Annotated in this window: 86 protein-coding genes, 3 tRNA genes, 3 rRNA genes, 2 pseudogenes and 1 riboswitch (2 of these 95 running past the window's edge); of the genes and pseudogenes, 31 read left to right on the forward strand and 63 right to left on the reverse strand. The window is 72.6% G+C overall.

All coding sequences use genetic code 11. The annotated features are described in order from the left end of the window. Together AXF14_RS02735 and AXF14_RS02740 are read right to left on the reverse strand one after the other, a co-directional pair. Window positions 1-2429 carry the 5' portion of a DUF7507 domain-containing protein gene (locus tag AXF14_RS02735; protein WP_150118400.1) on the reverse strand. It extends 919 nt beyond the left edge of the window, so the window shows 2429 of its 3348 coding nt (coding positions 1-2429); the start codon lies at window positions 2427-2429; the stop codon falls past the left edge of the window. Between the two features lie 3 nt (window positions 2430-2432). Beyond that, on the reverse strand, window positions 2433-3248 hold the full coding sequence (locus tag AXF14_RS02740; RefSeq protein WP_067940652.1) for a hypothetical protein: 816 nt from the start codon (window positions 3246-3248) through the stop codon (window positions 2433-2435). 268 nt (window positions 3249-3516) lie between these two features. Between AXF14_RS02740 and msrA the strand changes: the two genes are divergently transcribed. Both msrA and AXF14_RS02750 read left to right on the forward strand, forming a co-directional pair. After that, window positions 3517-4242: a peptide-methionine (S)-S-oxide reductase MsrA gene (gene msrA / locus AXF14_RS02745; protein WP_067943943.1), complete on the forward strand. Its 726-nt coding sequence runs from the start codon at window positions 3517-3519 to the stop codon at window positions 4240-4242. Window positions 4243-4306: 64 nt separating this feature from the next. Continuing rightward, entirely contained in the window at window positions 4307-5227 is a 921-nt protein-coding gene (locus AXF14_RS02750; protein WP_067940654.1) for a hypothetical protein, read from the forward strand. Between the two features lie 147 nt (window positions 5228-5374). Here AXF14_RS02750 and AXF14_RS02755 read toward each other — a convergent pair whose 3' ends face one another. Beyond that, entirely contained in the window at window positions 5375-5935 is a 561-nt protein-coding gene (locus AXF14_RS02755) for a LysE/ArgO family amino acid transporter (protein WP_084355300.1), read from the reverse strand. 171 nt (window positions 5936-6106) lie between these two features. Here AXF14_RS02755 and AXF14_RS02760 point away from each other — a divergent pair, with 171 nt between their 5' ends. Next, the gene (locus AXF14_RS02760) at window positions 6107-7006 is read left to right on the forward strand and encodes an ArgP/LysG family DNA-binding transcriptional regulator (protein WP_236755880.1); all 900 of its coding nucleotides are present in this window, start codon (window positions 6107-6109) and stop codon (window positions 7004-7006) included. A 316-nt stretch (window positions 7007-7322) separates the two neighbouring features. Here AXF14_RS02760 and AXF14_RS02765 read toward each other — a convergent pair whose 3' ends face one another. Further along, a complete protein-coding gene (locus AXF14_RS02765) occupies window positions 7323-7922 on the reverse strand; it encodes a DUF5655 domain-containing protein (protein WP_236755883.1) in 600 nt (199 codons plus the stop codon). A 38-nt stretch (window positions 7923-7960) separates the two neighbouring features. On the opposite strand from AXF14_RS02765, the gene AXF14_RS02770 reads away from it, so the two are divergent. Beyond that, entirely contained in the window at window positions 7961-10027 is a 2067-nt protein-coding gene (locus AXF14_RS02770; RefSeq protein WP_084355301.1) for an ABC-ATPase domain-containing protein, read from the forward strand. Between the two features lie 150 nt (window positions 10028-10177). Here the strand turns inward: AXF14_RS02770 and AXF14_RS02775 are convergent, their stop codons facing one another. The 5 genes from AXF14_RS02775 to AXF14_RS02795 form a co-directional block, all read right to left on the reverse strand. After that, a complete protein-coding gene (locus AXF14_RS02775) occupies window positions 10178-10732 on the reverse strand; it encodes an NADPH-dependent FMN reductase (RefSeq protein ID WP_067940663.1) in 555 nt (184 codons plus the stop codon). Between the two features lie 247 nt (window positions 10733-10979). Next, window positions 10980-12533 (reverse strand): threonine ammonia-lyase, biosynthetic, encoded by a 1554-nt coding sequence (gene ilvA, locus AXF14_RS02780; RefSeq protein ID WP_067940664.1) that lies wholly within the window; start codon window positions 12531-12533, stop codon window positions 10980-10982. A gap of 138 nt (window positions 12534-12671) precedes the next feature. Continuing rightward, window positions 12672-14558, reverse strand: coding sequence for a dihydroxy-acid dehydratase (gene ilvD, locus AXF14_RS02785; protein ID WP_067940666.1), 1887 nt, complete (start codon window positions 14556-14558; stop codon window positions 12672-12674). 233 nt (window positions 14559-14791) lie between these two features. Beyond that, window positions 14792-15199, reverse strand: a complete 408-nt coding sequence (locus AXF14_RS02790; RefSeq protein ID WP_067940668.1) for an FKBP-type peptidyl-prolyl cis-trans isomerase — start codon at window positions 15197-15199, stop codon at window positions 14792-14794. Between the two features lie 238 nt (window positions 15200-15437). Beyond that, window positions 15438-16430: a Bax inhibitor-1/YccA family protein gene (locus tag AXF14_RS02795; RefSeq protein WP_067940670.1), complete on the reverse strand. Its 993-nt coding sequence runs from the start codon at window positions 16428-16430 to the stop codon at window positions 15438-15440. Window positions 16431-16758: 328 nt separating this feature from the next. Here AXF14_RS02795 and AXF14_RS02800 point away from each other — a divergent pair, with 328 nt between their 5' ends. The 4 genes from AXF14_RS02800 to AXF14_RS02815 all read left to right on the forward strand — a co-directional run bounded on the left by AXF14_RS02800 (window position 16759) and on the right by AXF14_RS02815 (window position 21061). Beyond that, window positions 16759-17715: an ABC transporter ATP-binding protein gene (locus tag AXF14_RS02800; RefSeq protein ID WP_067940674.1), complete on the forward strand. Its 957-nt coding sequence runs from the start codon at window positions 16759-16761 to the stop codon at window positions 17713-17715. A 51-nt stretch (window positions 17716-17766) separates the two neighbouring features. Beyond that, the gene (locus AXF14_RS02805) at window positions 17767-18615 is read left to right on the forward strand and encodes an ABC transporter permease (protein ID WP_084355302.1); all 849 of its coding nucleotides are present in this window, start codon (window positions 17767-17769) and stop codon (window positions 18613-18615) included. An 86-nt stretch (window positions 18616-18701) separates the two neighbouring features. Beyond that, a complete protein-coding gene (locus tag AXF14_RS02810; RefSeq protein ID WP_067943948.1) occupies window positions 18702-20351 on the forward strand; it encodes a sensor histidine kinase in 1650 nt (549 codons plus the stop codon). Then, window positions 20333-21061, forward strand: coding sequence for a response regulator (locus AXF14_RS02815; protein WP_084355303.1), 729 nt, complete (start codon window positions 20333-20335; stop codon window positions 21059-21061). Before AXF14_RS02810 ends, AXF14_RS02815 begins: the two co-directional genes overlap by 19 nt. Before the next feature lie 93 nt (window positions 21062-21154). On the opposite strand, the gene pth is transcribed toward AXF14_RS02815, so the two are convergent. The 10 genes from pth to AXF14_RS02870 all read right to left on the reverse strand — a co-directional run bounded on the left by pth (window position 21155) and on the right by AXF14_RS02870 (window position 33150). Beyond that, window positions 21155-21751 carry an aminoacyl-tRNA hydrolase gene (gene pth, locus AXF14_RS02820; RefSeq protein ID WP_067940675.1) on the reverse strand — a complete coding sequence of 199 codons (597 nt, stop codon included), beginning with the start codon at window positions 21749-21751 and terminating at the stop codon, window positions 21155-21157. A 66-nt stretch (window positions 21752-21817) separates the two neighbouring features. After that, window positions 21818-22459, reverse strand: coding sequence for a 50S ribosomal protein L25/general stress protein Ctc (locus AXF14_RS02825; RefSeq protein ID WP_067940681.1), 642 nt, complete (start codon window positions 22457-22459; stop codon window positions 21818-21820). Window positions 22460-22687: 228 nt separating this feature from the next. Continuing rightward, window positions 22688-23524 carry a type I 3-dehydroquinate dehydratase gene (locus AXF14_RS14320; protein ID WP_236756179.1) on the reverse strand — a complete coding sequence of 279 codons (837 nt, stop codon included), beginning with the start codon at window positions 23522-23524 and terminating at the stop codon, window positions 22688-22690. Further along, window positions 23505-24521, reverse strand: a complete 1017-nt coding sequence (locus AXF14_RS02840) for a Ppx/GppA phosphatase family protein (RefSeq protein ID WP_067940689.1) — start codon at window positions 24519-24521, stop codon at window positions 23505-23507. Before AXF14_RS02840 ends, AXF14_RS14320 begins: the two co-directional genes overlap by 20 nt. Window positions 24522-24579: 58 nt before the next feature. After that, window positions 24580-25170: a DUF501 domain-containing protein gene (locus AXF14_RS02845; protein WP_084355305.1), complete on the reverse strand. Its 591-nt coding sequence runs from the start codon at window positions 25168-25170 to the stop codon at window positions 24580-24582. 11 nt (window positions 25171-25181) lie between these two features. Next, the gene (locus AXF14_RS02850; RefSeq protein WP_067940690.1) at window positions 25182-25964 is read right to left on the reverse strand and encodes an FtsB family cell division protein; all 783 of its coding nucleotides are present in this window, start codon (window positions 25962-25964) and stop codon (window positions 25182-25184) included. Window positions 25965-26185: 221 nt separating this feature from the next. Next, complete coding sequence (gene eno, locus AXF14_RS02855) at window positions 26186-27472, reverse strand: phosphopyruvate hydratase (protein ID WP_067940691.1); 1287 nt, start codon at window positions 27470-27472, stop codon at window positions 26186-26188. A gap of 168 nt (window positions 27473-27640) precedes the next feature. Continuing rightward, complete coding sequence (locus AXF14_RS02860; RefSeq protein ID WP_067940692.1) at window positions 27641-28189, reverse strand: hypothetical protein; 549 nt, start codon at window positions 28187-28189, stop codon at window positions 27641-27643. A 179-nt stretch (window positions 28190-28368) separates the two neighbouring features. Then, on the reverse strand, window positions 28369-32148 hold the full coding sequence (gene mfd / locus AXF14_RS02865; RefSeq protein ID WP_067940694.1) for a transcription-repair coupling factor: 3780 nt from the start codon (window positions 32146-32148) through the stop codon (window positions 28369-28371). 33 nt (window positions 32149-32181) lie between these two features. Beyond that, entirely contained in the window at window positions 32182-33150 is a 969-nt protein-coding gene (locus tag AXF14_RS02870; RefSeq protein WP_067940696.1) for an IS481 family transposase, read from the reverse strand. 235 nt (window positions 33151-33385) lie between these two features. Here AXF14_RS02870 and AXF14_RS02875 point away from each other — a divergent pair. Next, window positions 33386-33556, forward strand: a pseudogene (locus AXF14_RS02875) (helix-turn-helix domain-containing protein); the annotation flags it as partial. Window positions 33557-33589: 33 nt separating this feature from the next. Here the strand turns inward: AXF14_RS02875 and AXF14_RS02880 are convergent. Continuing rightward, window positions 33590-35016 (reverse strand): annotated as a pseudogene (locus tag AXF14_RS02880) (IS256 family transposase). 2 nt (window positions 35017-35018) lie between these two features. Between AXF14_RS02880 and AXF14_RS02885 the strand changes: the two are divergent. Continuing rightward, complete coding sequence (locus AXF14_RS02885) at window positions 35019-35945, forward strand: IS481 family transposase (RefSeq protein WP_067940698.1); 927 nt, start codon at window positions 35019-35021, stop codon at window positions 35943-35945. A 161-nt stretch (window positions 35946-36106) separates the two neighbouring features. Here the strand turns inward: AXF14_RS02885 and AXF14_RS02890 are convergent, their stop codons facing one another. From AXF14_RS02890 to AXF14_RS02900, 3 genes are all read right to left on the reverse strand, one after another. Then, window positions 36107-37720: a lipopolysaccharide biosynthesis protein gene (locus AXF14_RS02890; RefSeq protein ID WP_084355306.1), complete on the reverse strand. Its 1614-nt coding sequence runs from the start codon at window positions 37718-37720 to the stop codon at window positions 36107-36109. After that, window positions 37717-38814, reverse strand: coding sequence for a polysaccharide pyruvyl transferase family protein (locus AXF14_RS02895; protein ID WP_067940702.1), 1098 nt, complete (start codon window positions 38812-38814; stop codon window positions 37717-37719). The genes AXF14_RS02890 and AXF14_RS02895 overlap by 4 nt, the downstream gene beginning before the upstream one ends. Window positions 38815-39028: 214 nt before the next feature. Next, entirely contained in the window at window positions 39029-39955 is a 927-nt protein-coding gene (locus tag AXF14_RS02900) for a glycosyltransferase family 2 protein (RefSeq protein WP_169798243.1), read from the reverse strand. Between the two features lie 101 nt (window positions 39956-40056). Between AXF14_RS02900 and AXF14_RS02905 the strand changes: the two genes are divergently transcribed. Then, window positions 40057-41043 carry a glycosyltransferase family 2 protein gene (locus AXF14_RS02905; RefSeq protein WP_067940709.1) on the forward strand — a complete coding sequence of 329 codons (987 nt, stop codon included), beginning with the start codon at window positions 40057-40059 and terminating at the stop codon, window positions 41041-41043. 60 nt (window positions 41044-41103) lie between these two features. On the opposite strand, the gene AXF14_RS02910 is transcribed toward AXF14_RS02905, so the two are convergent. Beyond that, on the reverse strand, window positions 41104-42072 hold the full coding sequence (locus AXF14_RS02910; protein WP_067940711.1) for a glycosyltransferase family 2 protein: 969 nt from the start codon (window positions 42070-42072) through the stop codon (window positions 41104-41106). A gap of 60 nt (window positions 42073-42132) precedes the next feature. After that, window positions 42133-43485 carry a hypothetical protein gene (locus tag AXF14_RS02915; RefSeq protein ID WP_067940714.1) on the reverse strand — a complete coding sequence of 451 codons (1353 nt, stop codon included), beginning with the start codon at window positions 43483-43485 and terminating at the stop codon, window positions 42133-42135. A gap of 75 nt (window positions 43486-43560) precedes the next feature. Between AXF14_RS02915 and AXF14_RS02920 the strand changes: the two genes are divergently transcribed. Continuing rightward, window positions 43561-44370 (forward strand): YveK family protein, encoded by an 810-nt coding sequence (locus AXF14_RS02920; protein WP_067940716.1) that lies wholly within the window; start codon window positions 43561-43563, stop codon window positions 44368-44370. 104 nt (window positions 44371-44474) lie between these two features. On the opposite strand, the gene AXF14_RS02925 is transcribed toward AXF14_RS02920, so the two are convergent. The 4 genes from AXF14_RS02925 to AXF14_RS02940 all read right to left on the reverse strand — a co-directional run bounded on the left by AXF14_RS02925 (window position 44475) and on the right by AXF14_RS02940 (window position 50933). Beyond that, entirely contained in the window at window positions 44475-45131 is a 657-nt protein-coding gene (locus tag AXF14_RS02925; RefSeq protein WP_067940718.1) for a DUF4352 domain-containing protein, read from the reverse strand. A 166-nt stretch (window positions 45132-45297) separates the two neighbouring features. Further along, window positions 45298-49068 (reverse strand): PKD domain-containing protein, encoded by a 3771-nt coding sequence (locus AXF14_RS02930; RefSeq protein WP_067940720.1) that lies wholly within the window; start codon window positions 49066-49068, stop codon window positions 45298-45300. 389 nt (window positions 49069-49457) lie between these two features. Then, window positions 49458-50489, reverse strand: a complete 1032-nt coding sequence (locus tag AXF14_RS02935) for a PKD domain-containing protein (protein ID WP_067940721.1) — start codon at window positions 50487-50489, stop codon at window positions 49458-49460. A gap of 96 nt (window positions 50490-50585) precedes the next feature. After that, window positions 50586-50933, reverse strand: coding sequence for a hypothetical protein (locus tag AXF14_RS02940; protein ID WP_067940725.1), 348 nt, complete (start codon window positions 50931-50933; stop codon window positions 50586-50588). Between the two features lie 31 nt (window positions 50934-50964). On the opposite strand from AXF14_RS02940, the gene AXF14_RS13520 reads away from it, so the two are divergent. The 3 genes from AXF14_RS13520 (at window position 50965) to AXF14_RS02950 (ending at window position 54608) form a co-directional block, all read left to right on the forward strand. After that, entirely contained in the window at window positions 50965-51912 is a 948-nt protein-coding gene (locus tag AXF14_RS13520; RefSeq protein ID WP_150118402.1) for a hypothetical protein, read from the forward strand. A 369-nt stretch (window positions 51913-52281) separates the two neighbouring features. Further along, a complete protein-coding gene (locus AXF14_RS02945; RefSeq protein WP_067940727.1) occupies window positions 52282-53454 on the forward strand; it encodes a DUF1972 domain-containing protein in 1173 nt (390 codons plus the stop codon). Next, complete coding sequence (locus AXF14_RS02950; RefSeq protein ID WP_067940733.1) at window positions 53451-54608, forward strand: glycosyltransferase family 4 protein; 1158 nt, start codon at window positions 53451-53453, stop codon at window positions 54606-54608. Before AXF14_RS02945 ends, AXF14_RS02950 begins: the two co-directional genes overlap by 4 nt. Before the next feature lie 109 nt (window positions 54609-54717). On the opposite strand, the gene AXF14_RS02955 is transcribed toward AXF14_RS02950, so the two are convergent. Further along, window positions 54718-55494 carry a CDP-alcohol phosphatidyltransferase family protein gene (locus AXF14_RS02955; protein WP_067940735.1) on the reverse strand — a complete coding sequence of 259 codons (777 nt, stop codon included), beginning with the start codon at window positions 55492-55494 and terminating at the stop codon, window positions 54718-54720. A 638-nt stretch (window positions 55495-56132) separates the two neighbouring features. On the opposite strand from AXF14_RS02955, the gene AXF14_RS02960 reads away from it, so the two are divergent. Then, window positions 56133-57617 (forward strand): sugar transferase, encoded by a 1485-nt coding sequence (locus tag AXF14_RS02960; RefSeq protein ID WP_236755891.1) that lies wholly within the window; start codon window positions 56133-56135, stop codon window positions 57615-57617. Continuing rightward, window positions 57617-58036, forward strand: coding sequence for an FAD synthase family protein (locus tag AXF14_RS13105; protein ID WP_084355308.1), 420 nt, complete (start codon window positions 57617-57619; stop codon window positions 58034-58036). Before AXF14_RS02960 ends, AXF14_RS13105 begins: the two co-directional genes overlap by 1 nt. 202 nt (window positions 58037-58238) lie before the next feature. Here AXF14_RS13105 and AXF14_RS14840 read toward each other — a convergent pair whose 3' ends face one another. Beyond that, complete coding sequence (locus AXF14_RS14840; protein WP_211260118.1) at window positions 58239-58457, reverse strand: response regulator transcription factor; 219 nt, start codon at window positions 58455-58457, stop codon at window positions 58239-58241. Window positions 58458-58525: 68 nt separating this feature from the next. On the opposite strand from AXF14_RS14840, the gene AXF14_RS14845 reads away from it, so the two are divergent. Together AXF14_RS14845 and AXF14_RS14850 are read left to right on the forward strand one after the other, a co-directional pair. Further along, complete coding sequence (locus AXF14_RS14845; protein WP_211260119.1) at window positions 58526-59011, forward strand: hypothetical protein; 486 nt, start codon at window positions 58526-58528, stop codon at window positions 59009-59011. 201 nt (window positions 59012-59212) lie between these two features. Continuing rightward, the gene (locus tag AXF14_RS14850) at window positions 59213-60220 is read left to right on the forward strand and encodes a hypothetical protein (protein ID WP_084355310.1); all 1008 of its coding nucleotides are present in this window, start codon (window positions 59213-59215) and stop codon (window positions 60218-60220) included. A 1119-nt stretch (window positions 60221-61339) separates the two neighbouring features. Here AXF14_RS14850 and AXF14_RS02970 read toward each other — a convergent pair. The 3 genes from AXF14_RS02970 to AXF14_RS02980 form a co-directional block, all read right to left on the reverse strand. After that, window positions 61340-62323, reverse strand: coding sequence for a ribose-phosphate diphosphokinase (locus AXF14_RS02970; RefSeq protein ID WP_067940744.1), 984 nt, complete (start codon window positions 62321-62323; stop codon window positions 61340-61342). A gap of 64 nt (window positions 62324-62387) precedes the next feature. After that, a complete protein-coding gene (locus AXF14_RS02975) occupies window positions 62388-63395 on the reverse strand; it encodes a bifunctional UDP-N-acetylglucosamine diphosphorylase/glucosamine-1-phosphate N-acetyltransferase GlmU (RefSeq protein WP_067940746.1) in 1008 nt (335 codons plus the stop codon). 89 nt (window positions 63396-63484) lie between these two features. Continuing rightward, a tRNA-Gln gene (locus AXF14_RS02980) sits at window positions 63485-63556 on the reverse strand. A 431-nt stretch (window positions 63557-63987) separates the two neighbouring features. Between AXF14_RS02980 and AXF14_RS02985 the strand changes: the two genes are divergently transcribed. After that, a complete protein-coding gene (locus AXF14_RS02985) occupies window positions 63988-64629 on the forward strand; it encodes a TetR/AcrR family transcriptional regulator (protein WP_067940748.1) in 642 nt (213 codons plus the stop codon). Between the two features lie 21 nt (window positions 64630-64650). On the opposite strand, the gene AXF14_RS02990 is transcribed toward AXF14_RS02985, so the two are convergent. From AXF14_RS02990 to metG, 9 genes are all read right to left on the reverse strand, one after another. Further along, window positions 64651-65904: a Coenzyme F420 hydrogenase/dehydrogenase, beta subunit C-terminal domain gene (locus tag AXF14_RS02990; RefSeq protein WP_067940750.1), complete on the reverse strand. Its 1254-nt coding sequence runs from the start codon at window positions 65902-65904 to the stop codon at window positions 64651-64653. A gap of 94 nt (window positions 65905-65998) precedes the next feature. Further along, window positions 65999-67909, reverse strand: a complete 1911-nt coding sequence (locus AXF14_RS02995) for an ABC-F family ATP-binding cassette domain-containing protein (RefSeq protein WP_067940754.1) — start codon at window positions 67907-67909, stop codon at window positions 65999-66001. Next, window positions 67909-68901 carry a GHMP family kinase ATP-binding protein gene (locus AXF14_RS14695; RefSeq protein ID WP_067940756.1) on the reverse strand — a complete coding sequence of 331 codons (993 nt, stop codon included), beginning with the start codon at window positions 68899-68901 and terminating at the stop codon, window positions 67909-67911. Before AXF14_RS14695 ends, AXF14_RS02995 begins: the two co-directional genes overlap by 1 nt. After that, complete coding sequence (gene rsmA / locus AXF14_RS03005; RefSeq protein ID WP_067940759.1) at window positions 68898-69878, reverse strand: 16S rRNA (adenine(1518)-N(6)/adenine(1519)-N(6))-dimethyltransferase RsmA; 981 nt, start codon at window positions 69876-69878, stop codon at window positions 68898-68900. Before rsmA ends, AXF14_RS14695 begins: the two co-directional genes overlap by 4 nt. Before the next feature lie 71 nt (window positions 69879-69949). Continuing rightward, complete coding sequence (locus AXF14_RS03010; protein ID WP_067940760.1) at window positions 69950-70399, reverse strand: VOC family protein; 450 nt, start codon at window positions 70397-70399, stop codon at window positions 69950-69952. 165 nt (window positions 70400-70564) lie between these two features. Continuing rightward, window positions 70565-71383 (reverse strand): resuscitation-promoting factor, encoded by an 819-nt coding sequence (locus tag AXF14_RS14330; protein WP_084355313.1) that lies wholly within the window; start codon window positions 71381-71383, stop codon window positions 70565-70567. Window positions 71384-71469: 86 nt separating this feature from the next. After that, window positions 71470-72399 (reverse strand): G5 domain-containing protein, encoded by a 930-nt coding sequence (locus tag AXF14_RS03020; RefSeq protein WP_067940763.1) that lies wholly within the window; start codon window positions 72397-72399, stop codon window positions 71470-71472. Window positions 72400-72575: 176 nt separating this feature from the next. Next, complete coding sequence (locus tag AXF14_RS03025) at window positions 72576-73505, reverse strand: TatD family hydrolase (protein ID WP_067940764.1); 930 nt, start codon at window positions 73503-73505, stop codon at window positions 72576-72578. Between the two features lie 104 nt (window positions 73506-73609). Next, window positions 73610-75451 carry a methionine--tRNA ligase gene (metG, locus tag AXF14_RS03030; RefSeq protein ID WP_067940766.1) on the reverse strand — a complete coding sequence of 614 codons (1842 nt, stop codon included), beginning with the start codon at window positions 75449-75451 and terminating at the stop codon, window positions 73610-73612. Window positions 75452-75565: 114 nt separating this feature from the next. Here metG and AXF14_RS03035 point away from each other — a divergent pair, with 114 nt between their 5' ends. Both AXF14_RS03035 and AXF14_RS03040 read left to right on the forward strand, forming a co-directional pair. Further along, window positions 75566-76165 carry a hypothetical protein gene (locus tag AXF14_RS03035; RefSeq protein WP_067940768.1) on the forward strand — a complete coding sequence of 200 codons (600 nt, stop codon included), beginning with the start codon at window positions 75566-75568 and terminating at the stop codon, window positions 76163-76165. Then, complete coding sequence (locus tag AXF14_RS03040) at window positions 76162-77031, forward strand: hypothetical protein (RefSeq protein WP_150118403.1); 870 nt, start codon at window positions 76162-76164, stop codon at window positions 77029-77031. The genes AXF14_RS03035 and AXF14_RS03040 overlap by 4 nt, the downstream gene beginning before the upstream one ends. 19 nt (window positions 77032-77050) lie before the next feature. On the opposite strand, the gene AXF14_RS03045 is transcribed toward AXF14_RS03040, so the two are convergent. Together AXF14_RS03045 and rsmI are read right to left on the reverse strand one after the other, a co-directional pair. Beyond that, window positions 77051-77638: an isochorismatase family protein gene (locus AXF14_RS03045; protein ID WP_067940772.1), complete on the reverse strand. Its 588-nt coding sequence runs from the start codon at window positions 77636-77638 to the stop codon at window positions 77051-77053. Window positions 77639-77747: 109 nt separating this feature from the next. Next, a complete protein-coding gene (gene rsmI, locus AXF14_RS03050) occupies window positions 77748-78686 on the reverse strand; it encodes a 16S rRNA (cytidine(1402)-2'-O)-methyltransferase (RefSeq protein WP_067940774.1) in 939 nt (312 codons plus the stop codon). A 51-nt stretch (window positions 78687-78737) separates the two neighbouring features. Between rsmI and AXF14_RS03055 the strand changes: the two genes are divergently transcribed. After that, window positions 78738-80657, forward strand: a complete 1920-nt coding sequence (locus tag AXF14_RS03055; RefSeq protein WP_067940776.1) for a dolichyl-phosphate-mannose--protein mannosyltransferase — start codon at window positions 78738-78740, stop codon at window positions 80655-80657. A 580-nt stretch (window positions 80658-81237) separates the two neighbouring features. On the opposite strand, the gene rrf is transcribed toward AXF14_RS03055, so the two are convergent. From rrf to AXF14_RS03070, 3 genes are all read right to left on the reverse strand, one after another. Further along, a 5S ribosomal RNA gene (gene rrf / locus AXF14_RS03060) occupies window positions 81238-81355 on the reverse strand. A 204-nt stretch (window positions 81356-81559) separates the two neighbouring features. Beyond that, window positions 81560-84703: ribosomal RNA gene (locus tag AXF14_RS03065) — 23S ribosomal RNA — on the reverse strand. Window positions 84704-85109: 406 nt separating this feature from the next. Continuing rightward, a 16S ribosomal RNA gene (locus tag AXF14_RS03070) occupies window positions 85110-86646 on the reverse strand. Together the 16S, 23S and 5S rRNA genes form the textbook arrangement of a ribosomal RNA operon. Before the next feature lie 21 nt (window positions 86647-86667). On the opposite strand from AXF14_RS03070, the gene AXF14_RS13530 reads away from it, so the two are divergent. Next, the gene (locus AXF14_RS13530) at window positions 86668-86961 is read left to right on the forward strand and encodes a hypothetical protein (protein WP_150118404.1); all 294 of its coding nucleotides are present in this window, start codon (window positions 86668-86670) and stop codon (window positions 86959-86961) included. Window positions 86962-87256: 295 nt separating this feature from the next. Here the strand turns inward: AXF14_RS13530 and AXF14_RS03075 are convergent. From AXF14_RS03075 to AXF14_RS03090, 4 genes are all read right to left on the reverse strand, one after another. Then, window positions 87257-87332 (reverse strand) — tRNA-Ala (locus tag AXF14_RS03075). Window positions 87333-87417: 85 nt separating this feature from the next. Beyond that, on the reverse strand, window positions 87418-88458 hold the full coding sequence (locus tag AXF14_RS03080) for a hypothetical protein (RefSeq protein WP_067940778.1): 1041 nt from the start codon (window positions 88456-88458) through the stop codon (window positions 87418-87420). Window positions 88459-88584: 126 nt separating this feature from the next. Next, a complete protein-coding gene (locus AXF14_RS03085) occupies window positions 88585-89235 on the reverse strand; it encodes a GNAT family N-acetyltransferase (RefSeq protein ID WP_236755899.1) in 651 nt (216 codons plus the stop codon). Window positions 89236-89308: 73 nt separating this feature from the next. Continuing rightward, window positions 89309-90520: a molybdopterin molybdotransferase MoeA gene (locus tag AXF14_RS03090; protein WP_067940780.1), complete on the reverse strand. Its 1212-nt coding sequence runs from the start codon at window positions 90518-90520 to the stop codon at window positions 89309-89311. Between the two features lie 149 nt (window positions 90521-90669). Here AXF14_RS03090 and AXF14_RS03095 point away from each other — a divergent pair, with 149 nt between their 5' ends. From AXF14_RS03095 to mscL, 3 genes are all read left to right on the forward strand, one after another. Further along, entirely contained in the window at window positions 90670-91320 is a 651-nt protein-coding gene (locus AXF14_RS03095) for a 5-formyltetrahydrofolate cyclo-ligase (RefSeq protein ID WP_067940781.1), read from the forward strand. Between the two features lie 227 nt (window positions 91321-91547). Next, a complete protein-coding gene (locus AXF14_RS03100; RefSeq protein ID WP_067940782.1) occupies window positions 91548-92363 on the forward strand; it encodes an SAF domain-containing protein in 816 nt (271 codons plus the stop codon). A 107-nt stretch (window positions 92364-92470) separates the two neighbouring features. Continuing rightward, window positions 92471-92911, forward strand: a complete 441-nt coding sequence (gene mscL, locus AXF14_RS03105) for a large conductance mechanosensitive channel protein MscL (RefSeq protein WP_067940783.1) — start codon at window positions 92471-92473, stop codon at window positions 92909-92911. 208 nt (window positions 92912-93119) lie between these two features. On the opposite strand, the gene AXF14_RS03110 is transcribed toward mscL, so the two are convergent. Both AXF14_RS03110 and AXF14_RS14095 read right to left on the reverse strand, forming a co-directional pair. Continuing rightward, entirely contained in the window at window positions 93120-93401 is a 282-nt protein-coding gene (locus tag AXF14_RS03110) for a transcriptional regulator (protein ID WP_236755902.1), read from the reverse strand. Window positions 93402-93493: 92 nt separating this feature from the next. Next, a complete protein-coding gene (locus tag AXF14_RS14095) occupies window positions 93494-98257 on the reverse strand; it encodes a DNA helicase (protein WP_067940784.1) in 4764 nt (1587 codons plus the stop codon). Window positions 98258-98457: 200 nt separating this feature from the next. Here AXF14_RS14095 and AXF14_RS14700 point away from each other — a divergent pair, with 200 nt between their 5' ends. Beyond that, window positions 98458-100566 carry a carbohydrate-binding domain-containing protein gene (locus AXF14_RS14700; protein ID WP_067940785.1) on the forward strand — a complete coding sequence of 703 codons (2109 nt, stop codon included), beginning with the start codon at window positions 98458-98460 and terminating at the stop codon, window positions 100564-100566. 76 nt (window positions 100567-100642) lie between these two features. Here the strand turns inward: AXF14_RS14700 and AXF14_RS03125 are convergent. From AXF14_RS03125 to AXF14_RS03155, 7 genes are all read right to left on the reverse strand, one after another. Further along, a tRNA-Arg gene (locus AXF14_RS03125) sits at window positions 100643-100715 on the reverse strand. Between the two features lie 192 nt (window positions 100716-100907). Beyond that, entirely contained in the window at window positions 100908-101846 is a 939-nt protein-coding gene (locus tag AXF14_RS03130; protein ID WP_067940786.1) for a universal stress protein, read from the reverse strand. 220 nt (window positions 101847-102066) lie between these two features. Further along, complete coding sequence (locus AXF14_RS03135) at window positions 102067-102873, reverse strand: C40 family peptidase (RefSeq protein WP_150118405.1); 807 nt, start codon at window positions 102871-102873, stop codon at window positions 102067-102069. A 203-nt stretch (window positions 102874-103076) separates the two neighbouring features. Beyond that, window positions 103077-103898, reverse strand: a complete 822-nt coding sequence (locus AXF14_RS03140) for a C40 family peptidase (RefSeq protein ID WP_067940787.1) — start codon at window positions 103896-103898, stop codon at window positions 103077-103079. A 3-nt stretch (window positions 103899-103901) separates the two neighbouring features. After that, window positions 103902-104058: riboswitch (cyclic di-AMP (ydaO/yuaA leader) on the reverse strand. Window positions 104059-104325: 267 nt separating this feature from the next. Next, a complete protein-coding gene (locus AXF14_RS03145; RefSeq protein WP_067940788.1) occupies window positions 104326-104997 on the reverse strand; it encodes a metal-dependent transcriptional regulator in 672 nt (223 codons plus the stop codon). Window positions 104998-105108: 111 nt separating this feature from the next. Continuing rightward, window positions 105109-106635 (reverse strand): MFS transporter, encoded by a 1527-nt coding sequence (locus AXF14_RS03150; protein WP_236755904.1) that lies wholly within the window; start codon window positions 106633-106635, stop codon window positions 105109-105111. Window positions 106636-106776: 141 nt separating this feature from the next. Beyond that, window positions 106777-108243, reverse strand: coding sequence for an NCS2 family permease (locus AXF14_RS03155; RefSeq protein ID WP_067940789.1), 1467 nt, complete (start codon window positions 108241-108243; stop codon window positions 106777-106779). A gap of 95 nt (window positions 108244-108338) precedes the next feature. On the opposite strand from AXF14_RS03155, the gene AXF14_RS03160 reads away from it, so the two are divergent. Beyond that, complete coding sequence (locus AXF14_RS03160) at window positions 108339-109316, forward strand: NAD(P)-dependent oxidoreductase (protein ID WP_067940790.1); 978 nt, start codon at window positions 108339-108341, stop codon at window positions 109314-109316. Window positions 109317-109380: 64 nt separating this feature from the next. Next, entirely contained in the window at window positions 109381-110730 is a 1350-nt protein-coding gene (locus AXF14_RS03165) for a hypothetical protein (protein ID WP_067940791.1), read from the forward strand. A 49-nt stretch (window positions 110731-110779) separates the two neighbouring features. On the opposite strand, the gene AXF14_RS03170 is transcribed toward AXF14_RS03165, so the two are convergent. Both AXF14_RS03170 and AXF14_RS03175 read right to left on the reverse strand, forming a co-directional pair. Next, a complete protein-coding gene (locus AXF14_RS03170) occupies window positions 110780-112390 on the reverse strand; it encodes a DUF3027 domain-containing protein (protein WP_236755912.1) in 1611 nt (536 codons plus the stop codon). A gap of 82 nt (window positions 112391-112472) precedes the next feature. Further along, complete coding sequence (locus tag AXF14_RS03175) at window positions 112473-114911, reverse strand: helicase-associated domain-containing protein (RefSeq protein WP_067940792.1); 2439 nt, start codon at window positions 114909-114911, stop codon at window positions 112473-112475. A 111-nt stretch (window positions 114912-115022) separates the two neighbouring features. Between AXF14_RS03175 and AXF14_RS03180 the strand changes: the two genes are divergently transcribed. Then, on the forward strand, window positions 115023-115343 hold the start of the coding sequence (locus AXF14_RS03180; protein WP_067940793.1) for a DNA repair helicase XPB. 1395 nt of this gene lie beyond the right edge of the window; 321 of the gene's 1716 nt are visible here — the first part of the coding sequence; the start codon lies at window positions 115023-115025; its stop codon lies off the right edge, out of view.

Here is a 115343-nt window from a genome sequence, read left to right on the forward strand (position 1 = left end):
ACGCGCTTCGAGGTGCCGGCCTCGCCGTTCGCGGAGGAGACGGTGACCGTGTAGTCGACCGTGAGGCTCTGCTTGCCGGTCCCCGTGAGGGTGATGGGCGAGGCGGAGGTCTCCTTCTCGACGGAGAAGGCCGGGTCAGGCGTCGAGACCGCGTTGCCCGGGTTGTGGTCCGCCACGGTGGGCGGGTTCCCCTGAGTCTGCGGCGGAACGGCCGTGACGGGGCCCACGTCCGTGTGCTGGACGCCGGCGGCCGGAGCGGCGAGCGTGGCGGTGCACGTCATGACCTCGCCGACGGCGAGCGTCGTCTTCGGGCACGTGAGGTCGCTGACCTGGGTGGCGTCGGCGGGCGCCGTCACCTGGTCGGTGACCTTGACGTCGGTGAGCGGCTGGTTGCCGGTGTTCTCGACGCGGTACTCGAGGTCCATCGTGGAGCCGACGGGGACGGAGACACCAGGTGCGGTGTCGGCGTCGTCGCCGTTGATGAACTTCGTGATCTTGGTCGACGGGCTGCCCGTCGCCGTGGTGCAGGCGTCATTGTTGTCCGCACCGCCCGAGTCGCCGTCCATGGTCACCTTGTTGTAGATGCCCTTGGTGGCGTCGGTGGAGGCACCGTCGACGGCGCAGGTACCGAGGGCGGTCCAGTTGGCTGCGTCAGCTCCGATGACCTTGGGGTCGACGGAGTGGGTGACGACCACCGTGTGGTCCTTCGAGGCTCCAGGGGCGAGCTGGGTGCCCGCGGCGACCTCGTAGCCACCGTTGCCGGCGGCGACGGTGGTGCCGTCCACGGTCACCTTCGTGATCGTGAACCCGGCGGGAGTCGCGGGAGTGTCGATGACGGCCGCGGACGTGCCGTCGACGGACCCGGAGTTCGTCACGGTGACGGTGTAGGTCCGGTCGACGTCCGTGGCCTCGGTGCCCGTGAGGGCGACGGGGCCGTCGGAGGTGGTCTTCTGGACCTTGAAGGTCGGGGCCGGGACCTTGACGGGCGCGCAGGCGTTGTTGTTGTCAGGGCCGTCCGTGTCGCCGGTCATGTCGACCTTGTTGAACAGCCCCTTCGTCGGCGTGCCGGCGCCGGTGGTGTCACACGTGCCCGCAGCGGTCCAGTCAGCGGTCTGCGGGTCGACGGTGCCGTACACGGTGACCTGCAGCGTCTGGGACTTGCCCGCGCCGAGGGTCAGGGCGCCGCCGTCGAGGAGCGTGTAGACGCCTTTCGCGTCAGCGGTCAGGTCCGTCGCGGTCCTCAGCTGGACGCGGGTGACGGTGAAGCCGGTCGCGAGGGTCGGCGTGTCGGTGACGGCCGGGACGGCCCCAGCGGTCTTGCCGATGTTCTCGACGGTCACGTCGTACTTCACCGCGAAGGTGTTGTCAGCACCGGCCTCGGCCGGGTCGACCATGCCGGAGAGCGTCACGGTGTACGACTTCGACTCGCCCGGCTCGAGGGACTCGCCGGCGATGGTGGCCGGAGCCACCGTCCCGGAGAATCCGGCGGGCGGGGAGTCAGAGAGCTCGTCGGTGAGGTCCTCGAAGACGCCCGCCTTGTCGCCGGTGTTGGTGACGGTGATGACGTACTTGACCGTGAAGGTGTTGTCGTCACCGACCGTGACCGGAGTGGTCTGGTCGGGGGCGAGCGCCTTGCTGACCTTGAAGCTCGGGCCCGCGACGGAGTGCGCGTTGGCCGGGTTGTGGTCAGTGACCTCCGGCGGGTTCGGGTTCGAGGGGGTCGACGGCGGCGTGCCGTGCGCCGTACCCACGTTGGTGTGCTGCATGCCCGCGGCGGGGGCCGCGTACGTGGCGGTGAAGGTCGTCGACGCACCGACGGCGAGGTTGCCGTCGAAGCCGGTGGCGGCCTTGATGTCAGCTTCAGCAACCTTGTCGTCGGTGACGGTGACGCCGGACAGCGGCTGGTTGCCGGTGTTGGTGACGACGTAGGTGATGTTCATCGTCGAGCCGACGGCGACCTCGACACCGGGGGCGGTGTCGGCGTCGTCGCCGTTGATGTACTTGACGATCTTGATACCAGGCGTACCCGTAACGGTCGTGCACGCCTCGTTGTTGGCCGCACCGTCGGTGTCCCCGGTCGTGGAGACGACGTTGGCGAGGCCGTGGAGGGTGGCGTCCTGGGCGCCGTCGACCGTGCAGGCGGTGTCGAGCGCCGGCCAGCCCGCCGCGGTGATCTCCGACGGGTCAACCGTGTAGGTGACGACGACCTTGAAGGCCTTCGTCTCGCCTTCGCCAGCGAGGGTGACGCCGTCACTGATCTTGTAACCGATACCGGCCTGATAGGTGCCCGTCACGTCCCTGCCGTCGAGGGCCACCTTGGCGACCTTGAACTCCGCGGCCTTGGCCGCCACGTTGAGTGTGCTCGTCGTGGTGACGCTCGCGTCCTCCGCGGGGCGGAGCATGTTGATACCAACGCGAGTGCCACTCACGGATCACGGAGCGGTGTAGGTCATGCCGAGTACGAAGGTGCTCGAGTGACGGATCCAGAGCGGAGAGGTGAGGCTCTGCGCGTTCGCACTGGCGTCGCCGAACTGGATCGACGCTCCTTCGTACGAGGAATAGCCGGGAGCGTTCTCGTAGCCGGTGACGTTGCCGTTGTCATCGGAGACGGCGACCCGCGTCACGAACGTGTCGACGTCGGTAGCGTCATCGTCTCGAACGTGGTCATAGTTCTGATCGATGTCGGTCAGGCCCAGGCTGGTGCCCGCCTGTCCAAGGACGTCGTTACCGTCGAGGGTGAGCGTGACGCCGTCGATGTGAGGCCTCAGAGCTCGCACCGCGCTGCTGCCCGCGTAGTCGAGCGCGTCCCTATTGTCGTTGAGCTCCATGGTGATGCCGTCTACGTAAGCGCCGTGGTCGCCGCTACCGTCCGTCTTGAACGTGTACTCGTCCCGGAAGGTGCACACGCCCTCGCCGGGCACGACGCTGCTGCGGTGCGCTGCGTCAAGCGCGGGGTGCTCGACACCGTTGGCGTCAATGTAGTAGCTGACGGGGTCGCCTGCGTTCCACGCCTCATCGACGACTCGGCCCACCGTCACGGTGCCCGTCGCCTTGATGGTCGACCCCGGTGCAGCGATCAAGGAGACCGTCGCGTTCCAGCTCATAGGGTCGCCATGCGCGGCGTCTGCTGTCGCGGACGGCGACAGGGCCGCCGTCGCACCGACGACACCGGTGGCACCGAGGACGAGCGCCGACAGTGCGGCCAGCGCCTTCCTCTGCCGGGTCCTCAGTCTTTGAGGGACTCTCATGGGAGGTCCCTTCCGAGGGATACAGGATCAGGAGACGGGGCGCCCAGAGCCGATCGGGAATGAGCCCGGGCATACAATTGCCAGGCAATGCGGAGCCGCATTGACCACATAGGCGTCCCGCAGGACTTCGCCCGCTCCACCGATGAACCATGCGGTCTGTGCCGCGCTTTGAACCACACCACGCACGGGCAGCCTCCCGACGATTTCCCCGCTCGCGCTCAGTGGAAGCCGTCGGGACCGAGGTCGCGCACGCGGTAGCGTGACCGGCATGTCGAGCAGCACCACGAACGCCGCACCCGCCCGCAACCCCCTCATCCCCGGCCGCGAGGAGACCCTCCTCCCCGAGCCCGGCGACCAGGTCGTCCTCCACACCCCCATCGATGGCCCCTGGCCCGAGGGCTCCCGCGTCATCTACCTTGCCGCCGGCTGCTTCTGGGGCGTCGAGCGCATCCTGTGGCGCCAGCCCGGCGTCATCAACACCGCCGTCGGCTACATGGGCGGCACCACCCCCAACGCCACCTACCGCGAGGTCTGCACCGGCCAGACCGGGCACGCCGAGACCGTCCGGGTCGTCTACGACCCCGCCGTCGTCGGCGAGGGCGCGCAGGCCCTCCTGCGCACGTACTGGGAGAACCACGACTCCACGCACCTCAACCGCCACGGCAACGACATCGGCACCCAGTACCGCTCCGCCGTCTGGACCACCACGCCCGCGCAGGAGACCGCCGCACACGAGGTCCGCGACCTCTTCCAGGGCGAGCTGACGCGCCTGGGCCTCGGCACCTGCGTCACCACGATCGACCCGGCCGACTCCCTCTACTCGGAGTTCGGGGGCCCCTTCTACCTCGCCGAGGACTACCACCAGGGCTACCTCGAGAAGAACCCCGACGGCTACTGCAACCACGGCCCCAACGGCGTCACCTGCCCCGTCGGCGTCGCCAACCTGCCCGCGCAGACCGACGTCCTCGCCCCCGAGGACGCTCCGGAGGTCTGAGCCCCTGCCACCGAGCCCGCCCCGGTCCGTCCGCCACCGCCCCGCCCACTACGGAGGAGAACCCGTGCCCGAGCTCGACACGTCGTGGATGCACGACGAGGACTTCCTCTGGCAGGCCGCCGGCGAGCTCCTGCTCGCCCTCGGCGTCGCCGAGCACGACGTCGCCGGTCTGCCCGAGCTTCGCCGCACCGTCGCCCGCCTCGACGGCCCGCTCGACGGCGACCGTCGACTCGCCGACGGGACGAGGCCGCCCCTGTCCGACGCCGAGCTGGCCGAGGTCAAGGGCTGCCTCGAGGTCGCCGGCCGCCTCGGTCTCCCCGTCGCCGAGCAGGCGCTCAAGGGCCTCGAGGTCGAGGGGATCTCGCTCGAGACGCTCGGCGTCGAGCCCCTCACCGCCCAGCTCCTCCTGCTCAACCTCCGGGCCGCGATGGAGGACCCCTCGTGGCAGTCCATGAATGAGGCGGAGCTCGAGGCCTACGCCGAGGAGTGGACGGGGCACGAGGCGGCGAACCTCTTCATCACGCCGACCGAGCCCCGCACTGGCGAGGTGAAGCGCATGGTCGAGGTCGTCCGCCGCATGCCGAGGACGACCGTCGTGCGCATCGCCAAGGTCTGGAACCCGCTCGCCCTGCGCGGCGTCATCACCGTCCTCCTCGGCATGCTGCGCCGCGCCGACCCGGGCAGCACCGCGGGGACGGCGGGCGGGCCATGGGCAGCCGCCTCGGAGACCGAGCGCGCGGCCGCCGACTCGCAGCGCCACGACTCCGACAACCTGTTCCTCCGCACCTCCGCGCAGATGGTCGGCCTCGGCATGGACCTGCCGACGGAGGCCGTGCCACGGGTCCGCCGGCTCATCGCGGAGCGTGACGCCGCCGGCGAGGCGCTCGAGCCGGACGGCGAGCTCTCGCTGCGGCAGCTCCAGCCGAGGTCCGTCTCGCCCGAGGCCGTCGGCTACGGGGACTGGTCCGGCGTCAACCGACCTTGAACCGTCACCCCTCTCCGGGTTTGGACCACGTGCCAGTGCTCGGACCACCGGCGGCTCAGATGGTCCAAAGCGCGCCAAGTGGCCCAAACCGGCTCGGCGAGCTCGGTGGGCGGGGCAGCGAGCGCGGTGGCGGCTGCCCGCTGGGGTTCAGGCGCCCATGGCGAGGTGGACGGCGACCGCGATCATGACGCAGCCGACGAGGACGTCGACGACGCGCCAGGTCCGCTCGCTCGACAGCGGCTTCGACAGCGCCCGCGCGCCGAGCCCCAGCCCGGTGAACCAGACGATCGATGCCATGCCGGCGCCAAGGGCCGCCCACCAGCGCAGGGCGCCGAAGTTGTTCGTCACCGTGCCGAGCATGAGGACGGTGTCGAGGTAGACGTGCGGGTTGAGCCAGGTGAGAGCCAGCGTCGTCACCGCGACGGAGGAGGCGCCTTGCGGCTCGGAGGCCTCGAGCGACCCGGGCTTGAGGGCAGAGCGGAAGGAGCTCACGGCGAAGGCCAGCAGGTAGACGACGCCGGCCCAGCGCAGCACCTCGAGCACCCACGGCGCAAGGGCGGAGACGACGCCGATCGCGCCGGTGCCGACGGCGATGAGGATGAGGTCGCTCAGCGCGCAGATGACGATGACGAGCCCGATGTGCTCACGGCGCACGCCCTGACGAAGCACCCAGGCGTTCTGCGCGCCGATCGCGACGATGAGCCCCATGCCGGTCCCGAAGCCCGTGAGGGCCGGGGCCAGGCCGCCCGAGGCGGGGACGCCGGTAGCGAGGGAGGGCGCGGCGGTCAGGGGGCGCGAAGGCAGCGAGCGCGGGAGTGAGCACGACAGCGAGATTAGGGCGACGCCTCCGATGAAGACCAGCGCGATAATCTTCAGGCCGTGAAGACATCCTTCATGCACCCGGACCAGCTCGCAGCGCTCGACGCCATCGCCACCCACGGCACCTTCGAGGCGGCCGCCCGCTCGCTGGGAGTCTCCACCTCCGCGGTGAGCCAGCGGGTCCGGGCGCTGGAGGCCTCGCTCGGCCGAATCCTCGTCAGCCGCGGGACGCCGTCCACGATGACCGACGACGGCGCCGTCGTCCTGCGCTACGCCCGGCAGCAGGCGCTCCTCGCTCAGGAGATGGCGGGCGAGCTCGAGCTCGAGCCGACCGACGGTGAAGCGCCGGGAGCCTCGACGGCGCCGGTGCGCCCCTCGGTCGCCGTCAACGCGGACTCCCTCCAGACCTGGTTCACCGGGCTGCTCAGGCGGGCCGCGGATCGCGACGTCGTGCTCGAGCTCGTCGTCGCCGACGAGAAGCGGACCGCCGAGCTCCTGCGCTCGGGCCGCGTCATGTGCGCGGTTTCCACGACCGGCGCCCGCGTGGCCGGTTGCCGCGCGACCCGGCTCGGGACGCTGCGCTACACGCCCTCGATCGCGCCGGCGCTGCTGGAGCGGACGCGGCGCACCCTCGGTCACGAGCCGACAGCCGGCGACCTGCCGACCGTCCGCTTCGACGCGGACGACGACCTCCAGGACCTCGCGCTCGCAGCGGCCGGTCTCCCGCCGCAGCGACCACGGGCCCTCGTCCCGACCGCGGCGGGCTTCGCGGCGGCCATCGAGGCGGGCCTCGGCTGGGGCATGCTCCCGCCGGGCCAGCTCGCGGCGCACCCGACCCTCGCAGCGGTGCCCGGGCTGGAGCCGGTGGACCGCGAGCTCTTCTGGCACCGCTGGTCGATCACCTCACCAAGCCTCGACGCCCTCAGCGACGACGTCGCCGAGGCCTTCGCAGCCAAGTGAGGCGCGCGCTGCACACGCGAGCGAACGTGGCCCGCGGGATACCGCGGTCCAGCTGTGACGCCCCGGGTCTCCCGCGTGCATCCAGCCTGCCGTTGCACACGGGAGGCATCGATCGCCCCACCCATCACAGGAGAAGGCCCGGATTGCTGCGCCGACGGGGCGACTCGCGTGTGCAAGGGGCGCCGGCACAGCATCGAGCACGCCTCTCGAGGTGCTCCGAGACCACGCGCCCCGTCCGCACGCCGGGGAACGGCACCCGGTCCGCCGGATGCGCACCAGGTCACGCCAGCTCGGAGCGCAGGATGCCCGGCGTGGACTAGTTCTGCTCCCAGGCGGCCCGCAGGAGAGGCTCGAGAGAGCGGGCCAGCTCGGACGGGTCGGCAGCTGCGCCGTCCTCGCCGACCGGCGCCACCTGGATGACATGGGTCGCCTGCGCGAAGCCCTTCGCGGGCTCGAGCCGCGCGTCCTCGGGGACGGCGTCGCGGAACCGGAAGCCGACCTTGAGCCGCCCGTAGGAGCCGGGGCCGACGGTCACGAACTGCGAGTGGTGGACGAGCGGGACGTAGGTGCCGCGCCCCTGCGCCTCGACGTCGCCGAGCGTGCAGGCCGCCTCGACGACGGCGTCGTGCAGCGGCCGGGCGGCGGCCTTCCCCCCGGCGTACATCGCCTCCGTGTACTCCTCGACGGTGGGCGGCTCCCAGCCGGCCGCGCGGGCGGCGTCGGCGACCGCCCACTGCGAGTTCTGCGCCATCCCGTGCTCGGACTTGAGCCAGGCGCGCACGGCCTTCTGGTCGAGGACGTCGAAGGCGCCGGTGGCGGCCTGGGCCTGGACGGCCTCGCCCCACTGCTCGAGGCTGCGGCCGGTGCGCTCCGCGAGGGTGGCGGAGACGGCGGCCATCATGTCGCTGGGTTCCATGGGAGGAGTGTGCCGCAGCCTGTGCCAGGATCGGCGCCATGAGTGGATACGACGACAGGGAGCCCCACGGATCGGGACACCGCGGGCGCGATGACGGGCGCTTGGGCGGGCGCGGCTACGACGGCGCGCGGAGCGGGAGTCGGGACGGCGATCGCGGCTACCGGGGTCGCGGCGGCAACGGCGGCGGGTACCGAGGTGGTCGCGACGACCGCCACTCGGGGAGACACGGCGGCTACGGCAACGGCTACCAGGACCGCGGACGGCGCCGGGACTACGACGACGAGCCCCGCGAGGGCGCGCTCAGCGACCTCGTCGGCCACCTCCACGCCCTCGACTCGCGCTCCTACGCCGCCTACAAGGCGATCGTCGGTAGGTACGAGGCACCGGAAGGCTGGGCGCTCGTCATCGACCGCGTCCAGCCGGACCCCTACGCGCCGCCGAGCCGCGTCCACCTCGAGGTGCCGCTGAGCGTGCCGGGCCTCGCCGTGCTCACCGCGGAGGACCTGCTCTCGACGCGCGACCGGCGGATCGCCGTGGGCGACTTCCTCACGCGGGAGCTGCACGCCGCCTTCCGCGGGACGGCGCTGTCCATCGCCTCGCCGGGCCAGGAGATCCTCGAGCGCTCCAGCGTCCTCGTCGTCGCCGACGGCGACGGCGACGGCGACGGCGACGAGCGTGAGGCCGGCGACGACGCGACCGACGCACGGTCCGACGGCGCCGCCGCGAGCGCCGCCTCCCTCGAGATCCGCGCCCGCCTGGCCCTGCCTGCTCGCGGCCGCTCCATCCAGGGCCGTGAGGCCGCCCGGATCGTCAGCCTCGACCTGCCGCGCGCCCTGGACACGGCCCTTGACCTCAGCGGGAAGCGCGCCGAGCGCCTGCGCGCCCACCTCGCCGCCCTCGAGGACCACCGGGCGCTCACCCGCGCCGTCGAGTCGAACGGCTGGGTGGCCTTCCTCGCCGACGGCTCCCTCCTCCCCCGCCGGTCCGGCGTCTCCGACGAGCCCATGCGCTCGGGCGCCGTAGCGCTCACCGCCCCGGAGTCCCTCGCCGCCTCGGTGACACTGCCCCACGCGGGCGCGGTGCGCGGAACCGTCATCGGCGCGGGCGTCACCCTCGTCGTCGGCGGCGGCTACCACGGCAAGTCCACGCTGCTCACCGCGATCGAGCGGGGCGTCTACCCGCACGTGCCCGGGGACGGCCGCGAGCTCGTCGCCACCGCGCCGAGCGCCGTCAAGGTCCGGGCCGCCGACGGCCGCGCCGTCACCGGCGTCGACCTCACGCCCTTCATCTCGCACCTGCCCGGCGGGCGCGACACGGCCTCCTTCACGACGAAGAACGCCTCCGGCTCCACCTCGCAGGCCGCCTCGATCATCGAGGCGGTGGAGGCCGGCGCGAGCGCGCTGCTGCTCGACGAGGACACCTCGGCCACGAACCTGCTCATCCGCGACGCCCGCATGCGCGAGCTCGTCGCCGCCGAGCGCGAGCCGATCACGCCGCTCGTCGACCGCGTCTCCGCCCTGGCGGAGGACCGGGGAGTCTCGACGGTGCTCGTCATGGGCGGCTCCGGGGACTACCTCGACGTCGCCGACCGCGTCCTCCTCATGGACTCCTACCGTCTCGAGGACGCCACCGAGCGGGCGCACGAGGTCGCGGCCGCCTCCCCGCGCGAGGCGACGGCGCTGACCGGTTTCGGTGAGGCGGCGGGCCGCGTCCCCCTGCCGGGGCTCGACGACGCCGACCGGCGCGGCCCGGTCAAGGTCCGCTCCCGCGGGACGGAGGCACTGAGCCTGGACCGCGAGGAGATCGACGTCTCCGATGTGGCGGGGATCGTCGACCCGGGCCAGGCGGAGGCGATCGCCCGGGCGCTGCGCGCGCTGCTCGAGCGTCGCTTCGACGGCGAGTCGACGCTCACCGAGTGCCTCGAGGACCTCGACGCGCTGCTCGACGACGAGGGCCTCGACGCGCTGGGCGGCCGCACCGAGCGCCCCGCCTTCCTGACGCGCCCGCGGGCGGTCGACGTCGCCGCGGCGGTCAACCGGTACCGGAGCCTCGAGCTCGCCGAGTCGGGCGAGGACGACGACGTGGCGGAGACCGAGACGGTCTGAGCACCACGCGCCGTCGGCGCGGCGCAACGACGGCCTCCCCCGCCCCAGCTCCTAGCCGCACGACGAACCGGCCCGCCGCCCCGAGAGGGGTGGCGGGCCGGTTCGGGCTGTCTGGGCGGCGGCGCCTCGACGCCGGGAGCTCTCAGCGGCTCAGCGCAGGGTGGCAAGGGCGCCGTCGAGGGCGACCATCGAGGAGACCATGGTGGGGACCTCGGCGTCGTGGAAGTCGGCCGGGGCGAACTCGCTCATGTTCTTGAAGTCGCTGGCGAGGTGGAGGTTGACCTGCTCGCGGACGACGCCGGTGGTGAAGGTGGCGAGGATCTGGCGCAGGTGCTCGATCGGGCGGTGGCCAGCGGAGAAGGAGTAGGCGACGAGGCCGACGGTCTTGTTCGCGAGGGTGGCCGGGGAGATGAAGTCGATGGCGTTCTTGAGGGCGCCGGGGATGGAGTGGTTGTACTCGGGGGTGACGATGATGTAGCCGTCGTAGGCGGCGAGGGTCTCGTTCCACTCGACGGCGGTCGGGTCCTGCGCGGGGCGCATGGCGGTCGGGTAGTCCTCAGCGAAGAGCGGGAGGTTGAAGTCGGCGACGCGGACGACGTCGACCTGGACGCCCTCAACGGTGTTGGCCTTCTCGGCGACCCAGTCGGCGACGGGACGGCCGACGGAGGCGGGGCGGACGGAGGCTGAGATGATGGCGATCTTCATGGAGAGCTCCTTGCAGGGAACGAAGTACTTGAGACGTGAAGTACCGTAGGGGAGAAGTAGATGATTCAACAAAGTCTCAGCCCATGATTCGCGACACAGTGATGACCCCAGCCTCTCAGTCCCCGCTCAGTCGGCCGCCCGCATCCAGCGCAAACGCACCGAGATCGGGACATCCTGACCTCGAGATCGGGGCACCCTGCTCGCTGAGCTCGGTCGGGACCTGTCGCGCGGCCTCCCGGCGCCGCCGTCAGTGCGACAGGAAGAAACGCGCGGACGGGTCCTCCGTCTCCTCGTGGTACGCGTAGCCGAGACGGTCCATGTGCTCGGTCAGCTCGCCGTCGTCGGCGCCCGCCTCGAAGGCGCAGAGGATCCGCCCGTAGTCGGCACCGTCCGTGCGGTAGTGGAAGAGCGTGATGTTCCAGCGGGTCCCGAGCACCTCGAGGAAGCGGACGAGAGCGCCCGGCGCCTCCGGGAACTCGACGCTGAAGAGCCGCTCGGCCAACCCTGCCGGCGCGCGCCCGCCGATCATCGAGCGCACGTGCACCTTGGCGAGCTCGTCCTCGGTCAGGTCGACGACGCCGTAGCCGGCCCTCTCGAGGTCCGCGACGATCCCGGTGCTCTCCTCCCGGCCGCGCGTGAGCCGCACACCGACGAAGATCCTCGCCGGCGCGCCGTCGTCGGCCGCACCCACGCGGTAGTTGAACTCCGTGACGGCCCGTCCGCCGAGGACCGAGGCGAAGCGCAGGAACTCTCCCTGCTCCTCGGGGATGGTGACGCCGAGGATCGCCTCACGCTGCTCACCGATCTCACTTCGCTCCGAGATGTAGCGCAGCTGGTGGAAGTTGAGGTTGGCGCCCGACAGGACGCAGGCGAGGCGCTCCCCGGCGAGCTCGTGCTCGGCCACGTACTTCTTGAGGCCCGCGAGCGCGATGGCGCCGGAGGGCTCGGGCACGGCGCGGACGTCCTCGAAGAGGTCGCGCACGGCGGCGGAGGTCTCGTCGGAGGAGACGGTGACGACGTCGTCGAGGAGCGCGGAGCAGACGCGGAAGGTCTCGTCGCCGATGCGGCGCACGGCGACGCCCTCCGCGAAGAGGCCGACCCGCTCCAGGGTGACGGGCTCGCCGGCGTCGAGGGCGGCGCTGAGGCAGGCGGACTCCTCGTGCTCGACGCCGATGACGGCGACGTGCGGCATGAGGGCCTTGATGAGGACGGCGACCCCGGAGACGAGGCCGCCGCCGCCGACGGGCACGAAGACGCGGTCCAGCTCGGCGTCCTGCTGGATGAGCTCGAGGCCGATCGTGCCCTGGCCGGCGATGACGTGGGGGTCGTCGAAGGGCGGGATGAAGGTGAGGCCCTCGGCGTCGGCGAGGCGGACGGCCTCGGCCTTGGCGGCGTCGAAGTTGTCGCCGGAGAGGACCACCTCGCCGCCGAGCGCACGGACGGCGTCGACCTTGATGCGCGGGGTGACGGTCGGCATGACGATGGTGGCGGTGACGCCGAGGAGGCTCGCGGAGCGGGCGACTCCCTGGGCGTGGTTGCCGGCGGACGCCGTGATGACGCCGCGGGCGCGCTGCAAGTCGGAGAGGGCGTGCATGGCGTTGTAGGCGCCGCGGATCTTGAAGGAGTGGACGGCCTGGAGGTCCTCGCGCTTGACAGCGACGCGGTTGCCGAGGCGGGCCGAGAGGGCGGGCATCTCCTGGAGGGGCGTGTGCTCGGCGGCCTCGTACACGGGGGCCTTGAGGACCTCCCGCAGGTAGGTCGCGGAGTCCCAGTCGGTGCCGTTGCTCGTCAGCTCGTTCACGGCGCCCAGGGTAGTCGGGCGGCACGCCGGGCCGACGACACGGCGCCCCGGACCGTGGGGTCCAGCACGCCGGGCGCTCGCTCACCGAGCAGGATGTCCCGATCTCGAGATCAGGATGTCCCGATCTCGGCGGGGAGCTCAGAAGCGCGGGAGCTTGGTGACGTCGCGGACGGCACCGACGTCGGCGCTGGTCGCGAGCATCGCGTAGGCGCGCAGGGCCGTCGAGATCTTGCGCGGGCGACTCACGTGCGGGCTCCACGCGTCGTCCCCGCGCTCCTCCTCGGCGGCGCGGCGGCGGGCGATCTCCGCCTCGTCCACCTTGAGCTCGATGCTGCGGTTCGGGATGTCGATCTCGATGCGGTCGCCGGTCTCGACCAGACCGATGAGGCCCCCCGCGGCCGCCTCCGGGGAGACGTGGCCGATGGACAGGCCCGAGGTGCCGCCGGAGAAGCGGCCGTCGGTGATGAGGGCGCACTCCTTACCGAGGTGCATCGACTTGATGTACGTGGTCGGGTACAGCATCTCCTGCATGCCCGGGCCGCCGCGGGGTCCCTCGTGGTTGATGACGACGACGTCGCCGGCCTTGACCTTCTGGTGGAGGATGCCGTCGACGGCGTCCTCCTGGGACTCGAAGACGACGGCGTTGCCGGAGAAGGTGAGGATCGAGGCGTCGACGCCCGCGGTCTTGACGATGCAGCCCTTCTCGGCGACGTTCCCGAAGAGGACGGCGAGGCCGCCGTCCTGGGAGTAGGCGTGCTCCTTGGAGCGGATGCAGCCGTTCTCGCGGTCGGTGTCCAGGGTCTCCCAGCGGGAGGACTGGGAGAACATCTCGGTGGTGCGCACGCCCGCGGGGGCGGCGTGGTAGCGCTCGAGGATCTCAGGGGCGACGTCGGAGCCGGGGACGCCGTCGGCGCCGGGGCGGGCGATGTCGTACTGGGCGAGCTCCTCGGCGAGGGTCTCGTGCAGGACGTTCGTGACGGAGGTGTCGAGCAGGCCGGCGCGGTCGAGCTCGCCGAGGATGCCCATGATGCCGCCGGCGCGGTGGCAGTCCTCGACGTGGTAGACGTTCGTCGACGGCGCGAGCCTGGACAGGTGCGGGACCTGGCGGGAGAGGCGGTCGATGTCGGCCATCTTGAAGTCGACCTCACCCTCCTGGGCGGCGGCCAGCAGGTGCAGGACCGTGTTGGTCGAGCCGCCCATGGCGATGTCGAGGCTCATGGCGTTCTCGAAGGCGGGCTTGGTGGCGATGGAGCGCGGGAGGACGGAGGCGTCGTCGTCCTCGTAGTAGGCCTTGGTGATCTCGACGATCTGGCGGCCGGCGTCCTTGAAGAGCTCGCCGCGGTCGGAGTGGGTGGCGAGCAGGGTGCCGTTCATGGGGAGGGCGAGGCCGAGGGCCTCGGTGAGGCAGTTCATGGAGTTGGCGGTGAACATGCCGGAGCAGGAGCCGCAGGTGGGGCAGGCGAGGCGCTCGATGGCGGAGATGGTGTCATCGGAGACGGTGGGGTCGGCGGCGTCCATCATCGCGTCGATGAGGTCGAGCTTGCGGGTGGTGCCGTCCGCGGCGGTGACCTTGCCGGACTCCATGGGGCCGCCGGAGACGAAGATCGTGGGGATGTTGAGGCGCAGGGCCGCCATGAGCATGCCGGGCGTGATCTTGTCGCAGTTGGAGATGCACACGAGGGCGTCGGCGGTGTGGGCGCCCACCATGTACTCGACCGAGTCCGCGATGAGGTCGCGGCTGGGCAGGGAGTAGAGCATGCCGTCGTGGCCCATGGCGATGCCGTCGTCCACCGCGATGGTGTTGAACTCCTTGGCGATGCCGCCGGCGGCCTCGACCTGCTCGGCGACGATCTTGCCGACGTCGCGCAGGCCGACGTGGCCGGGGACGAAGGAGGTGAAGGAGTTCGCGATCGCGATGATCGGCTTGCCGAAGTCGCCGTCCTTGACGCCGGTGGCGCGCCAGAGGGCGCGCGCGCCGGCCATGTTCCGGCCGGAGGTGGAGGTGGCACTGCGGTACTGCGGCATGGGTGCTCCTGACGATGTGGGTGGGTGCTGCCTCCAGGGTAGCGGCGGGGTCCGGCACCCCGGACGAGGGGTCGCTCACTGGACCCGGGGCCGACGACGGCGCGGGCGGCGTCCGCCGGGCGCCCCTCGTCCGCCCGCGCGCGACGGCGCCCCGGCGGCACCGCTGGGGGTGCGCCGGGGCGCCGTGGGGACCGTGCCGGTCGGCTCGCCGCGACGAGCCGGCCCGGCAGGGCTCACATGACGCCGAGGATCTCCGTGACGAAGACGAGGGTGTCGCCGCCGCGGATGCCGGCCTGCGGGACGCCGCGGTCGCCGTAGCCGAGCTCGGAGGGGATGGACAGCAGGACACGGGAGCCGACGCGCTGGCCGACGAGGCCGTCGTCCCAGCCGCGGATGACCATGCCGACGCCGATCTGGAAGTCGAGCGGGGCGCCGCGGTCGTAGGAGTTGTCGAAGACGTCGCCGCCCCAGGACTGCCCCAGGTAGTGGCAGACGATGTGGTCGCCGGCCTCGACGACGTCGCCGGTGCCCTCGTCGAGCACCTGGATCTGCAGGCCCTCGGGGGCCTCGTCGGAGGGGAAGGAGAGGACGGGCTTGGTGCCCTTGGCGCCCTCGACGGACGGCATGTGCGTGTTGATCATGCGGCCAGGCTACGGGAGGTGGCCCGCGCGCGGAACCGACGACGGCGCCCGCGCCGCCTCGTCGGCCAGGGGCGAACCGGGCGGCGCCGCGCCGGGTGCGCGGCCACCTCGTGCGCGCGGCGCCCCGTTCACGGAACGCGCCGCCGTCCCGGGCGCGCCGCAGCCCGCCGGGCACGGGGCCGGGCGGGCTGCGGGAGGGGTCGTCGGCGGGGTCTGAGGCCCCGCGGCGAGCGGCGCGTCAGTTGTCGCGCAGGATGGCGAGGATGCGGAGGAACTCCACGTAGAGCCACACGAGGGTGACGACGAGGCCGAACGCGCCGGCCCAGGCGTAGACGCGCGGCAGGCCGCGCTCGACGCCGCGCTGGATGGACTCGAAGTCCATGGCGAGGCTGAAGGCCGCCATGAGGATGGCCACGGCGCCGATGACGATGCCGAGCGGGATCCCCATGAAGGTCACGTCGTACAGGCCCCAGCCGCCGAGCACGCCGGTGAGCTGCAGGACGAGGTTGACCAGCGCGAAGAGGGCGTAACCGCCCATGGCGATGACGAGGATCCTCGCCGCCTTGCCCTGGACTCGGAAGCCGCCGACCTTGTAGGCGACGAGCATGACGGCGAAGGTCGCGAGCGTCGCGAGGACGGCCTCGATGACGACGCCGGGGGCCCGGAGGTTGACGACGCCGGAGACGGCTCCGAGCATCGCGCCCTCGAAGACCGCGTAGGTGATGATGAGGGCCGGGCTCGGGACCTTCTTGAATGAGTTGACCAGGCCCATGACGAGGGAGCCGAGGCACCCCACGATCATGGCGAGTGCGCCGAGGGCGTACGTGGCCGGGTTGGTCGCGAGGAACCAGGAGACGGCGCCGACGCCGACGATGACGGCGAAGATGCCCGCGGTGCGGACGATAACGTCGTCGTAGGTCATGAGGCCGCGGTCGACGTTGCCGGCGGCGGGGGCGCCGTACTGGCGCTCGAGGTCGGAGACCTGCTCGGGCGGGACGGTCCCGTAACCGGACTGCTGGCCGTACTGGCTCTGTCCGTACTGCCCGTAGGCGGGCGCCTGTCCGTACTGCTGGCCGTAGGACCGCTGCGCGCCGTCCCCGGACTGGTGACCGGGCTGGTAGCCGGGCATCGTCGGGTAGCCGTTGGGCGTGCGCGAGGGCGAGGTCGCGGTGCCGGCGCCCGAGCCGCCCTCGCGGAAGGCTGGCGCGCGGTCGAAGTAGGGGTTGCTCATCTTTTCTGTGTCCTCTCGGAGGCGGGGGGACGGAGGTGGTGACCGGTGGGGCGACGCTCGCGCCCCGGTTCTCCCGGTCCAACACGGCCATCCTGCCCCACATTCCGGCGCGTGCGGGCACCGGCTCCCCGGGGAGGCCTCCCCACCGGCGCGTGGGAAGCCTGTCAGGCCCCTCCCCCACCGGCCTCCTCCTCGCGGACGAGGCGGCCGCCCGGTCGGTTTCCTCACCGGGGCCGACGCCCTCCCCCGGCGCCGCTCCCTACCCTCGTGCCACAGGCCGCGGCGAGCCCTCGCCCGCCCCGCCCCCGCCCCCGCACGAAGGACGTCCATGATCCAGGCAACCGACCTCACCAAGCGCTATGGCCGCAAGACCGCCGTCGACCACGTCTCCTTCACCGTGGAGCCGGGCACCGTCACCGGCTTCCTCGGCCCCAACGGCGCCGGCAAGTCGACCACGATGCGCATGATCATGGGCCTCGACTCCCCCACGGAGGGGAACGTCACCATCGACGGCAAGGCCTACAAGGAGCTCGCCGCCCCGCTGTGCGAGGTCGGCGCCCTCCTGGACGCCAAGGGCCTGCACGGCTCGCGCACCGCCCGCGCCCACCTCGCCCAGCTCGCCGTGTCCAACGGCATCCCGGTCTCCCGGGTCGACGAGGTCCTCGAGCTCACGGGCCTCACCGCCGTCGCGAAGAAGCGCGTCAAGGGCTTCAGCCTCGGCATGGGGCAGCGCCTCGGCATCGCCGCCGCGCTCCTGGGAGACCCGCGGGTCCTCATCTTCGACGAGCCGGTCAACGGCCTCGACCCCGAGGGCGTCAAGTGGGTCCGCGAGACCTGCCGGTCGCTCGCCGCCGAGGGCCGCACCGTCTTCATCTCCTCCCACCTCATGAGCGAGATGGCGCTCACCGCGGACCACCTCCTCGTCATCGGGCGGGGCCGGATCCTCACGCAGGGGCCGGTCAAGGAGGTCATCGCGGCGGCGACGAGCAACGTCGTGCGCGTCGCCTCGCCGGACGCCGAGCGGCTCGCGGCGGTGCTCGCCACCGAGCGCATCGCCGTCGAGGCCCCCCAGCCAGGCGTCCTCACGACGACGACGGCGCCCGCGGCCCGGATCGGCGAGCTCGCCGCCGCGCACGGGATCGTCCTGCACGAGCTCGTCACCCAGCAGGCCTCGCTCGAGGACGCCTACCTCGAGCTCACCGGCGGCGAGGTCGAGTACGCGACCGGCCAGAACACGCACGCCGCCGCGGCGCAGACCACCTACGCCGGCGCCCACGCCGCCTGACACCGACCCACGTCCCCGCCCGCCCGCCGGGCCCCTCCTGGGAGGAAACCCATGACCACCTCATCCGCCACCGCCAGTCCCCTGTCCGTCCCCCGATCCGCCCGGCGTGTCGCCGGCCGCCAGAGCCTGGGTCGCGCGATCCGCTCCGAGTGGATCAAGCTGCGCACCCTGCGCTCGACCTGGATCACGAGCGCCATCACCGTCCTGCTCACCTCCGGCATCGGCACCATCGCCTGCATCGAGGCCTCCGGCCCCACGTACATGGGGGCCGAGGGCTGGAAGATGGCGATCATCGGGACGACCTTCGGCCAGATCGTCGTCGCCGTGCTCGGGGCGCTCGTCATCACCGGCGAGTACTCCTCCGGGCAGATCCGCTCGACGCTCGCGGCCGTGCCGCGCCGAAGCCGGGCCTTCACCGCGAAGGCGATCGTCATCGCCGCGTGGTCCTTCCTCATGGGCGCGCTCTCGATCCTGCTCGTGTGGGCGCTGTCGACCCCGTTCGTGGGCGGCCGCGCCGTGGCGCTGACGAACACGTCCTTCCTCGGCTACGTCTGGGGCACCGGCCTGGCCTACGCGGCCATCGCCCTCATGAGCCTGGGGCTGGGCTTCCTCTTCCGCTCCACGGCCGGCTCGATCACGATGGTCACCGTCCTCATGTTCGTCATCAACATCCCGCTCACCATCGCGGCGAGCTTCTGGGAGTGGGCCGGCAAGGTCGTCAACTTCACCCCGGCGGTGGTCGTCACCTCGGTCATCGACCCGCACCAGGTCCAGTCGAGCTGGGCGCCGACGGACCCGACGAGGATCCTCACGCACCCGCAGGCGGTCCTCGTCTTCGCGGCGTGGGTGCTCGTGCCGCTCGTGGCGGGCTGGCTCGCCTTCACCCGGCGCGACGCCTGAGGGAGGGGACAGCCCGTGAGCGCGCGGGAGGCGAGAATGGTGGCATGCCGCAGCCGCCCACGCCCCGCGGGGGTCCGGAGACCCCGATGAGCATCTCCCCCGCGGCCACCCGCGCGCTGCGCTGGCAGACCGCGCACCCGGCCCTGGCCGACGCCGTCCTGGCGTCGGCCGTGGTCGGTCTCAACATCCCCTTCGGGCTGCTGCCGATGCGGTACTCGCCGGTGGGCGTGCCCGGGCCGCTGTGGCCGGTGTCGATCATCGCGGCGGTCCTGTGCTGGGAGGCGCTCGCGGTGCGCCGCCGCTTCCCGGTCGCGGCCTGGCTGGCGGTCTCGCTGCTGCCCCTGGCCCACCAGCTGCTCCACATGGCGAGGATGGACCTGGGGGTCGTGGGGACCTCCTTCGTGTCGAATGCGCTGGTGGGCATCGAGCTGCTCGGCGTGCCGCTGGTCCTGGCCGCGGTGGCGGGGCGCCACCGGGCCGTGTGGGCGTGGCTCGCCTGCGCGGGCTCGACGGCCGTGGCGGTCATCGAGCAGGCGCTCGTGGCGGGCTTCCGGGCCGTGGACCTGTGGTCGGTGGTCAACCCGTACGGGCTGGTCTACGTCATCGGGACGATGGCCGGCCTCCTCATCCGGATCCAGCACGCCCAGCTGGCGCAGGTGCAGCTGCGCACGCAGCGCCTCGCCTTCGTGCGCGAGCAGGAGACGCAGCTCGCGGCCGCGAACGAGCGCAGCCGCATCGCCCGCGAGATGCACGACATCGTCGCCCACTCCCTCGCCGTCATGATCACGATGGCCGACGGCGCCTCGGCGGCCCTGGAGCGCAACCCTCAGATGGCCCGGGAGGCGCTGACGGTCCTGTCGGAGACGGGCCGCTCGGCCCTGGCGGACACGCGCCGCCTCGTGGGGGTGCTGCGCGACGACCCCGGGGCCACCTCGGACCCGGCCGCCCGGGAGGCGATGCGACAGGCGATGCGGGAGGCGGAGGCAGTTGCGCCGTCGGCTCCCGCGCCCGCTCCGCCCCCTCCCCCAGGGCCGACGGCGCAGCCCGGCCAGGCCGGGAGCGCGGACGCGGCCCGGGGCCGGGGCCCGCTGGCGAGGCGGCCGCTGCGGGAGCGGGCGGGTCGCCGGCAGAGCGCGCCGACGGCGGGAACGCCCGGGACGGCGACGATCCCGGTGGTCCGGGACCTGCCGGTGCCGGAGTTCACGCCGCCGGGGACGGTGGTTCCCGTGGAGCCGAGCGCGCCGATCGCGGACCTGCGCAGGCTCGCGACGGATGAGCGGGGGGACACGTCGACCGGGATGACACCGCTGGCGCCGGCGCCGGAGCAGGCGGACCTCGCGGTGCTCGTGGACCGGTTCCGGGCGGCGGGCGTGCCGGTGAGCTTCGAGCGGGTGGGCTGCGAGCTGCCGGAGGACAAGGGCCTCCAGCTCACGGTGTACCGGATCGCGCAGGAGTCGCTGACGAACGTGCTGCGCTACGCGCCGACGACGCGCGGGGTGCGGGTGCGGCTCGAGCGGCTCACGGGGCGCGCGGTGCTCACGGTGGAGAACGACGCGGCGCCGGGGTCGACCCCGGTGCACGGCTCCGGAAAGGGGCTTATCGGGATGAAGGAGCGGGCTGCCGTCTATGGTGGCACCGTTCAGGCGGGACCGACCGCCGACGGCTGGCGCGTCCGCGCCGTGCTGCGCTGGGACGAGGACGACGAAGGGAGCGCGCCGTGGCAGACACCCCGGTGAACGAGGCGGGCGGGAGCGACGAGGTGCGGGCCGCGGGCCGCGGCGGGGGGCCGGTCACGGTGGTCCTCGCCGACGACCAGGCGCTCATGCGTATGGGCTTCCGGATGGTGCTCGAGGCCGAGGACGGCATAGAGGTGGTCGGTGAGGCCTACGACGGGGCCACGGCGATCGCGCAGGCGCGCGCCCTGCACCCGGATGTCATCCTCATGGACGTGCGCATGCCGGGGATGAACGGGATCGATGCGACGGCGCAGATCGTCGCGCAGTGCCCGGGGACGCGGATCCTCATCCTCACGACCTTCGACCTCGACGAGTACGCCTTCGCGGGCCTGCGGGCCGGGGCGAGCGGCTTCCTCCTCAAGGACACGCGGCCGGCCGAGCTCGCGGACGCGATCAGGACGGTGGCCAGCGGCGAGGCGGTGGTGAGCCCGCGGATCACGCGGCGCATGCTCGAGATGTTCGCCTCGTCCCTGCCGGACGACGGCTCGGCGGAGTCCGCCGAGGACGCGCGCATCGCTTCGCTGACGCCGCGGGAGCGGGAGATCCTCGTGCTCATGGCTCAGGGCCTGTCCAACCAGGAGATCGCCGACGAGCTCGTCGTGTCCTCGACGACCGTCAAGACGCATGTGGGGAACGTGCTCGCCAAGCTCGACGTGCGCGACCGCGTCCAGGCGGTCGTCGTGGCCTATGAGACGGGGTTGACGGCGTAGGCGGGATCAAGTTTGTGAGGCCGCCTGGAGGGCGGCCCGAGGGCCTGAGAGACCCATCCGGGCGGCGACCTGTCGGTCGCCGCCCGAGTCGCGTCAGGAGGCGTGGATGCTCTGCTGGGCGGCCTCGAAGCCGAGGGTGACGACCTCCTCGACGGCGTCCGCGGCCTGCTCGAGGGTGACGGCGAGCTCGTCGCGCTCGCGAGCCGGGAAGTCTGAGAGGACGTAGTCGGCGGGGTCCTGGCGCCCCGGCGGCCGGCCGATGCCCACGCGCAGACGCGCGTAGTCCTTCGTGCCGAAGGCCGAGGAGATGGAGCGCAGGCCGTTGTGGCCGCCCTCGCCGCCGCCACGCTTGAGACGCAGCTCGTGGGCGGGCAGGTCGAGCTCGTCGTGGATGACGAGGAGGTTCGTCGTGGGCTCGATCCCGTAGAACTGGGCGAGAGCCTTGACCGGACCACCTGAGAGGTTCATGAAGCTCGAGGGCTCGGCGAGTATGACGCGGGGGCCGGGGGCACCGCCGGGCATGGTGCCGAGGCGGACCTCTGCGACCTGGGCGCGCGCCTTGTGGCGGGTGAGCCGAGACCCGGCACGCCCTGCCAGGACGTCGATGACCATGTGGCCGACGTTGTGGCGGTTGCGGGCGTACCGGGCCTCGGGGTTCCCCAGCCCGATGATGAGCCAGGGGTCGCTCATGGGAGCTCCTTCGTGAGGGTTCCGCTGCGGCGGCGCCGCACCCGTGAGGGCGCGGCACCATGAGGATCACTCCTCCTCGGAGGCCTCCTCGGCGGCCTCGGCCTCGCCCTCGGACTCGCCCTCGCCCTCGGCGGGAACGGTCTCGGGGACCTCGTCCGTGACGACCTCCTCGTCGGCGACGTTGACGACGCCGGTCTCGGCGTCGACGGCGGCCTCGACACCCTCGGGGAGCTTGAGGTCGGCGACGGTGATGACGGTGCCGGCGGCGACGCCGGTGATGTCGACCTCGATGGTCTCCGGGATGGAGACGACGCGGGCGGAGACGAGGATGTGGGAGGAGTCGATCATGTGGATCGTGCCGGGCTCCGGCTCGCCGATGACGGCGACCGGGACCTCGACGTCGACGCGCTCGTTGCGGTTGACGAGGAGGAAGTCGACGTGCTGCACGCCCGGACGAATCGGGTGGCGCTGGACGTCCTTGGTGAGGACGAGGACGGACTCGCCCTCGACGTCGAGCTCGATGAGGGCGTTCTCGTTGGAGCGCAGGGCCAGGCGCGTGGCGTGCTCGTCGAGGAGGACGTGACGCGGATCGGTGCCGTGGCCGTACACGACGGCGGGGACCTGGCCGTCGCGGCGGGCCTGGCGGGCGGAGCCCTTGCCGAAGTCGGTACGGTTCTGGGCCTTGAGGGTGGTGGCCTTGTTAGCCATGAGGTTCTCCTCGGTCGGTGCGGGGAGACGCCCCGCGGCTCTGGTGGTCCGGCGGGGCGCGACGACGCGCAGCACCTTCCGGCACCACCACGTCGATCACGGATGCGCGCGGGCGACCGCGCGTCCCTCGCCGGGGCAACGCAGGCACTCTACCCGAGCCGCGCCCGACGGCGGTACGCCGCAGCAGCGCGACGCTGCTCACTCGGCTCGGACGCGTGGGCCCTTCCCTCAGCGGGAGGAGGCGAGGACCCGGCGCGCCTCGCGCACGAGCCCGATCGGGGGCTGACCGGGCGCGGAGGGGCGGTCTCCGGGGGTGGCGAAGGTGAGGGCAGAGCCGAAGACGGCGCCGGTCAGGCGGCTCACGAGCCCGAGGTCGCCCATGGACAAGGTGATGACGGGGGCGGTCAGGGCGGTCGAGGCCTCGGCGGTGACGCGCAGGAGACGGGCGACGTCGGCGGCGTCGGCGGGCGTGACGGCGATCTTGAGGGCGTCGGCGCCGGCGGTCTCCATGGCGGTGAGCCGGCCGCGCAGCGCGTCGTCGGCCGGGGTGCCGTGGAAGTCGTGGAAGGAGGCGACGGCGTCGAGGCCGAGGGCGTGGGCCCGCGCGATGAGGGCGGCGGCGGGCCGGGCGATCTCGACGTCGAGGGCGTCGGGGCGGTCAGCCGCCGGGAGGTCCGCGAGGGAGCCGAGAAGAGCGTCGAGGAGGGCCGCGTAGGCATCCTCGCCGCCGTCGAGGGCCCCTCCCTCGAGCCCGGAGCGGACGGTGAGGAGGACGGCGGCGGTTCCGGGGACGGCACGGACGGCGCGCAGCGCGGCGACGGCGTCGGAGGCTCGGTCCGCCGGTCCGCCGGTCCGGCGCCGTCGCCGTCGCCGGCATCGCCGAGCAGGTCGGCGCGCAGCTCGACGACCTCGGCGCCCTCGGCCACCGGCTGACCGGCCTGCCGGGCGGCGCCGTCGGCGTCGGGGGCGGGGGCGGTCGTGGCGACGGCGATGACGGGCAGGGGACCGGGGCCGGTGAGGAGCTCGGCGAGGGCGGCCACGGCACTCAGTCCCGCGGCGTCTCAGGGGCGCCGGTGACGCCGTCGGGTCCTGCGGCGTCCGCGCTCCGACCCATGGACAGGGCGATGCCGTCGAGGATGTCGGTGAGGCTCGTGACGGTGCCGGCCACGGGGCGACCGGCGGCGCCCGTCTCCTCGACGACCCGGCCGATGACCTCGCTCCACACGAGGGCGCCGGCGGCGATGACGTCGCGGCGCCCGGGGCGCAGGTAACCCCAGGACTCGCGCTCGGCGGCGGTGGAGTGGAGGACGGCGTCGCAGGAGGCGAGGGCCTCATCCACCGTGAGCCGGGCTCCGTCGAGGGCCTCGGGGTCGAAGGCGCTCAGCCCCAGGGCGTGGGCGGTGATGGTGGTGATGGTGCCGGCCAGGCCGATGAGCTCACCGGCGCGCCCCACGGGCACGGTGGCGCAGGCGGTGTCGAGGAGGAGGCGGACGTCGTCGCGGGCGGCGCGCTCCGCCTCGGGCGTGACGCCGTCGGCGAGGTGCCGCTCGGTGACGCGCACGGAGCCGGTGTTCATGGAGTAGGCGGCCTCGGGGGCGCGGCGGCCGAGGACGAGCTCGGTGGAGCCGCCGCCGAGGTCGACGACGAGGCGCTCGGGGCCGTCGCCGGTCCCGCCGACGCCGAGGAGGGTGCCGGCGAAGGAGAGACGGGCCTCCTCCTCACCGGTGACGACCTCGGGCTCGACTCCGAGGACCTCGCGGACGCCGTCGACGAAGTCGGCGCGGTTCTCGGCGTCGCGGGTGGCGCTCGTGGCCACGAAGCGGGTGCGCTGCGCGCCGAGCTCGCGGGCGGTGGCGGCGTAGGAGCGCAGGGCCGTCATGGTGCGCTCGAGCGCCTCGGGGTCGAGGCGACCGGTGCGGTCGACGCCCTGGCCGAGTCGGACGATCTCGTTGAGTCGGGTGACCGGGGTGAGAGCGGGCCCGCTCGCACCGGGCTCGCGGAGGTCGGCGACGAGCAGTCGGATGGTGTTGGTGCCGCAGTCGATGGCGGCGACGCGGGTCATGGCGACGGGCTCCTGGCGGGTGCGAGCGGGACGGGGGGGACGGGCGGGTCGGGCGCGCTCAGCAGGAGCAGCGCTCGGAGTCCCACAAGCCGCGCTCCTTGAGCACGGCGAGGGTGCGGTCCCCGATGGGGTTGGTGCCGGGGCCGGCGGCGAGGGCGTGCCCGAGGAGGGCGTGGAGGCACTTGACGCGGGTCGGCATGCCGCCGGCGGAGACGCCCTCGATCTCCTCGACGGCGCCGAGCTCGGCGCGGCGGGCGAGGTAGTCCTCGTGGGCGCGGGCGTAGGCGGCGGTGAGCTCGGGGTCCTCGGCGAGCTCGGCGTTGTACTGCTCCATGAGGTGCTCGGCCTCGAGGGTGGAGCAGCCCTTCACGGCCGCGGGGTGGGTGAGGTAGTAGCTCGTGGGGAATGGCGAGCCGTCGGGCAGGCGCGGTGCGGTGCGCACGACGGTGGGCCGTCCGCACACGCAGCGGGCGGCGATGGCGACGACGCCGCGGGGCACGCGGCCGAGCTGCTCGCGGAGGGCCTCGAGGTCCTCGGGAGCGACGGCGGCGTCCGCGGGGGAGGTGGCCTGCGCGGGCACGGCCCCGGCGGCGACGTCGTCGGGAACGGCTCCGGGCTCGCCGGGTCGGGTGGTGGGCTGCTGGGTCATGGGGAGTCTCCTCACGGCTCGCCGAGGGTGCGGGAGTAGGCGTTCAGGTCGGTGGGGGCGGAGGTCGGGGTCGGGACCGTCGGGACGGCGGTGGACCAGCCCTGCTGGGCCGGGTCCTGGTTCTCCTCGCCGTCCTCGCCGGCGACGCGCGCGGACTCGCGCAGAGTGTCGTACCAGGGGCCGGTGGCCGTGTTGGAGGCGGCGTCGCCGCTGGAGGAGGACGAGCCGTCCTCGTAGGCCTGGGCGCCGACGACGACGTAGGTGGTCTCCCCGGGCATGACGTAGGAGAGGCGCTCGCGGGCCTGGGCCTTGACGTAGTCGTCGTCGTTCCAGTCGGCGAGCTGGTCCTCGAGGGCGGTGGAGGTGGCCTTGGCGGAGGCGATCTCGTCGACGACGGCGTCGTACTGGGCCTGCTGGTGGAGGTAGCCGCGCAGCGAGGGGAAGGTGACGATGAAGGCGCCGAGCAGGACGAGGACGAGGACGAGGAGGCGTGCGGGGACGGCGACGCCGTCGGGGCCTCCGAGCCGGAGGACGGTGTGCTGGGGGGCGCCGGCCTCGCCGGCGGCGCCCGTGCGCCGTCCGCGGGAGGAGCGGCCGCCCTTCGAGCCGCTCGTGCCGGCGGCCGGGTCTGCGCTGCGCACGGTGCGGGCGCGGCTGGATCGGCTTCCGCCCTCGGCCTGGCCCGCGGGGCGCGTCGATCCGGCGCCGCGGGCGTCGCAGGCACGGCTGCGCGAGGGGTTCGGGTGCTCGCCCGCGCGGTTGCCCGGTCGGGCGGCGGGGCGGCGTGGTGACATGCTCCGATCCTGGCAGACGGCCCTGGGAAGAGACTCGACGCGACGGGGGTGCGTCGCGCGTCCGGGCGACCCGATCGGCGCACTTCCGCGCGAGCGGGCGGGTCGTGCCGGTGGACGCGACGACGGGGTGCGACGGATCTCTCCGTCGCACCCCGTCGGTGCGTCAGGCTCGAGCAGCCCGGGGGCTGCTCACCGCAGCCGGGTCACCGGCCGCGCCGCGCTCAGGCCTGGAAGCGCGGGAAGGCGGAGGCGCCGGCGTAGACGGCGTCCTCACCAAGCTCCTCCTCGATGCGGAGGAGCTGGTTGTACTTGTTGATGCGCTCGCCGCGGGCCGGGGCGCCGGTCTTGATCTGACCGGAGTTGGTGGCGACGGCGAGGTCGGCGATGGAGGTGTCCTCGGTCTCGCCGGAGCGGTGGGAGGTCATCGTCTTGTAACCGGCGCGGTGCGCCATCTCGACGGCCTCGAGGGTCTCGGTGAGAGAGCCGATCTGGTTCACCTTGACGAGGAGGGCGTTGGCAGCGCGGAGCTCGATGCCCTTGGCGAGGCGCTCGGGGTTGGTGACGAAGAAGTCGTCGCCGACGATCTGGACCTTGTCGCCGATGCGGTCGGTGAGGGCCTTCCAGTCGTCCCACTCGTCCTCGGACAGCGGGTCCTCGATGGAGACGATCGGGAAGTCCTTCACGAGCTGCTCGTAGTAGTCGACCATGGACGCGGTGTCCTGGGCCTCGCCCTCGAAGGCGTAGGTCTTGGTCTTGTCGTCGAAGAACTCGGAGGAGGCGACGTCCATGGCGAGGGCGACGTCCTTGCCCGGCTTGTAGCCGGCGTTCTCGATGGCGACCATGATGAGCTCGAGGGCCTCGCGGTTGGAGTCGAGGTTGGGGGCGAAGCCGCCCTCGTCGCCGAGGCCGGTCGACAGGCCCTTCTCCTTCACGACGGCCTTGAGCGAGTGGTAGACCTCGGCGCCCATGCGCAGGGCCTCGCGGAAGGACTCGGCGCCGATCGGGGCGATCATGAACTCCTGGATGTCGACGTTGGAGTCGGCGTGGGAGCCGCCGTTCATGATGTTCATCATGGGGACGGGCAGGACGTGGGCGTTCGGGCCGCCGATGTACTGGTAGAGCGGGAGCTCGGCGGACTCGGCCGAGGCCTGGGCGGCGGCGAGGGAGACGCCGAGGATGGCGTTCGCGCCGAGCTTGCCCTTGTTGGGGGTGCCGTCCAGCTCGATCATGAGCTTGTCGAGGCCGCGCTGGTCGGAGGCCTCGAAGCCGATGATCTCGGGGGCGATGACGTCGTTGACGTTGGCGACGGCCTTCTCGACGCCCTTGCCGCCGAAGCGCTTCTTGTCGCCGTCGCGGAGCTCGACCGCCTCGAAGGCGCCGGTGGAGGCGCCGGAGGGCACGGCCGCACGGGCGGAGGCGCCGTCCTCGAGGAGGATCTCGACCTCGAGGGTCGGGTTGCCGCGGGAGTCGAGGATCTCGCGGGCGTGAACGTTCTCAATGAGGGCCACGGTGGGTGCTCCTTGTTGTTGTGAGAATCCGGATGCGATCCCTAGAGTACCGGGCCCCGCGGACGCGCACGAGGGCCATGGTCCTCTCATCCGGGGCGTTCACGCCCGGCGAGACGACGGCGCCCCGCACCGTGGTGCGGGGCGCCGTCGGGAGGCCCGGGCGGCCGGTCAGCCGACCTTGACGGAGGAGGAGCCGGTCGTGTCGAGGAAGTCGCGCCTGGTGTCGTAGCGCGGGGAGGCCTTGATCGAGGAGCTGTCCTGGATGTCCTGGAACTCGACGGCGACCTTGGCCAGGGTGTCCTGGTCAAGGGAGGAGAAGGCGTTGGAGTAGAGGACCGAGCGGACGACGTCGATGGTCGTCTGGGAGGCGGAGGAGGCGTCGAGCTTGGCGGAGTCGAGGGCGGAGCGGGCGTCGTCGTCGGTGACGGTGATCCCGTGCTCCTTGCCGACCTTCTCGTAGGCGGGCAGCCAGATGAGGTCGGTGAGGACGGCGTCGGAGGTGAGGCCCTGGACGTTCTTGAGCTGGGTGGCCGCGGACTGGACCTGGTTCTCCGTGATGGTGACGGACTCGTGGGTGCCGTCGGGCAGGTCGTAGGACGCGGTGGCCGCCTGGCCGGGGTGCGCGGAGCAGCCCGCGAGCGCCGAGCCCGCCAGGACGAGGGCGCCGGCGGCGGCGAGGGCGCGGGTGCGGGTGCGGCGCGGGACGGAACGGGTCACGGTGTGCTCCTTGGTTGCTGGCGGGAACCGCGTCCGGTGAGCGGGCGGGGTCCGGGGCGAGTGTAGCCCGGGGCCGTGCACCGCCAGGGCCCGACCGTCCAGGGGCGCGACGCGCGGTCTCCCCGGGCGGCGCGCCGCCACCCGTCGCGACGTCGGCGGTGCCGCCGTCAGTGCCGCTCTCAGCGGCGCCGGCGGTACCTCGTGGCCTCGGTGGCGTAGTCCTCGTCGCCCTCGACGACGGCGTGGAGGAGGACCTCGGCCCAGCGCAGGAGCTCCTCGCCCTCGACCACTCCCCCGCCCATGCGGGCGGCGCCGGGTGCGGGCACGACGATGGTGCGGGTGGCGGGCTTGAGCGTGGTGCCCGGGTAGAGGCGGGTGAGGCGCATGCGTCCGGACTCGGGCAGGTCGAGGGGCGCGAAGCGGATCGACTTGCCCTGGGCGACGATCTCGCGCACGCCCAGGTGGGCGGCCAGCGCGCGCAGGCGGGCGAGCGCCGCGAGGCGCTGGACGGGCTCGGGGACGGGCCCGTAGCGGTCGGTGAGCTCCTCGAGGACGTCCGCGACGTCGGCGGCCGAGCGGGCCGCGGCGAACTTCGTGTAGGCCTCCAGGCGCAGGCGCTCGTGGGGGACGTAGTTCTCGGGGATCGTGGCGTCCACGGGCAGCTCGACGCGCAGGTCCTCGTCGATCTCGGCCTCGGCCTCGCCGGCGCGCTCGGCCGCGTCGCCGGCCTTGGACGGGTCGATCTTGAGGGCCTTCTTGTAGGCGGCGACGGCCTCGGAGACCATGCGAACGTAGAGGTCGAAGCCGACCCCGGCGATGTGCCCCGACTGCTCGCCGCCGAGCAGGTTGCCGGCGCCGCGGATCTCGAGGTCCTTCATGGCGACCTGCATGCCGGCGCCGAGGTCCGTGTTCGTCGCGATGGTGCGCAGGCGCTCGAGGGCCGTCTCGGTGAGCGGCTTGTCGGCCGGGTAGAGGAAGTAGGCGTAGGCGCGCTCGCGCCCGCGGCCCACGCGCCCGCGCAGCTGGTGGAGCTGGGACAGGCCCATGCGGTCGGCGCGGTCGACGATGAGGGTGTTGGCGTTGGAGACGTCGAGGCCGGTCTCGACGATCGTCGTGCAGACGAGGACGTCGATCTCCTTGTGCCAGAAGTCGTCGATGACCTGCTCGAGGCGGGACTCGCTCATCTGGCCGTGGGCGGTGGCGACCCGGGCCTCGGGGACCATCTCGGAGATCTGGGCGGCGACGCGGTCGATGTCCTCGACGCGGTTGTGGACGTAGAAGACCTGGCCGTCGCGCAGGAGCTCGCGGCGCACGGCGGCGGAGACCTGCTTGCGCTCGTAGGCGCCGACGTAGGTGAGGATCGGGTGGCGGTCCTCGGGCGGGGTGGCCAGGGTGGACATCTCGCGCAGGCCGGTCACGGCCATCTCGAGGGTGCGCGGGATCGGGGTGGCGGACATGGACAGGACGTCGACGTCGGTGCGCAGGGCCTTGAGCGTCTCCTTGTGCTCGACGCCGAAGCGCTGCTCCTCGTCGATGACGACGAGGCCGAGGTCCTTGAAGCGCACCTGGCCGGTGATGAGGCGGTGGGTGCCGACGACGACGTCGATGGAGCCGTCCGCGAGGCCGGCGAGGACCTTCTCGGAGTCGGCGGCGGACTGGAAGCGGGAGAGCTGGGCGATCTTGACGGGGAAGCCGGCCATGCGCTCGGTGAAGGTCTCGGCGTGCTGGGAGACCAGCAGCGTCGTCGGGACGAGGACGGCGACCTGCTTGCCGTCCTGGATAGCCTTGAAGGCGGCGCGCACGGCGATCTCGGTCTTGCCGTAGCCGACGTCGCCGCAGATGAGGCGGTCCATCGGCTGGGGCGACTCCATGTCGCGCTTGACCTCGTCGATGGTGGAGAGCTGGTCGGGGGTCTCCGTGTAGGGGAAGGCCTCCTCGAGCTCGGTCTGCCACGGGGTGTCGGGCCCGAAGGCGTGGCCGGTGGTGGCGGAGCGGGCGGCGTAGAGGCGCACGAGCTCGCCGGCGATCTCGCGGACCGCCTTGCGCGCCTTGGACTTCGTCCTCTGCCAGTCGGCGCCGCCCATCCTGTTGAGGGTGGGGTTGTCGCCGCCGACGTACTTGCTCACCTGGTCCAAGGCGTCGGTGGGCACGAGGAGGCGGTCGCCGGGCTGGCCCTTCTTGAAGGGCGCGTACTCGATGACGACGTACTCGCGCGTTGCTGGATTTGCAGTGTTCTTAGCCGATCCGACCCCGCGGCGCAGGAGCTCGACGAAGCGCCCGACGCCGTGCTGGGCGTGGACGACGAGGTCGCCGGGGTGCAGGGAGAGCGGGTCGACGCTCTTGCGGGAGCGACGGGCGGGCAGGACCTTGCGCTGACGGGGCCCTCCCCCGGCGCGGCCGGTGAGGTCGGACTCGGCGAGGAGGGCGAGGTGCAGCTCCTCGGAGACGAAGCCGTGGCCGGCACTGGCCTGAGTGACCCGGACGACCCCGTCGCCGGCACCTGCGCCGTCGCCCGCGGAGCCCGGCTCGCCCCGGCCGAGGTCGGCGGGCTCGTCGAGCTGGGTGACGATGCGGGCGGGGACGCCGCCGTCTCCGAGGAGCTCGGCCATGCGGCGGCCCGGCCCGGGACCGTTCGTCGCGATGACGACGCTCCAGCCGTCCTTGGCGAGGCCGCCGATGTCGCGGACGGCCTCCTCGAGGCGGCCGCCGTAGCCCTTGGGGTCGCGCAGCGGCAGCTCGACGGTGTCCGGAGTGGCCTTGAGGGAGGTGAGGGACCACCAGCCGAGGTTGGAGGAGAGCGCCAGCCCGCGGGCCTCGGCGAGGTGGGCGAAGGCGGCGGCCGACAGGTCGATGGGGGCGTTGCCGCCGTTGGCGGCGCTCGTCCAGGCGGCGGCGAGGAACTCCTGGGTGGTGGCGGTGAGGTCCTCGGCGCGCTTGCGCAGGCGCTCGGGCTCGAGGCCGACGACGAGGCGGTCCCCGACGAGGTCGAGGAGGGGCACCATGCGGGGCACGAGGACGGGGGCGAGGGACTCCATGCCCTCGGCGGGGATGCCGGCGGCGATCTTCTCCAGGAGGTCGCCGGCACCGGGGATGACGCCCTTGAGGCGCTCGGCGCGCTCTCGGACCTCGTCGGTGAGGAGGACCTCGCGGCAGGCGGTGGCGGTGACGGGGCCGAGCTCCTCGACGGTGCGCTGGTCGGAGACGGCGAAGGAGGAGACGGACTCGATCTCGTCGCCGAAGAAGTCGACGCGCACGGGGCGCGGCTCGGTGGGTGGGAAGACGTCGAGGATGCCGCCGCGCACGGCGAACTCGCCGCGGTTCTCGACCATGTCGACACGGGTGTAGGCGGCGTCCGCGAGGCGCTGGGCGGTGGCCTCGAGGCCCGCCTCCTCGCCGGCGGCGAGGCGGATCGGCTCGAGCTCGCCGAGCCCGGCGACGATCGGCGCGAGGAGGGCTCGCACGGGGGTGATGAGGACGCGGATGGGGCCGCGCGAGGCGTCGCCGGTGGTCTCGCCGTCCTCGGGGTGGGCGAGGCGGCGCAGGACGGACAGGCGGGTGGCGACGGTGTCGGCGCGCGGGGAGAGGCGCTCGTGCGGGAGCGTCTCCCAGGCGGGCATGACGGCGACGTCGCTCTCCGGCAGGTAGCAGGCCAGGGCCGCGGCGGTCTCCTCCGCCTCGCGGGTGGTGGCGGTGAGGACGAGGAGCGGCGTGCCCTCCCCCTCTGCGGGGGCCTGCCCCGCGGCGTCGAGGCGGTTGCCGGCCGAGGGGGCGGCGGCGCGCTGCCCGACGGCGCGGGCGACGCCGTCGGGTCCCATCGCCATGAGGGCGAGGACGGCGGGACGGGCCCCGGGGGCGACGACGACGGAGCGGTCGGTGCGCGCGCGGCTGCCCGCCGCGTCCACGAGCGCAGCCGTGGTCGGGTCGGTGAGGAGCGGGGGCAGGAGGGCAGTCAGGCGCACGGCGGGCAGTCTAGGTGTTGGTGGCAGACAGGTTCATGACAGTCGGGCGGTTGGGGGGTTGCCGTTGAGTGCGCTGTGGCCTCGTGCAGTGTTGTAGAACTCGATCCAGGGGGCAAGGGCGTCACGGCGTTCCTGGTTCGAGGTGAACGCCCTGCGGTAGGCCCACTGGGTGGCCAGGGTGCGGTTGAACCGTTCGACCTTGCCGTTGTGCCACGGGCAGTGCGGCTTGATGAACTTCTGCCTGGCACCGACCTGGGCGACGGCGGCAGCGAAGGCGCCCGAGTGGCGGTAGACGAAGGCGTTGTCGGTGATCACCCGCTCGATGCGCTCGATGCCGTGATCCGCGAAGTACGCCGCGGCCCGCAGCACGAACCCGGCGCAGGTGTCGGCCTTCTCGTCGTCATGGATCTCGCTGTAGGCCAGTCGGCAGTGGTCATCGACCATCGAGTGGACGTAGTCGTAGCCGATCCGGCCCCGCCGGCACGTGTCGGCCTGGGTCGCGGCCCGCCCCAGCACGCGCCACCCGCCCCCGTCGGGGATCTTGCCGAGCTTCTTGACGTCAACATGGACCAGCTCGCCTGGCCGCTCGCGCTCGTAGCGGCGCGTCGTGGCCTGGCTGGAGCGGATCACCTCCCCGGTGATGGGATCCAGGCACGCCAAAGGGGGCACGTCGTGACGGCGCAGGATCGCGGTGACCGTACGCACCGGGCCCCCTGTCGCGGCGCTGATCGAGGCCGGCCCCTGCCGGTGCTGCCGGCGGTGCGCCAGCACACGCTGCTCGGTGGAGGCGCTCGTGCGCCTGGGCATCGTGTGCGGCCGGCTCGACCTGTCGTACAGGCCCGCGTCCCCCAGCTCGTCGTAGCGCTTGAGCCAGTGGTGGGCGCACTGGCGGGACAAGCCCATCGCTTTGGCGGCGTGCGCCACCGGCCAGCCCTGGGTGCGGACCCGTTCAACCAGCAGCCGCCGACCGTTGACATTCAGCCGAGCCCTAGAGTGAGCCATGGGGGACCTCCGTTTGTAGGTGTGAGCGTCGACAAGTCACACACAACGGGGGTCCTCCCCTTCACGTCAACCCTTCCAGTGTCACCAACCTGCCTGCCACCAACACCTAGATGTACTGATCGGGGAGGTTGGTTGAAGGACTGCGATCGGCTTGTATGAGGTGAGGAGAGCACCGGGTGCTGGCAGGGTGGGGCTTGCGACAGTCTCACCGAGCAGTACGAGAGGTGCTCTCCTCATGTCCCACGCTAACGCAGCCCTGACCCCACGCGCCCGGCAGCGGGTGGCCCGCCTTGTCGTTGAGAAGGGCTACCCCATCAGCGAGGTCGCCGCCCGATTCCAGTGCTCATGGCCCACCGTCAAACGCTGGGTGGACCGCTACCGCGCCGGGGAGGCGATGACCGACCGCGAGCCTGTCAATGTTTTTGTGTAAGTGGGGTTGTCAGAGGTAGGGGTTGATTCGGTTGGGGTAGGCGGCGGTGAGCTGGGCGAGGGCCTGCTTCCAGCCGTTGGTGGCCTGTCCTTGGATGAGGCGTCCTCGGCTGCGGCGCTGCTCGGCAGTCAGGCCGGTCTCCTTGGTCCTCTCAGCGGCTCGCTTGTCCTCGATGTTGCAGACCTGCCGGCCACAACAGCTTCACGGCTGCGGCGTCACAGGGGAAGTGTCCGCGGTTCTTGGTGACCTTGCGCAGCTGGTAGCTCGTGCGAGCTCGATCGAGTTCGTCGAGGGGGCACCTCCCACGGGCGTGGGAGAGGAGATGACCCGCCGCAGGGCCGGAGGGAGGGCCAGGAACGGCGTGAACCGCTCCCACGCCCGCTCCCACACCCCCACCGTGTCGGGGTAGCGGGTCCCCAGCGGACTGGCCGCGGACCCGGTCCAGGGCCGCCTCGGCGGCGTCGGCGCTGGAGGCGGTGTAGACGGGCTTGAGGGCGGCGGCGACCTTCCTTGCGGTCCCCGTAGGACACGAACCCCCGTCCAGGAGCGGATCAGGTGCACCACGCAGGTCTGCACCATCGAGTCGGGCCACGTCGCCTCGACCGCTTCGGCAAGGCCCGTCAGCCCGTCGCATGCCCCCGCGCGCTGCGCTCCGTGCGGGAGGTGCCCCCTCTACGATCAGCACGTCCTGGATGCCGCGGCCCCGAGCCCGGGCGCACACGCCCCGCCCTTCAACGAGGCGCCCCCTCGGCCTGCACCCAGATCCTTAAGGCACGTGCTTAACGCCCTCCATATCGACACCGACGGCGATGTGGGCCGCCCTGTTGGACACCCGCCCCTGGTCACGGATCTTGACGCGGATCGCGTCGAGGTAGATCACCGGGTAGAACTCCTCCAACGGCCGCATCTGCCACTCCAGGACGGCGTCAGCGACCGCGTCGGTGATGTTGCTGATCGTCCCCGCCGACAGCCCCCGCCCCGAGGGTGGACTCCAGGTGGTGGCCGGTGCTCGCGCACGCATCAATCCCCCCGGCGTACAGGCTGATGATCATGCCATCCAGGCCGTCCATACGCCGCTGACCCTTGCGCACCAGACGGGGCGTGAAGGTGCCGGCACGGTCCCGAGGCACCTCGATCTCGAAGGGGCCCACCTCGGAGTCCATCGTCTTGACGCTGGATCCGTTGCGGGCGTTGCCCCGCGCCGCCGGGGCTCGCTCGCCCTTGTCGTAGCCCAGGTGGTCGGTCAGCTCGGCCTGCAGGCCCCGCTCCAGGGTCTCCTTCAGCAGCGCCGGCAGCAGCCCGTCCGAGCCGGTCAGGGCGACCTGCCCTGAGTTGATCTGCTCGAACAGGCCGTCCAGGCCACCGCAGGCCACCAGCGCCTCGACCGCCTCACGACCCGCACCACCCGAGGGCGCCTTCTGATCCGTCATGGTCATCAGTGTCAGTCCTTCCAGCAGGGCTTACACAAACCATTGAACAGGCCCAATGCTCATGGCCCACCGTCAAACGCTGGGTGGACCGCTACCGCGCCGGGGAGGCGATGACCGACCGCTCCAGCCGCCCCCACTCCAGCCCCAACCGCACCCCCACCACCGTGGTACGCCGGGTCGTCAGCCTGCGCAGCCGCCTGCGGGAGGGCCCCGTCCAGCTCGCCGCCCGCACCGGCATCGCACCCTCGACGGTGCACCGCATCCTCAACACGGCCAGGCTGAACCGCCTCTCCTACCTCGACCGCGCCACCGGGCAGGTCGTACGCCGCTACGAGCACGAGAGCCCCGGTTCCCTGGTCCACGTCGACGTCAAGAAGGTCGGCAACATCCCCGACGGCGGTGGCTGGAGGTACGTGGGACGCACCCAGGGTGACCACAACCGCCAGACCACCGACGGCGCCAGGCGCAGGCACGGTCAGCCTCGTCTGGGGTGGGCCTACGTCCACTCCGTGCTCGATGACCACTCGCGCGTGGTCTACTCCGAGGTCCACGACGACGAGAAGGCTGCCACCGCTGTCGGTGTCCTGCAGCGGGCGGTGGCGTGGTTCGCCGCCCGCGGGGTGGTCGTTCAGCGGGTGCTGTCCGACAACGGGGCCGCCTACAGGTCACGGGCCTGGACCCAGGCCTGCGAGCGCCTGGGGGTCAAGCCCCGCTACACCAGGCCCTACCGGCCTCAGACCAACGGGAAGATCGAGCGGTACCACAGGACCCTGGCTGATGGGTGGGCCTACTCCCGCCACTACGCCAGTGAGGCCGAGCGCCGCGCCGCACTGCCGGCATGGACCCACTTCTACAATCACCACCGCCCCCACACCGCCACCGGCGCCCTCCCACCGATCACGAGGTTGACCAACCTCCCCGATCAGTACACCTAGGGGCGCGGCCTCGGCCCCCGGCAGGCGGCTTCGCCACCAGCGGGAGCGCAGCGCTCCCCTCGTCCCCGGGGACGTTCGCGCGAGGGACCGGCCCCGGAGACGCGGTCCGGCCCCGCCGCTCGGGGAGCGGCGGGGCCGGCAGGCGGTGCGGAGGCTCGGCGTCAGCGCTTGACCATCATCCGCACCATGGTCCCGAGGTCCTTCATGTCGTGCCGGACGAAGGGGAGCACGAGTGCGAGCAGCGCCATCGCGGCGACCATGACGACACAGGCGAGGAGGCAGACGACGACGTCCGGGAGGCCGGCGGCTACCCCGCAGACGGCCCAGGTGATGCCCGTGGCGACGGCGGAGACGGCGAAGATCCGCAACCCGTTCCACACGAGCGGCGTTGTGTGCAGGTTGCCAGCGCGGCCGGCCAGCAGGATGGAGACGGGCCACAGGATGATCGGGGAGACGACGTAGGCGTAGGCGACGCCGAGCGCCCCGAACTGGGCGCCCACGATGATCGAGGCCATGCGGATGAGGGCCGAGAGCATCGTGTACCGCAGGTACGCGCGCCCGAGGCCTCGCGAGGTGTAGATCCAGCCGCCGACGGTGGCGAGCGTGGACAGGCCCTCGCCGATGGCGACGAGCCGCATGTAGGGCACCGCCGCGATCCAGTGGGCGCCGAGGACGACCCGGACGACCGCCGGCGCCGCGGCGACGACGAGACCCATGAGGAGGAAGACGGGGTAGCCCAGCCCGAGCTGGCCACGGCGCAGGTAGGCCAGGGCCCGCTCGTCGTCGTCCTGCAGCTTGGCCATGACGGACAGGCCGAGGCTCGTCACCTGCGGGCGGAACTGGTTGAGCGGGGTGCGCAGCGTCTGGACGGCCCGGTTGTAGAGGCCGAGCGTGTTGGCGCCGAAGAACCGGCCCATGAGGATGGCGTCAAGGTTGCTCGCCAGGTAGGCGACGACCTGCGTGCCGGCCATGGAGACGCCGAAGCTGAGGAGGGCGCGCATCGACTGGCGCCTGTCGTACCAGCGGGGCAGCCAGCCCGCCGCGATCGGCAGGGCGATGAGCGGGAAGAGCGCGGTGACGACGCGTTGGACGACGAGCGCCCAGTAGCTCCAGTCCCAGGCTGCAGTGATCGCGCCCGCGACGAGCGCGAGGATCGAGGCGACGAGGTCGATGGTGAGGAGCTTGCCCACCTGGAGGCCTCGCGTGAGGTCCGCGCGGTACTGGTTGACCATGCCCGCCATGAGGAAGGTCGGCGCGATGGCCATGGAGACGCCCGCGACGGCCGGCTCGTGGTAGAAGCCGGCGAGCAGGGGCGAGATCGCCAGCGTGATGAGCATGAGGACGAGCCCCGCGCCGGAGTTGATCCACCACAGGTTCGACCGCTGGCCGCGGGTGAGGTGCTTGCCCTGGATCGCCGCGGTGGACAGGCCGAAGTCCTGGAAGATGGTCGCGACGCCGACGATCGCGGTGACCATGCCGACGACGCCGTACGCGTGGTCGTCGAGGAGGCGCGCGAGGACGACGACGTTACCGAGCTGGACGAGGATGCGCAGGCCCTGGGTCCAGATCGTCTGCCCGGCGGCCCTGGCGGCGCGCTTGCCGAGGTTGTGCGAGCCCTCCTCGGTCGCGGCGTCCGCGCCGGCCGAGCCCGTACCGAGGTCGTCCGTGATCCGCTCGTCGCCGGCCGAGCCGGTGAGCGGGGTGTTCGAGGGCTCGCCGGACGCTCCCTCCGGGTCGTCGGCGGGTACGAGAGGGTCGAGCTCGTTCTGGCTCATCGGAGGCTCGCCCCCATGTCGCCGAGCGCCTGGGAGAAGCGCCCGACCATGCCGTCGGCGCGCTCGCGCAGGGTGACCGCGTCCTCGGCGAGGCGCGGGTCGGCGACGGCGGCGAGGGTCCGTGGTACGACCTCGTCCTCGCGCAGGTCGACGACGTGATCCCAGCCGAGCTGGGCGAGCAGCGGCGCGAACTTGCGGGAGTAGGCCAGCGGCACCGCGGGCGTGCCCATGGACAGGGCGTTGAGGCAGGCGTGCATGCGCGAGCCGATGACGAGCCGTGCGGAGCCGACGGCGCGGCGGACCTCGTCGAGGGCGTCGGGGCCGGAGGGGATGACGACGTCGACGTCGCCGAGCTCCTCGCGCAGGGCGGCCAGCGGGTAGCGGTCGTTGTCCCCGGGGGCGTCGTCCTCGTGGACGACGTGGGACAGGAGGGTGACGGAGCGCCCCTCGGCCTGGAGGGCCTTGGCGACGGCGGTGACGTCGGCGCGGTAGCGGGCGGCGTCGACGTGCGGGTTCTCGCCCCAGAGCAGGCCGGAGACGTTGAGGACGACGTCGCGGGTCCGCTCGACGGCCGGGTGGTCGATGGCGAAGACGACGTCGGTGGACTCGACGTCGACGGGGCGGCCGAGCTGGGCGGAGAAGGCCGCCGAGCGGGGGTCGCGGCTGGCGACGAGGCTCGCCTGGCGCAGCGACCGGCGTGCGAGAAGAGTGGCGCGGCGGGTCGTGAAGGGGCCGATGGTCTGCGGCGTGAGGACGACCGGGACCCCGACGCGGTGCGCCAGCTCGGGGAACAGGGACATGCGCTTGAGGCGGTCGAAGCCGTAGATGTCCGCGAAGGAGTCGCCCGCGCGGGTGTCGAGGACGAGGTCGAAGGAGCTCAGCCAGTCGAAGAGGCCGTGCTCTCCGGTGACGCGCTCCTTGACGAGGCTGCGACCGCGCATGATGCCCATGGGGGCGTCGCCGCGACCGGTGCCCTGGATCTCGATCTCGGCGTCGGGGAAGACGCGCTGGGCGAGGGCCTTGGTGCCGACCGCGAGGGCGCGGACACCGAGGTTCGGCTGGTCGAGGGAGGCCCAGAGGATGAGGATGCGCATGTCGTCCTATGCAGTCGGTGGGGCTGGGCGCCGTGGCGTCCGCAGGACGCCGCGCTCAGAGGCTCCGCAAAGGTAGCGCCCCGCGCGCGCCGGGCGCCGTGACTCAGGACGCTCTCGGCCCGAATGCGGGCGTCCCGTGAGCGGACTCACGCGCCCCGGTCCGGGCGCGGGGACCGTGGCCGCCGTCCCGGAACGGACGGGCCGGCCGGCGCGCTCAGCGCGCGTACTCCTCGGTGACGCGGCCGGTCATCGCGGCACGGAGGATCCCGAGGGCGCCGGCGGCGCGGTGGTCGAGCTCGGCCCGGCGGGCGACGTCCCGCGTGAGGCGCGCCCGAGCGCCGTTGACGGCCGCGAGCGCGGCGCCGCGGGCCGCGAGCCGGGCGCGCAGAGCCCGCCGCTCCCCCGGGGCGGCGGTGAGCACCCGGACCATCGCCCAGGCCTCGCCGTTCCGCCGTGCCCGGGTGAGGACCCACTCGCGGGTGAGACGGTCCGCCGGGACGGACTCGGTCGCGACGGCCTCGTCGCACCAGAGGAGCTCGCCGCCGTCGCGGACGAGCGCGCGCGTGAAGAAGGTGTCCTCACCACCCGTGAACGCGAAGCGGGGATCGAAGCACAGCCCGAGGCGGCGCACGACGCTCATGTCGAGCAGGAGGTTGCCGGCGCCCGCGGAGGGCACGGGCGTCCCCGTCGCGCGACGGCGACGCATCCACACGGGCGAGGCCGCCACCCAGGCGTCGGGCTCGGCCTCGAAGGCGGACAGGACGGGGCCGGCGACGCCGGCCGGGCGCCGCTCGGCCTGGAGCGCGAGGAGGGCGGCGAGCCAGCCGTCGTGGGGCGTCTCGTCGTCGTCGATGAAGACGAGCAGGTCGCGGTCCTCAGCCTCCGACAACGCGCGGTTGCGGGCGGCGGTGAGGCCGGGAGCCTCCTCGACGACGACGACGAGGCCCTCCTCGCCCCCGAGGGCGGAGGCGATGGCGTCGCGCGCGCTGCCGGCGGCGTCGTTGTCGACGATGACGACCCGGGCGTCGACGTCCTCGAGCGCGCGGCCCTGCTCGAGGAGGAGCGGGATGAGCGCGGTGACCCGCTCGGGCCTGCGGTAGGTGCACACGGCGACGTCGAGCGTCCGGGAAGGGGCCGGCACGGGGGTCTCCCATCGTTGGCTGGTGGTGCCGGGATAGTATCGCCGGGCCACGTCGTCCAGGACCGGGGAGGACCCGGTCCCCCACCGGGAGGCCCGCCTCGATGCCCTCAGCGCCGCTCAGCACGACCGCCGTCGTCGTCGTCAGCTACGGCTCCCACGACCTGCTCGCGCGCAACCTCGCCCCGGTCACGGCCGAGGGCGGCCCCCGCGGCGTCGTCGTCGACAACCTCACGACGGCGCAGGAGCGCGAGGCCGTCACCGCCCTGGCCGACGAGCACGGCTGGACGACGGTGCTCCCGGAGGGCAACACGGGCTTCGGTCGCGGCGTCAACCTCGGCGTCGAGCGCGCCCTGGCTGACGGGGCGCGCACCGTCGTCGTCCTCAACCCGGACGCCACGATCGCCCGCGATGACCTCGAGCGCCTCGTCGCCCGCGTCGAGGCCGAGCCGATGACGATGGTCGCCCCCCTCATCGTCGACGCCGAGGGGCGGCCGGCCTTCGAGGGCTACGCCGTGGACCTCACGGACGGCGCCACCCGCTCGCCCCGGGCGCCGCGGGTCCCCGGCCACCGGCACGAGGAGTGGCTCACCGGCGCCTGCTTCGCGGTGAGCGCCCAGCTGTGGCGCGCCTGCGGCGGCATGGCGGAGGACTACTTCCTGTACTGGGAGGACGTCGACCTCTCGCTGCGGGTGCTCGCGGCCGGTGGCGCGCTCCTCAACGACACCTCGGTCAGGGCCGTCCACGACCAGGGCGGGACACAGGCGGAGGAGGCGCAGGAGACCCGGCACTCCCCCACCTACTACTACTGGAACGTCCGCAACCGCCTGCTCCTGGGGGCCCACTGGGCCCGGCGCGGGGAGCTGCGACGGTGGGTGCTGCGCACCCCGCAGGAGTCCTGGGCGATCCTCATGCGCGGTGGTCGGCGCCAGATGGTCCAGCACCCCGCGCTCACGCTCCTGCCCGCGCTGCGCGGGGCCCGTGACGGGCTGCGCGACGTGCACCGCGTGCGCTTCGGGGACCGCTGGGCGGCACCACGGCGCCGCCCGGGCGCGGCCCGGATCGGATCGCTGACCGGGCCCATGCGCTGACGGCCGCCTCCCCGTGCGAAGAGGCGGCCGTCGTCGTCCGGGCGGCGGGCCCGGGCGGGCTCAGGAGCGCTTGTACTCCATGTACTTGCTGCCGAGGGCCCCGGCGACCATGCCGCGGCCGCGCTGGATGAAGCGCACGGACTTCGAGTGGGCGCGCTCGGAGCCGCGCAGGAGGGCGGCGGCGACCATGACGGAGCCCAGTGCGACGCGCTCCGCGCCGCGCAGGCCCTGGTGGAGGCGGGAGCGGATCTCGGCGCCGCGGCCCTCCTGGCGCGCCAGGGCGAGGTCGACGGAGGCCCAGGAGTTGCCGGAGCGGTAGGCGCGCCTGGTGACCCACTGCCTGGTGAGCCGCTTGGCGGGCACCTCGTCGTTGACGACGGCCTCGTCGCACCACACGATGCGGCCGCCGTCGCGGATGAGGGTGCGGGTCAGCATCGTGTCCGAGCCGCCCGAGATCCCGAAGCCGAGGTCGAAGCGCAGGCCGAGACGGCGCATCGTCGCCATCTCGAGGAGGAGGTTGTTCGTCGCCGCGGCCGGCATGACGTATCCGGTCGTGTGACGGCCGTGGTCGAACCAGCCGCCCGCGACGACCCACGGGTCGGGCTCGACCTCGAAGTCCGGGAGCACGGGGCCGACGACGGCCTCCGCGCCGGTCTCCTCCCAGGTGGCGATGAGGGCGGGGAGCCAGCCGGTCTCCGGCCGCTCGTCGTCGTCGATGAAGACGATCGCGTCCTCGGTGCAGGCCTCGAGGGCCGCGTTGCGGGCCGCGGCGATGCCGGGCTCGGGCTCGTGGACGTAGGTGACCTCGTGGACGGCCGTGGCGGCGCCGGCAGCGATGATCTCGCGGGCCGTGGCCTCGGGGTCGTTGTCGACGACGATAAGCCGCAGCGGGCGGTCGTCGGTCACCTCGCTCATGGCGGCGTCGAGGACGGGGACGAGCTGCGCGGCGTGGTCGGGGCGCTTGTAGGTGAGGACCGCGACGGCGACCGAGGCCTTCGGGGAGCGGCTCTCGGGCAGGGTGTCACTCATGGGGAGCTCCTGGCTGTGGGACGGGGACTAATCAGGGAGGCGCATCGCGCCGCGGTCACCCTACGCGGTCAGCGCCCGCGCGACGGGAGCGGGGTCCGCACTCCTGACCGCAGCCGCTCGGGGGCGGTCCCGCTCCTCGCCGACACCGGCGAGTCCCTGGACGCGCTCGGCCTGCGTCGCGACGGCGAGGCCGACGACGAGCCAGACGACGGTGCCGAGCTGGGTGATGAAGGCGACCGTGACGTAGGCGGGGATGAAGGAGACGACGGCGATCTGGGGCGCGGTGGCCCGCGTGCCCAGGGCGCGGACGACCAGGACGGCCAGCCCGATGCTCAGGAGGACGACGGGCGCCCAGCCGAAGCGCAGCGCGCCGAGGAGCATCTGGTCGTCGACGGACTCGAAGCCGTCCCAGGTGGTCGAGCGCCCGTTGCTCTGGGCGGCCGGCGACTGGCCCAGCGGGATGAGGCGCGTGATGAGCCGCAGGAGGTGCCCGCGGTAGTCGGCGGAGCCGGACTGCTCCGTGCCGGCCACGGCGAAGACCTGGAGGATGGTCGGCAGGATCGCCGCGGCCCCCGCGCCGAGGAGGAGGATGACGGAGCCGCGGGCGACGGCCCCGAGGTCCGAGCGCATGAGGGTCACGGACAGCGCGAGCGCGAGGACCGCGCAGAGCATGCCCGTGCGGGAGAGGGTCGGCAGCGTGCCGGCGAGGATGAGCAGCATGACGCCGACGCGCACGCTGCGCCTCCACGGCGCGGCCGCGGCGAAGGGGATGCCGGCCGCCAGGGAGGTGCCCAGCGCGATGGAGTGCCCGAAGGCGCCCTCGACGCGGGAGAGCCCGCCGCGCACCTGGATCTGGGACCAGTTGCTGTACATGGAGTTCGAGAAGTGGATATTGACGAAGATGTTCGTCTTCGTGACGAACTCGACGAGGGCAAGGACGGCGACGACGGCCCACACTCCCGCGATCAGCCCATAGACCCGCTTGCGGCCCACCGTCTCGATCGCGCAGCGGCCCACGAGGTAGGCGGGCAGGGCGCCGAACCAGACGTCGGACTGGACGTAGAGCTTGTTCGCGCCCACGAAGCGGGAGGCCATGACGAGCAGCATCGCCGAGAGGATGAGGACGTCCCCGGCGGTGAGCCTGAAGGAGAACCGCGGGAGTAGCGCCACCAGCGCGAGGACGCACATGAGGGTGGCCGGCGGCACGTAGGGGTTGACCGGGGCGGCGACCCAGACGGGGACGAAGGCGATGGAGCACAGGACGAGGAGCATCGCCAGCCAGGGGCGGCGCCCCATCGCCCTCACGAGCGCGACCGCGAGCACGACGCAGAGGGCGAGCTCGACGAGGAGCATGAGCTGGTGGTGCACGAGGGCCTCTCCGCCGATGATGCGGGTCTTCGGTGAGCCGAGCAATAGCCTCACCGGATGGTCACGCTACTACGATGGCGGGGCCGCGGTCCTGCGGCGACCCTCACTCTCAGGAGTAACGTGAACCCCCCTCAGATCGGTTCCGCAATCCGTCACCACCTCGTCGGCTTCCTCGCCATCGTCGTCATCCTCGCCCTCGCCGGGGTCGGCATGGCACTGCGGATCCAGCCGTCGGCGACGGTCGAGGCCCAGCTCGTCATGCAGCCGGGCCTGGCCGGCTCGACGAGCGAGGAGTCGAGCAGCGGGGCCACGTCGTCCTCCGCGGACAAGCCCCCGTCGCAGCAGGAGGCCGCGCTCGCGGCGGCCACGAAGGGCTCCGCCGCGACCAGCAACAGCTACCAGCTCGCGACCTACGCGATGGCCGCGATGCCGACACTCGTCGAGCTGACCACGAGCCCGGCCGTCATGGACGAGGCGGCGAAGACCACCGGTGACGACTCCGACTCCCTCGCCAAGGCCGTGACGGCCTCGAACCCCACGGGCACGCTCCTGCTCTCGATCAAGGCGACCGCCCCCACGAAGAAGGAGGCCGTGGCCCGCGTCGACGCGACCGTCGACGCCCTCCAGGGCAAGCTGGCCTCGGGTGAGCTGCTCGGCGTCGGCGGCACCGTCCTCAACCCGGCGGTCACCACCCCGGCGACGACGGACACCGCGACCATGTCCCGCACGGGCGCGAAGGGCGACGTCATCGTCGCCGCTGCCGTGGGCCTCATGCTGGCGGTCCTCTACGCCATGTGGGCGGAGCGCCGCGAAGGCAAGCGCGCCGTCGGCCACGGCCGCCGCGCCCAGACGAGCACGGAGGTCAAGGCGGAGCCGGAGACGGGGCCAGAGGCTGAGCCGGAGACGGAGCCGGCAGCCGAGGAGTCCTGAGCCGCGGGCTTCCCGCGCAGGACGCGCCCGGATAGACGAGGAGGGGCGAGCAGCGCGTGCTGCTCGCCCCTCCTCGCGTCCTCGTCACTACCTACGCGGCCGCGTCAGGAGGCGGAGCCGTCGAAGACGGCGACGGGCTGGTCGGTCGTCACGATGACGTCGATGGTGACGTCGTCCTGGGAGCCGGTCGGGACCGCGAAGACGTAGGAGCCGGTGACCGACTTCCCCGCGGCGACCGAGGACGGGAGGCTCTTCGCCTGGTCCATGCTGGCGAAGGTGGTGGCCGGGGTCTCGTCCTTCCCGTAGGACAGGGTCACGGAAGCGGCGGAGAGGTCGACGGCCTTGGAACCCGTGTTCTCCAGGGTGACGGTGACGACGAGGGCGGGGCCTGAGACCTCGCCCGGTCCGTCGGCGACGCCCTTGGTGGAGGTGATCTTTCCGAGGGCGACCCTGACGTCGCCGGCGCTCTGGTCGTCGTCGAGGGCGACGGGGGTCGACTCGGGCTGGGTGTAGCCGGCCTGGCCGGGGAAGAGGCTCGCGCCGTCAGAGGGGTCGGCCACGGCCGCCGAGGGCGCGGCGGTGGAGCCGGTGGTCGCGGTGGGCGCGGGTGCCGCGGTGGCGCCGGCCCCCGCCGAGGTGGTGGCGGTCGCGGAGGCGCTGGCGCTGGAGCCCGAGTGGGTGGAGCAGGCGCCCGCGCCGAGGGCGAGCAGGACGACGCCGAGGCCGGCGGCGGTGCGACGCACGGTGGTGGACAAGGTCATGGGGTCTTCCTTCCGGGGAGGTCCGCGTCCTGGCGCGGACGAGTGCGATTGTGCCGCGCGCCGTGCGGGGCACTGCGTGCCCGCCGCGGTGCGTCGGGCGCCTGCGCCGCGGGGCCCGCCGGCCGTGGTTCGGATCACGGCGCGGCGGGCCCCGCGGCGGGTGGGGTCACTCGGTGACGGAGGAGGCGCTCAGGGAGAGCAGCTCGAGGGCACCGGTCGTCGAGGTCGCGGACCCGGAGGTGTAGGCGCTCAGCCCGATCGAGCCGGTCGTCTGGAGGCCCTCGGTGGAGTCCGTCGCGGTGAGGGTCCAGGCCTCAGGCTCGGTGTCACCGGTCCAGACCTTGGCCTGGAGGGTGGTCGTCGAGGTGCCGACGGTCTGGAAACGGACGTTGATGGGCGTGCCGGGGGTCCAGGTGCCCTCCACGCGGGCTGAGGCGAGCCGGGTCTCCTGGCCGCCGGAGACCGCCATGAGCGAGGCCGTCAGCACGCCGTTGGCCTCCGTGCGGACCTTGACCGTGTAGGAACCGGCAGAGGTCTGGCGGCCGACGACGGAGGTGTAGACGCCACCGCCGGTCGGGGCCTCGGTCAGCGTGTAGGAGGCGAGGGTCTCGGCGGAGTCGGAGCTGACGTCCTTGAGGGAGGCCGTCGAGGTCCAGCCGGGGCGGTCGAGGCGGATGACGCCCTTGCCGCCGCTGGCGGAGAACTGGGAGCGCGGGGCGGCGGTCCAGGAGCCGCCACGGTCGGCGTCGCCCCAGCCCGCGGACGTGTCGTGGGCGAAGCTCGCCTTGGCCAGGACGCCGTCGGCGACGGCCGGGTCGGCGACGACGACGGTCTGCGTCGTCTGGGCGGTGGTGCCCTTGTCGTCGGTGACGGTGAGGGTCACCGTATAGGTGCCGGCCTCCTTGTAGGTGTGCGTGAGGGAGCTGCCCTCACCAGCGGTGGTGCCGTCGCCGAAGTCCCAGGAGTAGGAGGCGATGGAGCCGTCGGGGTCGGAGGACTCCTTGGCGTCGAGGGCGACGTCGAGGTCCTTCGGCTGCGCGGAGAAGGCCGCGGTCGGCGCCTGGTTCTCGGCGACCGGCTCGCTGGTGGTGACCTCCTGGGTGACCTGGGAGCTCAGGCCCTGGTCGTCGGTGACGGTGAGGGTCACCGTGTAGGTGCCGGCCTGGGCGTAGGTGTGCGTGGCCTTCTGACCCTCACTGGTGGTGCCGTCGCCGAAGTCCCAGGAGTAGGAGGCGATGGAGCCGTCGGGGTCGACGGACTGCGAGGCGTCGACGTCGGCGGTGAGGCCGCTGACCGCGCTGGTGAAGGCGGCCTCGGGGGCGACGTTGGCGGCGACGGGGGCCGTGACGGTGACCTGTGAGGTGGTACGGGTCGTCGTGCCCTTGTCGTCCGTGACGGTGAGGGCGACCGTGTAGGTGCCGGCCTCGGCGTAGGTGTGCGAGGCGGCCTTGCCCTCGCCGGTGCTGCCGTCGCCGAAGTCCCAGGCGTAGGAGGCGATCGAGCCGTCCGCGTCGGCGGACTCGGAGGCGTCGACGTCGGCGGTGAGATCGGCGGTCGAGGCGCTGAAGGAGGCCGTCGGGGCCTGGTTGGTGCTGAGGCCGTAGTGGTCGGAGACCTGCTGGTCGGTGAGCTGGGTCGGGTAGACGGTGACGCCGTCGACGGAGCCCTCGAGGGAGCGGTCGTAGACGGAGCCCGGCCACCCGGAGGTGGTGCCCACGCCGAGGGTCCAGTAGCCGTTGAAGGACTGGGCGGAGGTGACGCGGGAGTCTGAGGCGACCTTCTTGCCGTCGACGTAGAGGGCGGTGCCGGCCTTGCCGAGGGTCGCGGTGACGAGGTGCCACTGCCCGTCGTTGTAACCGGTGCCGGACTGGAGCGCCTTGACCGAGCCGGGGTAGACGCCGAAGCGGACGCGGCCGGCGGAGTCCATGTAGAGGAGGCGGTCGAGGGAGGTGCCGTTCTTGTAGCCGACGATCGGGCCGCCCCAGGATGAGTCGGTCTTGATCCAGGTCTCGACCGTGAAGGTCTGGATGTCGCCGTCGGAGGCGGCGGCGGCCGCGGTGGCGCTGCTCTGGCCGTTGAGGCCGACGGCGGAGGAGCCGGCGCGCGCGCCGGACCGGCCCAGGGAGACGCCGGAGGCGGTGGTCATGTCGTCGCCGCCGATGAGGTCCTTGAGGGTGGAGCCGCTGGTCTCGTCGAAGGTCCACAGGTGCGTGGCGCCGAGCTCGACGGAGCGGGTGTCGTAGGGGCTGAGGGTGGAGCCGGCGCCGACCTCGACGGTGGTCGTGGCGTCGACGGAGTTGCCCTCTGCGTCGGTGACGACGAGGTGGTAGGTGTGGGTGCCCTCGGAGACGCCCTTGTCGGTGAGGCTCTGGGCCTGGAGGTCCCAGTGCCGCGAGGAGATGGTGCGCTCGTCGACGGGGGCCGTCTGGTCGTCGCGGTAGAGCTTGTAGGTGAGGGAGGTGTCGTCGCGGTCCCAGGTCGGCTGGTAGCTGATGCTGACGAGGCCGTTGACGTAGGAGCTCGCGGTGAGCTTGAGGTCGTCCCCCGTGCCCTCGGGGGCCTCGGAGGTCGTGGCGGTGCGCTTGGCGTAGCGGACGAGGCCCTGCTGGGTGGTGCCGTCGGCGGCGGTGAACTCGCCGGCCATGAGGAGGTAGTCGTCGGTGCCGGTGACGTTGTAGGCGGCCTGGTTCATGCCGGTGAAGGTGCCGGCGGTGAGGTCGGGGTACCAGTCGAGGAGCTCGGGGCTCTTGTAGCCGGACCAGTCCTTGTAGCCGTTGGTGCCGGTGCTGGAGATGGTGACGTCGGGGCTGTTGGTGAAGGCGAGCCCGCGGTAGTACTTGGTCAGCGTGGTGCCGGAGTCGGTCTTCCAGGTGTAGTCGGGGAAGCCGCCGATGGTCTGGCAGGAGTGGGCGTGGTTGGCGACGTAGACCTGGTCGCCGTCGGGGTAGATGCCGTAGGAGTCGCCGTGGCAGGGCTCGACCCAGGTGAGGTTGCCGTTCCAGTCGGACTTGAAGGTGCCCTCGAGGTTGGCCCGGCTGACGGACTGGGAGTAGGCGGCTCCGTAGAAGCCGGAGTCGTCGACCTCGAGGTCGAGGATGGCGCCGTAGTTGCCGGCGACGCGGATGGTCGAGTTGACGGGGGTGGAGAGCATGGCGCCGGTGGAGGCGTCGAGCATGGCCAGGCCGTAGCCGGGGTTGGAGGAGCCGTTGAGGGTCTGGAAGGAGCCGCCGACGACGACCTTCGAGCCGTCCGGGGAGACCTTGAGGGCGTAGACCTGCGAGTTGGTGCCGGTCGCGGAGGCCTTCCAGTCCAGGAGGGTGCCCTTGTCCGCGGAGACGGCGGCGAGCTCGGTGCGGGCGACGCCGTTGACGGTCTTGAAGGCGCCGCCGGCGTAGACGGTGTTCCCGTGCACGTCGATGGCGTTGATGGTCGTGGAGAAGATCGGCTTGAAGGAGCTGATGAGCTGGCCGTGGCCCTTGGTGAGGTCGAAGGCGGCGAGGCGGCCGTGCCACTCGCCGTTGACCTTGTCGAAGGAGCCGGCCACGTAGAGGGTCTTGCCGTCGTCGGAGACGGCGAGGCTGCGCCCGGTGTTGTTCAGCACCGGGGCGAAGTCCTCGATGAGCTCACCGGTGTGGAGGTTGTAGGCGAGGAGGTTCGTCCGGGGCGTCTCGTTGACGCCGGGCTTCGCGCCCGCCGGGCGCGCCGAGGTGAACTGCCCGGTCACGTAGACGACGTCGCCGACGACGACCTGGTCCCACACGACCCCGTTGACCTGCACGGTCGGCAGGGGCTTCGCGCTGTACTCCGTCTGGAGGCGCCCGGAGGCGTCGTCGACCTGGGCGGCGGAGGCCGCCACGGGGGCGAAGAGGGATGCGGCCACGACGGGCACGGTGGCCAGGACGACCAGGCCGCGACGGCCGGTGCGAGAGAGCTTCACGGGTCCTCCGAGTAAGGAGTAGTGGGGGGAACGAGGCGGCGGCAGGGACGCGTCGACCAGGGATTGACGGGACCGAGTATCCGGCGCGCGTGCGAGCCACTAGGTAACGGCTGGGCAACGATGCCCTGCTTGCGACGTCCCTGCGGCCGGTGTGGGACGCACGTAACAGCATGGGTTACGAACGCGTCACCGTTGTCACGGTGCGGTCACGGGCGAGGGTGAGGCGCCGGCCCGAGGGGTTCACCCCCAGGGGGCGTCGGGCGATCCACCGAGTCACCCGGGTGACGGCCCGCGCCCCGTCAGGGGACGGCTCCGTGTGGCTCCGAGTCGGGGAGCGCGCGGCGGGGCGGGCTCGTGCCCGTCCCGCCCGCGTGCGGAGCCCTCCTGCGTCAGTCCGCGGTGGTGGCCGTGAGCCCGTCGAGGCGCATGACCCCGGTCGTCGAGGCGGCACCGGCGGAGAGGTACTCGGTGACACCGACGGCGCCCGCGACCTGCAGACCCTCCGTCGAGTCCGTCGCGGTGAGCATCGCGACGTCGGGGGCCGTGTCGCCCAGCAACACCGAGGCGGCGAGGTTCGTCGTCCCCGTGCCGTCAGCGGTCACGGAGACGTGGATCGGCTCGCCAGCGGTCCAGCCCTTAACGCTCGTGGAGCCGAGGCTCGTCTCCGTCGCGCCGACCTTGCGCACGAGGCTCACAAGGAGGGTCGCCGAGGAGGTGGCGCGCACCTTGACGCCGTCGGAGCCCGCCGCAGTCTGGCGCGCGTTGACGGTCGTGTAGGCGCCACCGCCCGTGAGGGTCTCGGTGTAGGTGTAGTCGGCGTCGACCGTCGTGGAGGTGGAGGAGACCCCGGCGAGCGAGGCCGAGGAGGTCGAGCCGGCCTTGTCCATGGCGATGACGCCCGCGCCGTCGGCCACGGAGAAGCGGGAGGCCGGCGAGACGGTCCAGGCGCCGCCGATCTCGGCGTCGCCCCAGCCCGCCGTCGCGGTCCGCTCAAAGGAGTCGGTCGCGAGCGGCGGGGCGGTGACGACGACGTCGGACGTCGTCGTGCTCGTCGCGCCGAGGGCGTCGGTGACCGTGAGGGTCACCGTGTAGGTGCCCGGCGTCGCGTAGGCGTGCTCGGCGGTCTCCCCCGTCCCGGTGGTCCCGTCGCCGAAGTCCCAGGCGTAGGAGGCGATCGTGCCGTCGCCGTGCGCGGTGGAGGCCGAGGCGTCCAGCGTCGCGTCGAGGTAGTGCTCGGAGGCCGTGAAGGAGGCCGACGGGGGCTCGTCGAGGCCGAGGTCGTGGTGGCGGGCGACGGCGTCGGCGTCGAGCTGGGTCGGGTAGACGGCGGTCTCGTCGACGTCCGCGTTGAGGACGGTGGCGCCGCTGGGGGCTCCGGGCCAGCCGAGGCTGCCGACGCCGAGGGTCCAGTAGCCGGCCATGGCCTGGGCGCTCGTCGTGGTGGTGTCGGCCGCGACCTGCTCGCCGTCGACGTAGAGGATCTCGCCGGCGGCGCCGAGGGTGGCGACGACGTGGTGCTACTGGCCGTCGTTGTAGGAGCCCGCGGTGGTGAGGATCCGGTAGGCGCCGGGGTAGAGGCCGAGGAGGAGGTGCCCGTCGCCGTCCATGCAGAGGAGCCGGTCGTAGTTGCCGATGTTGTTCGAGTACCCGATGATCGCGCCGGCCGCGGTGGACCTCGTGCGGACCCAGGTCTCGAGGCTGAAGGTCTGGAGGTCGCCGTCGGACTCGACGGACTGCGCGGTGGCCTTGGCGGTGCCGTCGAGGCTGACGGCGTCGGGGCTCGTCGTCGGGGCTGTTGGTGAAGGCGAGGCCGCGGTGGCTGATGAGCTGGCTGGTGCCCGAGGAGGTGGTCTGGACGCGGTCACCGAAGCCGCCGATGGTCTCGCAGGAGTGGGCGTGGCTGACGGTGTACACCTCGTCGCCGACGCGGGCGATGGAGTAGGTGTCGCCGTGGCAGGGCTCGACCCAGATGAGGTTGCCGTCCCAGTCGGCGTGGAAGGAGCCCTCGAGGTTCGCCTCGGTGAAGCTCATGGAGTAGCCGGTGCCGTAGAAGCCGGTGTCGTCGACCTCGATGTCGCGGATGCCCGCGACGCGCCCGCCGTTGCACACGGCGGAGTTGACCGGGGTCACGAGGAGCGAGCCGGTGGAGGCGTCGAGGAGCGCGAGTCCGTAGCCGGGGTTGGAGGAGCCGTTGGGCGTCTGGGAGGAGCCGCCCACGACGACCTTCGAGCCGTCCGGGGAGGCCTTGAGGCCGTAGACCTGGGAGTTCGGGCCGACGGCGTTCGCGGTCCAGTCCAGGAGGGTGCCGGTGGAGGCGTCGACGGTGGCGAGCTCCGCACGCGCGGTGCCGTTGACCGTGGAGAAGGAGCCGCCGACGTAGAGCGTCGCGCCGTCGTCGCTCAGCGCGAGAGTGCGGCCGGCGTTGTTGAGGACGGGGGCGAAGTCCTCGATGAGCTCACCAGTGCTCAGGTCGTAGGCCAGGATGTTCGAGCGCGGGGTCTCGTCGGTGCCGGCCTGGGCTCCGGCGGGACGGGCGGAGGTGAACTGGCCGACGACGTAGACGACGTCGCCGACGACGAGCTGGTTCCAGACGACGCCGTTCACCTGAACGGTCGGCGGGGCCTCGGCGGTGTACCCGGTCTGCTGACGACCCGTGCCGTCGACGACGTCGCCCGCCGAGGCCGAGGCCGGAGCGGCCACCACCAACGACGAGGCGATGAGCGGCGCGGCGGCCAGGGCGGCCAGGCCGCGACGGCCGGTGCGAGTGAGCTTCATGGGGTCCTCCAGACGGGGGAATTCGGTGGTCGGAGTCCGGGTGAGACACCCTGGCGTCCCACGGGGTGAGGGACGCGGATTCGAGCTGGAGGAAGTGTGGGGCGCCAGCGCAGCGCCGAGGAGTGAGAACCCAGCACGATGCACTCACTGCGGTTGCGCGGAGACGCAGGTCACCGCAATCGTCACACCCGGATCTCATCGGTCTCGGTGACGTCACGACGAGGGTGAGCACCGCCCCACTCACTCTCACCTACGGTGGGTGAACGCCCGTGCCACCGCTTCACCCCGGCAGGCACCACGGGGGACCAAGGACCCGGCGGACGGGTGATCCGGTCGGGCCGTACCCCTCCCTCGCCCGGCCGGAGCCCGTCCGAGATCCCGACCGGATACCCTGGCCCGAGCACTCGCCGCTCCCTGTCGACCCCGAAAGGCACGTGGATGACCTCCCCCGACCCGAACCGCCTGCGCATCGCCATGATCGGGACGCGCGGCGTGCCCGCCCGCTACGGCGGCTTCGAGACCGCGATCGAGGAGGTCGGCAAGCGCCTGGCCGCCAAGGGGCACCAGGTCCTCGTCTACTCCCGCAACCCCGCTCCCGAGGAGGGGCCGCTCCCCCGCGTCCACGAGGGCATGCGGGTCGTCGAGCTACCGGCCGTCAAGAAGCGGAGCCTGGAGACGCTCTCCCACACGGCGGCCTCGGTCGCCCACCTCCTCCCGCGCGTCCACCCGGACTGCGCCATCGTCTTCAACGCGGCGAACTCCCCCTTCCTGCCCGCCATCCGGGCCGCCCGCATCCCCGTGGCCACTCACGTCGACGGCCTCGAGTGGCGGCGCGGCAAGTGGGGTCCGACGGGCCAGCGCTACTACCGCACGGCCGAGGCCGTCGCGGTGCGCTACTCCGACGCGCTCATCGCCGACGCCCGGGGCATCTCCGACTACTACACCGACGAGTTCAACGCCCCGACCGACCTCATCGCCTACGGCGCCCCGCGCATCCACGCGGCCGCCGACCGCCTCGAGGAGCTCGACCTGGCGGCCGGGCAGTTCCACCTCGTCGTGGCCCGCTTCGAGATCGAGAACCACGTCGACGTCGTCGTCGACGGCTACGTGCGCTCCAGCGCCCGGCTGCCGCTCGTCGTCGTCGGCTCCGCCCCCTACGCCAACGAGTACACCGAGCGGATCAACGCCCTCGCGGACGACCGCGTCCGTCTCGTGGGGGGCCTGTGGGACCAGGAGCTCCTCGACCAGCTCTACGGCAACGCGCTCGTCTACTACCACGGGCACTCCGTGGGCGGGACGAACCCCTCGCTCCTGCGCGCGATCGGCGCCGGCGCGGCGGTCGACGCCTTCGACGTCTCCTTCAACCGCGAGGTGCTCGGCGACGCCGGCCGCTACTGGACGAGTGCCGAGGACGTGCGCGCCCTCGTCGAGTCCGCCGAGGCGGACCCGGTCGCGCAGGTCGACCGCGGACGCCTCTCCCGCGAGCGCGCCGCCCTCTACGACTGGGACGAGGTCGCCGACCTCTACGAGGAGCTGTGCCACCGCCTCGCCGTCGAGGGCCCGGTCCGCCACCGCCCCTCGGGCCGCCGCACGGGGGCCTTCCCCGCATGAGCACCGCCTCCAGCTCCCCCCTCGTCCTCGTCGCGCATCCCTCGCCGGACCTCTACGGCTCCGACTGGCAGCTCGTCGAGACCGTCACCGGCCTCATCGAGTCCGGCTACCGCGTCAACGTCGCGCTCCCCCTGGACGGACCGCTCGTCCCCGTCCTCGAGGGCGTCGGCGCGAAGGTCGCCGTCATGGACTTCACGGTCCTGCGCAAGGCGCTCCTCACCCCCAAGGGGCTGGCGGGTCTCGCCGCGAGCACGCCCGGCGAGGTCGCGCGCCTGCGCTCGGTCATCCGGGCCTGCGGGGCGGACCTGCTCCTGTCGAACACGGTGACGATCCCGTGGTGGCCCGTCGCAGGACGCCTCGCGGGCGTCCCGGTCCTCTCCCACGTGCACGAGGCGGAGGACACCCAGCGGCTCGTCATCCGCGCCGGGCTCAATGCCCCGCTCCTCGCGGCGAACCGGATCGTGTCGAACTCCGGCGCAGCCCGCGACGCGCTCCTCGCCGCGCAGCCGCTCCTCGCCTCCCGCACGCAGGTCGTCCACAACGGCGTCGCGGCGCCGGAGTCCCCGCTCGCCCCGCTCCGCGAGCGCACCGCCGGGGACCCTTTCCGCGTCGCCATGGTCGGGCGCCTGTCGCCCCGCAAGGGCGTCGACGTCCTCCTCGAGGCGATCGCCCTCCTGCGTGAGCGGGGAGTGGACGCCTCCCTGCAGGTCGCGGGCTCGATCTTCCCGGGGTACGAGTGGTACGAGGAGCAGCTCCGCGAGCGCGCCGCCCAGCCGGACCTCGCCGGGCACGTCGAGCTCCTCGGCTACGTCCACCCCACCTGGCGGGTCCTCGAGGCCGCCGACGCCGTCGTCGTCCCCTCGCGGGCCGAGCCCTTCGGCAACACGGCGGTCGAGGCGATGCACGCGGCCCGTCCGCTCGTCGCCTCCCGCGTCCAGGGCCTCGCCGAGGTCGTCACCGACGAGGCGACCGGCCTCCTGGTGCCCTCGGAGGACCCCGACGCCCTGGCGACGGCGCTGGGGCGCATCGCGGCCGACCCGGCCCTGGCCGCCCGCCTCGCCGCGGACGGCCGGCGCGAGGCCGCCGAGCGCTTCACCACCGCCGTCTACCGCGAGGCCATGTCCGGCATCGTCCAGGAGATGGTCGGTCGCTGAGCCGGTTCTCACCGAGCACGATGGAGGGGCGCACGAACCAGTGGTTCGTGCGCCCCTCCCCCGCGTCGCGTCGTCGCGCCCCACAGCATCGGGGCGCGACGGCTCGGAGTCAGCCCTCGCGCCGCAGCTCCACGTACCACTTGGGCAGAGCGAGGACGACGTAGGCGGCGTATCCCACGAGCATGAGGCCGTAGACCCACAGGAAGACCACGGGGACGAAGCGGAGCATGAGGACGAAGCACATGAGGCCGTAGTCCGTCGGCGCGGAGAGGACGGACTTGAGGAAGCCGGGCTTTCCCTCGTTCTTGGCCAGCGGGGTTCCGCCGTTGTAGCGGAGCTGGTAGGTGAGGATGTAGCTGAAGAAGTGGATGTTCTGCACGGCCCCGAAGGCGAGCGGGATGAGCAGCAGCGAGGCGCTGCGGATGTCCGTGCCGAGGGCGAAGCGGTAGAGGCTGATGGCGATGGCGCCGTGGATGGTCGAGAGCTTGATGGCGTCCGCGACGTGGTCGAGCCACTCGCCGGCGCGCGAGCCGCCGTGGCGGAGGCGGGCGAGCTGCCCGTCGGCCGAGTCGAGGGCGTAGCCGAGCATGAGGAGGAGCGAGGTCACCACCGTGGCGAGCACGCTGGGGCGCCAGACGGCGATGAGGATGACGCCGAGGTAGGTGCAGACCGCGGAGATCGCGGTGACCTGGTCGGGGGTGAGGCCGATGCGGTGGGCGACGGCGGCGAGCACCCGCCCGGCGGGGCGGTTGATGACGCGGGAGTAGAGCGGGGCGCCGGCGTTCGACTTCTGAGCCGACGCGAGTGCCTGGATGTTCTCGGAGACGGTCGGACGGCGTCCGGCGTCCGATGAGTCGTGGTGCGTGCGGGTGGGGGCGGCGGTCATGGCTGCTTCCGGTCGGGGGTGAGCACGAGCGGTGGGCTCGGCGGGGTGCGTCGCGAGCGGGACGTGCAGGGGGCTCGGCAGGGACCGAGCCGGGGTCGGGCGCTCGCGCGGATGCACCGACCCTCGTCCGCCCCGATGGTAGCCACGAGGTGAACGGCCCATCCAGGACGGACCTCCCAGCCGCGACGACCGCGCGGAGCCCCTGGCGGCCCGGGCGCGTGACACGCCCGACGCGCCACCGGATTCTTCGCGACGAGCATCACAGAATGGCAGGAGAAAACAATTCGGATTTGACCACCGCGGTGACCCGGAAGACACCCGGAACACGATTTCGCAACCTACTCGTAATTCTCCGAAGATCACGGTCCGAGCGCCAGAAAACGGCGAGATCACGCCAAGATCACGGCAGCGTGCCGCGCGTCACCGTCACCTTTCCGCACGCACCGCATGGTTACCGCAACACGACCGGACGCGTGAGTCACGCCATTTCTCACCCACCCGCGCACGGGCAGACTGATCGTCGCGCGGAGACGAGCGGGACAGGCATTTCTCCCCCCAGGTACTCCCGCCGTACGCGCGCGACGTCCTCGCATCCCCGCCCGGACGACACAGCCCTCAAGAACGACCGTTAGGTGGCCATGTCCCTCCTTCAGACCTCGCACCAGGCGCCCTCAGGCGCGCAGCGCACCGCACGCCGTGCGAGCGCCGCCGCGATGGAGGACCCCGCGCTGCTGCGCCGCTCGTGGCGCAGCTACCGCCGCCGTCTGCGGGCGTGGCTCGTCGTGCAGGACCTCGTCCTGGCGATGGTCCCCGCGGCCGCCATCGCCCTCGCCGTCGCCGGCACCCCCTCCGACGCCCAGTGGGTGCTCGGCACCAACGCGCTCCTCGTGGTCATGACCTGGGCCTGCGGCACCATGAGCGAGGACGTCCTCGGCGAGGCCACCACCGGCTGGCGCCGGACCCTCTCCGCGCTGCCCGTCACCGTCATGGGCGCGCTCCTCGTCGCCCAGGTCCTCGGCACCCTTGTCCCGTGGTACGCGACCCTCGTCGTCGCACCGCTCGGCGCACTCGCGATCATCGTCGGCCGCATCGCCGAGCAGTCCTTCCTCCGCCGCGCCCGTATGGACGGACACGGCCTGCGCCGCGCGCTCGTCGTCGTCGGCGACGGCGGCGAGGGGATGATCCACCAGATGCGCCTGCACCCGGGCGACGGCTACCTCGTCGTCGGCGCGGTGTGCGGTTCCACGCGTCCCGCCGCGGACGTCGCCCTCCCCCGGATCCTCGGCAAGCCCAGTCAGCTCCACGACCTCATCATCGGTCACGACATCGACGTCGTCCTCGCCGTCGGCGCGGTCCACCCCTCGGACCAGACCGCCGCGCTGCGCGGCGTCGAGGGCACGGACGCCCGCTTCATCGTCATGCCGGGCCTGTCCCACGTGGCCCCCGAGCGCATGCACGCCCTGCCCTCGGCCGCCGCCTGGACCGGCGCCGTCGAGGTCACCCCCCGCCAGGCCCTGGGCATGGGCAAGCGCGTCGTCGACCTCGTCGTCGGCGGCATCCTCACCCTCATCGCCCTCCTCATCATCGTCCCCGCGGGCATCGCGGTGAAGATGACCGACGGCGGCCCCGCCTTCTACACGCAGAAGCGCATCGGCAAGGACGGCATCCCCTTCACCATGTTCAAGCTCCGCTCCATGTACGTCGACGCCGACGCCCGCCGCGCCGCCGTCCTCGCGGAGATGCAGGACAAGGGCGAGGGCAACGAGGTCCTCTTCAAGTCCGCCGACGACCCGCGCATCACGCCCGTCGGCAAGTTCATCCGTCGCTTCTCGATCGATGAGCTCCCCCAGATCTTCAACGTCATGCTCGGTGACATGTCGCTCATCGGTCCGCGCCCCGCGCTGGCCGAGGAGGTCGCCAAGTACGACGCGGAGGCGCGCCGTCGCCTCCTGGTGCGCCCCGGTATGACCGGCCTCTGGCAGGTCTCGGGCCGCTCCGACCTGTCCTGGGAGAGGACGGTCGAGCTCGACGGGCACTACGTCGACAACGCCTCCCCCGCACTCGATCTCCACATCGCCTCCGCGACCGCCAAGGCCGTGCTGGGCGGAAAGGGCGCCTACTGATGATCACCGGTTACGTTCCCGGCGGCTTCGACATGCTCCACATCGGCCACCTCAACATCCTGCGGGAGGCCGCGAAGCGCTGCGACCGCCTCATCGCCGGTGTCGCGACGGACGAGTCGCTGTACGCCCAGAAGAACCGGTACCCGGTCATCAGCTTCGACGAGCGCATCCAGATCGTCGGCGCGCTGCGCATGGTCGACCTCGCCGTCCCGGACACGTCCCAGGACAAGCGCCTCGCCTGGCAGGCCAACCACTTCGACGTCATCTTCAAGGGCTCGGACTGGCAGGGCACCGCCAAGGGCGAGCGCCTCGAGGCCGAGATGGCCGAGGTCGGCGCCGAGGTCGTCTACATGCCCTACACGCTCTCGACCTCCTCGACGATGCTTCGCGAGGCGATCACGGCGGGCCTCACCGCCTGAGCCGCCGGCTCCGCCACCTGGGCAGTCGCCTCGGAACGGACCCCGCACCCCACGGTGCGGGGCCCGTTCCGCGTCCGCCCTCGAGCGGCGCCCGGCTGAGCGGTCGAGGATCCAGTGGGAACCCCGAGCCGAGCACGAGAGCGCCCGCAGGACCGTGTCCTGCGGGCGCTGCGCGCGTGCCCGGCTGTGGCCGGGGCGCCGGTCAGTCCTCCATGAGATGGGCGTCGGCGAGAGCCTGGGCGAGGTCCTTGCGGCTCGAGATGCCCAGCGCCCGGTACACGCCCGTGAGGCGCAGCTCGACGGTGCGCACGGCCATGTAGAGCTCGCCGGCGATCTCCTTGTTGCGCCAGCCCTGCGCCGCGAGGCGGGCGACCTGGAGCTCGGTGTCGGTGAGGTTCGGCGAGGACGGCGCGCTCGCCACGGGGCGGTCGGCTCGGGCTCGGGCTCCGGCTCGAGGCGCCGGGCGGCGGCGACCCAGAACTCCATCCCGTGGGAGGCGGCGAGCTCGCGGGCCCGCTCCAGGAGGACCGAGGCCGAGGAGACGGCGTCGGAGCTGATGCCGAGCGTGGCGACGTCGAGCTCCGGGGAGCGACGCAGACGGGCGGCGCAGGCCATGTTGGCGCGCACCTGCCAGATGATGGAGCCGGCGACGACGGCGTCGAGGACGAGGCGCGAGATGACGGCGACGGCCTCGTCGTCGTCGACGAGGAGCACCTCGATGACGCGGTCGTCGAGGCTGCCACCGCGGGGCTCGGGGGCTCCTTGACGGAGCCAGGCCGCCAGTCCCGGGACCCGGTCAGTGAGGCTCGGCTCGAGGACCACCATGTCGACCACCGAGGACCACACGGCCATGAGGTAGGCGTGCGGGACCGGGGCGGAGACCGCGGGCCCGAGGACGAGCGAGGCGAGCGAGACGTCGCCGTCGACGAGGCGCGAGACGGCCTCGAGGACGCTCGCCCACAGCTGGCGGGGTGAGGACCAGCCGCCTGAGCCGGAGGCGGTCATGGCCTCGCGCCAGGCCCGGAAGGTGAGGTCGTCGCCGAAGAGCATGGCGGCCTGGGCGGCGAGGGCCACGCCGACGCCGTTGAGGCCCACGCGCATGGGGACGCGGGCGCGGTCCGCCTCGAGCTGCTCGCGGGCGGCGCCGGTCCAGCCGCGGCGCTCGGCGAGGAGCGCGTGGAGGGCGGAGACGTGCGCCTCGATGAGGGGGCTGACGCCGGACAGGCGGCCCAGCATGGCCTCGATGGCGACCGTGTTGCGCTGCCCGGCCTCGCCGGTGATGGCGAGGTAGGCGCGGATGATGAGCTCCGCCCAGACCCCGATGTCGGAACGAGGGGTCGCCTCGGGGACCTTCATGAGGGTGTCGGTGAGGCTCCACGGCTCGCGACGTACGAGCTCGTCGACGAGGGAGGCGCAGCCGGCGAGGCTCTCGCAGCCGGCGGCCTCGATGATCTCGGAGGCGCGCCCGAGGTGGGAGGCCGGGCCGACCTCGTCGCCGACGAGCATCTCCTGCGCCGCCATCATGATGAGGCAGCGGGCGACGGGGGCAGGGTGGCCGGGGGCGAGGGCGACGAGGCGCTCGACCATCCGACGGTCCTCCTGGGCGCTCATCTCCTCACCGCCTCGGGCGCAGACGTAGCCGGTGATGGCCTCGATCTCGTGCTCGGGGATGAGCTCGTCCAACTCCGTGACCTCGAGGTAGGTGGTGGAGGCGGTGAGCCCGGCACCGAGGTGGAGGGCGAGGGACGCCTCGAGGAGACGGGCGCGGCTGCGCTGGGCCGTCGTGCCGCTGGGCACGTCGCGGAACACCTCGGTGAGGCGGCGCGCGAGGAGGAGGCTGCCGTGGTCGAGCTCCGCCGCGGTCGCGTCGAGAAGGGTGTCGGCGTCCTCGGTGCGGCCCCGCCCCGCGCCGATGAGGTGCCAGGCGTGCTCCCGGGTGCCCTCGGGGTAGGCCTGCGCGAGGCGGAGGTGGAGGTCGGCGCGCGCGGCCTCGTCGACGGAGTCGATGACGGCGCGGGAGGTGACCGAGCGCGGCGGCGGGTTGAAGGCGGCGTCGGGCGCCGGGACGAGGCCCTCGACGACGCGGACGGGGCGGGCACCCGTGACGCGCTCCACGACGTCGTCGTCCTGGACGAGCTGGAGCTGGGAGGCGACGAGGGCCTCGAGCTCGTCGGGGGCGAGTAGTCCGACCTCCTCGGCGACCATGGCGCGGGTGGAGGCGGAGACGACGGGCTCGTAGGGCAGGAGCTCACGGCCGCCGAGGGCCGCGGCGGACAGGGCGGCGCCGTTCTCCCGGACGTCCTCGATGCGGCCGCCGCAGCTCTCGGCGATAACGGCGGCGGTCATGGGGTCGACGTGGGCGGCGGTGACGGCGCTGAGGAGGTTGTGGGCGTCGTCGGGGTCGAGCTGGGGGATGGAGGCGGTGAAGAGCGGCGGGACGGAGTTGCCGACCTGGGTGCCCGCGGGGAGCAGGACGATGGCGGCGCAGGGGACGCCGGCGAGGTAGGAGGCGGCGCGGCGCAGCTGGGCGACGGTCGGCTCGGAGGTGTCGCCGAGGTTTGACAGGACGACGACGAGGGGGCGGACACGGGCGAGGACCGAAGCGAAGCGCGAGGTGAGGACGATCTGCGACTCGGCCTGGGCGGCGTTGCGGACGCCCTGGCGGAGGCGGTCGAGCTCGTCGCGCACGCCGTCGAGCTCGGCGTCGAAGCGGAGGCGCTCGAAGACCTGGGTCACGCAGGTCTCGAGGATGCTGGGCCGACCGCTGGGGTCGGGGCCGGCGAGGACGACGGAGTCGGTGGTGCTGGCGTCGATCTGGACGACGCGGGGCATGAGGACGTGGTCCGAGCACTCGGCGGCGAGGAGGGGGCCGAGGGACCAGACGCCCGGGGCGGAGGGCGCGGCGACGAGGGAGAGGGAGCCGAGGCCGCGTCGGAGCCGGTCCGCGATCTCCCGTGTGAACTGCCGGCGCTGGCTGGTGGCGTACAGCATCCTGTTCCCCTCGGAGTCCCTCGTTGAGTGCGCATCGCGCGCACGATGGATTCCAATGCTTATGAATCGAAGGTCATTACGACAGCGGTACTCATTCATCAGGCGCATGTCACGCTACCAGCGCCCCCATTGCGGATCCGCGGGCATCCGCACCATGTGACCCACGTCACTCCACCCGGGGGTCTGCGAGGGGGTCAGCCCACCCTTTCGGGTGAAGGAGTACCCCCGCCGCGGGTGAAGGAAAGGGCGGGAGAGGGTGCCCTCTCCCGCCCCTCCGTCTCACCCGCTCGCGCGCGGACGGCTCCGCCCGGCTCAGACGCCGGCCGACTCGAAGAGCCTCGTCACCGAGCCCTCGTCGAAGACGGCCTTGACGGCCTCGGCCAGAAGCGGCGCGATCGGGAGGATCGTGAGCTGCTCGAAGCGCTTCTGCTCGGGGATCGGCAGGGTGTCGGTGACGACGACCTCGCGGGCGCCGCAGGTTGACAGGCGCTCGACGGCGGGACCGGAGAGCACGCCGTGCGTGGCCGCCACGATGACGTCCTTGGCGCCCGAGTCGAGGAGGACCTTGACGGCCTTGGCGATGGTGCCGCCGGTGTCGATCATGTCGTCGACGAGGACGCAGGAGCGGCCTGCGACGTCGCCGACGACGCGGTTGGCGACGGACTCGTTCGGGCGGGTGACGTCGCGGGTCTTGTGGACGAAGGCGAGAGGGGTGTCGCCCAGGGAGTGCGCCCAGCGCTCGGCGACGCGGATACGGCCGGCGTCCGGGGAGACCACCGTCGTGTTGGCGGGGTCGACGCGGCCGCGGATGTACTCAACGAGGACGGGCTGGGCCCACAGGTGGTCCCAGGGACCGTCGAAGAAGCCCTGCTCCTGGGCCGTGTGGAGGTCCACGCTCATGATGCGGTCCGCGCCGGCCGTCTTGTAGAGGTCCGCGACGAGGCGGGCGCTGATGGGCTCACGGCCGAGGTGCTTCTTGTCCTGGCGGGCGTAGGGGAAGAAGGGAGCGACGACCGTGATGCGCTTGGCCGAGGCGCGCTTGAGGGCGTCGACCATGATGAGCTGCTCCATGAGCCAGTCGTTGACGCGGTCCCCGTGGGACTGCATGACGAAGGCGTCGCAGCCGCGCACCGACTCGTTGAAGCGGACGTAGGTCTCACCGTTCGCGAAGTCGTAGGCCGTCGAGGACAGGACCTCCGTGCCCAGCTCACCGGCCACCTGCTGCGCGAGCCCCGGGTGGGCCCGTCCGGAGACGATGACCAGCCGCTTCTCGCCGTTGGTGATGATGCCCGTCATGTGGTGGTTCCCCTCTCGGAGCCGGTGCGGCCCTCGTTGGTGATCTCCGCGTGCGCTCGCACGCTCAGCGCTCCCCCGCGGTGGACGCGGGAGCGTCTCCGTCGAGCTGGGCGAAGGGCGCGACGACGGCGCCCGCCGGGATCTCGACGTCGGTCAGGACGGCGTAGGCGCCCACGCGGGTGCCCTCGCCGATCCGGGTGGTTCCGCGGACCAGGACACCCGGCTCGAGCTGGACGTCGCGCGCCAGCTCGGCGGTCACGTCCACCCAGGTGGACTGCGGTGCGGTGACGCCGACGCCCTGCTCCATCCAGCGGGCGAGGACGCGGCGGTTGAGCTCGGCGCCGAGCTCGGCGAGCTGGGCGCGGTCGTTGCAGCCCTCGACGAGCCAGTGGTCGGTGGCGACGAGGGCGCTCGTGGACAGGCCCGCGTCGTGGGCGCGGGCGACGACGTCGGTGAGGTAGACCTCGCCCTGGTCGTTGTCGGTGCCGAGGGAGGCGAGGGCTTCGCGCAGGTGGGCGGCGTCGAAGACGTAGACGCCGGCGTTGATCTCGCGGACGGCGCGCTGCGCCTCGGTGGCGTCGCGGTGCTCGACGATCGCCGTGACGGTGCCGTCCTCGCCGCGGATGACGCGACCGTAGCCGGTGGGGTCCTCGAGCTCGGTGGTGAGCAGGGTGACGGCGTCGCCGCGCTCCTCGTGCTGGGCGACGAGCGCCTCGAGGGTGGTGGTGTCGAGGAGGGGGACGTCCCCGGAAGTGACGACGACGGCGCCGTCGAGGTCCTCCGGCAGGGCGGCGAGCCCGCAGGCGACGGCCCGGCCGGTGCCCGGGACCTCGTCCTGGTCCGCGGGGACGGCGTCGGGGGCGACGTCGGCGAGGTGGGCGACGACGGCGTCGCGCTCGTGGCGGACGACGACGACGAGGTGCTCGGGGCGCAGGCCGCGGGCCGCCGTGACGGCGTGGTCCAGGAGACTCCGCCCCCCGATGCGGTGGAGGACCTTCGGGGTGGCGGAGCGCATGCGGGTGCCCTTGCCGGCGGCCATGACGATGACGGCGGCGGGGGTGGTGGAAGCCACGGGTCCTCTTCTCGCTTCGCCCCGGTCGTGCTCGTCGCACCGGGGTCCGTGCAGGGAGCAGCGCCATCCTACGACGCGTCGCTCGCGCGTTCCGCCCCCAGGGATCGAACCCGGGCCTCAAGGCTCCAAAGGCCTGCGTGCTGCCGCTACACCAGGGCGGAGTGCCGGGCCCTGCGGAGCCCGGCGCCGCGCCAGTCTCTCACGGCGGCGGCCCGGGCCGAGCCCGGTCCCCGACCGCGGGCCACCCGGGCGTGTGGAACGGAGCACGGCGGCGTCGCAGGGCTGGGGCCGGGGCGGGGCCTCGGGACAGGATGGCGTCACGCCCCCTCCTCCCCCACCTCGAGCGGACGCGCTCGTCCCCGGAGCCAGCGCCTCGTCGAGCTCGACGGCGTGAGAGGCCTCGCGGCGATGATCGTGCTCATCCACCACAGCCTGCTCACGGTCCCCGTCCTGGGGGAGGTCGGCGCGCGCCCGGGCGTCATCCCGACGTCGACCGCCGCGCACTGACCGGGCGGGCGCTCTCCGGGCCGCCGACGGCTCCCGGTCGTCGCCGTGACGCGCCCGGGCCCCGGGGCCGGGGCATGATGGCCCCATGACGGCCAAGGCGAGCAAGCGGACGAGGATGAGCGCCGGCGAGCGGCGCGAGCAGCTCATCGCGGTGGCGCGGGGCCTCTTCGCCGAGAAGGGCTTCGACGCGACGAGCATCGAGGAGATCGCCTCGCGGGCGAAGGTCTCCAAGCCGGTCGTCTACGAGCACTTCGGGGGCAAGGAGGGCCTGTACGCGGTCATCGTCGACCGCGAGCTCATGACCATCTCGACGACGATCACGGCGTCGCTGCGCTCCTCGACCTCGGCCTCGGCCTCGATCATCGTGGAGCGGGCGGCCCTGGCGCTGCTCACCTACATCGAGGACTCCCCGGACGGCTTCCGGATCCTCTCGTCGGGCTCGGACCGCTCGGCGGGCACGTACTCGACGCTGCTCGCCGACGTCGCCATCCAGGTCTCGGGGCTGCTGGCGTCGCAGTTCTCCGCGCACGGGCTCGACCCGCGCACGGCGCCCCTCTACGCGCAGATGCTCGTCGGGATCGTCGCCATGCCCTCCCAGTGGTGGCTGGAGAACCGGACGATGACGAAGGAGGAGGTCGCCGCGCACATGGTGAACCTCGCCTGGAACGGGCTGCGCGCCATGGAGCCGGCCCCGGTCCTGCGCGACGGCGGCGCCGACGGGGACTGACCGGGGTCGGGACCGGGCTCCTCAGTCGCGGCCGCGGAGCCACGGCGGCTCGACGCCGAACTTGCGGCGGAGCCGGGACATGGAGCCGCGGTACTGCTGCCACAGGCCCTTGGGGTCCTTGACGGCCATGCGGCTCAGGCCGAAGCCGCGGACCCTGGGCGGGGTGACGCCCATGGTGCGGGAGGCGGCCAGGCGTGCGGGCAGGTACTGGCGGCGGGAGACCTGGTAGGGCTGGACCTCGGCGAGGGCGTCGGGCTCGAGGGGCTCGACGGCGATGACGCCGGCCGCGACGGCCTCCTGGACGATCTCGTAGCCGCGGCGGGTGCGGGCGATGAGGGCGCTCACGCCGTCCTTCTCGGCGAAGTCCGGGTAGCCCTCGGGAGTGGACTCCCAGTAGTCGGCGGCCGTGACGTCGGAGTACTCGCCGACGCCGTCGGCGCACAGGCGGCAGCGCCACTGAACGGTCGGGCCGAGGGCGGCGCCCCACGAGTCGGAGTAGGACACGGAGACGGACCCGCCGTCCTGGCCGTTGGCGGTGAAGGAGCCCGGCCAGCCGTGGCCGCGGTACCACATGGACTCCAGCGGTCGGTGGGCGCCGAGCTCGTCGAGGAGCTCGTCCGTGGCGTCCTGACGCGGGGTTCCGGCGCAGAAGAAGGACAGGATGACGGGCGCCTCCCCGCCGTTCGCGCTCGACATGCGGCGCACCGCCTGCGCCTCGCAGGGCTTGCCGATGAAGACGGTCGAGGAGCGCAGGGCGTCGGGGGCGGAGGCGTTGGACACCGGGGCGTAGCGGGAGCCGGCGAGGCTGGTGACCTCGGAGGCGTCGCTCGTCTGGACGGTGCGGGTGCGTGAGGGGTCGGACTCGTCGGCGCGGGCGCCGACGACGGTGCTCTGGCGACCCGTGTCGACGAGGAAGCGCGCGATCGTCGTGAGGACGCCGCCGGAGGAGCCGTTGAAGCGGGCCTCCGGGTCGGTCGAGTGCGCGGCCCAGATCCCCTGGTAGGGGCCGATGACCGGGTGCCGCTGGGCGTCCTCCGGGCGCTGGGCCTCGACGGTCACGCCGGGGCAGGAGCCGTCGAAGAGGGCGAGCTCGCGCGGGGCCGTCATGGTGCGCGTCCGGGAGTCCGTGGCGATGACGGGCCGCATGTAGCCGCCGTCGTCGAGGGCCATGGTGACGCCCTCGTACTGGGCGCACAGGCCGCAGCCCGAGCAGCGCATGGTCCGGACGACGTCCTCGATGCGGGACGCGACGGTGGTCTGGGAGGCGTTCGGCATGACTCGATCCTATGCGGAGGGCCGTCGGCGTCCGAGGCCGGGGGGGGGCACGCGTGCGGGCCGTGCGTGCGGGCTCTCTCGCCGCCGGGCCGGCTCAGCCCTCGAGGACCTCGGCGGCCGCGAGCCACTCGGCCTCGAGGTCGTCCTTCTCGGCCTCGGCGGCCGCGAGCTCGCGCCCGAGCTCGACGAGCTCGCCGACGCGGGCGGGGTCTGCGGAGACCTCCTCCATGCGGGCGTGGAGGCGCTCGACGGCGCGGGCTGCCTTGTCCATGCGCCGCTCGACGCGGGCGAGGTTCTTCTGGGCCTCGCGGCGCTCAGCGCCGGTGAGGCCGCTCGACGCGGAGCCGGGCGCGCCGTCGGACGGGGCGCCGCCCCCGGCCGAGGAGCCGGTCGCCCGAGGGGCGGGGCCCCCGGAGCGCTCGGCCTCGGCGGCGCGGCGCAGCTCGAGGTACTGCTCCACTCCCCCGGGCAGGTCGCGCACCGAGCCGTCGCCCAGGAGCGCGACCTGGTGGTCGGTGACTCGCTCGAGGAGGTAGCGGTCGTGGGAGACGACGACGAGGGTGCCGGGGAAGGAGTCGAGGATGTCCTCGACGGCGGCGAGGGTGTCGGTGTCGAGGTCGTTCGTCGGCTCGTCGAGGAGCAGGACGTTCGGCTCGGTCATGAGCAGCCGCAGGAGCTGGAGGCGTCGGCGCTCGCCGCCGGAGACCTCGCCCACGCGGGTCCAGGCGCGCTGGCGGGTGAAGCCGAGGCGCTCGACGAGCTGGGCGGCGGTGAGCTCCTTGCCGCCCACCATGACGTGCTCTCCGACCATGGCGACCGCCTCGACGACCCGCAGGTCCGTGAGGGCGTCGATCTCGTGCGTGGACTGGGACAGGGTGGCGACCTGGACGGTCTTCCCGCGCACGACCCGACCCTCCGTCGGCTCCTGGACGCCCTCGAGGAGGCGCAGGAGGGTCGTCTTGCCGGCGCCGTTGACGCCGACGACGCCGACGCGCTCGCCCGGGGCGAGGCGCCAGGTCACCTTGCGCAGGACCTCCCGCTCACCGGCGGACGGGTCCGCGCGGTGGAGCGGGTAGCGGACGGTGACGTCCTCGAGGTCGAGGACCTTCTTGCCGAGGCGGGCCGTGGCCATGGCCATGAGCTCGACGGTGTCGCGCGGGGGCGGCACGTCGGCGATGAGGGCCTCGGCGGCGTCGATGCGGAAGCGGGGCTTGGAGGTGCGGGCGGGGGCGCCGCGGCGCAGCCAGGCGAGCTCCTTGCGCAGGAGGTTCTCGCGCTTCTCGGCAGCGACGGCGGCCTGGCGGGCGCGCTCGGCGCGGGCGAGGACGTAGGCCGCGTAGCCGCCGTCGTAGGTCTCGATGGAGCCGGGCACCTGGGGGCGGCCGTTGCCGGGGTCGACGCCGGGGACGACCTCCCAGACGTTGGTGCAGATGGCGTCGAGGAACCAGCGGTCGTGGGTGACGGTGACGAGGGCGCCGGTGTCGGCGCGGCGGCCGGCGAAGCGGGCGCCCAGGTGCCGGGCGAGCCAGTCGACGCCCTCGACGTCGAGGTGGTTCGTGGGCTCGTCGAGGATGACGACCTGCGCGTCGGCCGTGAGGACGGCCGCGAGCGCGACGCGGCGCCGCTGCCCGCCGGAGAGGGTGGCCACCTCGGCATCGAGGTCGAGGTCGGCGAGCAGCCCGGCGTGGATGTCGCGCACGGCCGGGTCGGAGGCCCAGGTGTGCTCGGGGGCGTCGCCGTGGACGGCGGTGCGCACGGTGGCGCGGGGGGCGAAGTCGTCGGTCTGGGAGAGCATGGCGACGCGGGTGCCGCCGGCGCGGGTGACGCGGCCGGCGTCGACCTCGCGGGCGCCCGCCATCGCGGCGAGCAGCGTGGACTTGCCGGCTCCGTTGGGCCCGAGGACGCCGACGCGGGTGCCGTCCTCGATGCCGAGGGTGACGTCGTCGAGGAGGACGCGCGAGCCCACCATGATGCGGATGGACTCGAGCCCGATGAGGTGCGCCATCAGCCCACCGTCCTCGCGCCGGCCACGGGGGCGTCGGCGCGCACGGCGGTGCCGACGAGCCCGGAGGCGGCGAGGGCCCGGCTCACGCGCACGGCGGTGCCGGAGCTGGGGACGAGGCAGGCGACGGCGGGACCGGTGCCGGTCACGAGGGCGCGCAGGGCGCCGGCGGACTCGGCGAGCTCGATGACGTCGCGGACGCGGGGTCGCAGGGCGATGACGGTCTCCTGGAGGTCGTTGCGGAGGGCGGGTGCGAGGGCGGCGGGGTCGCCGGCGCGCAGGGCCGCGGTGAGGGCGGCGGAGGGCTCGTCGGTGGCGTCGCCGGCGGGCTCCGCCCCGGTGCGCGCGGCGTGCTGGGTGAGCACCTCGGCGGGGTCGAGGTCCTCCTCGGGCAGGGCGAGGACCCACTGGTAGGCGCCACGTGTCATGAGGGGGCTGAGGTGCTCGCCGGTGCCGTGGGCGACGGCGGTGGCGCCGGTGACGGCGAAGGGGACGGCGGGGTCGAGGCGCGCGCCGATCTCGGCGAGCTCGCCGGTGCTCAGCCCGGTGCCCCACAGGGCGTTGCAGGCGAGGAGCGCCGCTGCTGCGTCGGCGGCGCCGACGGCGAGCCCACTGCCGAGCCCAGCGCGGCGGCGCAGGAGGAGGTCGACGCCCTCGGTGACGTCGAGCTCCTCGGCGAGGAGGCGGGCGGCCCGTGCGGCGGGCTCCTCGGCGGCGGCGTCGGCTGGCGCGGTGCCGGGCGCAGCGGGGGCGTCGTCGTCGCTCAGGGTGACGAGGCCGTGGGCGTCGAGGCTCTGGCGGCGCGCCGTCACCGTCTCGATGAGGCGGACGGCCTGGACGACGCCGCTGAGCACGGGGCCGCCGTCGTCCGCGGTGCCCGTGACGCCGTGCGTGAGGGTGACGCGCACGGGCGCCTCGACGCGGACCTGGGTCGCGGAGCCGGAGCGCTGCGGGACGGCGGCCCCGCCACCGGGGACGGCGCGCAGGTGGGTCATGCTCCGGTCTCCTCGTCGGCTGCCGGGCCGGAGGCCGGTTCAACGGCTGACGGGGTCAGGTGCTCGGCGAGGGCCGCGAAGGCGGCGACGTCGAGGCGCTCGCCGCGCAGGCTCGGGTCGATGCCGGCGGCCCGGATGGCGGCCTCGGCGGCATCGGGGCTGCCGGCGAGCGGCGCGAGGGCCTTGCGGAGGGTCTTGCGGCGCTGCGCGAAGGCGGCGTCGATGACCGCGAAGACCTGCTCGCGGGTGGCGGTCGTGGACGGGGGCTCGCGGCGGTCGAGCTGGACCAGGGCGGAGTCGACGTTGGGGACGGGCCAGAAGACGGTCCGTCCGATGGTGATGGTGCGGCGCGCGTCGGCGTACCAGGCGGCCTTGATGCTGGGGACGCCGTAGGTGCGCGAGCCCGGTCCGGCGGCGAGGCGGTCGGCGACCTCGGCCTGGACCATGACGGTGACGGACTCCAGCGAGGGCAGGGCCTGGAGGAGCGTGAGGAGGACGGGGACGGCGACGTTGTAGGGCAGGTTGGCGACGAGCCGGGTCGGCGACGCGGCGACCTCCGCGAGGCCCAGGGCGGCGGGGCCGTCGATGGTGAGGGCGTCGGCGGCGACGACGCGCAGGCGGTCCGCGGCGTCGGGCATCCGGTCGGCGACGGTGACGGGCAGGGCGCGGGCGAGCGGCGGGTCGATCTCGACGGCGACGACGCTCGCGCCGGCCTCGAGGATCGCGAGGGTGAGGGAGCCGAGACCGGGTCCGACCTCGAGGACCGTCTCGCCAGGCTGGACGCCGGCGGCGCGCACGATGCGTCGGACGGTGCCCGCGTCGTGGACGAAGTTCTGTCCGAGGGTCTTGGTGGGGCGGATGCCGAGGGCCTCGCACAGCGCGCGGACGTCGGCGGGGCCGAGGAGACCGCCTCCCTGGTCCAGGGCGGGCCCGGCGGGCGCGCCGCCGTCGGGGGCGGTGGAGGGGGGCTCGGACATGGGGCCAGGGTAGCGGGCGGCGAGCGTCGCCTCCGCGCCCGCTCGGACACGGCCGGTCCGGGTCCGGCCCGTCAGCGTCCGGCGCGGGCCGGCTGGGCGATCTCGACGTCGTGCCCGTCGGGGTCAGTGCCGATGACGTAGCGGGTGCCGGTGCGGGGGCGCGGCTCGTAGACGGTGGAGCCGTCGGCCGCGGTGCCGCGGTTGACGGGGTGCGGGTCGTCGACGTAGAAGGTCCCGGCCGTCACCTCGTCGCGCGTGGCGACCTGGCGGAGCGCCTCGCCGTCGACCCACAGCTGCTCCGGGTGGGCGGCCATGCCCTCCTTGGCGGGGTCGGCGTTGACGGTGCAGACGTCGCAGAAGCGCACCATGTCCTCGTCGGTGGTCCAGGTGCCGTCATCGTTCGCCGTCCACGCGGTCACGGGGTCGGCGCCCGTGAGGACGGGGAGGGTCCCCGGGGCCGCCCCGAGGGTGACCGGGCGCTCGATCCACAGCGCGCCCTCCCGGTGGGTGCCGGCGCCCACCTCGACCGTGGCGTCAGCGGGCGCGGCGCCAAGCGCGGCGGCGATGGTCGGGTAGGGGCGCGCGGCGCGGTCCGGGCCTCGGTGCGGTCACGAATCGCGCCGGACGCGCGTCGCCCGCCGCCGGCGGGTGCCGGGGCGGGCGACGGGGTGCTGCGGGCGCGGGTCTCAGAGGAGCCCGAGCTTGGAGGCGCAGCCGGGCCACTGGCCCCAGCCGGCCTGGGCCTGGAGCTTCTGGGCCATGGCGGTCTGCTCGGCGGCGCTGGCATCGGAGGGCAGCCCGGAGCCGCCGAGGGCCTGCCACGTCGACAGGGTGAACTGGTACATGCCGTAGAAGCCGTTGCCGGTGTTCGTCGTGGGGTTGCCGCCGGACTCGCACTGGGCGAGCTGGGCCCACACGCCGGAGGCGGAGGCGGAGGAGCTGGACGACGAGCTCGACGAGGACGACGAGCTGCTGGAGGTGCCGGAGGAGCTGCTCGTCGAGTCGCCGGAGGCGGCCTGGGTGGCCTCCTCGGTGGGCTCAGAGATCGGCTCGACGTAGGTGCCGACGAGGACGACCTCGTCGACCTTCGCGGTGACGACGACGGTGGAGACGGCCTCCTTGGAGACCTCCTTCCCGTCGATAGTGGTCACCTGGTAGGTCGTGCGGGTGACGCCGTCGACGCCCTTCGTCTCGACCTTGGTCTCGCCCTGGGGCAGGTCGTCGGTCTCCTTGGCGACCGTGCCGTGCGCCTGGGTGGTGTCCTCGGTCGTGGTGGAGACCTCGGCGTCCTGCCCGCCGATCGTCAGGCCGGCGCTCGTGGCGGAGGCGGTGGCGCTCGCGCCGCCGATCGCGTCGAGCCGGACCTGGCTCTCGCTGAGCGGGGCGTTGGTCGAGCCTCCCGTCTGGACGGCGGCGAAGGCGCCGCCGGAGACGAGGAGCGAGAGAGCCGCGGCGGCGGCCCCGGCGCGGACGGAGGGGCGGTTGAGGAGCGAGGAGTTGATGATGCTCTCCCTGTCGGAGCGGTGCGCCCTTGCTCGACTCGGAGGTTCCGGGAGCGGCGCCTGTCAGGTGGTGGCCCGTGGGCCGCCGATCAGTACCAGTTGGTCGCCTCGGAGTGGGCCCAAGCGGCGCACGGCGAGCCGTAGCGCTCGGAGATGTATCCGAGGCCCCACTTGATCTGGGTGGCGGGGTTGGTCTGCCAGTCGGAGCCGGCGGAGGCCATCTTGGAGCCCGGGAGTGCCTGCGGGATGCCGTAGGCGCCCGATGAGGCGTTCGTGGCCGTGTAGTCCCAGCTGGACTCGCGGTTCCAGAGGCTCACGAGGCAGGAGAGTTGGTCGTCGCCCCAGCCGTACGAGGAGAGCATGGACCTGGCGATGGTCTGCGGGTCGCCCGAGGTGGCGACGGCGCTCGAGGTGCTGTCCGTCGAGGCGGTGGTGGTCTCCTCGACGTGGGTGCCGACGAGGACGACCTCGTCGACCTTCGCGGTGACGACGACGGTGGAGACGGCCTCCTTGGAGACCTCCTTCATGTTGACGGTGGTCACCTGGTAGGTCGTGCGGGTGACGCCGTCGACGCCCTTCGTCTCGACCTTGGTCTGCCCCTGGTCGAGGGAGTCGGTCTCCTTCTTGACGGTGCCGTACTTCTCCGTGGTGTCCTCGGTCTTGGTGGTGACCGTGGTGGAGTCGCCGGCGACCGTGATGCCGGCGCCCGCGGAGGCGGTCGGGCCGGCGGTGGCCGCGGTGTCGGCGCCGAGGGCCCCGATGCGGGCCTGGGTCTCCGTGAGCGGGGCGGCGGACTCGCCGCCGGACTGGACGGCCGCGTAGGCGCCGCCGGAGACGGCGATGGACAGGGCGGCGGCGATGCCGCCCGCGCGGTACATCATCGGGGAGACCCCGCCCTTGCGCGCCTTCGGCGCGGCCTCGGCGCGGTGGCTGGAGGCGGTGTGCTGGCTCCGGGTGACGAGCGCCTTCAGCTCGGCGACGTTCGAGCTGGCGGTGCTGCGCTGGGAGTGACGACCCACGATGAGCTTCCTAACGGTTGGTGAACTGGAGGCACGCTAACGGACCCGCGGGTTCCGCATCAATGCGCCAGGTCACAGAATGGTCACCCAGGTGGACGTGATACGAGCCCCGTGCGGGTGCGGTGCGGCACAGACGGGGCCTCCGACCGTGTCCCGCGACGCGCTCCCGTGCTCGGTCACCAGGCTCCGTAGACCTCCTGGGAGGTCCGCTGTAGCCGCTCGCAGAACGCCCGGAGGTCGGCACCGCGCTGCTCGGCGAGGAGGCGCACGGTGTCCGCCATGAGCCAGGAGCCGTTGGGGCGTCCGCGCCAGCGCTTGGGAGGCAGGTAGGGGGCGTCGGTCTCGACGAGGAGGAGCTCGTCGGGCAGGCCCGCGACGGCGGCGCGCAGCTCGCCGTTGGCCGGGTAGGTGATGGGACCGGCGAGGGAGGCGTACCAGCCGTGCTCGGTGCAGGCGACGGCGAGCTCGGCTCCCCCGCTGAAGCAGTGGAGGACGGTGCGCTCGGGGGCACCGTCAGCCTCGAGGACCTCGACGCACTCGCGGTGGGCGTCGCGGTCGTGGATCTGGAGGGGCAGGCCGAGCTCCTTGGCGAGGGCCACGTGGGCGCGGAAGGCCTCGCGCTGGACGGCCTCGCCGCGCTCGCCCGTGCGGAAGAGGTCCATGCCGGACTCGCCGACGGCGACGACGACGTCGGAGTTCTCACGGATGAGCGCCTCGAGGCGGCTCATGGCCTCGTCGAGGGGCTCGCCATGGTGGGGGCGGACGTCCGGGTCGAGCCCGTCGGGGCCGACCTCGCGCACCCCGGCGTGGAGGACGGCCTCGTTGGGGTGGACGGCGAGCGCGACGCGGACGGCGGGCAGCTCGCGGGCCAGGGCGATCGAGCCCTCCCACGTGGGGGTCTCGCAGGCGGAGGTGATGAGCCCGGTGACGCCGACGGCGGCGGCGCGCTCGACGAGCTCGGCGGCGGTGAGCGGGGCGTCGGAGCCGGGCCCGTCCTCCGGAACGCCCGGGACGGGCAGGTGGGTGTGGTCGTCGGTGACGGCGGCGGGGAGGGGCTCGACGGCGGCGGCGGGCGGCCAGGAGCGGTCGCGCTTCTTGTGGCTCAAGGTGCGGCGGTCCTTCCGTGGTGGCGGTCCGGGACGGCGCCGCCGCCGGTCGCACCGGGTGATCCGGGCGGCCGACGGCGGGCTGGGTGGGGTGGTGGGCCGGCTCAGGCGCCGGTGACGTCGTCGGGGGCGGAGTCGGCGTAGCGGGCGAGCTCCTCCTCGACGATGGCCTCGTCGAGCTTGACGAAGACGGGCTTCGGCTTGGCGATCGGGGTGCCGACGACGACCTCGTGGCGCTCCCAGGTGGGGGCGGTCGTGTAGTCGCCGGTGATGATCGGGTACTCGCTGCGGCCGTCGAAGGCCTCGGGCAGCACCTCGGGGTCGAGCTCGGGGACGATCTCGACGCGCGGCATCGGCGCCACGGTCCCCTCGCCGCCGAGGACGAGGTTGACGTCGTTGGCGGCGTGCGGGAGGAAGGGCGCGAGCATGAGGTTGAGGTCGGCGATGACCTGCGCGAGCGTGTGCAGGATGGTCGCCAGGCGCGGGAGCTGTTCCTCGCTCTTGAGCTTGAAGGGCTCGGTGTCCGCGACGTACTTGTTGGCCTCGCCCACGAGGCGCATCGCCTCGGCGAGGGCGGCCTTCTGACGGTGGTGGCGGATGAGGTCGCCGACGGCGGAGAAGCCGGCCTCGACGGAGTCGAGGAGGAGGCGGTCGATCTCCTCGAGCTCTTCGGGCTGCGGGATCTCGCCGAAGCGCTTGTGGATCATCGAGGCGGTGCGGTTGACGAGGTTGCCCCAGCCGGCGACGAGCTCGCCGTTGGTGCGGCGGACGAACTCCGCCCAGGTGAAGTCGGCGTCGGCGGTCTCGGGGCCGGCGGCGGAGATGAAGTAGCGCAGGGCGTCGGCCTGGTAGCGGGCGAGGAAGTCGCGCACGTAGATGACGATGCCGTGGCTGGAGGAGAACTTCTTGCCCTCCATGGTGAGGAACTCGCTGGAGACGACCTCGGTGGGCAGGTTGAGGACGCCCATCTCGCCGGGCTCGCCGCCCTTGGAGCCCTGGCCGTTGTAGCCGAGGAGCTCGGCGGGCCAGATCTGGGAGTGGAAGACGATGTTGTCCTTGCCCATGAAGTAGTAGGACAGGGCCTCCGGGTCGCTCCACCACTGGCGCCAGGCCTCGGGGTCGCCGCTGCGGCGGGCCCACTCGATGGAGGCGGAGAGGTAGCCGATGACGGCGTCGAACCAGACGTAGAGGCGCTTGGTGGGCTGGTCCTCCCAGCCGGGGATCGGGATGCCCCAGTCGATGTCGCGCGTCATGGCGCGGGGGCGGATCTCCTCGAGGATGTTCTTGGAGAAGCGGATGACGTTGGGGCGCCAGGTGCCGGAGGCCTCGCGCTCGTCGAGCCACTCGCCGAGGGCGTCCGCGAGCGCGGGCAGGTCGAGGAACCAGTGGTTGGACTCGACGAACTCGGGGGTCTCGCCGTTGATCCGGGAGCGGGGGTTGATGAGGTCGGTGGGGTCGAGCTGGTTGCCGCAGCTGTCGCACTGGTCGCCGCGGGCGCCGTCGGCGCCGCAGATGGGGCAGGTGCCCTCGATGTAGCGGTCGGGCAGGGTGCGGCCGGTCGAGGGGCTGATGGCGGAGCGGGTGACCTGCTCGATCATGTAGCCGTTGTCGCGGACGGTGCGGAACATGTCCTGGACGACGCGGTAGTGGTTGCCGGCGGTGGTGCGGGTGAACAGGTCGTAGGACAGGCCGAGGGCGACGAGGTCGTCGACGATGAGCCGGTTGTTGCGGTCCGCGAGCTCGCGGGCGCTCACGCCCTCCTCGTCGGCGGCGACGAGGATCGGGGTGCCGTGCTCGTCCGTGCCGGAGACCATGAGGACGTCGTGGCCCGCCATTCGCATGTAGCGCGAGAAGACGTCGGAGGGGACGCCGAAGCCGGCGACGTGACCGATGTGGCGGGGACCGTTGGCGTAGGGCCAGGCGACCGCGGACAGGATGTGGCTCATGGTGCTCACCCTAGTCGCTCGGGGCTGCCCCCCAGGTCCCTCCCCCGTATGGTGGGAGCGGCACGCTAGCGCCGTGCCGCGAAGCGCACCGCACGACCCAGGCAGGAGCGACCCATGAGCACCGGCACCCCCTACGCCGCCCCGTGGTCCCCGGGAGCGCCGGCACCGGCGCCGAAGGGACGGAGGGGCCCCGTCGTCCTCATGGTGGTCGGCGGCGTCCTCGTCATCATCGCGGTCATCGCCTTCGTCGTCTCGATCGTCTCGGTGACGCGGGCCGCCACCTCGCTCGAGCGCGTCGCGTCGGGCCGGGAGACCTCGCTGGAGCTCGAGGGCGCGACGGTCTACGGGGTTTACGCCGACGACGCGGCGACCTGCGAGGCCACTGCCCCGGACGGCTCGGCCGTCGAGGTGAGCGAGTCGACGGCCTCGGTCACGGTCAACGGGCACCCGGTGCAGGAGAGCCTCATGACGGACTCCGCGGGCACGTACACGATCACCTGCACGACGACGACCGGCAACCCGGTTTGGGTTGGCCGGCTGCTGTCGGTCTCCGGCGTCGTCTCGGGCACCCTGGTCGCCACGGGCGCGGTCTTCGGCGGGATCTTGGGCGTCGCCCTGCTCATCGCCGGGGTCATCTGGTTCTTCGTGCGCCGCGCCCAGGACGAGCGGATCCGACGGTCGTGGGGCGCTCCGGGCGCGCCCGTGACGCGGTGAGCCCCGTGAGCGGCGGGAGCGCGCAGCCGGGCCCCGTCGGCCGCCCCGCGGGCCCCGCGCCCGGGCTGGCACCGGGGGCGGGCGAGGACGCCGCCCTGCCGTCGCTGACGGCGCCGCGGGCGCTCACCGCGGTCGGCTGCGCCCTCCTCGTGCTCGGTCTCGTCCTCTTCGTCTACTCGATGACCTCGGCGCCCTCGGTCGTGGCCTCGGAGGCGCGCGACGTGCCGACGGACGGGACCACGACGAGCGTCGACCTCAAGGCGGAGGAGGTCTACGGCTTCTACTCCCAGGACACGGCGCTGCGGTGCACGGCGACGGGTCCGGACGGGGAGGCCGTCGAGGTGACCGACCCGATCGCCCGCAGCCAGTCGAAGCCGCCGCAGGTCCTGTCGATGACGACGCGCGGTGCGGGTCCCTACTCCGTGTCCTGCGAGGGGACGCGGGCGGCGGTCCTCAACACCGCGGAGGTCTCCCCCGCCCGGCGCCGGGCTGAGAACGTCTTCGTCGTCTCGGGTCCGACGATCATCGTCGGTCTCGTCTCGGCCGTCGCGGGCACGGTCTGGCTCGTCGTGCGGCGCCGACGGCGCGCGGTGGCCGTCGTCTCGCGTCTGCAGTCGGGGCTCGGCGCGGACGCCGCCCCGGCCGCGGTGCGTCCCTACGGGACGCCGTGGTCGGGTCAGTACCCCGTGCCCGGACAGGCCCAGCAGACGGGTCAGGGTCGGCGCCCCGGCCAGGTTGAGCAGCCCGGGCGGGCCCAGCGCCCCGGCACCGCGCCCGCGGGCGGCTACGGGCTGGCGCCGAAGCAGGTCGTCTACCGTCCGTCGCCGCCCTCGGGGGGCTCCGACGGGAACAGGCCGCGCGACTGAGTACGCCGCGCGGGCTCCCTCAGGCCTCGTTCGAGGCGACGAGGTCGACGCCCGCTGCCGTGAGCGCCTCGCGGGCGGCCGCGCCCTGGTCGGCGCTCACCGGTGCGGTGAGGTCCGTGAGGACGCGGGTGCGGTAACCGAGGCGCTGCGCGTCGAGCGCGGTGTCCTTGACGCAGTGGGACTCGGCGAGGCCGACGGCGTCGACGGCGGTGACGCCGGCGGCCCGGAGGAGCTCGTCGAGTCCCTGCCCGTCCTCGGTGACGCCCTCGAAGCCCGAGTAGGCGGCGGCGTACTGGCCCTTGCGGACCGCGGCGTCGGCGTGGAGATCGGCGAGCGCCGGGTGGAGCTCGGCCTCGGCCGTGCCGGCGACGCCGTGCGGCGGCCAGGTGTCGGCGTAGTCGGGCTGCTCGGAGAAGTGGTCCCCGGGATCGATGTGCCAGTCCTGGGTCGTGACGACGAGGCCGTAGCGGTCCCGGTGACCTGCCACGTACCGGGCGACCGCCTCGGCGACGGCGTTGCCGCCCTCGACGGGGAGCGCCCCGCCCTCGCAGAAGGTGGGCTGGACGTCGACGACGATGAGGGCTCGTGCTCCGCTTGAGGCTGCCATGCCGGGAGTCTAGACCGGCGAGGTTTCAGGCGGACGATGCGGACGGCCCGCGGCGCCCGGCGGACCGTCAACGCCGGGCCGGGCCGGGCGGCGCGGCGGGGCGGAGCCCTCAGTCCTGGCGGCCCTCGCGCAGGGCGAGCGCCGCCCGGTACACCTCGTTGGTGCGCAGACCGGACTCCTGGGCGACGCGGGCGGCGGCGGCCTTGAGGCGCAGTCCCTCGTCGGCGAGGGCGAGGGCCTCACGGGCGGCCTCGCGGGGGTCGGCGCTGCGGGGCTCGGCCCCGGCGACGACGAGGACGATCTCGCCGAGCTCGCCGTCGGCGGTGGAGCCGACGAGCTCGCCGAGGGTGGCGCGGCGGACCTCCTCGTGGGTCTTGGTGAGCTCGCGGCAGAGGGCGGCGCGCCGGTCCGCGCCGAAGGCGGCGGCCATGGCTGTGAGGGTGGCGTGCACGCGGCGGGGCGACTCGAAGAAGATGAGGGTGCGGCGCTCGTCGGCGAGCTCGGCCAGCGCCCGCTCCTGCTCGCCGGCCTTGCGGGGCAGGAAGCCCTCGAAGCAGAAGCGGTCGGAGGCGAGCCCGGACAGGGCGAGCGCCGTGAGGACGGCAGAGGGGCCGGGGGCGACGGTGACGGGCACGTCGGCCTGCGTGGCGGCGACAACGAGCCGGTAGCCGGGGTCGGAGACCGAGGGCATGCCGGCGTCGGAGACCATGAGGACGCTGGCGCCGCCGCGCGCGGCCTCGATGAGCTCGCCGGCGCGATCGCGCTCGTTGTGCTCGTGGAAGGCGAGGACGCGTCCGGGGATCCGCAGCCCGAGGCGCTGGGCGAGGTTGAGCACGCGCCGCGTGTCCTCAGCGGCGACGACGTCGGCGTGGGCGAGGGCGGAGCGCAAGCGGGGCGACGCGTCGCCGGTGTTGCCGATGGGGGTGGCGGCGAGGGTGATGGTGCCGGGGCGGGGTGCGAGGTCCGTGCCGTCGGCGTCCGCGGTCGGGACGCGGGCCCCGTCGGGTGCGGGGGCTGAGTCGGAGGGCGTCGGCGTGGTCTCAGTCATGGGGCCAGTATGGGGACCCCGAGGGGCGCCCGACCTAGACTCGCCAGCGTGATGGATCCCAGTGCACCGTCGGCGAGCTCCGCGGACGAGGGCCTCGAGCCCGACGAGACCACGAGCGCGCGGGGCGCCGGCCCCGCGACCGCCGACCACGCCGCCTCCTCCCGGCACGGCGCGCGCTCCGAGGAGGAACGGTCCGCCGTCGACGCCGGCACGGTGCTGGGCGCCGACGGGCCGGGTGAGGTCCGGAGGTCTGAGGACGGGTGGCGCGAGCGCCTCGGGCTTCGTCCGCGCGGCGCCGTCGTCACGGCCGCTGCGGCCCGGAACGGGTGGATCGCGACGCTGCTGGCCACGCTGGTGGCCACGCTGACGCGCTTCATCGACCTGGGGCACCCGCACTCGCTCATGTTCGACGAGATCTACTACGTCAAGGACGCCTACGCCCTGTGGCACAACGGTTACGAGTCGACGTGGAACGAGGGCTCGGACGCCCTCTTCGCCCAGGGCGACTTCTCGGGCCTGACGACGCAGGGGAGCTACGTCGTCCACCCTGAGATCGGCAAGTGGCTCATCGGCCTGGGCGGCCAGATCTTCGGTTGGGACTCCTCCTTCGGCTGGCGCTTCATGCCGGCCCTGGCCGGCGTCCTCACGGTGCTCCTCCTGTGCCGCCTCACGATGCGGCTCACACGCTCCCCGCTCCTGGTGGGCCTCGCGGGCCTGTTCCTCGCGATCGACGGCGAGGCGATCACGGAGTCCAGGATCGGGCTGCTCGACATCTTCATCGGCTTCTTCGCGACGCTGTCCGTCTACTGCCTCGTGCGCGACCGCGAGTGGTTCCGTGAGCGGCTGGCGCGCAACGCGGCCCGGGCCGACGGCGAGCGGCGGCTCCGGACGTGGTTCCGCCCGTGGCTCCTGGCGACCGGGATCAGCCTGGGCCTCACCTGCTCGATCAAGTGGTCGGGCGCCTACCTCCTGGCCGCGATCGGCATTCTCGTCGTCTGCTGGGACACGACGGCGCTGCGCGCCGCAGGGCGGCGCTCCTGGGCGCTCGTGGGGGTCCTGGGCCGGGGGGCGGTCGACTTCCTCCACCTCGTCCCCGTCGCCTTCGCCGTCTACGTGGCCGGCTGGTTCGGCTGGTTCCTGCACCCCGCCGCCTACGACCGGGGCTGGGCGCAGGGTCTGCGCGCCGCCGGCGAGACGGTCCCGCGCTCCTGGCTGCCGGACGCGCTCAACGACCTGCTCGAGTACCACCTGTCGATGTACCACTTCCACGTCACGCTCGACTCGACGCACCCGTACATGTCCCAGCCGATCGGCTGGCCCGTCCAGTGGCGTCCGACGTCCTTCTACTGGCCGAGCGACGCGGAGATGGCCGGCGCGCAGTGCGGCTCGGACCGCTGCATCCAGGCGATCACCTCGATCGGCAACATCCCGGTGTGGTGGTCGGCCCTCGTCGCACTGGTTGTGCTCATCGCCTTCATGGTGCTGCGTGACCGCGACTGGCGGGCCTGGGCCGCGCTCATCGGCTACGTCGGCTTGTACCTCCCGTGGTTCAACTACACGCACCGGACGATCTTCACCTTCTACACGGTGGCCTTCGTGCCCTTCGTGGTGCTGTGCCTGACGCTCGTGCTGGGCTCGGCCGCGGGGCTCCTCGAACCCGTTCCGGGCACTGCCCGAGCCCGGGAGGAGGCCGAGGCACTCGAGGCAGGCCGCCTGGGCGAGGGCCGCCCTGCACCGCGCGGCGCCGTCTCCCAGTACCTGGGCTTCGGCCTCAATCCGTCGCGAAGCAGGCTCCCCGCGTCGTGGACCGGCGTGGCCAGCTGGAGGGTCCGTTCCGAGGGCCTCTGGCTCACCGTCATCGTCCTGGCGGCGGCGATCCTCTTCGCGATCCTCTGGTACCCGATCTGGACCGGTCAGACGGTCTCCTACGACTTCTGGCACTGGCACATGCTGCTGCCCTCCTGGATGTAGGCGGAGCTTCCACCACGGCACGAGGGGGCCGGGTACCGACATCGTCGGTACCCGGCCCCCTCCGCGTGCCCAGCAGGCACCGTCGACCGCCGCACCCCGCCAGCCTGCGCCTCGCCCGAGCCTCCCAGAGCAGGGCGTCAAGGCCGAGAGTGCCCTCCCTCGTGGCTCCACGCCCCCTCGCCGACCTTCTCGGGGTCCCGCACCTCCACCTTGCTCGTCCCCCGAGCTGCCGCCCTGTGCTGACGGCGGCACCGACCTCCGCTGCCGAACGGCCATGAGACCGTCTGCAGCGCCGAGCCCGCGGGGTCTCTCCGTCCCCGGACGACCGCGGCGGGATGAGCCCAAGCGATCGCCTTCTCCCCACCTGCGAGTGCTCTAGGGCCCGGCGGCCTGCCCCGCGGCCTGAGAGCCGTCCCCCACAGCCGGCGGCGCGGAGCTCGCCCTGCCCCCGTCGGGAAATACCGCACCCGCCGGCAGTCTGCCGTCTGACAGCGCATCGCCATCAGGGTACGAAACACGCCAGAGGGCGTGGTTCCCGCAGATCAATGCGGGGACCACGCCCTCTGGACTCAACGTGTGTGCTCGGCGGTGTCCTACTCTCCCACACCCTAGCGAGTGCAGTACCATCGGCGCTGGGAGTCTTAGCTTCCGGGTTCGGAATGGGACCGGGCGTGAACCCTCCCGCTATGACCACCGAGACGACCAAGCAGGCAACACACGGTCGTCGGAGAAAATCACTATCCAACATGTCACACAACCCCGCCAGGTGAGGCTCGAGCCGTGACCGGCCGGCCCCCCCCTGTTGTGGTTCGGGGTTGGTGGGTTGGTCGTGAACCGCACAGTGGACGCAAGCGCAAAAGATCATTTCATCCCCCCGCCACGAACGTGGCCGGGGGGGCGCGTGTTGTTTGTGTCGGCCAATTAGTACCGGTCAGCTCCAACCCTTGCAGGTCTTCCACACCCGGCCTATCAACCCAGTAGTCTACTGGGGGCCTACCACAACCCCGAAGGGTCGTGTGGAGACCTCATCTTGAAGATGGTTTCCCGCTTAGATGCTTTCAGCGGTTACCCATTCCGAACGTAGCCAACCAGCCATGCCCCGGGCGGGACAACTGGCACACCAGAGGTTCGTCCGTCCCGGTCCTCTCGTACTAGGGACAGGCCTTCTCAAGTCTCCTGCGCGCGCAGAGGATAGGGACCGAACTGTCTCACGACGTTCTAAACCCAGCTCGCGTACCGCTTTAATGGGCGAACAGCCCAACCCTTGGGACCTGCTCCAGCCCCAGGATGCGACGAGCCGACATCGAGGTGCCAAACCATGCCGTCGATATGGACTCTTGGGCAGGATCAGCCTGTTATCCCCGGGGTACCTTTTATCCGTTGAGCGACGACCCACCCACTCGGGATCGCCGGATCACTAGTTCCTACTTTCGTACCTGCTCGACCTGTCGGTCTCGCAGTCAAGCTCCCTTGTGCACTTGCACTCAACACCTGGTTGCCGACCAGGCTGAGGGAACCTTTGAGCGCCTCCGTTACATTTTAGGAGGCAACCGCCCCAGTTAAACTACCCACCAGGCACTGTCCCTGACCCGGATCACGGGCCGAGGTTCAGGCGCACGCCATAACCAGAGTGGTATTTCAACGACGACTCCACAACCACTGGCGTGGCCGCTTCACAGTCTCCCACCTATCCTGCACAAGTCATGGCGGGCGCCAATACCAAGCTATAGTAAAGGTCCCGGGGTCTTTCCGTCCTTCTGCGCGTAACGAGCATCTTTACTCGTAATGCAATTTCGCCGAGCTCATGGTGGAGACAGCGGAGAAGTCGTTACGCCATTCGTGCAGGTCGGAACTTACCCGACAAGGAATTTCGCTACCTTAGGATGGTTATAGTTACCACCGCCGTTTACTGGGGCTTAAATTCACCGCTTCACCCCAAAGGGGTTGACGGTTCCTCTTAACCTTCCAGCACCGGGCAGGCGTCAGTCCGTATACATCGCCTTGCGGCTTCGCACGGACCTGTGTTTTTAGTAAACAGTCGCTTCTCCCTGGTCTCTGCGACCCTCACCCCTAGCCCGCAAGGAGCTTCAAGGCTTGGGCCCCCCTTCTCCCGAAGTTACGGGGGCATTTTGCCGAGTTCCTTCACCATGATTATCTCGTGCGCCTAGGCATACTCTGCCCGACCACCTGTGTCGGTTTAGGGTACGGGCGGCTGGCACCATCGCGTCGAGGCTTTTCTCGGCACCCCAGGATCACCCTACTTCCCCACCCAAATGGGCGGGTCACCATCACGTCTGACCCTCATGCTGCCCGGATTTGCCTAGGCAGCGGGCTGCTCGCTTGAACGGGCCAAGCCATTAGGCCCGCGGAGGCTACCACTGTGCGTCACCCCTGTTAATACGCTTGCCTACCTGCACGGAGGGTCCCCAGACCAACAACCACCACGACACGGACCACCGAAGTGATCACATGACGCGTTCGTGGCCATCGGCGTGGGTTAGCACCCGCGCGTCAGCATGGGCGGTGCTTCGCCGGTACGGGAATATCAACCCGTCGTCCATCGACTACGCCTGTCGGCCTCGCCTTAGGTCCCGACTCACCCAGGGCGGACTAGCCTGGCCCTGGAACCCTTGGTCATTCGGCGCTAGGGTTTCTCACCCTAGTATCGCTACTCATGCCTGCATTCTCACTCCCGCACCATCCACCCCTGGATCACTCCGAGGCTTCACCCGGTGCAGGACGCTCCCCTACCACCCGCAACCCCTGCCACGTCCATCAAGGGACAGGAGAGTACACGCTGCGGATCCGCGGCTTCGGCGGTGTGCTTGAGCCCCGCTACATTGTCGGCGCACGATCACTTGACCAGTGAGCTATTACGCACTCTTTCAAGGGTGGCTGCTTCTAAGCCAACCTCCTGGTTGTCTGCGCGACCGCACATCCTTTCCCACTTAGCACACGCTTAGGGGCCTTAGCCGGCGATCTGGGCTGTTTCCCTTTCGACCACGGAGCTTATCCCCCGCAGTCTCACTGCCCCGCTGTAACCCGAACGGCATTCGGAGTTTGGTTGACGTCACTAACCCTGTGGGGCCGATCAGCCACCCAGTAGCTCTACCTCCGCCGGGGACCACGGGACGCTGCACCTAAATGCATTTCGGGGAGAACCAGCTATCACGGAGTTTGATTGGCCTTTCACCCCTACCCACAGCTCATCCCCTCCATTTTCAACTGAAGTGGGTTCGGTCCTCCACACGCTCTTACACGTGCTTCAACCTGGCCATGGGTAGATCACCCCGCTTCGGGTCTAGACCGTGCCACTAAAACGCCCTTTCGGACTCGCTTTCGCTACGACTCCCCCCAACGGGTTAACCTCGCGACACAGCACTAACTCGCAGGCTCATTCTTCAATAGGCACGCCATCAGCCCAGCAGGCCTCTGACGGCTTGTAAGCGCCCGGTTTCAGGTACTATTTCACTCCCCTCCCGGGGTACTTTTCACCATTCCCTCACGGTACTATCCGCTATCGGTCATCAGGAAGTATTCAGGCAACCAAGTGGTCTTGGCAGATTCACACAGGATTCCACGAGCCCCGTGCTACTCGGGCAACGCACCCACACAGCCCACACAGTTTCGCCTACGGGGGTCTCACCCACTACGCCTCCCCTTCCCAAAGGATTCAGCTACCATGCGAGTTTCTCACTGCGCCCCACGCCGGCAGACGTGAGAAAGATGCGCCCCACAACACCGCAACCGCAACCCCTGCCGGGTCATCACACGGAAACGGTTTAACCATCATCCGCTTTCGCTCGCCACTACTCACGGAATATCTTCTCCTGCGGGTACTGAGATGTTTCACTTCCCCGCGTCACCCCCTACACCCTATGAATTCAGATGCAGGTGACACCACATAACTGGTGCCGGGTCCCCCCATTCGGAAACCCTCGGATCACAGCCCGTTAGCCGGCTCCCCGAGGCATATCGCAGGCCACCACGTCCTTCATCGGCTCCTGATGCCAAGGCATCCACCGAACGCTCAAAAAAACAAACAAAACATGCAACAACCACAAGACCAACAGGCCTCATGATTGACAAAGATCAAAGATGCTCGCGTCCACTATGCAGTTCACAACCAACCCACCCACACCACCACCCACCAACAACCATCACGGGCTGCGAGCTTCGTGCGGTGAGGCGCCAGGGCCACCAACCCCCAAACAGAGGGCCGGCACTGTGTTGCCCCAGAACCCCGACAGTGCGCCACCCCCGCAACCACCCCCAGGCGAACCCGGGGAGGGACGGGGGCACCACCAACAAGCAGCCCCCACCAAAGGAGAGGACCACCTGCACGGTGATGTGCTCATTCATGCCGATAGCGTTCCAACCCCGCACCACCAACCGACCAACCACTGTCCGGCTGGCCCGTCACCGGTGGTGACTCATAGAAGGGCTCCTTAGAAAGGAGGTGATCCAGCCGCACCTTCCGGTACGGCTACCTTGTTACGACTTCGTCCCAATCACCAGCCCCACCTTCGACCGCTCCCCGTAGGGCCACGGGCTTCGGGTGTTGCCGACTTTCATGACGTGACGGGCGGTGTGTACAAGGCCCGAGAACGTATTCACCGCAGCGTTGCTGATCTGCGATTACTAGCGACTCCAACTTCACGGTGTCGAGTTGCAGACACCGATCCGAACTGAGACCGGCTTTAAGGGATTCGCTCCACCTCACGGTATCGCAACCCACTGTACCGGCCATTGTAGCATGCGTGAAGCCCAAGACATAAGGGGCATGATGATTTGACGTCATCCCCACCTTCCTCCGAGTTGACCCCGGCAGTCCCCCGCGAGTCCCCACCACGACGTGCTGGCAACACGGGACGAGGGTTGCGCTCGTTGCGGGACTTAACCCAACATCTCACGACACGAGCTGACGACAACCATGCACCACCTGTGAAAGCGCCCCACAAGGGGGAGACCACATCTCTGCGGCGGTCACTCACATGTCAAGCCTTGGTAAGGTTCTTCGCGTTGCATCGAATTAATCCGCATGCTCCGCCGCTTGTGCGGGCCCCCGTCAATTCCTTTGAGTTTTAGCCTTGCGGCCGTACTCCCCAGGCGGGGCACTTAATGCGTTAGCTACGGCGCGGAAACCCCGGAAAGAGCCCCCACACCTAGTGCCCAACGTTTACGGCGTGGACTACCAGGGTATCTAATCCTGTTCGCTCCCCACGCTTTCGCTCCTCAGCGTCAGTAACGGCCCAGAGACCCGCCTTCGCCACCGGTGTTCTTCCTGATATCTGCGCATTCCACCGCTACACCAGGAGTTCCAGTCTCCCCTACCGCACTCAAGCCGGCCCGTACCCACCGCAAGCCCCCAGTTAAGCCAGGGGATTTCACGACAGACGCGACCAGCCGCCTACGAGCTCTTTACGCCCAATAATTCCGGACAACGCTTGCGCCCTACGTATTACCGCGGCTGCTGGCACGTAGTTAGCCGGCGCTTCTTATCCAGCTACCGTCAACCAAGCCAATAAGGCCTGGCCTGCTTCACTGGCGAAAGAGGTTTACAACCCGAAGGCCTTCATCCCTCACGCGGCGTCGCTGCATCAGGCTTGCGCCCATTGTGCAATATTCCCCACTGCTGCCTCCCGTAGGAGTCTGGGCCGTGTCTCAGTCCCAGTGTGACCGTCCACCCTCTCAGGCCGGCTACCCGTCAAAGCCTTGGTAGGCCATCACCCCACCAACAAGCTGATAGGCCGCGAGCCCATCCCCCACCAGAAAAACCTTTCCAAACCCCACCATGCGGCAGGGAATGAGTATCCCGTATTAGCTACCGTTTCCGGCAGTTATCCAGAAGAAGGGGGCAGGTTACTCACGTGTTACTCACCCGTTCGCCACTCATCCACCCCAGCAAGCTGGGGCTTCACCGTTCGACTTGCATGTGTTAAGCACGCCGCCAGCGTTCGTCCTGAGCCAGGATCAAACTCTCCAAAAAAACCATTTAGAACAACCCACAATGACCAAGGCCCACAAGGAGCGATCATGCAGGAAGCCAAACAATAAACAATTCAGAGAAAAAACATCTCCAGGCTCAACCCACCCCGCAACCGACGAGGAAGCCGGGGTGAGCAAACCAAAACAAAACAAACAAACCAAACAACCAAACCATCAAGGATCAGCCATCCAGAATGCTCACTATGGCATAAAAAACATGACACACTATCGAGTTCTCAAACAACACACCCATGAGTTCCGTCCGAAAACCTTTGCGGCTTTCTTTCCGTCCCTCAAGGCGGCCGGACTATCTTAAGCAGATCGTTTTCGGAGTTTCAAGCTCAGGATCCGTGATCCCGATCTCTCAGCTCTCTCGATCTGCATTCCCCGGAGGGAATTCCAGTCCGATGACTGCTCGGACGACCTTGCGGACGGCCCGGCAGCGAGGAGTACTATAACCTCACCCAGCCCCCGACCGTCAAGTCGAGATCCGGTGACCTGCACCACGTGCCAGTTCCGTCGCCGGAGCCGGCGCACGGCGCCGATCGAGGCGCCCTACTCCGGTGACGACGAAGGGCCCGATCCCGAAGGACCGGACCCTCTGCGACACCTGGTGGAGCTAGGGGGATTCGAACCCCCGACCTTCTCATTGCGAACGAGACGCGCTACCAACTGCGCCATAGCCCCAAGTGCTCGAAGATAGTAACACCGCGGTGCCCGCGGGCTGCAACTCGACCGTCCGTGAGCCGCGCCACCGGCACGGCTGACACGGTCACTCGCCGACGGCGCGACGACGCTCGAGCGCGGCGTCGAGGTCGATCGTCCTGTGCGCGGCCTCGTCGACGGCGTCGGACGGGGAGAAGCTCCGGGCGTTCTGAGGACGTGCAGGGACCGGCGCCGAGGCGACGGCCTCCTCGACGGGCGCCTCGAAGTGACGGCGGGGCGCACGGGCGGCCAGCGTGTAGGTCGGAGCCGGCACGTGCACCGGCTTCCAGCCCTGGGGCGGGGTGGAGGTGGCGGCCTCCGGGCGCTCGGCCGCGACGGACGCGGTGGCGCGCTCCGCGGCGGGGCCGGCGACCTGCTCGCGGGGCACGGCGTCGACGGTGATCGGCGAGGCGATCTCCTCACGGACGTCGGAGCCGAGGTCCGCCGGCCGCTCCTGCTCGCGCTCGTGCGAGGTGGGGCGCTCGGGACCGGAGCCGCCGGCGACGCTGCTGCGCACCTGGCCGGGAGCCGCCGTGCGCGGGGCGTCCCCGGTGACCGCGTCGAGGCGGCGCTGAAGGTCGGCGATGCGACGTCGCTCGCGCCGATCGGACTCCTGGGCGGCGATCGCCGCCCTGCGCCCTGCGGCCATGGAGCCGGCGAGGAGCACGGCGGGGACCAGCACCGTCCACATCGGCAGGACCGTGACCGCGGCGACCACGATGACGCCGAGCGTCACACCGAGGAGCACCGACGCGACGACGGCGCGGTGCGAGGCCGCCTCGGCACGACGACGACGTCCGTCCTCGTGCACGCGACGCGCCCGAGCGAGCTCGCGCTCCGTGCGAAGCGCTCGCACGTTCCTCACTGCGGGCCTGTTCATCGCCTTGACCTCCGGTCGTTTACGAAAGATCTGTGCGTGCGCTCCGCCCGTGCAGGCCTCGTCCGCGCTGGGTGGGTGCTCGCCGGTCGCCAGGACCCGCAGCTCCGCGGAGTAGCGGTCCTCGGCGTGCGCCAGCCCCATCATCTCGCGACGGCCGACCAGGAAGGGAAGGAGGTACACGGTGGAAACGACGACCAGGGCGATGAGCGCCCACACCTCGATTCCCACGGCTCAAACCTAGGCGGAGCAGTCCCCGTCAACCGTGAGCGGAACGGCGTGTCCGGCGTGTCCCACGCCGAGCCCACCACCTCATTCGCGTCACACGCCCCACCATTCACACGAGTCACACCAACCTCATCGTCGGGCGTCGTCAGCGCCTCCGGCGATCGGCGTCTCCAGTCCCGCCACGAGCCCCCGGGGCCGGGCCGTGAGCTCCTCGGCGAGGAGGACGAAGGCGACGTGGTCCGACCAGGCGCCCGCGATGTGCATGAGTCCGAGCCGCTCCCCCTCGGCACGCAGTCCGAGGCGCCGGCACACTGCGAGGGAGCGATCGTTCTCGGGGCGGACGTCGATCTCAACGCGGTGGAGACCCACCGCGGGCGACAGCAGGTGGTCGAGGGTCATGGCGACCGCGAGGCTCATCAGGCCACGCCCCTCCCACGGGCCGCCGATCCAGTAGCCGAGCGTCGCCGAGCGCAACGACCCCCAGGCGATCGGACCGACGCTCACCTGGCCTGCGAGGACGCCGTCGACCTCGAGGACGAAGGGCATGGCCGTCCCGCGCAGCGCGTCGCGGTGCTGGGTCCGGACGTAGCCGCGGAAGTCCAGGCGCCGCTCACCGGTCCCGGGAGGGATGGTCGCCTCCCACGGCGCCAGCCGCTCGTCGTCGTCGGTCCGGAGCCTGCCCCAGGCCCGCTCGTCGCCGAGCCGGATCGGGCGGAGCACGACGGACTCGGCTCCGCGGGCCAGTCCCCGTGCGGCGACGTCGTCCTCCCGGAGAGTCACCGGCCAGAGTGGCCGGCCGTCGGCGCCCAGCGCACGTCGGCCCGCGAGCGCGTCCAGCCACACCGGCACGGGATCAGGCGTCCAGGAGGAGGCAGTGGAGCGTGTCGCCGACGACGACCTTGCGGGTGTCCTCGGGGACGACCGCGATCGCGTTGGCGCCCGCGAGGCCGAGCAGGTGCGTGCTGCCCGGCTCCGCGGTCGGCTCCGCCGTGTAGCCGCGCGACGGGGCCCCGGTGAGGTGGACCGGGACGAACTCGCGCATGCCGGCGTGCGAGGTCCACCCGGCCGTCACCGTCGCCGGGAGGCTCGTGCGGTGCAGGCCGCTCCAGCCGGCGATCTGGCGCAGGACCGGTCGGACGAAGGTCTCGAAGGCGATCTGCGCGCTCACCGGGTCGCCCGGGAGGCAGAAGATCGGGGTCCCCTCGACGCTGCCGAGGCCGAGCTGCCGGCCCGGGGACATCGCCACGGAGTCGAAGCGGACCGAGCCGAGCGGCGAGAGGACGGCCTTGACCGTGTCACCCTGGCCGGTGGACAGGCCGCCGGTGGTGATGAGGACGTCGGCGCGGACGAGCTGGTCCTCGATGGTCTCCTGGAGGGCGCGCAGCTCGTCGGGCACGGCGGAGACGCGGAAGGGCTGGCCTCCGGAGTCCGTGACGGCGCAGGCCAGCGCGTGGCCGTTGGCGTCGAAGACGTCGCCGGGCTCGGCGGGGCGTCCGGGCTCGACGAGCTCGTCCCCGATGGAGACGATGACGACGCGGGGCGCCGGGTGGACCTTGACCCGGTAGCGACCGAGCGCCGCCAGCAGGGCGATGTGGCGGGCGGAGAGGCGGGAGCCCGCCGGGAGCACGGTGGCGCCCTCGGCGACGTCCTCGGCGCAGTGCCGGACGTTGGCTCCGGGCTCGACCGGCGCGGAGAGGCTGACGCGGGAGTCGCCGCGGTCCGTGTCCGCCCAGGGCACGACGGCGTCGGCGCCCGCGGGCAGGGGCGCGCCGGAGTCGATGAGGACGGCCGATCTGCGCACGAGGCGGGCGGGGCGGACGTCGCCGGCGCGCAGCGTGTCGACGACGGACAGGTGGACGGGAGACTCCGGGGAGGCGGAGGCGATCTCCTCCGAGGAGACCGCGTAGCCGTCGAGGGCCGCGAGCTCCGCCGCGGGCAGGTCGAAGGCGGCGACGACGTCCTCGGCGAGGACGCAGCCGACGGCGTCGAGCAGGACGACGTCGAGCGGCGCGGCCGCCTGGGCGATCTCGAGGCAGGCGGAGAGGTGCTCGGCGACGGTTCTCATGGGTCCTCCGGGGTCGGTGCGTGCGCGACCGCGGGCGAACCCGTCCGACGGCGGCGCTCGCGTCAGGCTACCCGGCCGCGCGGCAACGAACCGGGAACCGCGGCGCCGACCACCGCACGGGAGCGGTCCCGACCTGGGAGGATGGGCCCATGACTTCTGACGCGCGACACCTGCCCGACACCGGCTGGCTGGAGGTCGACGACGCCAAGGACCGCCTGCGTCAGGTGCTGCGCCAGCACCGCCGCGGTCACCACCGTCACCCCGAGACCGGGCACGACGCCGTCTGCGAGGCCTTCACCGAGCGGGCCCTCGAGGCCGTCGAGGGCTGCGACGCCGTCGCCGCCTACGTCTCCGTGGGCTTCGAGCCCTGCACGCGCCTCCTCCTCGACCGGCTCGAGCAGCGCGGGGTGTCCGTGCTCCTGCCCGTGCTCGGCCCGCGCCTGTCGCGCTCCTGGGGGCGCTTCCGGGGGACGGCGGACCTGGGCGACCGGGCCCCGGGTCGTCCGCCCGAGCCGAGCGGCGAGACCCTGCCCGCCGAGGCGGTCGGCGAGGTCGACGCGCTCATCATCCCGGCGCTGGCGGTGGACCGCAACGGTCGGCGCCTGGGCCAGGGAGGCGGGTGGTACGACCGGATGCTGCCGCTGAGGGCCGAGGGCGTCCCGACCTTCGCGATGGTCCACCCCGACGAGCTCGTCGCGGGTCCGCTGCCGACGGAGGAGCACGACGAGCGCGTCGACGCCGTCATCACCTCCGACGAGTGGTTCCTCATCGAGGGCTCCTCCTTCGCGGCTGGTCGCTGAGCGACCGGGCGGAACGCCGCCCGGCGGCTAGCGCCGGCGCGAGGGCGGGCACAGCCCGCGACTGAGCACGGTCCCGCGTGGTCACCGGACCGCGCCGTGCGAGCAGGACCGCTGCCGGTCGCCCCGGTGGGGGGCTCCGGCTCAACAGGCCGTCGCGGTGACACCGGCGTCCACAGGACAGCGCCGTCGGTGCACGGGCACCATCGCCCGCGCCCGAGGCTCGTGGCATGCCGCGCCGTGAGCCCCGCCGTCGTCCCGTCCGCCCCTCTCTCCTGCTGTGGCGGTGGAGGCACCTCGTCGTCGCCGTGTGCGTCGCCGGGGCGAGCCTCCTCGTCCTCTCCCTCCTGCGCCCACCCGGGGCCGAGGGCCGCGAGGTGCTCGTGCTGGCCCGCGGCGTCTCCGCTGGGCAGGTCATCGAGAACGCGGACCTGGAGCGCCGGGCGGTGCCGGATGCCGTGCTGCCGGCGTCCGGTCTGGCCGAGGGGAGCGTGATCGGCCGTCGTGCCGCCGTCGCGCTGCCCGCCGGGACGGTGCTCACGGGGTCGATGACCTCGGGCGCCGACGCCGTCGGGCTCGGGGCCGACGAGCGGCTCGTCCAGGTGCCGGTCGAGGTCGGGGCCGGCCTGGCGCAGCCCGGCGTCCGCGTCGACGTCGTCGGGGAGGCGAGCGTCGTCGCAGGAGCGGGCACCGCGTCCCAGGACGTGGCCCAGGAGCAGGAGCCGGTCGATGAGGGGACGCCGGCCGAGTCGCTCGACGGGGCGCCGGCGGAGGCCGGTACGCCGACGGAGGCCGGTACGTCGTCGGACGCAGTCGCGGTCACGGGTGCGACGGGCTCCGGTGGGGCGCTCGCCAGCACTCAGGAGGACCGCGTCCTCGCCGCGGGCGCGCGCGTCGTCCGCGTGGAACCCGTAGACGTCTCTTCTCAATTGCGTGCGGGGAGCAAGGTCACACTTGTTACTCTTGCCGTTCGACGTGACGACGCTAGCCTTGTCGTTGGAGCCGCAACGCATGATTCCCTGGGACTCATCATGAGTCCCTCATGATCCGCGCCGCGGCAGCCCGGCGGCGCCAGGAGCCTCCGGGCCCAGTTCCTCCCACCCGCGCGAGGGCCACCCGCGTGCGCCTTCTGCCATCCCCAGAAAGGCCACCCATGCTTAAGGGTTTCAAGGACTTCATCGCGCAGGGCAACGCCCTCGAGCTCGCCGTCGCCGTCATCATCGGCGCCGCCTTCAAGCCGATCGTCGACGCGATCACCGCCGTCATCATGGGCATCATCGGCGCCGTCATCGGCTCCCCGAACTTCGACTCCGTCGGCCAGTTCACCATCAACGGCTCCGACCCGATCCAGCCCGGCGCCATCGTCACCGCCATCGTCAACTTCCTCCTCATCGCGATCGCCGTCTACTTCTGCATCGTCCTCCCGATGAACAAGCTGAAGGAGCGCACCGCCAAGACCGAGGTCGAGGAGGAGGCCGTCGAGGTCACCGACACCGAGCTGCTCGTCCAGATCCGCGACCTGCTCGCCGGCGGCCGCGCCAACGTCACCGCCGAGACCACCACCGGTGGCGACATCGAGACGCCCCGCGCCTGACGCACCCGGGAGCACCGCTCCCCCAGTACTGCACGGAGCCCCGCCGACCATGAGGTCGGCGGGGCTCCGTCGTGCGCGGGCGGGAACAGGCCGACGCACCGGCATGGACCGTCCGCCGACGCGGCGCGTCGGCGGAGCTCCGACGCGCGCTCGAAGCGGGCGGCCCGGGGACCACCGTCGCCTCGGTGGGTCCAGCCCCGGCGGCGGGTCAGCCGATGGCGGGACCGTGGCCCCAGTGGGGCGGGACGTCGCCGAGGAGCCGTGCGTCGTTCGCGTGCTCCGAGGCCGAGGAGTCGCGCCCGAGAACACCGCCGTCGCGGGACAGGGCGTCGGTGAGGGCGTCGACGGAGCGACGGCGCCGCTCCTCAGCGACCTCGAGCGGCTCGAGCCCCTGGGCGACGCGCTCGGCGTCCTGAGCGGAGAGCGCGATGACACGGCGGTGACGGCGCCCGGCAGAGCGCACCCCGTCCGACCCGCTGGTGCCGGCCACGGGTGCGAACGGCTCAGGGGCATCCGGCGACCCGTCCCGGACGGCACCGGGAGCCGGACCATTGGAGACCGCGGGGCCGCTCACCGGAGCGCTCACCGGGTGCGACGGACGACGTTGCGGAGGACCGCGGTGATGCCGGCGCCGCGTCGACGCAGGGCGAGCTCGCGGCGGAGCTCCTCGACCTCCTCGTCCTCGGTCCGCACGACGTCGTCGGTGCGGATCCAGGCGAGCAGGTCGTCGAGCTGGTCGTCCGTGTAGGCCTGGAGCGGGAGCCCCTGGGCGATCGGCGGGCGCACGTCGCGCGCGGCGGCGCGAGCCTCGGCGGCCGGGATTCCGGTCGCCTCATCGGCCTCGGGCAGCTGGAAGAAGGGGACGGGCTCGTCGTGGACGCGGTCGGGGAGCTCCTCGGCGGGGTCCGCGTCCGACGCGGACTCCTCAGCGGGTGCCTCCGTCACCGTCTCCTCGTCGGGCCCGGCGTCCGGCTCCTCCGACGCGGCGGCCGTATCCACCGACACGGTCGGCTCGGCGGAAGCGACCTCGTCGACGGCGGCGGGCGCGACGTCGACGGCGCCGTCCTCGGCACCGACCGCGTCGCCGGCGGTGGAGTCGGCGGACGCGGCGTCGTCGGACTCGTCGGCGGTCGAGTCGGGCTCGGGATCGGAGGCGCTGCCGGCGGAGGCGTCGGCTTCCTCCGAACCGGACTCGACGGCGCTGGAGACCAGGGGCTCGAACTCGACCGGGGCGGCGCCGTCGGGCTCGGTGGCGCGCTCCGGCTGGACCTCCTCCGCCGACGCGGTCGACGCGGAGGTGAGCGGGTCCTCGGCGTCCTCGGGGACAAGCTCGACGATCTCCTGGGCGGCCATGACGGTGCGCAGCGCGAGCTCGTCGTCGATGAGGTCGGCGATCTGCGCGGCCTCGGCCTCCGGGTCGAGGAAGACGCTCGCGCGGAAGGCGCGGTGCACGCGCCAGCGGCGGTGCTCGAGGCGCTCGACCCAGTGGCGGTCGCGGCGGCGCAGGCTCGGCTCGGCGACGTAGTCGGCGTCGTCGGTGAGGACGGCGACGAGGAGCTCGCCGGGGTAGTCGGGGTGGCCGACGGCGATCGGCAGGCGCAGGCCGCCCTCGACGCCGAAGCCGGTGACGACGAGGAGGTCCCTGCGGCGCAGCGCGGCCACGAGGTCCGAGGTGAGGCGGTCGGGGACCTCGGCGGAGCCGGCCTCGGCCTGCGGCGCCTCGCCGGCGGCGCGGGCGAGGACCTCGCGCAGGAGGCGCGCGCCCGGCGCGTGGAGGCGCTCCGGGTCGATGTCCTCGGCCGCGAGGCAGGAGACGACGTGCGTCGTGCCGCGCGAGGCGCACAGGGCCTCGACGAGCTCGACCATGCCGGAGCGCTCGCTCACCTGGCCGAAGGAGTGGATGGTGCGGCCGTGCGGCGTCTTGGCGTAGCCGACGGCGAGGATGACGTGGTCGCGGCGCAGGGAGCGCGCCTCGGGCAGGTCGACCACCGTGAAGGGCTCGGAGATCCCCGTCGCGAAGAACTCCTCGAGGGCCGGGGAGCCGGCGACCGCGGCGGCCGCGGCGCGGCGGATCTCGTCGGCGTGGCGGGCGTTGAGGGCCACGACGCCGAGCGAGAGCTCGGGGTGGGTGAGGGCGTGCTCGATGACGAGGTCGACGACGCGGTCCACCTCAGCGCCCACCGTCTCAACGGCGCTCTGTCCGGGTGCCGGCATGCCGCGGCCGTCGACGAGGGAGAGCGCGAGCCGCTCCGTGCCCGGCGGGGCCGGGACGGCGTCGACGACGCCCTCGTAGCCGTTCGTGGCGAGGAAGGCGGCGATCTCCGCGTCGAGGGCGTTGCGCCCGGTCGGCAGGGTGACCGACGGCAGGAGCGAGCCGAGCTCGGCGGCCAGACCGGTCTTCGCGCGGCGCAGGTCGCCGACGACGATGACCTGGCTGGCACGGACCATGGCGGCCACGACCCGCGAGACGGGCACGTCCGCGGAGGCGTCGAGGACCGCGAGGTCGACGAGGGCGTCGGGGGCGAGGACCTGCGGGACGAGGGTCGGCGGGATGATCCAGATCGGCTTGACGGTGAGCGCGATCGGGTGGAGGGCGAGGATGTCGCGCAGCGGCACGCCGTCCTCGCGGGACAGGGCGATGTAGAGGGCTCGGGCGTCGGCCTTGCGCTCCTCGACGGCGGTGCGCACGCGGCGCGCGTAGGCGTGACGGACCGGGCCGGCGAGCGAGGCGGACTGCTCGGCGTCGAGCTCGGCGAGGCGGCGGGCCGTGCCGGACAGGGCGGCGGCGTCGAGGCCCTCGAGGTCGGGGTCGGTGCGCAGCGCCTGGGCGAGGACCGAGGACCACCAGCAGAAGGTGAGCTCCTCGTCGAGCTCGTCGGCGCCGGCCTCGCGGGAGGCGAGGTCGGCGACGAGCGGACTGAGGCCCAGCTCGTCGAGCTCGGTGAGGACGGCGTTGACCCGGGGAAGCTTCTGAGCGGTGACGTCGTCATCGGCGAGGGCGCCGGCGCGCTCGAGGAGCGTCTCGAGCGGCAGGTCCATGAGGACGGGGGCGTCCGGGGCGGTGCCGAGGACGGGCTGGAGCCGGTCGATGAGCTCGCGGGTCTGCTGGGCCGTGGCCTGCATGGCGTCGAGGCCGTGCGGGAGGGTGGGCCAGCCGCCCTCGGGGTCGTGCTTGCGCCAGGTCTCGCGGCGCTGCTGAACCTTGACGAGCTCGCCGTGGAGGTCCTCGACGACGCGGCCGGGGCGCACGAGGTCGCGGGCGGCCTTGGCGTAGTGGCGTCGGTCGGAGGCGGCCATCTGGACGGAGCGGTCCTCGCGCCACTGCTTGGAGGCGGTCGCGATGACCATGTCGGCGGCGGAGCGCTCGAAGACGGCGGGCTGGAAGACGTCGAGGGACTCGCGCACGCCGTCGAGCATCTCGAGCTGCTCGCACCACTCCCCCATCGTGGAGGCGCGGCGCAGCGAGGTGGCGCCGGCGACGTAGCCGGCGTTCTCGATGACGGCGGGCAGCAGCTCGTCGGAGAGGCGCTGGAGGCGGACGAGGGAGTCCGTGGCCTCGTCGACGTCGGCGACGGACACCCCGTTCCAAGGGCTCGTGCTGGCGGCGCGGGTCATGACGCCGAGCTCGTGGGCGCGCTCGAGGAGCTCGTGGGCGCGGTCCATGCCGGCGTCGTCGAGGCGCTCGAGGCGGCCGGGCGCGACGCGGGCGCGCGTGCGGGCGGCGTGGGCGTCGCTCGTGAGCTCGGCGAGGCGCTCGAGGGCGTCGTCGACGGAGACGCCCCAGGGGGCGCGCTCGCGGTGGAGGGCGTCGACGTAGCGGGAGACGCGGTCGCGGGTCGCGGTGAGCTCCTCGCGCATGTCGACGATGGCGGGGACGTCGAGCTCGGGAGGCTCGACGCCGAGGGACTCCTTGATGGCGTCGGCGACGTGGCGGCGCCAGGAACCGTCCTCGGTGAGGTCGAGGACGAGGTCGCCGAGCCCGAGGTCGCGCAGGGCGCCGGCGACGGCGTGGCCGTCGGCGCTCGTGGCGGGGACGTGGACGACGGTGCGGCCCGAGGCGGCGGCGTCGGCGGCGATGGCGGCGAGGGTCTCGGCGACCTCGGATCCCGGGGGCGCGTCGAGGAGGAGGGAGGCTCCGGTGCTCACGGCCTCGACGGCGTCGAGCTGGGCGGGGTCGAGGTCTCCGGCCCCGCGCTCGTCGCTGGGTGCGCGGTCGGTGCGGACGGGCTCGCCGAGGTCGACGTCGAGGGCGGCGCGGGCCTCCTCATCGCCGGCGACCGCGGCGACGAGGGCGGAGGCGCGGGCGCGGTCCCAGACCTCGTCCAGGTCCTCGACGAGGGCCTGGCCCGGGTGGACGAAGGCGCCGATGACCTGCTGCTCGTGGATCTCGAAGCCGGGCAGGTACTCGCGGCCCAGCGCCGCGACGCGCTCGAGGGCGCTGCGCGGCGAGAAGCCGGCGCCGGCGAGGGTGGCGCGGGCGGCGGCGTCGACGTCGGCGGTGGAGCCGTAGCGGCGCAGGGCGCGGGCGAGGACGGGGTTGACCTCGATGGAGGCGTCCAGCGTGAGGGCGGCGTCGGCGGTGGCGCTCGAGAGGCGCACAGGGCGCAGGAGGACGGGGACGTTGACGGTGCGCACGACGCCCGGCTGGGCGGTGCGGGAGGTCGAGGAGGCGTCGGGGTGGCTGGCGCGGGAGGCGTCGAGGGCGGCGGTGGCGCGAGCGAGCTCGGCCTCGGCGGCGTCGAAGTCGCCCGCGGAGCCGCTCGCCGCGGGGGCGGCTGAGGGGGCCGAGGCGGACGAGGCCGCGGAGGCCGCCGTCGTCGAGGAGGCGGCGGAGGCGCTCGAGGCGGCGGCGCCGTGCTCGGAGACGACGGTCTCCGTCCAGGAGGCCACGCCGATGGCGAGGTAGACGGGGGCGACGCCGAACTGGCGGGCGAGGCTGTCGGTGCGGCCGGCGACCTCGCGAAGGGACTGGCGCGCGACGCTGAGCGCCGAGTGCTCCCGGATGAGGCTCGTGAGGTGCGTCGGACGGCCGGCGTAGAGCTGGGCGAGACCGGAGGGGTGGGCCGCGGAGAGGTCGACGACGCCGTCGAGCATGTGGATGTCGTCGAGGCTGGCGACGCCGCCGAGCTCGACGAGCTCGCTGCGCCACCGCGCGAGCGCGGCGTCGACCGGGTCGACGGGCTCGGGCTCCGGCTCGGGGTCCTCGGCCGGCTGGGGGACGTCCTCGGCGGCCTCGCCGGACTGGGCGGTGATCGCCTCCTCGAGGCCGTCGACGCCCGTGCTCTCCTCGGGGGCGGGCTCCGAGTGGCGTCGCTTGCGGCCGAACGAGAAGAGTGAAGGCGTCATGCTCCCAATCTACGGCAGCGCGGGCCGACCTCCGGGCGGCGCGGCGGGCGGACGCCGGACGGCCGGCCCTCCGGCCCAGGGGCTCACAGGATCGGCCGGCATCGAGGGGCGGGGCTCAGGCGCCGCACAGGACGGGCACGGGCAGGCTTCCTAGCGTCGGCGTCGTCACCCGGCAGCGCACGCAGAAGGAGCAGCAACCCATGCGCGACACGACGACCCGCACGACTCCCCGGTGGATGCAGGCCCCCGGAGTCCGCTCGGCGATGACGACGACGGCAGGCGCGCTGCTCATCGTGGCGGGCGGCTGCGCGCTGTCCTCGACCGCGTCGACGGGCACGACCACTGACACCGCGGCGACCGGCACCACCGACTCGACCGACACGACGAGCACCACCAGCGCGGTCACCGTCTCCGACGCGACGATCACGATCAACGAGGCCGGTCAGTACGTCATCACGGGCTCGGGATCCGGCTGGACCATCGCGGTCAGCAAGGAGATCTCGGACGCCGTCACCCTCATCCTCGAGTCCCTCGGCCTCACCGACTCCCAGATCACCTCGGGCACGACCGCCGACGTCACCATCACGACGACCTCCGACTCCTCGATCGCCTCGAGCAGCGACGTCGCGATCTCCTCCGAGGGGGCTCTCACCTTCACGAGCGAGGACGGCGCGACCCTCACCCTCAGCTCGGACGACTCCCACGCGGTCAAGGCCGACTCGGTGACGGTCGACGGCTCGAACCTCGATCTCACCTCGACCCCCAAGGGCGGCATCCACGCCACCACCGCCGTCTCCGTCGTCAACGGCTCCGACGTCACCATCACCGCGCCGGGCGACGGCATCCAGGTCGAGGACACCTCCGACGTCGACTCCGGCGACTTCCTCCTGTCCGACTCGACGCTCACCATCACGTCGGAGGACAAGGGCGTCACCGTCAGCGACGAGCTCGCCGTCGAGTCCGGAGAGGTCACGATCGTCTCCGGAGACGAGAGCCTCGAGGGCCGCTTCGTCAACCTCACCGGCGGCACGCTCACGCTCACGGCGGGCGACGACGGCATCAACGCCAAGGAGTGGACCGAGGACGAGGACTACGCCGACGAGGTCGCGAACCTGACGGACACGACGCCCGAGAACCCCCTTCTCATCCTCGTCGACGGCGCGACCGTCGTCGTCACCGCCGCAGGCGACGGCATCGACTCGAACGGGTCCGTGGAGATCGACTCCGGGACCGTCACGGCGAGCCAGTCCTCGCAGGACAACGCGGCCCTCGACTACGACGAGACGGGCACGCTCACGGGCGGCACCGTGTGGTTCATCAACCAGACCGGCATGGCCCAGGCCTTCACCTCGACCACCCGGGCCTACCTCATGTCGAACGTGTCCGGCTCGGCCGGGGACACGATCACGGTGACGGACTCCTCGGGCACGGTCGTCGCGACGACGACGGCGACGACGGCGACGACCGCCTTCGGGAACGTGGTGTTCTCCACGGAGGGCCTCGTCGACGGCGAGGCGTACACGATCACGGTCTCAAGCGGCTCCAGCGCGACCGCGACGGCCACGACGGAGGCCCAGCAGTCCACCGCCTTCGGAGACCCGGGCGCCCAGGGCGCACCGGCCGACTTCTCGGGCGACGGCACGACGCCGCCCACGATGCCCGACGGCACCGCGCCGACGGCCGCGACGGACGGGGCCACTCCCCCTGCCCTGCCCGACGTCACCGCACCCACGGGCACCACCGACGGCTCCACCCCGCCCGCCGCTCCCGACAGCACGACCACCACCGGGATGACCGACGCCACCGTCGCCGACGCGGCAGCGGCCACGACCACCAGCGCGACCGTGCAGCCCACGATCTTCAACGCGCTCGCCGCGCAGTGGACCGGGCTCGACACGACGACGGCCACACCGCTCGCGACCACGACGGACGCGGCCGGCACGGCGACCACCACCGCCGGGGCGGCGGGGGCCGCTGCCGAGGACGCCGTGCTCACGGTGGAGGCGGCCGTCGCACCCGCCGAGCAGGAGGCGGCCGGCACGGCGACCACCACCGCTGACGAGACGAGCTCCAGCGCCACCACGACGTCGGAGGACGGGACCACGACGTCCGCGTCCTCCACGACGGGAGCCTCGGACGGCGACGTCGTCGCGGCCTCGGTATCGGCATCGGCATCGGAGGACGACACCGACGGCAGCGCGCTCGCCCACACCGGTGCGGACTCCGAGCTCGTCCTCATGTCCGCCGGGCTGCTCGGGATCGGGGGGCTCACGCTCACCCTGCGCCGTCGTCGGGCCGAGCGGGTCTGAGCGAGTCCCGACGCCCGCTCAGCGCGAGGAGCACGAGGGAGCCCCGACCACGCGACGTGGTCGGGGCTCCCGGCCGTGCCCCCGATTGGATTCGAACCAACGACACCCGCTTTAGGAGAGCGGTGCTCTATCCCCTGAGCTACGAGGGCCTGCAGCGGGACACCCTACCAGCGCGAGGCCGACGCCCCGCGCTTGCCCGGGGCGTCGCGGTACCGCCTCGGCGTCCCCGGGCTCGCGCGGTGCGCCGGCCGGGCCGAGATCGCGAGCCGGCCGTCGGCACGACGACGGCGCCGTCCCACGAGCTGCGGGGCGGCGCCGTCGGACGTCTCGGTGGGCGGCGCTCAGGCGCGGCCCCACGGGGTGCCGATGTTGCGGCCGTCGAGCTGGTCATCCTTGGAACGGGTCGGCACGACCATGACGGGGCAGGCGGCGTGCGAGAGGACGCCCTGGCTCGTGGAGCCGAGCAGCAGCCCGGAGAAGCCGCCACGACCGCGGGAGCCGACGACGACGAGGTCGACGGCGGTGGAGAACTCGGCCATGAGCTCGGCGGCGTTGCCGTCGAGGGCGTGGCGGCGCACGGTGACGCCCGGGTGCCCCTCGGTGGCCTCGGCGATGGCGCGGTCGAGGCCGGAGCGGACGTCGATGAGGACCTGCTCGCGGTCCACGGCGGCGGGCAGCCAGGCCAGCGCACCTGCGCCGGAGGCCATGGGGACGGCTGCGATGGCGGTGAGCTCCGCGCCCCAGACCTCGGCCTCGTTGACGGCCCAGCGCAGGGCCTTGCGGGCCGACTCGGAGCCGTCGACGCCGACGACGATGCGGCGCACGGGCGTGTAGTCGGCGCCCTCGAGGTGGCGGGGGACGACGATCGTCGGGCAGTGGGCGTGGGCCGGGAGAGCGGAGGACACGGTACCGAGGAGACGGTCCGTGAAGCCGCCGCCGCCGCGGGTGCCGACGACGGTGAGGGCGGCCTCGTCGGACAGGTCGATGAGGACGCCGGAGGGGTCGCCGGTCTCGAGGGAGCTCGTGACGGTGACGCCCGATCCCTGGGCGCGGGCGACGGCCTCGTCGACGACGGCCTGGGCGCCGGCTCGGATCGCGGTGTCGTCGAGGGCGGCGTATCCGCCGTCGAGGGAGGCGGTGGTGAAGGAGGGCAGGGAGTAGGCGCACAGCAGGTGGACCCGCCATCCGGCGCGGGAGGCACGGGCGACCGCCCAGTCCACCGCCCCGAGGGACTCCGGAGAGCCGTCAACTCCGACGAGGACGACCTTGTCTTCAGCCATGGGTTCTGCCCCTTTCACGATGGGGTCGTGAGTACCGATGGGGCCATTGTGCCCCTTCGCATACTGTGGTCCAAACCACTGCGTGGGGAACCTTATCGGATCGGCGCGAGCCTCGGTCACACGGACGCCGCAGGGCGGGCCCGGGCTCCGGGTGCGGACGAGCGGGGCGGCCGCCGGGTGGCGACCGCCCCGCTCGGGAGCTGGTGGAGGCCGGAGGACCTCAGCCGATGTGGACGTACGTGGGGCTGCCCCAGACGGCCCGGTACACCGTGTCCACCGCGGTGTTGCCGGCGTCGACCATCATGCCGTTCCCGACGTAGATGCCGACGTGGTAGCCGTAGTAGACGATGTCGCCGGGCTGGGCCTGGGCGGCGGAGACGGTGGTGCCGGCGGCGCCCTGGGCGTAGGAGGTGCGCGGCAGCGAGATGCCGTGCTGGGCGTAGACCCACTGGACGAAGCCGGAGCAGTCCCAGCCGCTCGGGGTGGAGCCTCCGGAGACGTAGGGGACGCCCTGGTACTGGAGGGCCGTCGCGGCGATGGCGGCGCCGACGGAGGAGCCGGACGTCGTCGTGCTCGCGGTGCTCGCACCCGAGGAGGAGGTCGTCGCGGCGGCGTCCTGGGTCGTCGTGTCCGGCGTCGTCGCGGCGGCGGAGGCCTGCTCGGTCGCCGCAGCCTCCTCAGCGGCCCTCGCGGCGGCGGCCTCCTCGGCCGCCTTCTTCTCGACGGCGGCCTTCTGGACGGCGACCGTGTCCTCCGTCCTCTCGACGGCGGAGGCGGTAGTAACGTCCTCGGAGGCGGCCGCGTCAGCGTTGACCGTGACGGCCTTGTTGGTCGTGATGACCTCGCGCGCACCGGAGGCGAGGGCAGCGGTGCCCGACCCGTGGAGGGAGCCTGCCGAGGCGTCGGCGGGGACCGTGTCCGCGGCGGCGGCACCGGCGGCGACGGCGGTGAGCGCCAGGCCGGTGGAGGCGACGAGGGCGACGGCCGTGCGGGGGCTGCGCGTGCGGCGAAGGGCGTGGGATGCCATGGGATGCGATCTCCTCGAGGTGAGCTTCCGGGATTGCGATCGTGACGCTACCGAGACATTGGCGGCGCTGTCAGGTGATCCGAGCGCATTGCGGCATGAGGAGACACACATTGCGGGTTCGCACCTCCTCCTCGAGGAGGATCTTCGAGGACGCAACGGGGCCCGCCGCTCAGTGAGCGGCGGGCCCCGTGAAGAGCTGAGGATCAGCCGATGCGGACGTAGGTGCCGCCGGCGTCGACGGCGCGGTAGGTCACGCCGGCGCTCGGGTTGTCGGCCGAGACCATCATGCCGTTGCCGACGTAGATGGCGACGTGGCCGGACCACCAGATGACGTCGCCGGGCTGGGCGGCGGAGGCGGAGATGACCGTACCGGAGTTCTTGATGGCCTCCGACTGGTGCGGCAGGGAGATGCCGTACTGGGCGTAGACGTAGGAGACCAGGCCGGAGCAGTCGAAGGCGGACGGGCCGGCGGCGCCGTAGACGTAGGCGGAGCCGACGTACTGCATCGCGGTGGCCACGATGGAGGAGCTGGAGGCGGCGGCCGTCGTCGTGGCGGCGGAGGTGCTCGCGGTGGAGCCGGTCGACGTGGTGGTCGTCGTCGCGGCGGCGGTGGCCGTGGCGGCGGCGGCCTCCTCGGCGGCCTTCGCGGCGGCGGCCTCCTCGGCCGCCTTCTCCTCGGCGGCCTTCTTCTCAGCCTCGATCTTGGCGGTGTCCTCGGTCTTCGCGACGCCGGAGGCGGCGGTGACGTCGGCGGCAGCCTTGGCGTCGGCGGCGACGGTGATCGAGGCGTTCTGGGTGGCGGCCTTGGCGGCCTGCGCGGTGAGGCCGGCCTTGAGAGTGCCCGCGGAGGCGTTCGCGCTCTCCGTGCTCTGGTTGGCGGCGCTCGCGCCCGACGCGATCATCGTGAGGGCGAGACCGGACGAGGCGGCCACGGCCAGGCCACGACGGGCCATGCGCGGAGCGCTCGTGAGCGGGGTGAGCGGACGGGCGGCCTTGCGGTGGCGGGCCTTGACGCTGGTAGTCACTGCTGTATCTCCTGGTGAGCCGACGGAGTTAGCTGTCGGGTTCGGGCGAGGAGTTGCCCGGCCCGCTTGCGCGGGCTTCACCCCAAGGCCTTCAGGTCGCAGTGACCGTCTGGCCGGAAGGAAATTGGTTCCCCCGGACCTGCCGATGCTGTGTTCTTGCGGAGGACGTGCACGCCGGCAGGTTTTGGCTCCGTGCGCGTTCTCGCGGTCAGTCCCTGACCGCGACCGCAACGTTATACGACCCGACGCCGTCCGACGAGACGTCTGGATCACCATTTTCGTGTGGCGTCCGGCACTCGGAGCGACCCAGATTTTCCAAAGCGATGATGCGGAAAGGTCACAGATCGGCGGGACTCCGCGGAGGACTCGGCTCAGGGTCCTCTCAGGCCCGCTCCAGTGGTTCTGGAAGCCGGAGCGGTACCCCTTCTCAGCGGACGAGGAAGAGGTGCCGCGCGAGGTCCTCGGCGAGGGTGACGGGAACCCCGGCCGGTCCGACGACCCGGACCCCGCCCGACGTCGCACGCAGGCGCACCTGCGCACCGGCCTCGACGCCGGCGTCCTCGACGGCGGCGATGAGCTCGAGGTCGGCCTGGATGGGCTCGCCGATACGGCGGACGGTGGCCTCGACGTCGTGCGAGCCCGCGAGCGCCGTCGCGCCCACCTCGCCCGCGGCGGGCGCCGGGTGGTCGTCCGAGTGCGAGGGGACGGGGTTGCCGAAGGGATCGACGCTCACGTCGTCGAGCATGGCGGCGAGGCGCTCCTCGACCTGCTCGCTCATGACGTGCTCCCAGCGGCACGCCTCCTCGTGGACGAGACGGCGGTCCATGCCGATGACGTCGAGGAGGAGCCTTTCCGCAAGGCGGTGCTTCCGGATGACCTCGGTGGCGCGCTCGCGCCCCTCGTCGGTGAGCTCGAGGGACCGGTCCTCGGCGACGCGGATGAGGCCGTCGCGCTCCATCCGGGCCACCGTCTGGGAGACCGTCGGTCCGGAGTGGTCGAGGCGCTCCACGATGCGCGCGCGCAGCGGCGTGACGCCGTCCTCCTCGAGCTCGTAGACGGTCTTGAGGTACATCTCGGTGGTGTCGATGAGCTCGCTCATCTCGGTGGCCTCCTGGCGGGTCGTCCGCGCGTTCCGGCGGCGAGGGCTGGGCGCCCGGCCGTGCTCGCAAGGTACCGTCCAAGGATAGTGGCGCGAGCCGCCGCGCCGGTCTCAGGCCGACGACGGCCGCGAGCCGGAGGGGCCGTCGTCGTCGGGCCGGTGCGAGCCGTCGACGCCGTCAGCCGGGTCACCCGGGGCCCCGGCGCCGCGGTCGGGGGCGACGCCGCCCACGCCGTCGAGCCCCGCGACGAGCTCGTCGTCGTTGCCCGTGATCTCGGCCAGCATCTCGGCGCCGACCGCCTCGGTGGTCTCCCCCGCGAGCGGCCCGGGCGCCTGGATGCCGGTGGGGTCGCCACGGCCGACGGCGGCGAGGATGGAGCGCGTCGCCGTGTGGGTGAGGTCGATGTGCCAGTGCTCGCGGGCCCAGAGGGCGGCCAGCAGCGAGACGATGATGGCGGCCGCGCCGCCGACCGCGATCGCCACCCGGGGATTCCACTCGTCCGAGACCCAGCCGATGACCGGCGACCCGATCGGCGTCGTCCCGAGGAAGAACATCATGTAGATGCTCATGACCCGCCCGCGCATCGCCGGCTCCGTGGTGAGCTGGACGGTCTGGTTCGCGCTCGTGAGGACCGTGAGGACGCACAGGCCCACGGGGATCGAGGACAGCGCGAAGAGCGGGTAGGTCGGCATGGCCGCCATGACGAGGGAGGAGACGCCGAGGAGGAAGGAGGCCATGACGAGCGTACGGACGCGCGGCCGCTTGCGGCGGGCCGCCCACAGCGCCCCGGCGAGGGAGCCGATCGCGAAGACCGAGGAGACCGTGCCGTAGGCGTCGGACTCCATGTTGAAGGCGTGGCGCACCATCGCGGCCATGGTCACCTGGAAGTTGAGGGTGAACATCGAGACCACCGAGATGACCACGATGATGACGACGATGTCCGCCCGGTGCCGCACGTAGGCGAGCCCCTCGCGCATCTGCCCCTTGGCGCGCTCGGCGCGCGGCACGTCGTAGAGGTCCTTGACGCGCATGGACAGCAGCGCCGCCGCCGGGAAGAGGAAGGTGAGGGCGTTGACGACGAAGACCCAGCCCGGCCCGACCCACGTGATGGCCAGGCCGCCCACGGCCGGGCCCAGGAGGCGGGCCGCGTTGAAGGAGGCGGAGTTGAGGCCGACGGCGTTGGCGAGGTGGTCGCCGGGCACCATGCGCGCCACGAAGATCTGGCGGGCCGGGGAGTCGTAGGCGCTCGCGCAGCCGGTGAGGAGGGCCGCGAGGTAGACGTGCCAGAGCTCGGCGTGCCCGGCGATGACGTCGGCGCCCAGGACGAGCGAGACGACTCCCATCGAGGTCTGAGTGAGGACGAGGAAGCGCCGCTGGTCCACCCGGTCCGCGACGAGGCCGGCGTGCACGGAGAAGACCATGGCGGGCAGGAACTGCAGCGCCGTCGTGATGCCCGTGGCGGAGGCCGAGTCCTCCGTGAGGATCCTCAGCACCAGCCAGTCCTGGGCGACCCGCTGCATCCACGTGCCGGTGTTGGCGACGAGGGCGGCGAAGAACCAGATCCGGTAGTTGTGGAACCTCAGGGAGTCGAAGGTGGAGGACACGGCGTCGGGGGCCTCGTTCTGCTCGGGGGGCACGGGGTGCGGCGTCGGCGGACGGCCCCGGCGGCGCCGTCGTCGATGCTACGCCGGGCCCCGACGGCCGGCAGACGGCCGGGAGGGCCGACGACGTCGGGCGGCCCCGTCGTCGTCGGCCCTCCCGGACCGGTGCGGCACGCGTCAGGAGACGCCGAGGATCGCCTTGATGGGCGTCAGGGTGAAGTAGACGACGAAGAGCGCGCAGGCGACCCACATGAGCGGGTGGATCCGCCTTCCCTCTCCGCGCGCGAGCTGCACGACCGTGTAGGCGATGAAGCCGGCGCCGATGCCGTTCGTGATCGAGTACGAGAAGGGCATCATGATGATCGTGACGAAGGCGGGCAGCGCGATCTCCGGACGCTTCCAGTCGATGTCCGTCACCTGCGTCATCATGAGGAATCCGACGATGACGAGGGCCGGGGTGGCGGCCTCGTAGGGCACCATCGAGACGACCGGCGCGAGGAACATGCTCAGCAGGAACAGCACGCCGGTGACCACGGAGGCCAGGCCGGTGCGGGCGCCCTCGCCGACGCCCGCGGCGGACTCGACGTAGGACGTGTTCGAGGAGACGCCGCCCATGCCGCCGGCGATGGCCGCGACGGAGTCGACGACCAGGATCTCGCGCGTCTTGGGCGGGTTGCCCTCGGAGTCGAGGAGGTCGCCCTCCGCACCGATGGCGACCATCGTGCCCATGGTGTCGAAGAAGTCGGCGAGCATGAGGGAGAAGACGAGCAGCACGAGGCTGACGACGCCGATCTTGTCCACGCTGCCCAGGAGGCTGAAGCGGCCCAGGGTCGCGAGCGACGGCATGTCGATCGGGGAGCCGGACAGGCTCGGGACGGACAGGGACCAGCCCGTGGGGTTGGTGTCGACGTCGAAGGCGCCGAGGTGGGCGACGGCCTCGATGACGGTCGCGAGGACGGTGGAGGCGATGATGCCGATGAGGATGGATCCCTTCACCTTGCGCACGTGCAGCACGATGATGAGGAAGAGCCCGAAGAGGAAGACGAGGACGGGCCAGCCCTGGAGGCTGCCGCCCAGGCCGAGCTCGAGCGGGGTGCCGCCGGCGCGGACGACCTTGGCGTCCACAAGGCCGATGAGGGCGATGAACAGGCCGATGCCGACGCTGATCGCGGTCTTGATCGACGGCGGGACCGCCTTGAAGACGGCCTCGCGGAAACCGGTGAGGACGAGGACCAGGATGATGATGCCCTCGATGACGACGAGGCCCATGGCGTCGGCGTAGGTGACGCCGTCGGTGCCGGCGATCGTGTACGCGACCATCGCGTTGACGCCGAGGCCAGCGGCCAGGGCCATGGGGTAGTTGGCGACGACGCCCATGAGGATCGTCATGAGGCCCGCGACGAAGGCGGTGCCGGCGGCGATCTGCTCGGTCGTGCCGAGCGGCGCGATGCCGTCGTGCGGGGTGGAGAGGATGAGCGGGTTCAGCACGAGGATGTAGGCCATCGTGAAGAAGGTGACGACGCCGCCGCGGACCTCGCGGCCGATCGTCGAGCCGCGCTCGGTGATGTGGAAGAAGCGGTCGAGGCCGGACGCGGGGGCGGCGGCCTGTCCCTGGGACGTGCGGGACGGGGAGGTTGTGCTCACGTGGAGCGATTGTCCCAGAGGGCGCGTTGCCGTCGCGTTGAGCCTCGTCACACGGGACGCCCCGGGAGAGGCCCGTCCGTGACAGGGTTGGGGCGATGAAGATCCTTCTCTCCGACACCAGCTACCTCGACCCCGAGCCGATCCGCGCCGCCGGCCACGACGTCGTCCTCTTCACCGAGTCGCAGCCCGTGCCCGAGGAGCACCGCGACGCCGAGGCCATGGTCCTGTGGGGCGGCGGCGGCTCCGGCTCCGCCGACGTCCTCAAGGCGATGCCCGGCTACCTCACGCGGCTGCGCTGGGTCCAGACGCTCGCCGCCGGCCCCGACAACGTCCTCGCGGCCGGCTTCCCCGACTCCGTGGCCATCACCTCGGGCCGCCACTTCCACGACCGGACCGTCGCCGAGCACGCCGCCGCCCTCGCCCTCGCCTGCGTCCGCTCCCTCCCCCGCGCGCTCGAGGCGCAGTCCGACCACGTCTGGGACTCCGAGCTCGGCGGCGCCCACCCCCTCGACGCCCCGGACCGCCTCACGACCCTCCTCAACGCCCGGGCCCTCGTGTGGGGCTTCGGGGCGATCGGCCAGCAGACCGCCTCCGTGCTCACCGCCCTCGGCGCGCAGGTCCGCGGCGTCGCCCGCAGCGCGGGGACGCGCGCCGGCTACGAGGTCATCGCCGTCGACGACGTCGAGTCCGCGCTCCCGGAGACCGACCTGCTCGTCATGATCCTGCCGTCGACGCCGGAGACCACCGGGGCCCTGTCCGCCGAGCGCCTCGCCCTGCTGCCGCGACGCAGCGTCGTCGTCAACGTGGGCCGCGGCGCGACCGTCGACCAGGACGCCCTCGAGGCGGCGCTGCGCTCCGGCGCCATCAGCGCCGCTGGCCTCGACGTCACCGCTCCGGAGCCGCTGCCGGCGGACTCGACGCTGTGGGACGCCCCGAACCTCGTCATCACCCCGCACAGCGCGGGCGGCCGGGCGGTCGGCGCGGTGGACCGGATCATCAAGAACGCGGCCCTCATCGAGGCGACGCCGGAGGGCGAGGTGCCCACCGGCCTCGAGGCGCTCGTGACGCGCTGACCCAGGAACCGGGCCGAGGCAGCCCCAGGGCCTCGGTGGCCCACCGTCCAGTAGGATTCCCCCCATGACCCACGACGACGTCCGGTCCTGTGACCACGCGCCGCACTCACTCCCAACAGCGCCCCCATCGTTCCTCTCAACCGTCGCGATCGGAGTCCTGGCCGCGACGGTCACGGCGCTGCGAGTGCGTCCCTCCACGTGGGACTCGCTCTACTCCGAGGACGGGTGGCTCTTCCTCGGGGGATGGGTCTCCCGAGGCGCCGGCTCGGTCCTCGCCCCGTACAGCGGTTACCTCCACCTCGTGCCACGCCTGGTCGCGGGCGCCGTCTACGCCGTCATCCCCGTCGACGACTGGGGGCGCGCCGTCACCGGCGGCGCCTGCCTCGTCGTCGGCCTCCTCAGCGCGATCCTGTGGCACGGCAGTGCGGGTCTCCTGCGCTCTCGCGCGCTCCACGTCGCCGTCGCACTGGTCCCCGCCCTCACCCCGGCCACGGGCGACCAGGTCCTCGGCAACCTCAACTGCCTCCACACCTACTGCCTGGTCACGATGGGCGTGTGGGTCTGCGCGCCCGCTGCCACGGGTCTCGTCCGACACCGAGCGCCACGCGTGTTGAGGGCCGCCGGTACGGCCGCGGTCTCCCTCACCCTCACCCTGACGGAGGTCCAGGTCATCCTCCTGGCCCCGTTGTTCGTCTGGCGCACCGTGCGGCACCGTCGGACGGGAGGGAGGGGCGTGGACCCGCTCACCGGCGGGTGGGCGCTGGGCTCGCTGGCTCAGGGGTGGGCGGCCGTATCCGGATCGCGCGCCCAAGCCTACGCAGGCAACCACTCCACCGTCCGGGACGTGCTGGATGGCGCTCTGCTCCACACGGTGCTCGCACCGGTGACGTCGTCGGACGACATCGCCCACCGCGTCGTCACGTCGATCGGCTGGGGCGGGCTCGCGCTGCTCCTCGGCGCGGAGGTGCTGGCGTGCAGCCTCAGCGCCCGCTCGAGGCGCGCACCCCGCGCCTCTTCCCTCGAGCGATGGGCACCCACCGCCTGGGTGGCGCTCGCGGCCGCCCTCTGGTGCGCCGGGTGCCTCGGCAACGGCGGCCTCCCAATGTCCCAGGACGATCAGCCGCTCCTGTGGCGCTGGGGGGCGGCCGGCGCGATGCTCGTCACGATCGCACTGCTCGTGGCAGTCGACCGGATCGGTTGGCTTCCGGTGCGCGTGGTCACGGTCCTCCTGGCCGTCGGCGTCGCAGCGGCGGGCTTCCAGGCACCACTGACCTACAGGACGGGAAGCCCGTCGTGGTCCGTCGCGATCGCCCAGGCCCGGGCCACGGGCTGCGACGAGACGACGGGGACGATCCGCGTCACCCAGTGGCCCACGAGACTCACCGTCCCCGTGAGCTGCGCCCTCCTGCACTGAGGTCGTACTAGCAGCACCGGAGCGGCCGAGGCACGCTGGTGCCCGAGAATCACCCGCGGGTGGGCAGGTGCGCCTCGAGCTCGGCGAGGGTCGTCGGGGCGTCGTGCGCTCCGGCGCCGTCGGCGTGGCCGCGGGAGGCGGCGAGCTCGGCGACGGCGTCGAGCGCGGAGGAGTGGCGCTGGTCGCCGTCCTCGACCGGGGCGGTGTGCTCGGCGTCCGGGTCCTCGCCGGTGCGGCTCTTGCGCGTGCGGCGTGAGCGGGTGGAGCGCTTGCCGTCGGCGGAGTCCGCAGCGGCCGCCGTGCCCTCGGTCTTGGCGCGCTTGCGCGACCCGCCGGCCTTCGCGGGCTTCTCGGGCGTCCCGGACTCCTCAGCGGGCTCTGCCGGGTCGGTGGCGGTGGCGGTGGCCGGAGCGTCCTCGGAGCCGGCGTGCTCGTCGGAGCCGGCGGCGGCGATGTCGGACGCCGCGGCGTCCTCAGCATCGACATCGGTCGCGTCCGCGGTGGTCCCCGTCGTCGAGGTCGCCTTGCGGTGCCCGAGGCGGCGGGCGCCGGTGGAGCGCGAGCGGGCGCGCGAGGACCGGGACTCCTCGTCGGATGCGGAGCCGTCCTCCGCCTGCGCGGCCTCCTCCTGCCTCCCGGACCGCTCAGCCTGCTCGGGCCGCTCGGTGCTCGCCCGGGACTCGTCGGCCGCCTCCGCCTGGGCGGCGGCCTCGGCCTGAGCCTCCTCGAGGCTCCGGCCCTCGCGGATGGAGGAGCCGTCGGTGCCGATCGGCTCCATGGCGGCCTCGTCGAGGCGCGACGGGGTGACGGGCCAGTCGGGTCCCTGGTCGGGCAGGTCCGTCTCGGAGTGGGCGCCGCAGCCGTGGTCGAGGGAGACGACGCGGCCGTCGTCGGCGGCCCACTCGTTGGCGCAGACGCCGAAGACGTTGCGGAGCGGCCCGGACATGGGGATGAAGAAGCCGCAGGTCGCGCAGGTGGCGTGGGCCTTGCGGACGCCGTCGGCCTCGGGGCCGTGGTCGCCGTCGTACCAGCGGTCGGCGGCGCGCTGGACGCCCTCGGGGCTGAGGACGCGGGCACGGCCGAAGTCGACGGCGTCGGTGCCGGCCGCGAGGAGGCCGTCCTCACCGGTCCGGTCGCCCTCGTGCTCACCGGTGGCCTCCCAGCCGGGCTCGAGGCGCTCGTCGGTCTCCCGCTTGGGAAGGCGGTCCCCGCGTCCGACGTCGCCGGGCTGGAGGCGGTCCGCCCACGGCACCCACGCGGGGGCCAGGAGCGCGTCCTCCCCGGGGAGGAGCTCCATCTCGCAGATGGTGGCGGTGCGCGAGCGCGGCGGGCGGGTCATGGTGACGGCCCAGCGCCAGCCGTGGTAGCCGGCGAGGTTGCACTCGAAGAGGTGGGTGACGAGGCGCTCGGCCTCGGCGCGGGAGCCGGCGTGGGCGCCGACGCTCAGCGGGTCGGTGATCTCGCCGAGGGCGGCGTGGGCCATCTCGACGGCGACCGGCGAGGTGAGGGTCTTGTCCTTGTTGGCGGCGGTCTGCTGCGCCTTGGCGGGCAGGGAACCGGGACGCTCGATGGTGGTGCGGGCGGCGGCGCTCACCGGGGCGGTCTCGCCCAGGGTCGCCTGCTCGGCCTCGGTCGACGTGGAAGTCGCTGCGTCAGTCACTCGGCCAGTCTACGGGCCGCGTCCAGGACGGCCCGTCCTCGTTCGGCGAGGGCGCAGCGCGGGCAGGCGACGCGCCGCCCCCTCAGAGCGCCTCGACGGAGACGATCCGGTGGACCGCGACCGTCAGCTCCGTCTCACGCACGACGTCGGCCAGACGCACCCGCCCCGGCTCGACGGCCAGCACCCGCACGCGGCGCTCCTGCACCTTGCCGTCCGGACCGGCCAGGCGGAGCCTGAGCCGCGTGCGGGAGGCCTGGGCCTGCCGCAGCAGCGCGAGGGCGTGGACCGGGTCCGTCACGGCGCCGGCCGGGGCGCCGGAGACCGCGCGCGCCTCCTCCCCCGCCCGCAGACGCCCCACGAGCGTCGCGAGCTCACGAGTGGTGGGCCGACGGCGTCGGACCGAGACCTCGCCGCCCGGGCCCGCCGGTTCCGGTGCCGGCGCACCACGACGCGCTCCCGGCACGCCGTCGGCTGCCACGAGGAGGCGCCCGGAGGCGTCCTCGAGGACCGGGGCGAGGCCGCCCGCGCGCAGCTCACGCAGGACCTGCCCCGCTGGCGCCGTCGCGAGGAGGACGCCGGGAGCGACCTCGTCGAGGCCGAGGTCCCGGAGGCGCTCGTCGGCGAGCAGCCCGGCCGCGGTCGCCGGGTCCGGGACTCGCAGCACGGAGGCGACCTCGCGGACCCGCACGGCCCCGTGACGCCGGGCGGCGTCGTCGACGAGGGAGGTGAGGGTGGCGGGCAGCGGCGTCGGGCTGAAGCGCCCGAGGGCCTCGAGGAGCTCCGGGCCGGACCATCCGGCGTCGAGCGCGCCGCGGACGGACTCCGGGGTCAGGCGGACGGTGAGGGCGCCGCCGCGGGACTCGACGACGCTCGCGCGCTCGAGAACGGTGGCGAGCTCGGACGAGGGACGGCCGGGGACGATCGCGGTGAGGTCCGACTGGACGAGGAGCATGTCGACCGGGGCGGGCAGGTCCGCGGCGAGGGCGTCCTCGAGGGCGGAGAGGAGCTCGGCCTCGGTGGCGGGGGCGACGCCATCGGAGCCCGCCGCGGGGCTCCCGGAGGCGCCGCGGGCCCCGCTCTCACCGCGCAGGGCGACGGCGAGGACACGGCCGCCGCTGGAGAGCGCCCCTCCGGCGGTGACGCCGAGGAGCTCGGCCTCCGCGAGGACGGCGGTCACCGCGCCCTCCGGGACGGGGCGGCGCAGGCGCGCGTGGGTGAGGGCGGCGCGCACGAACTCCGGGGTCACGGCCGTCCCCTCGGGCAGGGCGTCGAGGAGCAGCAGGACCCGACGGCGCAGGGCGGCGGCCCAGGAGGCCTCGACGTCGGCGCCGAGGACGGGCCGCAGGGAGCCGTCGTCGTTCCGGGTGCCGACGAGCCACGGAGTGCGGGCACTCACCGCCCAGCCGGCGGCCAGCGGCGCCCAGCGCTCGGGGAGCTCGGCGGCGCGCCAGGCGCGGGCGGTCGAGGCGGGCACCCAGGTGGCGCCGGCCTCGTCGAGCCCGAGGAGCCGGGACGCGGCGACCATCTCGATGAGGCTCGCCGCGACGGGCGCCTCGAGGTCGAGGGCGCCGGCCGTGCGGGCGAGGACGCGCACGCCCACCCCGCCGGTGCGCAGGATGGCGCCGCCCTCGCGGCCCCACTCGTCGAGGAGCGCGCCCGTGAGGCGGACGACCTCCTCGGCCAGGCGCGCCGCCTCCGCGGCGACAGCAGCCGGGTCGACGACGTCGAGACCGGAGGGGTCCGGGGCGGCGAGGGACTCGCGCAGGAGGCGGCCACCCCGGAGGGCCAGGCCGACCTCGCGGGGCAGGACGAGGCGGGTGCGGCCGGAGGCGTCCGAGTCGCGCTCGAGCCAGCCGCGCTCGAGGAGCTCGGCGGCGCCGGGGGCGCGGCCGCCCGCACGGACCGTGCCGACCGGCGGGCCCCAGGTGAGGACGCGGAGCATCGCGAGCGCGGGCTCGGAGAGGGGCGCGCTGTCCACGAGGGCGCCCAAGGGGGCGTCGGCGGGTGCGTGGGCCTGCGTGGTCCCGCGGTTCTCCAGCTCCTCGAGGCTCGGCGGGAGGCTCTGAGGCGCCCTCGTGGACACCGGCCCCAGTCCCAGCGGGTGCGGGCCGAGCGCGTCGTCCAGCCCGGCCACCGGCCCCGACTCGACGACCAGCGCGAGGGAGCGCAGGAGCCCGAGACGGCGGGCGACGTCATCGGCCGGCAGGGCCAGACCGGCGGCGAGCGCGTCGGTGTCCTGCTGGCCCAGCGCGATGACCGCCTCCGCGACGGCGAGGGTGACGGCGTCCAGGTCCGCGAGCGCCGCCTCCACGCTGGGGCGGGCGCCGGCGCGGGCCGCGAGCGCCGTGAACGAGCCCGACGGCGGGGCGGCGAGGTCCGGACGCGCGAGGAGGAGGGCTGCGACGTCCTGGTTGGACAGGGAGGTGAGGTGGGCGGCGAGCTCCTCGACGGAGGCGACCGCGGGCGCGTTCGGCGCGGCGGGGTCGGGGACGGCTGCGGTGTCCGAGGTCGAGGTGCTCATCCGGTCAAATCTACTGCGCGTGTCCAGGGCGGGGCCCGGAGCCCTCCGCCGCCGGTGAAGCCGTCGCCTCGGTCACGGCGCCGCACGCCGCCGCTTGGGATACTCCCGCCCATGTCCCCCTCCCCCGCGGTCCCCGACGGCCCGCTCATCGTCCAGAGCGACAAGACGGTCCTGCTCGAGGTGGCCCACGCCGACGCCGCCGACGCGCGCCGCGCCATCGCGCCCTTCGCTGAGCTCGAGCGCGCCCCGGAGCACATCCACACCTACCGGATCACGCCGCTGGCGCTGTGGAACGCCCGCGCCGCCGGCCTCGACGCCGAGACCGTCATCCACGTCCTCATCACCTACTCGCGCTTCCCGGTGCCGCACTCGCTGCTCACCGAGATCGCCGAGACCATGGGCCGCTACGGGCGTCTCCAGCTCGTCACCGTC

Source organism: Actinomyces radicidentis (assembly GCF_001553565.1).
Taxonomy (GTDB): Bacteria; Actinomycetota; Actinomycetes; order Actinomycetales; family Actinomycetaceae; genus Actinomyces; species Actinomyces radicidentis.

Coding starts and splice junctions, on each gene's coding strand:
- AXF14_RS02740 (WP_067940652.1), bottom strand. CDS start 3,248: ATGAGAGTCCCTCAAAGACTGAGGACCCGGCAGAGGAAGGCGCTGGCC.
- msrA (WP_067943943.1), top strand. CDS start 3,517: ATGTCGAGCAGCACCACGAACGCCGCACCCGCCCGCAACCCCCTCATC.
- AXF14_RS02755 (WP_084355300.1), bottom strand. CDS start 5,935: ATGGGGCTCATCGTCGCGATCGGCGCGCAGAACGCCTGGGTGCTTCGT.
- AXF14_RS02765 (WP_236755883.1), bottom strand. CDS start 7,922: ATGGAACCCAGCGACATGATGGCCGCCGTCTCCGCCACCCTCGCGGAG.
- AXF14_RS02770 (WP_084355301.1), top strand. CDS start 7,961: ATGAGTGGATACGACGACAGGGAGCCCCACGGATCGGGACACCGCGGG.
- AXF14_RS02775 (WP_067940663.1), bottom strand. CDS start 10,732: ATGAAGATCGCCATCATCTCAGCCTCCGTCCGCCCCGCCTCCGTCGGC.
- ilvD (WP_067940666.1), bottom strand. CDS start 14,558: ATGCCGCAGTACCGCAGTGCCACCTCCACCTCCGGCCGGAACATGGCC.
- AXF14_RS02790 (WP_067940668.1), bottom strand. CDS start 15,199: ATGATCAACACGCACATGCCGTCCGTCGAGGGCGCCAAGGGCACCAAG.
- AXF14_RS02795 (WP_067940670.1), bottom strand. CDS start 16,430: ATGAGCAACCCCTACTTCGACCGCGCGCCAGCCTTCCGCGAGGGCGGC.
- AXF14_RS02800 (WP_067940674.1), top strand. CDS start 16,759: ATGATCCAGGCAACCGACCTCACCAAGCGCTATGGCCGCAAGACCGCC.
- AXF14_RS02805 (WP_084355302.1), top strand. CDS start 17,767: ATGACCACCTCATCCGCCACCGCCAGTCCCCTGTCCGTCCCCCGATCC.
- AXF14_RS02810 (WP_067943948.1), top strand. CDS start 18,702: ATGAGCATCTCCCCCGCGGCCACCCGCGCGCTGCGCTGGCAGACCGCG.
- pth (WP_067940675.1), bottom strand. CDS start 21,751: ATGAGCGACCCCTGGCTCATCATCGGGCTGGGGAACCCCGAGGCCCGG.
- AXF14_RS02825 (WP_067940681.1), bottom strand. CDS start 22,459: ATGGCTAACAAGGCCACCACCCTCAAGGCCCAGAACCGTACCGACTTC.
- AXF14_RS02840 (WP_067940689.1), bottom strand. CDS start 24,521: ATGACCCGCGTCGCCGCCATCGACTGCGGCACCAACACCATCCGACTG.
- AXF14_RS02845 (WP_084355305.1), bottom strand. CDS start 25,170: ATGACCCAGCAGCCCACCACCCGACCCGGCGAGCCCGGAGCCGTTCCC.
- AXF14_RS02850 (WP_067940690.1), bottom strand. CDS start 25,964: ATGTCACCACGCCGCCCCGCCGCCCGACCGGGCAACCGCGCGGGCGAG.
- AXF14_RS02870 (WP_067940696.1), bottom strand. CDS start 33,150: ATGGCTCACTCTAGGGCTCGGCTGAATGTCAACGGTCGGCGGCTGCTG.
- AXF14_RS02890 (WP_084355306.1), bottom strand. CDS start 37,720: ATGAGCCAGAACGAGCTCGACCCTCTCGTACCCGCCGACGACCCGGAG.
- AXF14_RS02895 (WP_067940702.1), bottom strand. CDS start 38,814: ATGCGCATCCTCATCCTCTGGGCCTCCCTCGACCAGCCGAACCTCGGT.
- AXF14_RS02905 (WP_067940709.1), top strand. CDS start 40,057: ATGCCCTCAGCGCCGCTCAGCACGACCGCCGTCGTCGTCGTCAGCTAC.
- AXF14_RS02910 (WP_067940711.1), bottom strand. CDS start 42,072: ATGAGTGACACCCTGCCCGAGAGCCGCTCCCCGAAGGCCTCGGTCGCC.
- AXF14_RS02925 (WP_067940718.1), bottom strand. CDS start 45,131: ATGACCTTGTCCACCACCGTGCGTCGCACCGCCGCCGGCCTCGGCGTC.
- AXF14_RS02935 (WP_067940721.1), bottom strand. CDS start 50,489: ATGGCCGGCTACTGGACCCTCGGCGTCGGCAGCCTCGGCTGGCCCGGA.
- AXF14_RS02945 (WP_067940727.1), top strand. CDS start 52,282: ATGACCTCCCCCGACCCGAACCGCCTGCGCATCGCCATGATCGGGACG.
- AXF14_RS02950 (WP_067940733.1), top strand. CDS start 53,451: ATGAGCACCGCCTCCAGCTCCCCCCTCGTCCTCGTCGCGCATCCCTCG.
- AXF14_RS02955 (WP_067940735.1), bottom strand. CDS start 55,494: ATGACCGCCGCCCCCACCCGCACGCACCACGACTCATCGGACGCCGGA.
- AXF14_RS02960 (WP_236755891.1), top strand. CDS start 56,133: ATGTCCCTCCTTCAGACCTCGCACCAGGCGCCCTCAGGCGCGCAGCGC.
- AXF14_RS13105 (WP_084355308.1), top strand. CDS start 57,617: ATGATCACCGGTTACGTTCCCGGCGGCTTCGACATGCTCCACATCGGC.
- AXF14_RS02970 (WP_067940744.1), bottom strand. CDS start 62,323: ATGACGGGCATCATCACCAACGGCGAGAAGCGGCTGGTCATCGTCTCC.
- AXF14_RS02985 (WP_067940748.1), top strand. CDS start 63,988: ATGACGGCCAAGGCGAGCAAGCGGACGAGGATGAGCGCCGGCGAGCGG.
- AXF14_RS02990 (WP_067940750.1), bottom strand. CDS start 65,904: ATGCCGAACGCCTCCCAGACCACCGTCGCGTCCCGCATCGAGGACGTC.
- AXF14_RS02995 (WP_067940754.1), bottom strand. CDS start 67,909: ATGGCGCACCTCATCGGGCTCGAGTCCATCCGCATCATGGTGGGCTCG.
- AXF14_RS14695 (WP_067940756.1), bottom strand. CDS start 68,901: ATGACCCACCTGCGCGCCGTCCCCGGTGGCGGGGCCGCCGTCCCGCAG.
- rsmA (WP_067940759.1), bottom strand. CDS start 69,878: ATGTCCGAGCCCCCCTCCACCGCCCCCGACGGCGGCGCGCCCGCCGGG.
- metG (WP_067940766.1), bottom strand. CDS start 75,451: ATGAGCCACATCCTGTCCGCGGTCGCCTGGCCCTACGCCAACGGTCCC.
- AXF14_RS03035 (WP_067940768.1), top strand. CDS start 75,566: ATGAGCACCGGCACCCCCTACGCCGCCCCGTGGTCCCCGGGAGCGCCG.
- AXF14_RS03045 (WP_067940772.1), bottom strand. CDS start 77,638: ATGGCAGCCTCAAGCGGAGCACGAGCCCTCATCGTCGTCGACGTCCAG.
- rsmI (WP_067940774.1), bottom strand. CDS start 78,686: ATGACTGAGACCACGCCGACGCCCTCCGACTCAGCCCCCGCACCCGAC.
- AXF14_RS03055 (WP_067940776.1), top strand. CDS start 78,738: ATGGATCCCAGTGCACCGTCGGCGAGCTCCGCGGACGAGGGCCTCGAG.
- AXF14_RS13530 (WP_150118404.1), top strand. CDS start 86,668: ATGACCAAGGCCCACAAGGAGCGATCATGCAGGAAGCCAAACAATAAA.
- AXF14_RS03090 (WP_067940780.1), bottom strand. CDS start 90,520: ATGAGAACCGTCGCCGAGCACCTCTCCGCCTGCCTCGAGATCGCCCAG.
- AXF14_RS03095 (WP_067940781.1), top strand. CDS start 90,670: ATGACTTCTGACGCGCGACACCTGCCCGACACCGGCTGGCTGGAGGTC.
- AXF14_RS03100 (WP_067940782.1), top strand. CDS start 91,548: ATGCCGCGCCGTGAGCCCCGCCGTCGTCCCGTCCGCCCCTCTCTCCTG.
- mscL (WP_067940783.1), top strand. CDS start 92,471: ATGCTTAAGGGTTTCAAGGACTTCATCGCGCAGGGCAACGCCCTCGAG.
- AXF14_RS14095 (WP_067940784.1), bottom strand. CDS start 98,257: ATGACGCCTTCACTCTTCTCGTTCGGCCGCAAGCGACGCCACTCGGAG.
- AXF14_RS14700 (WP_067940785.1), top strand. CDS start 98,458: ATGCGCGACACGACGACCCGCACGACTCCCCGGTGGATGCAGGCCCCC.
- AXF14_RS03130 (WP_067940786.1), bottom strand. CDS start 101,846: ATGGCTGAAGACAAGGTCGTCCTCGTCGGAGTTGACGGCTCTCCGGAG.
- AXF14_RS03135 (WP_150118405.1), bottom strand. CDS start 102,873: ATGGCATCCCACGCCCTTCGCCGCACGCGCAGCCCCCGCACGGCCGTC.
- AXF14_RS03145 (WP_067940788.1), bottom strand. CDS start 104,997: ATGAGCGAGCTCATCGACACCACCGAGATGTACCTCAAGACCGTCTAC.
- AXF14_RS03160 (WP_067940790.1), top strand. CDS start 108,339: ATGAAGATCCTTCTCTCCGACACCAGCTACCTCGACCCCGAGCCGATC.
- AXF14_RS03165 (WP_067940791.1), top strand. CDS start 109,381: ATGACCCACGACGACGTCCGGTCCTGTGACCACGCGCCGCACTCACTC.
- AXF14_RS03175 (WP_067940792.1), bottom strand. CDS start 114,911: ATGAGCACCTCGACCTCGGACACCGCAGCCGTCCCCGACCCCGCCGCG.